This is a genomic window from Noviherbaspirillum galbum (genome assembly GCF_010974945.1).
Taxonomy (GTDB): Bacteria; Pseudomonadota; Gammaproteobacteria; order Burkholderiales; family Burkholderiaceae_D; genus Noviherbaspirillum; species Noviherbaspirillum galbum.
The window spans coordinates 1-113538 of record NZ_JAAIVB010000048.1 but is presented as its reverse complement, the minus strand read 5'-3'; the positions used below and the strand labels follow the sequence as shown (position 1 = coordinate 113538).

The following is a 113538-nucleotide window of genomic DNA, read 5'->3' as shown; positions in this document are numbered from 1 at the left end:
TGCGCGTCAGCGCCCAGGCGCGCAAGGGCCAGCCCGCAACGGTTCGCGTCGGCCTGGCGAACGAGGAAGGCTTCCCGCGCGAAGGCAAGCTGGAGTTCGTCGATAACCGCATCGATCCGGCAACCGGCAGCGTACGCATGCGGGCCGTGTTCAAGAACGACGATAACGCACTGGCGCCGGGCTTGTTCGCCCGGGTGCAGCTCGCGCCGACCGGCGAAGGAGCAAAGACCGCCTTGGTGGCTGAGCGCGCGGTCGGCACCGACCAGAACCGCAAGTTCGTGTACGTCGTCACCCCGGACGGCAAGGCGGAGTACCGGCCGGTGCGGCTGGGCCCCGTGGTCGACGGCATGCGCGTGGTGCGGGAAGGCCTCAAGCCGGGCGAGAAGGTCATCGTCAACGGCTTGCAGCGTGTTAGGCCGGGCGCGCCGGTCACGGCGGAAACGGTGCCCATGGATGCGGCCCTGACCGTCGGCGGCAAGGAAGCCGCCAGGCAGCAGGACAGCGGCCAGAAGACGGCGAGCAAGGACAACGCCGGACCGCAGAAGGAAAAATCCTGACGTAGGGCCCGGCGGCCTGGCCTGCCGGCCAGCTTCGCCTGACGCATACCAGCCAGCCTCCCCGCCGCAGCGGCGGGAGGGCCGGCGCTGTCACACCTTCCAAGCGAGCATCTCATGAATTTCTCCCGCTTTTTCATCGACCGCCCCATCTTCGCCGCCGTGCTGTCGATCATTATTTTCGTCGGCGGCGCGCTAGCCATCTTCAAGCTTCCGATCTCGGAGTATCCGGAAGTGGTTCCGCCCTCGGTCGTGGTGCGCGCCCAGTATCCCGGCGCTAACCCGACGGTGATCGCCGAAACGGTCGCCGCCCCGCTCGAGGAGCAGATCAACGGCATCGAAAACATGCTCTACATGTCGTCGCAGGCCACCTCCGACGGCTCCCTCGCCCTGACCGTCACCTTCAAGATCGGCACAAATGTCGAGCAGGCGGAAAGCCAGTTGCAGAACCGCGTGCAGCGCGCTCTGCCGCGCCTGCCGGAAGAAGTGCGGCAGATCGGCGTGACGACAGCCAAGAGTTCGCCCAACCTGACGATGGTGGTGCACCTGTCTTCGCCCAACGGCCGTTACGATGATGTTTACCTGCGCAATTACGCGGTGCTCAACATCAAGGACCAGCTCGCGCGCATTCCCGGCATGGGCGAAGTGCTGTTGTTCGGCGCCGGCGACTACGCGATGCGCGTCTGGCTCGATCCCCAGAAGGTTGCCGCGCGCAACATGACGGCGAGCGACGTGGTCGCCGCCATCCGCGAACAGAACGTGCAGGTAGCCGCCGGCGTGATCGGCGCATCGCCGTCGAAGAACGCGGAATTCCAGCTCACGGTCAACACCCAGGGCCGGCTGCAGACCGAAGAGGAGTTCGGCAACATCATCGTGCGTACCGGCGCGGATGGCTCGGTCACGCTGCTCAAGGACGTGGCGCGCATCGAGCTCGGCTCCAACGGCTATGCGCTGCGTTCACTGCTGAACAACAAGTCCGCCGCGGCAATCGCCATCTTCGAGGCGCCGCAGTCCAATGCTCTGCAGCTTTCGGCCGACGTGCGCGCCAAGATGGAAGAACTGAAGAAGGATTTCCCGGAAGGCGTCGACTACAGCGTCGTCTACGATCCCACCCAGTTCGTGCGCGAATCGATCCGCGCGGTGATCCACACGCTGCTCGAGGCAGTCGCACTGGTGGTGCTGGTGGTCATCGTGTTCCTGCAGACCTGGCGCGCTTCCATCATTCCGCTCGTTGCCGTGCCGGTCTCCATCATCGGCACCTTCGCGGTGCTGCTCGGCTTCGGTTTTTCCATCAATACGCTTTCGCTGTTCGGCCTGGTGCTGGCGATCGGCATCGTGGTGGACGATGCCATCGTGGTGGTGGAGAACGTCGAGCGGAACATTGCCGCCGGCCTCTCGCCGCGCGATGCCACGGTGCAGGCCATGAAGGAAGTCAGCGGACCCATCATCGCGATCGCGCTGGTGCTGTGCGCGGTGTTCGTGCCGATCGCCTTCGTCTCCGGCCTGTCGGGACAGTTCTATCGCCAGTTCGCGCTGACGATTGCTATATCGACGGTCATTTCCGCGTTCAACTCGCTCACGCTGTCGCCGGCGCTGGCGGCAACCCTGCTCAAGCCGCATGACGCGCCCAAGGACGCATTGACGCGCGCCATGGACAAGCTGTTCGGACGCTTCTTCGGCTGGTTCAATGCGGTGTTTCACCGGGCATCGCACGGCTATGCCGGCGGCGTGCGTTCCGTGCTTGCCCACAAGTCGGCCGCGCTTGCCATCTATGCGGTCCTTGCCGTCGCCGCCGTCCTCGTGTTCAAGGCGGTGCCGAACGGCTTCGTGCCGGGGCAGGACAAGCAATACCTCGTCGGCTTCGCCCAATTGCCGGATGCCGCTTCGCTGGACAGGACCGAGGAAGTGATCCGCAAGATGTCCGACGTTGCCAAGACGGTGCCGGGGGTGCACGATTCGATCGCCTTCCCCGGCCTGTCGATCAACGGCTTTACCAATGCGCCGAACGCCGGCATCGTGTTCTTCGGCCTGGATGGCTTCGAGAGCCGCAAGTCTCCGGAGCTTTCCGGCATGGCGATCGCCCAGCAGATCAACCAGAAGCTGGGCGGCATCCAGGATGCGTTCATCATGGTGTTCCCGCCGCCGCCGGTGAACGGCCTGGGCACCATCGGCGGCTTCAAGCTGATGATCGAGGACCGGGGCAACCTGGGCCACGACGAGCTTTACAAGGCGGTCCAGGCACTGCAGGCGAAGGCCTGGCAGACGCCCGAGCTGGCCGGCGTGTTCTCCAGCTACCAGATCAACGTGCCGCAGCTGTTTGCCGACATCGACCGCACCAAGGCCAAGCAGCTCGGCGTGCCCTTGTCGACGATCTACCAGACGCTGCAGATCAATCTCGGTTCGCTGTATGTCAATGACTTCAACCAGTTCGGACGCACTTACCAGGTCCGGGTGCAGGCCGACGCGCCCTTCCGTTCGCACGCACAAGACATTGCCCAGCTCAAGGTCCGCAGCAGCAAGGGCGAAATGATTCCGCTGTCCTCGCTCATGCGCGTGAAGGATAGCTATGGCCCCGACCGCGTGCAGCGCTACAACGCCTACGTTTCGGCCGACATCAACGGCGGCCCGGCGCCCGGCTATTCCAGCGGCCAGGCGCAGGCGGCGATGGAGCGCATCGCTAAGGAAGTGCTGCCCAAGGGCGTGAGCTATGAATGGACGGAGCTGACCTACCAGGAAATCCTTGCCGGCAACACGATGGTCTTCGTCTTCCCGCTGTGCGTGCTGCTAGTGTTCCTGGTGCTCGCGGCGCAATACGAAAGCTGGACCCTGCCGCTGGCGGTCATCCTGATCGTGCCGATGTCGATTCTCTGCGCGCTGCTGGGCGTGAAGCTCACCCATGGCGACAACAACATCTTCACGCAGATCGCCTTGTTCGTGCTGGTCGGCCTGGCGTCGAAAAACGCCATCCTGATCGTGGAATTCGCCCGCGAGCTCGAAGAGCATGGCCGCAGCATCGTGGACGCCGCGCTCGAAGCCTGCCGGCTGCGCCTGCGCCCCATCCTCATGACGTCCATCGCATTCATCATGGGCGTGGTTCCGCTGGTGTTCTCAAGCGGGGCCGGCGCGGAGATGCGTCATGCGATGGGCGTGGCGGTGTTCGCCGGCATGCTGGGCGTCACCCTCTTCGGCCTGTTCCTCACGCCGGTGTTCTATGTGCTGCTGCGCATGCTCGCCAAGCGTTTCGAAAAACACAAGCCGGCGGCGATCGCGTCGCAGCCGGAAGGAGTTGCATGATGACCCGGATGATGCATCGATTCACGCCTCTCGTCGCCGCCCTGCTGCTGGCTGCCTGCGCAACGCCGGCATTCCAGGCGCCGGAAGTCGAGCTGCCGAGCAATTTCAAGGAAGCCGCTGCCGATGGCAAGTGGAAGCCCGCCCAGCCTGCCGAAGCTCAGGCGCGCGGCGAATGGTGGAAGGTCTTCGGTGATGCGAGGCTCGACGCGCTGATCGCCGAGGCGACAGCGGCCAACCAGAACCTGTCCGCCGCGGCTGCGCGCGTCAGGCAATCGCGCGCCCTCGCCGGCATCGCCGAGTCGGAACGCATTCCGCAGGTGAACGTGCAGGCCGGCGCCCAGCGCGGCCGCGCGTCGGCGGTGCCGCTCGGGCTGCCTGCCGGCACGCCTGTCCCTGCGGGCAACGTCTTCCAGGCGGGCCTTGGGGCGAGCTATGAAATCGACCTCTTCGGCCGGGTGGCCGGCAACGTCAGCGCCAGTCAGGCTGACGCTGCCGCCAGCGAAGCGACGTTCCGCTCGGTCCAGCTGGCGCTGCAGGCGGATGTCGCGCAGACTTATTTCCGCCTGCTCTCCGCAGATGCCGAGCTCGGCCTGCTCCGGGAGACGGTGCGCCTTCGCGAAGAAAACGTACGCATCAACCAGCGCCGCTTCGATCTGGGCGACATCGGCGAACTTGATCTCGCGCGCGCCAATACCGAGCTGTCGACGACGCGATCCGACCTGCTGGCCGTCGAGCGCCAGCGGGCCCAGCTGGAACATGCGCTGGCCATCCTTCTCGGCAAGCCGCCCGCAGCGTTCAGCCTGGAAACCAACCTCTTGCTGGCAGCCGCCATGCCGTCGATTCCAGCCGGATTGCCTTCGGCCCTGCTCGAGCGGCGTCCTGACATCGCGGCAGCCCAACGCGCCATGATCGCCGCCAACGCCCGCATCGGCGTGGCAAAGTCGGCCATGTTTCCGGCATTGCGCCTGACGGCGGCCGGCGGCGGCGAGTCGGCGGACCTGGCGGACGTGTTCAACTGGACCAGCCGCACCTGGCTGCTCGGGGTGGCGGCAGCCTTGCCCATCCTGGATGGCGGCCGCAACCGAAGCAACATCGCGCGCAGCGAAGCGGCGCTTGAGGAAGCCGTGGCCGCCTACCGCCAGAGCATCCTGGCGGCGCTGTCCGAAGTAGAAGACAACCTTGTTGGCTTGCGCACGCTGGCTGGCCAGTCGGAGGCCATCGACAGCGCGGTTGCGTCCTCGCGCCGCAGCGCCGAACTGGCAGACAGGCTGTATCGCGCCGGAAGATCGAGTTATCTCGATTTCCTGGATGCGCAACGCAATCTCGCCAGCGCCGAACGGGCCGCGGTGCAGCTGCGCGGCGCCCGCGCAAGCACGACGGTAGCCTTGATCCGCTCTCTCGGCGGCGGGTGGTAGCCCATTCCTGACCCGACCGCTTTTAACCGGCCGCTGGCCGGTTTTTTTTATGCGGCGAGCTCAGCCTTCCTTGAGCAGCCGCCGCAGCATCTTTCCCGTGCCCGTCGCCGGCAGCTCGCTGCGGAAGATCACCTCGCGCGGCGCCTTGTAGGACGCCATCTGCTCGCGGCTCCAGGCAATGATGTCTTCCGGCGTAGAGGCCGGCGCGCCCGGATGAAGCACCACGAAGGCCTTGACCACTTCTCCCTTGGCCGGATCCGGGATGCCGATCACCGCCGCCTGTTTCACCGCGGGATGCTTGATGAGTATCGTCTCCACTTCCTCGGGGAAGACACTGTAACCGGATACCTTGATCATCTCCTTCAGGCGTCCGGTGAAGGTAAGGTTACCGTCAGCGTCGAGCTTGCCCATGTCGCCGGTAAAGACCCAGCCGTCGCGCAGCGTCGCCGCGGTGGCTTCCGGCTTGTTCCAGTAGCCCTTGAAATTACCCGGGCTGCGCATCGCGATCTCGCCCAGCGTGCCCACCGGCAGATCGTTGCCTGTTTGCGGGTCGACGATGCGGCATTCGACCCCGGGAAGCAGCCTTCCCTGGGTGCCCCAGCGTATCGCGTCGGGCGGCGTGTAGGTATCGCAGGTATGCGTCTCCGACAAGCCGTAGGCGGCTTCGTAGGTCTGGCATCCGCCGGCGAAGGCGCGCCAGCGCTCGGCCAGTTCCTCGGTCAGGGTAATGCCGAAGCTGGTGCATGGATTGATGCGCAGCGAACGCAGGTCGTAATCGCCGGCCTGCGGCGCCTGCATCACCGCCACGTTCATCGGCGCGATGCTGTACCAGTTCACCACCTTGTAGCGGTCGATCGCCTGCAGGACCGCCAGCGGATCGAAGCGGTGCAGCAGCACCGTGGTGGCGCCGCTGTAGACCGTGACGTTCAAGCCCATCAGCATGCCCGCGATATGGTACAGCGGCGCGACCGCCAGCATCACATGGTCGTGCTCCGCGCCGCTGGCGAAGGCGGTGCATGCGGTCTTGAACAGGGCGTTGCGATAGGTCAGCATGGCGCCCTTGGGCATGCCGGTCGTGCCGGATGTATAGGTCATCAGCGCGACATCTTCCATCTGCAGGGCGGGCTGCGGCACCGCTTCGCCGGGCTGCTCCAGGCTTTCCAGGAAGTCCATCGTTCCCGCCACCGCGAGCTTGGGCGTGCTCATCTCCGGCGGCACGCTGATGGCGGGCTCCGGCGGCAGCATGTCGCCGTAATGGGTCAGGAAGACATGCTTGAGGCGGGTCGAGGGCAGCACTTGCTCGATCACCGGATAAAGCTGGTCGGCGGCGACGATGACTTCCGCGCCGAGGTCGGCGGCCTGGTATTCCAGCTCATGCTTCTTGAACAAGGGACTGCACGGGCTGATGATCGCGCCAAGCTTCTGGATGCCGAAATGGGCAATCGCATATTGCGGGCAATTGTTCAGGAAGACCAGCACGCGGTCGCCTTTCTTCACGCCGAGCGCGGCGAGCTTCACCGCAAAGCGGTCGCTCAGCCGGTCAAGTTCGCCATAGCTGATTTCCTTGCCGTACCAGAGATAGGCAGCCTTCTCAGGGCGGATCCGCGCGTGATGGCGCAGGTATTCGTGCAGGGGTTGCTCTCCGTGGCGGTAGTCAATTGCCTGCATGGCTTGTCGTCTCCTTGTCGATTGCCTGGGAAGGCTTGTCTGCATTCGGGTCCGCCGGTGTCGGCGCGCCCTGCATGAATGGCGCAAGCGGGTTGCCGGCGAACATCGCCCCCACCTCCAGGAAGCTCGCTTCCGGCGCCGCGCGCAGTTCCAGCCGCGCGCCGGTCGCCGGATGGGTGAAGGCCATGCCGGTTGCCGCGAGCATCAGGCGTCCCTGCCCGAAGCGTTGCGCGAAATACCGGTTATGCCGCCCCCGTCCATGGTAAGCGTCGCCGATGATGGGGTGGTTGATGTGCTTCATGTGCCGCCGCAATTGGTGCTGGCGGCCGGTCTCGGGATACAGCGCCACCAGGCTGTAGCGGCTGGTGGGATAGGTTTCGATCGCCACCGCGATCTCCGTGGTTGCCAGCCGGCGAAACCGCGTCCGCGCCTCGCGCACCGGCTGCGGCTCGGCCAGCCGCCGCCTGTCCTCCGGTTCTTCGCGCAGCGGGTGGTCGATCAAGCCCTCGTCCGGCGTCCATCCGCGCACCATTGCCACATAGGTCTTGCTTACCTCGCCGGCCATCAGCGCCCGGCCCATCAGGCTGGCGGTCTGCGGATCCCGCGCGAAGAGGAGCAGGCCGGAGGTGGGGCGGTCCAGGCGATGGACCGGATACACATGCCCGCCGCCATTGAGCTGGCGTGCGAATTGCAATGCGAACACGGTTTCGTGCTTGTCGATGGGACTGCGGTGCACCAGGAGGCCGGCCGGCTTGTGCACCGCCAGCAGCCAGGGATCGCGATACACCTCGGTAAGCGGGTTATCGGTCATGGCGGTCGGGACATGGTTCTGTCATGGCGTTCATTGCGCTGTCTCGGTGGGTTGAAAGATTGGCCCGTGGATCGCCAGTATAAAGAGCGGGAGCCTGCCTTGCGATCGCTCTACGGTAGAAATACTAGGTCTTGTTGACTTCGCAATTCTCTCGCTTAGTATTGAGTCCGCTACGCTCGCGGACAACGCATCGGGCGAGCCGGCACGGCCGCGGCCGCTGCACGCTTATTGACATCCTCCCCGCCCTAAGGTGCGGGAATTCCTGCTGCCAGCGCCTGATGTCCCAGGCGGAGAGTGTTCTTAGCTGAGTTCACATCGCGATCATGATGTTGGCCGCAATGCTCGCAGGTCCATTCTCTTATTCGTAACTCTTTCAGCCCGCTAGGGCCGCTGTGTGAAAGACACGCAGAACAGGTTACGGTGGTAAATGCCTCGTTCACCTCCAGTACAAATGCCGAGTGCGCAACCGCTTTATACTTCAGCATATCTCGAAATGAACTCCACCCTGCATCCATTACACTCTTGGCCATTTTGGTCTTGGCCAATTTGGATGCATTGACGTTACCAACGACAATGAGGCCGTAAGTTCGCACCAGCGCGGTGGACAGCTTGTGTAGGTAATCTATCCTTCTATTGGCAATCTTTGCATGGATCGCCTTGACGCGCCGTTTCTTATTGGCGCGTTGCGACTTGGTTAATTCCGGCTCTAAGTCGCGGTAGAATCGATTTGCCTCTTCTTTCTCGCCGTTGCTGAAGGCGGCAAATTCTTTCAAGCCCAGATCGATGCCGACTTCATTGGTCACCGGCATGGCATGCACGTCAGGTACTGAAAAGGTAATACTGATGTACCAGTGACCCTGCGCATCCTGGGAAAAGGAACCTGTCTTGATTTTGGCATGAGAGGGAAGCGGACGGCTCATCCAGACCTTGAACAGCTTGCCGCCATAGGCAAAGCCGTTCGACTTGACTTTGATGCCAGACGCCTTGAACGGGATCCAGCCAGTATGCCTCCTGCCCCGATAGCGCAGAAAAGGGCGATTCTTTTCTGAGCGCCGTGCGGCGTAGGTTTCACAGACCGCTTGGATGGTCTGGGAGTGCAAGCCCAGCTCTTTAGATGCGCCAGCACACAGATTCGACAAATCAAAGCCGCTGGGCCACTTCTTGCCCCACTTTAGCGCGTGCTTTTGGGTGTCGTTGCAAAAGTTCCAGTTGAAATTGACCGCGCGTGCCAGACCATCCAGGTGATTGGCGCAAGAGCTGTCTTTGATGCGGTACTGGAAGGAGCGGATCATAAAAAATTAGATTGGGGCATATCAACCAAAAAGCAAGGCGCTCTGAAAGCGCCACGTCTTATATCCCCGTTATAAAGGACCAGGTCTTACAACGCAAAGAGATAAAATTTGGCGACAACCCATCATGATGACGATCTTCGTCATGCCCTCGCTCACCCGGGTTTTCCGTGCCGTTGCGCTTTCCCTTTCCGCTGCCCGCCCTGCCCATGCGTCGGTGACTTTGCCAGCCTCTAACATCGATCCTTAAGTGCCTCCCACATGGGGTTGAAAGAAACTTTCGTTGCATACTTTCCTTATCTGCTGATACAAAAAGTACTTGGGTACCTGGACCGCCGGAACCAGTCCCGGTAAGTCCTCTCGAAGTGAGAGACGCAACCGGATCAACGACGAGACACGCGCAAAGGCCGTTGAATCGAGATCCCCGCCTACCCACCAGCAAAACAAAACTCCTCAACCCCACGCCAAGGTCCGCCCTTGTACTCCCACAACATGAGTCCTGCAGACCGGCCCGCGGCCATGCTCCACCCGGCCGAAAGCGAATCATAAAGCTCCCGTGCCTGCGCCGCCGGCACCTTGTTCTGGATCGTCACATGCGGCCGAAAGCCCTGCCGGTCCTGCGGCGTCAACCAGTCCCGGAAGCCGGCAGCAAGCCGACCATGCAAGGCGCTTAATCCGGTACTGACGATCTCGATGGCGACTCCCCGTCCCAGCATCCGCACGCGAGGAAACTCGATCGTCATGGGCGCGGTCATCGCACACTCCTGCTGAAGACGTTCCCTGATGGCCTGCAATTCCTCTCCCGGAAGCGCATGGAACAAGGTGACGTGCGCGGACAGGAAATTGCGCTCCGGCGGAAAATGCGTACGACGCAAGCCATCCAGGCGCTCGAAGGAATCGGCATCGAGCTTCAAGGTCAGGATGAGCGGCGATGCGTGGATCAAGATGACGTTGCCTTCGGACTGTAGACTTCAGAGCAAGGGAAACTTCGTGCGCCCGCTGTCGATCAGGATGAACTCGCCGGTCGTCTTGCGCGCCCCGTCGCACAGCCAGAAACAGGCGTCGGCCACGTCCTCGGGCTGTATGGTGGCGCCGAGCGGCGTCGATTTCATGTAGGACTGGCGTGTCGCCTCGTAACGTTCCTGCCCGAGCCCTTGCTGCAGCCAGGGCGTTTCGACCATGCCGGGCCCGACCGCGTTGATGCGGATCTCCGGCGCCAGCGCGCGGGCAAGTCCGAATGTCATCGCGTTGAGCGCGCCCTTGGACGCCATGTAGGCAACGCTCGACCCGACGCCGGACACCGAGGCGATCGACGACACGTTGACGATGCCCGCGCCGGGATGGCGTTTCATGAGCGGAGCCAGCGCGCGGATCATCTGGTAGGCGCCGATGACGTTGACGGCATAGATGTCCTGGAAATCCTGGGCACCCAGTCCTTCGAGGTTCTGGGCAGCGACGAACTTGGTGGTGCCGGCGTTGTTGACCAGCGCATCGCACCTTCCCCACCTTGCCTCTATCGCCTGGGCAAGCGCCCGGCAGTCTGCGTCTTCCGCGACGTTCGCCCGTTGCAGCATCACCTCGGCGCCGAGCGCGGCGCATTCATCCGCGACCTTCTGCGCCGGTTCGGGATTGCGTGAAAAGTTGATGACCACGTTGTAGCCACGTTCGGCGAACAGCCTGGCGGTGGCGGCACCAATGCCTGATGAGGATCCCGTGACGACCGCGACTTTCCTGCTCATGCTTGTCTCCATTCTTAGATGATCGTTCTGCCTGCGGGCGGCATCTCGTAGCCCATCCAGCCCAAACCAGTAAGGTTACTGAAATTCGGATTTCCTTGCAGCTTGCCCGGAGGCATTGCGTCGAGCCCGCGAACGCGGCAACGAAGACATGAGAGGCAACCCCCATTCCGACAGGGGAAAGCTGAAAAGGCAAGACGCGTTTACCATGCGAGCATTGGCCTTCCAGGAAAGACATCATGCTGCGAGATCACGAACAACGAGGCGACAGGGAACGCCAGCGCCGCCAGGTCATCTTTTCGGGCATCTGCGCGCTGATCCTGACGGTCGGGCTGGCGCGGTTTGCCTACACGCCGATGCTGCCCATCATGCAGCGTGAAGCGGGCCTGAGCTATCTCGCCGGCGGGTGGCTGGCGACATTCAACTACATGGGTTACATGGCGGGCGCATTGCTGGCGGCAACCACCGGGGAACCCAGGCAGAAGTTCCAGCTCTATCGCGCGGGGCTGCTGATCGCGCTGGCGAGCACAGCCGCGATGGGAATGACGGAAAACGTGGCGTTGTGGGCGGCATTGCGGTTCGTCTCCGGATTCTCGAGCATCGCCGGCCTGCTGCTGGCCTCCGGCCTCATCCTCAACTGGCTCATCCGGAACGGCCATCAATCGGAGCTGGGAATGCACTTCACCGGAGTGGGCCTCGGCATCCTGATCTCCGGCGTGGCGGTCGGGACGATGGCAGGAAGCCTGTCCTGGGACAAGCAATGGCTTGCGCTGGGCGCGCTGGGACTGGCGTTTTTCTTCCCCGCATGGCGCTGGCTGCCTGCGCCGCAACCGGTGCAAGGCGGAGGCGCGGCCAAGGCGGGCCCGCCACCGCTTTCGCGGCGTTGGCTTGGCCTGCTGATCACCGCCTACTTTTGCGCGGGATTCGGCTTCGTCATCGGCGCCACCTTCATCGTCGCCGTCGTCGAAAAGCTGCCCGCGCTCGCGGGCAAAGGCGCCTGGGTCTGGGTCATCGTCGGCGCCGCCGGGGTGCCGTCATCCTTCTTCTGGGATTGGGTCGCGCGCCGTGCGGGAGAAATTCCTGCGCTGATCATGGCGTTCGCCGTGCAGGCCGTCTCGCTCATCATTCCCGCCACGACCCAGAGCGGCTTCCTCAACATGACGAGCGCGGTGTTATACGGCATGACGGCGGTGGGCATCGTCAGCCTGACCCTCTCGCTGATCGGGCGCGCCTATCCTGGCAATCCGGCCAAGGCGATGGCCGGCCTGACGCTCAGCTATGGCGTGGCGCAGATTACCGCGCCGGCAATGGCTGGCTATATTGCGGCGGCGACCGGTTCGTATCGCGGTGCCTTGCTGGTGGCGACCGCGGTCATGATAGTCGGCATGGCGCTGCTGCATCTGTTGCGGCGCCAGGCGAAGCAAGCCATTTCGCCGGTCCAGGCCTGATCGGCGAGGACCGGCGGCAGGCGCCGCGGATCTATCCGCGCCGTTCCACGTTGGCGTCGGCGACCGCCAGCGCCGTCATGTTGACGATGCGCCGGGTCGTCGCGGCGGCATTCAGGATATGCACGGGCTTGGCAGCGCCGAGCAGGATCGGCCCGACCGTCACGCCGAAGCCGCCGGTGATCTTCAACAGGTTGAAGGCAATGTTGGCGGCATCGAGGTTCGGCATGACGAGCAGGTTGCAGGTCCCTGCCACGGGCGTGCCGGGAAGGAAATGACGGCGGATGTCCTCGGACAGCGCCGCATCGCCCTGCATTTCCCCTTCCACCTCGAGCGCCGGCTCCAGTTCGGCCAGCAGGTCCCGGGCGCGCCGCATCTTCTTCGCTGATGGCCTGCTCGACGAGCCGAACATCGAATGCGACAGCATGGCCACCTTCGGCGTGAGTCCGAAGCGCCGTATTTCTTCCGTGGCCATCAATGTGATCTCTGCCAGCTCCGCGGCGCTCGGGTCATCGTTGACATACGTGTCGGTGATGAAGATGGTGAACCTGTCGAGGGTAAGCGCATTCATGGTCGCCATGACGGTGGCGCTCGGCTTCGGCCCGATCACTTCGCGCACGCGGTCGAGATGCTGGTCGAAGCGGCCGACGGTTCCGCACAACAGGGCGTCGGCATCGCCCTGCTCCACGAGCATGGCGCCAATCAGGGTGGTCGAGCGGCGCAGCGCTGCCCGCGCCATGTCCGGCGAGATGCCGTCGCGCCCGCGCATCGCATGGTAGGCATCGGAATAGGCGCGGTAGCGCTGATCGTCTTCCGGGTTGACGAGTTCGAAATCCTGTCCCGGGCGCAGGCGCAGGCCGGCCTTGCGGATGCGCAGGTCGATCACGTTCGGACGGCCGATCAGGATCGGGCGGGCAAGTCCTTCGTCGATAACCGTCTGCGCCGCGCGCAGCACGCGCTCTTCCTCGCCTTCGGCGTAGGCCACGCGCTTGGGCATGGATTTGGCCAGGCTGAAGACCGGCCGCATCAGGAGTCCGGTGTGGTACACCAGCTGGCTCAGCTGCTGGCGATAGGCATCCAGGTTCTCGATCGGCCGGGTCGCCACGCCGGACTCCCTCGCGGCTTGCGCGACTGCGGGCGGAATGCGCTCGATCAGGCGCGAGTCGAAGGGCTTGGGAATGATGTAGTCGGGGCCGAAGGACAGTTCCTGCCCGGCGTAGGCCAGTGCCACGGCGTCGTTCGTTTCCGCCTGCGCGAGGTCGGCGATGGCTTTCACGCAGGACAGCTTCATCGCCTCGGTGATCTTGGTGGCGCCGCAGTCCAGCGCGCCGCGGAAGATGTAGGGGAAGCACAGGACATTGTTGACCTGGTTCGGATAATCCGACCGGCCGGTGGCAATGATGCAATCGGGGCGCGCCGCCTTCGCCACTTCGGGACGGATCTCGGGCTCGGGGTTGGCCAGCGCGAGAATGATCGGCCGGTCGGCCATCGACTTGACCATGTCCCCGGTCAGCACGCCCGCCGTGGAGCAGCCGAGGAACACGTCCGCGTCGCGCATGATGTCCGCCAGCGTGCGGGCGCCGGTCTGCTGCGCATACCGCGCCTTGTTGGGCTCCATGCTGGCGTCGCGCCCGGTAAAGATGACACCCTTGGAATCGGTCACATAAACGTTTTCCCGCTTCACGCCGAGCTCGACCATCAGGTCGAGGCAAGCGATGGCCGCCGCGCCCGCCCCGGACACCGCCAGCTTGACCTCGCGGATATCCTTGCCAACCACCTTCAATCCATTGAGCAACGCGGCCGCGGAGATGATGGCCGTGCCATGCTGGTCATCGTGGAACACCGGGATGTTCATCCGCTCCCGCAACTTCTTCTCGATGTAGAAGCATTCCGGCGCCTTGATGTCCTCGAGGTTGATGCCGCCCACCGTCGGCTCCAGCATCGCGATCGCATCGACCAGCTTGTCGGGGTCGTGCTCCGCGAGCTCGATGTCGAACACATCGACATCGGCGAATTTCTTGAACAGGCATCCCTTGCCTTCCATCACCGGCTTGCCGGCCAGCGCGCCGATGTCGCCTAGGCCCAGGACCGCGGTGCCGTTCGTCACGACCGCCACCAGGTTGCCGCGCGAGGTGTACTCGGCGGCAAGGTCTGGATTGCGGGCAATTTCCTCGCAGGCGTAGGCGACGCCGGGAGAATAGGCCAGGGACAGGTCGCGCTGGTTGGACAGCGCCTTGGTGGGCACGACCTCGATCTTCCCCCGGGTCGGCTTGCGGTGGTAATCCAGCGCCGCTTCGCGAAGCTGGTTGTCTTCTCCGTTCATTTCTGTTGACATGGCTGTCCTTTGGTGAGGGGGCGGGCATCGTCCAGTGCCTGCGCGGCGGTAGGCACCCGCTGATCACTTCGCTTGGATGAGGGCGGCCGGACGACGGCCCGGGGTGCTGGTCCGGGCCTGCGTATGGCTTGTCTCCTTGATTGCACAAATTAGATGGCGACTTGTCCATGTTGTTCTCGGCAACACAGCTGTCTTCCGCGTATCCATCAGGCAGCAGGCAAGAGGGAAGTCTGCGCCTGTGCAGGTCGTTCCTGCCGGAACTCAGGCGTGGCGCGTGCGCTGCAATGCGGCAAGCGCATCGCCCAGGCGTTTGTCCATCACCGCGCCGACGTTGAACCTCGACCAGCGCGACGTCTGGCTGGAGTCCACGGCAAAGATGCGTCCCGGAGCCATCACGATGTTTCGCGCAAGCATTTCCTCGGCGAGCACGAGCGAGTCATCCATCTCCTTGAAGGCGGCCCAGAGGTACAGGGACTGCGGCGTCTGGACGAAGATCTCCGCGCCATAGGATGCAAGCAGGTGCGCGGCCTTGCCGGTCACCTCTCCCAGGCGGGCGCGCAACCGGCTGAGGTGCCGCTGGTAGTGGCCTTCCCGCAGAATGATGTCGATGGTGCGTTCGCAGTATTCCGAGCTGTTGACATGGATGAGGGTCTTCAGGTCGGCGAGATCGCTGGCAAGGTCTGCGTTGCAGGCAATGAAGCCGACGCGCAGGGATGCCGAGAAGGACTTGGAAAAGCTGCCGATGTAGATCGTGCGCTCCAGCTGGTCGAGCGACGAGAGGCGCGGGGAATTCACCGGCTTGAAATCGGCCAGCGGATCGTTCTCCACCAGCAGGACATCATGCTTCTGCGCGAGCTGCAGCGTGCGGAAGGCCTTGGCCTGCGAGATGTCCGAGCCGGTCGGATTGTGCGCCAGCGATTGGGTAAAGAAGAGACGGGGCTTTTCACGCGCCATGAGCCGCTCGAGAACGTCGAGATCGGGGCCGTCGGTCAGCCTCGGCACGCCCAGCACGCGGGAACCGGCAAGCTTGAGCTTGCCGAACAGAGGATAGTAGCCGGGGTCATCGACCAGGACGGCAGCCCCCGGCGGCAGGAAATAGCGGATGACCATGTCCATCGCCTCGTTCGCGCCATGCGTCAGCACGATCTGGCGCGGCTCCGCGCCGATGCCGAAGTCGCCCAGCTTGCGCACGAGCTGGTCGCGCAATGGCGCATAGCCGAAGCGGCTGCCATAACGGAACAGCGAACCGAGGCCGGTCCGCACCACCTTCTGATGATACTTGTCCAGCCGCACGTCCGTCAGCCACTCGACGGGCGGAAACCCGTCGCCGACGGCAAGCGTATCCGGACCGCGCTTCAATTGCTCGCGCATCAGCCAGACGATGTCCATCGCCCGTCCCAGGGTCTCGCTGTCCTCGCTGCGCTTGGCATCCGGCTTGCCCAGGACATAGTAGCCGGAGCCACGCCGCGGTTCGACCAGTCCGCGCGAGACGAGGATCTCGAAAGCGGCAACGACCGTGTTTTTGGCATATTGGTGAAGCGCGGCAAGTTCGCGCAAGGAAGGCAGCTTCTCGCCTTCCCGATACGCGCCGTCCCGGATCTGGCGCTCGATGTCGTTCGCCAGCGCCACGGGAATGGACTGCGACTTCGAGGGCGCGGCCTGCGCACCGGTTTCCTTGGGCATGGCTCAATTCCTTTCGGCATGACGGGCGCAGCGCTTCGGCACCATACCATGACTGTCCCGGCAAACTGTACCTTTAGTTCTTGGTACAGTGCGCCTACATTGTAGCCATTCCTTCTTGAACACATATAAACCAGGAGACATGGCATGGATTCCCGCCTTCCCAATTTCCGCGCGCTCACGCCGGAACAACGACGCGAACACCTTGCGCGCGCAGCAGGCCTGACCGCGGAAGACATCGCGCTGCTTGCCACGCCGGGCGCGCTCGGCATCGATCGCGCCAACGGCATGATCGAAAACGTGATCGGCACCTTCGAGCTTCCCTTCGGCGTCGGCGGCAACTTCCAGGTCAATGGCCGCGACGTCCTCGTGCCCATGGTCGTGGAGGAGCCCTCGGTCGTGGCGGCCGCTTCCTACATGGCCAAGCTGGCGCGGGAATGCGGCGGCTTCGAAACCTCCAGCAGCGGTCCGTTGATGCGTGCGCAGGTGCAGGTCCTCGGCATCACCGACCCGTATGGCGCGCGCCAGTCCCTGCTGAAAAACCGCGATGCCATCCTCGAGGTCGCCAACAGCCGCGACAAGGTGCTGCGTGAACTGGGCGGCGGTTGCCGCGACATCGAAGTCCACGTGTTTCCCGATACGGCGCGCGGACCGATGATCGTCATGCATCTCATCGTCGACGTGCGCGACGCCATGGGCGCGAATACCGTCAATACCATGGCGGAAGCAGTATCCCCGCTGGTGGAGAAGCTGACCGGCGGCTCGGTGCGGCTGCGCATCCTGTCAAACCTGGCAGACCTGCGCCTGGCGCGTGCACGGGCGCACTTCACGCCCGAGGTGCTGGCGACCGCCACGCGCAGCGGCAACGAGATCATTGAAGGCGTGCTGGATGCCTACGTCTTCGCGGCCATCGATCCCTACCGCGCGGCGACGCACAACAAGGGCATCATGAACGGCATCGACCCGGTGATCGTCGCCACCGGCAATGACTGGCGTGCGGTCGAAGCCGGGGCGCATGCCTATGCCTGCCGCAGCGGCCGCTACACCTCCCTGACGCATTGGGAGAAGGACACGAGCGGCGCCCTGGTCGGCACCATCGAGATGCCGATGCCGGTCGGCCTGGTCGGCGGCGCCACCAAGACCCATCCGCAGGCACGGCTCGCGCTGAAGATCATGGACGTGAAGTCGGCACAGGAGCTGGCTGAGATCACCGTGGCGGTCGGTCTCGCGCAGAACCTTGGCGCCTTGCGCGCGCTGGCCACGGAAGGCATACAGCGCGGACACATGGCGCTGCATGCCCGCAACATCGCTCTCGTCGCCGGCGCCGTCGGCAACGAGATCGATGTGATCGCCAAGCGCATGGCGGAAGAGCAGGACGTGCGCACCGACCGCGCCCTGGCCCTGCTGGCGGAAATGCGCAACGCATAGTGTCCACGCTTCCCGGGCACGAACCGCCATTCCGGTGGCGTCCATTTAATTAGAATTTCAACCGCGTTACGACGGAGAGAGACAATGAACAAGACCAAGCACCAGCGCCCCGCCCTCCTGGCCATCGTTGCCGCCGCCATGCTGGCGGCGCACGGACCTTCCCTGGCACAGCCGAACAACGAACCGTTCCGGATCGGCTTCATCACCGACATGTCCGGCGCCTATGCCGACACCGATGGCGTGGGCGGGCTGGAAGCGATCAAGATGGCGATCGAGGATGCTGGCGGCACAGTCCTCGGTAGGAAGATCGAAGTGCTGTCCGCGGACCACCAGAACAAGGCGGATACCGCGGCGGCCAAGGCCCGGGAATGGATCGACCAACAGCAGTTGAAGATGCTGGTCGGCGGGGTGAATTCGGCGGCGGGCCTGGCGATGAACAAGGTCATCGCCGACAAGAAGCGCGTGTATTTCAACATCGGCGCGGCGACCGCACGCCTGACCAACGAAGAATGCACGCCCTACACGGTGCATTATGAATACGACACCGTCGCGCTCGCGAAAGGCACCGGCTCCGCCGTTGTCGCCCAGGGCGGAAAGTCCTGGTATTTCCTGGTTGCGGATTATGCATTCGGCCACTCCCTGCTGAATGACACGAGCGACGTCGTCAAGGCTGCCGGCGGGACGGTCGCCGGTTCGGCAAAGCATCCGCCGAATGCCAACGACATGTCATCCTTCCTGTTGCAGGCCCAGGCATCCAAGGCGCAGGTGCTCGGACTTGCGAATGCGGGAACGGACACCATCAATTCGATCAAGGCCGCGGCGGATTTCGGCCTGAACAAGACCATGAAGGTGGCGGGCCTGCTGATGACGATCAACGACATCCACGGACTCGGCCTGCCCGTCGCCCAGGGATTGCTGATGACCGACAGCTGGTACTGGGACAAGGACGATGCGTCGCGCCAGTTCGCCAATCGTTTCTTCCAGAAGATGAAGAAGATGCCAAGTTCCCACCAGGCGGCGGATTACTCCGCCACGTCGAATTACCTGAAGGCCGTCAAGGCGGCGGGCACGGATGATGCGGACAAGGTCATGGCCGAACTCAAGAAGATGAAGCTCGACGACTTCTATGCGAAGGGCTCCATCCGGCAGGACGGCAGGTACGTGCACGACATGTATCTCATGCAGGTCAAGGCGCCGGCCGAATCCAAGAAGCCCTGGGATTACCTGAAGACGGTCGCCACCATTCCGGGGGAGAAGGCTTTCACGCCGTTGAACGAGAGCCGGTGCGCTTTGGTCAAGCGTTGATGGGATATGGCGGCATGCCGGACTGGTGATGCTGCCCTGCTTGATTTTTTAGGCAGGTGCGTCGATGTCCCTTGATTAGTCCTGCTGCGACCAAATCTCCCTCCGTCATTTCCGCGAAGGCGGGAATCCCATCTCGGTTTTCTCTCCGGTGAACCGGTTGGGGTTCCCACTCCGTGGGGACTTGCCGGGGCTGGTCCCGGCGGCCCAGGTCCTTTCTTTGGCAGCAGACAAAGAAAGGACCCAAAGAAAACTGCTCTCACCCCCATGTGGGAGTCACTTCGGGCGGCCTTGTTCGTTGGTTTAAGGGGATGCCGTCCTCCACCGGAGTAAGCACCTGACACGCATTCGATGCCTCGACCTCCTGCCGCATCGGCATGGCTCTAGCCTGTCCCGACTACGGGGAGCACCTTCCTACTCATTCATTCCCGCCTACTCCTGCCATTCCCGCCTACCCCTGCCATTCCCGCCTACCCCTGTCATTGCCGCTTACCCCCTGTCATTCCCGCGAAGGCGGGAATCCCATTTCGGCCGTCCAGCGCGATGCACGTAGCGACTCCCCCGACCTTGCCTGAACCCGGTGTATAGTTATCCAGCCTCAACCAGGGAGTTCCTCAATGGCATACGCATACGTCGTCGGGCAGATCACCATCAAGGACGCAGGCAAGTGGGCCGAGTACCGGGACAAGGTACCGGCAACGATCGCCCCTTGGGCGGGCGAACTGGTCTTCCGCGGAAAGCGGGCCGCCACGCTCGCTGGCTTTAGCCCACACACGGACATCGTTGTGATCCGATTCCCGGATATGGAAGCGCTCAACGGCTGGCACGCATCCGCGGCCTACCAGGCGATCATACCCCTGCGGCAGGATGCGGCTGATGTCGTGCTGGTGTCCTATGAAGCCTGACTGACCACCCCGCACGACATCCCTTCCGCAGAAACCTAACCCAGATCAAGTTTTTCAAATAAAGCCCGCCTTGCCGATTCCGGCGCGAATACATGCATTTAAAATGAATCTTATCGAGGGCATCCGCTCCCGAACTTTCCACCATCAAGAAAAAGGATTTGCCATGCAATCGACGCGCAAACTCTGGACTTGGCTGGCCATCATCTGCCTCCTTTCCTTCGCAGCCCTGGGCTGGGTCGGAACCGAGATCTACCTGAAGGCGCCTCCGATTCCTAAACAAGTCATCACAACCAAGGGACAGGTCTTGTTCACCGCCGACGAGATCCAGCATGGCCAGCAAGCCTGGCTGTCCGCCGGCGGACAACAGCTCGGCACCGTCTGGGGCCATGGCAGCTACGTGGCGCCTGACTGGTCCGCCGACTGGCTGCACCGCGAAGCCGTGGCACTGCGCCAGGTCTTCGCCAAGCGCGACTTCGGCAAGGACTTCGGGGCGATCTCCGCCGCCGACCAGGCCCACGTCGACGCGCTCGTCAAGGATGCCATGCGGCAGAACACCTACCAGGCCGACACCGGCGTGCTTTCGGTGTCCGAAGAACGCGCCGCCGCCATCCTCGATACGGCCACCCACTACGATGGCCTCTTTGGCAACGACGCCAGCCTGGAAAAGCTGCGCGAGCAGTATGCGATGAATGCCGGCTCCCTGCCGCAGCAGGCGGATCGCCATGCCCTGACCGCCTTCTTCTTCTGGTCTTCCTGGTCGGCAGCAACCGATCGTCCCGAAGAGACCGGCCTGTCCTATACCAGCAACTGGCCGCATGAGCCTCTCATCGGCAACACGCCCAGCGCCCATGCCGGCGTGTGGTCGATCGCCTCGGTGATCCTCATGATCGCGGCAATTGCCGGCATGCTGTTCATGCATTCCCGCCACCAGGAAGAAGGCGATCCGGTCGCGCCGAAGAACGATCCGCTGTTCAGCCTGAAGGCAACGCCTTCCATGAAGGCGACCAAGAAATATTTCATGGTGGTCATCGCCCTCATCCTGGCCCAGGTCGGCATGGGCGTCATCAGCGCCCACTACGCGGTCGAAGGCCATAGCTTCTTCGGCATTCCGCTCGCCGACGTGCTGCCGTTCACCGTCAGCCGCACCATCCACACCCAGTTCGCGGTGCTGTGGATCGCGACCGCCTGGCTTGCCACCGGCCTGTACATCGCGCCGGCCATTTCCGGACATGAGCCGAAGTTCCAGAAGCTCGGCGTCGACCTGCTGTTCTATGCCCTGCTGTTCATCGTTGCCGGCTCCACCATCACCGGATGGATCGGCACCGTCGGCCACAAGGGCACCGACTATGCATTCTGGATCGGCAACCAAGGCCTCGAATTCACCAGCATGGGACGCGTGTGGCAGATCCTGCTGTTCGTCGGCCTGCTGTTCTGGGCAACGCTGCTGGGCCGTGGACTCTGGCCCGCGCTCAGGAAGCCTTCCGAAAGCCGCGGCCTGATCGCCATGGTGTTCCTGGCAGCCGTGTGCATCGGCGGCTTCTATGCCACCTCGCTGACCTGGGGCCAGCATACCCATTACTCCATGATCGAATACTGGAGATGGTGGCTGGTGCACCTGTGGGTCGAAGGCTTCTTCGAAGTGTTCGCCACCGCAGTGATCGCCCTGCTCTTCTCGCGCCTCGGCCTGATCCGCACCGCAGCCGCAAACAGCGCCATCATCCTGGAAACCATCGTGTTCCTGTTCGGCGGCATCCTGGGCACGCTGCATCACCTGTACTTCACCGGCACCCCGACGTCCGTGATCGCCATTGGCGCAATGTTTTCCGCGCTGGAAGTCGTGCCGCTGACGCTGATCGGCATGGAAGCGTACAAGAACTACCAGCGCTCCAAGGCCGCTCCGTGGGTGGCAAGCTACAAGTGGGCGATCCTCTGCTTCATCGCAGTGGGCTTCTGGAACACCGTCGGCGCCGGCCTGCTGGGCTTCTCGATCAATACGCCGATCGCGCTGTACTACATGCAGGGCATGAACATGACCGCGGCCCACGGCCACGCCGCGCTCTTCGGCGTGTACGGCATGCTTGGCATCGGCCTGATGCTGTTCTGCCTGCGCGGCCTGTTCGACCGCCTGGCATGGTCCGACAAGCTGCTGCGCCCCGCGTTCTGGGGCATGAACATCGGCCTCGCGATGATGGTGTTCCTGTCGCTCGTCCCCGCCGGCCTCTACCAGGCCTGGGCCAGCGTCACGAAAGGCATCTGGTTTGCGCGCTCCCCTGAAGTGATCCACTCGCACTTCATGGAGTCCATGGTGTGGCTGCGCGTACCGGGCGACATCGTGTTCTCGATCGGCGTTGCCTTCCTGGCCATCTTTGCCTTCCGCCTCCTGACCGGCAAGAAAGCTGCCCAAGCGGAAACCACGCTCGCCAACGCGGGCAAGGCGACCAAGGCTTGATGCGGCATGGCCGGCCCGGTTCGCCGGGCCGGCTTTTTTTCACCCTTTGCTTCACCTTTTGAATCAGACCGATACCACTTATGTCACACGATTGCTCCACACCCACCATTGCCGACGGCACTTATGTTTTCGACGCCCGAGGCATCGCCAGGCGCTTCCGCCATGCCGCCATCTTCGGCGCGCTGGACGCGCTCCATCCCGGGGAACGCATGCGCTTCTGCAACGACCATGATCCCCTGCCGCTTCTTTCGCAGATCACCAATGTCTTCGGCCGCAAGGTGAACATCGAGTATGTTTCCCGTGCGCCCGGCGAGATCGTGATCGACTTCATCGTTGCCGCCTGACCTGCGCCGGCAAACTTCAACTTGATGGTGACACCATGCGCCTGACCGATTTCACCGATTACTCCTTGCGGGTGCTGATCTACCTTGCGTCCCACACGGACAGGCTGGTCACGATCCAGGAAATCGCTACCTCGCATGGCATCTCGAAAAGCCATCTCACCAAGGTCGTCCACCAGCTCGGCCTCGCCGGCCTGGTGGATACCTTGCGCGGCCGGGCGGGCGGCATCCGCCTCGCTCGCGCTCCCGGCGACATCGGCATCGGCCAGGTGGTCCGCCTGACGGAGCCCGATCTTTCCTTCGTCGCCTGTTTCGATCCCGGCCACACCCTGTGCATGCTGGCCGGAGATTGCGCCCTCAAGCATGCCATCGGCAGCGCCGCACAGGCATTCCTCGCCGAACTCGACCGCAAGACGCTGGCCGACATGGTGCCGCTGCGCGGCAAGGATGGCATTGCCGGCAGGGACCGGTCCATCACCATCACGGCGCGAGCGGCCTGACCGCCCGCCTCTTGCAGGCAACCGCCCGATGGCCAAGATATTTCCCATCCACCCGCGCAATCCCCACCGCATCTGCTGGGGTTGCGACAAATATTGTCCCGCCGATTCCCTTGCCTGTGGCAACGGATCGGAGCGGACGGCGCATCCGGTCGAATTGTTTGGCGACGACTGGCATCTCCAGGGGCCGGAGCCGCAGGCCGATTTACCTGCCGAAGAACCGCCCGCCATCGAGCGGGACCAAGCCGGTCCCTGAACAAGCCTTTAAGCAAGTCCTTAAGTCGAGCGTTGAGCAACGCCTATAAGGCATGAATGCGGCCGCATTCCGCCCCGGCGCGTTACTACTGCGAAAGAACCCACTTCACCAGCTCATGGGCTTCCTTGTCGGTGACGGCATTTGGCGGCATGGGCACCTGGCCCCACACACCGCCGCCGCCCTTGATGACCTTCTGGGCGAGCTTGTCTTCCGCGTCCTTCTGGCCCTTGTACTTCGCGGCAACATCCTTGTACGCCGGGCCAACAACTTTCTTGTCCACCGCATGGCAAGACATGCAGTTCTTGGCCTTGGCCAGTTCCTCGGCACCCGCCGCAACGGCGAACTGCGAAACCAGGGCCAGGCTCGCGACCAGGCTTAATCCAGGCAGTTTCATCGTCATCCTCGCATTTAGTTATGTGGGTTAATCAGGACATGCAAGGCGATTGACCTGCATCCTTGGCAAGATGTTCCTGAAAGACGATGGCGGGCACTCAACATTAAGGACCAAGGGCACGCGGCCGGCGGAACGCTGCACGTGAGCAATTCGGCGTGCGGATTCCGGTCGCGCATAAAAAAGGCCCGCACGAGGCGGGCCAAGGAGGAAACATGAAGAGATCAGAGGAAAGTCAGGTCAGTGTCCCGAGTCGGCATCGGGGCGGGTATGTGCCTGGAACACGTCAGGCTGGTCGGCGCCATTGACATAGAGGAAGCCGACGAGACCCTTTTCCATGCGCGACAGGGCGTGGTCCACCAGGATGAAGCGTCCCGGTGCTTCGACCTTGAACTCGACCATCGTGGCGCCGCCGGGCGCGACGGTTGTGGTCTGCACGTTCTTCAGCGGCGGCGATGTCAGGTCGCCCTGGCTGTAGACGCGGTCAAAGACTTCGCCGATCACGTGGAAGCTCGACGTGGCATTCGGACCGCCGACGCCGAAGAAGACGCGCACGGTTTCGCCTACCTTGGCTTCCATGCGGTGCGTCTTGGTCAGCGCATCATGCGTGCCGTTGAACATCATGTGCTCAGGCTGTTCCGCCAGCAGCTTCTCGAGCGAGAACTCGTTCTCTCCCGGCGTACCATGCTTCTGCGCGGTATAAAGCTCGCCTTGCATCACGTAGAATTCGCGGTCGACCTTGGGCAGGCCGCCTTCCGGCTCGACCAGGATCATGCCGTACATGCCGTTGGAAATATGCTGGGCCACCATCGGCGTTGCGCAGTGATACACATAGAGGCCGGGATTGAGCGCCTTGAAGGTGAAGCTCTTGGTGCTTCCCGGTGCCGCCTGCGTCACCGCCGCGCCGCCGCCGGGACCGGTCACGGCGTGGAAGTCGACGGAGTGGATCATGTGGCTGTCCTTGGCATTCGCCATGTTCACGGTGACGGTGTCGCCGACGCGCACGCGAATGAAGGGTCCGGGAACCTTGTTGTTGAAAGTCCAGTATTTGTAGGTGCTGCCATCCATCAGCTGGCCCGTGACCTCGGTGGTCTCGAGATTGACCGTCAGCTTTTGCGGTCCGCGCGCGCCGACCGGGGTGCCTACTTCAAGCGGGCTGCGCGACACATCGGCTGCCTTAGATTCAGTCTTTGCCGCTTCGCCGCCGACAACGATCTTGCCGATCATGCCCGCCTGGACGTGGCCCGGCAGCGAGCAGATGTACTGGAATTCGCCTTTCTTGTTCGCCTTGAATACGATCGCCGTGCTGGAACCCTTGGCATTCAGCTGGTTCGACTTGGTCGCGAAATCAGGCACCGTAATATCGTGCGTCGCGCCGTCGCCATTGACGAGGTTGATCTGCACGACGGCGCCTTCCGGCACGTTCAGTTGCGGATTGACCTTGCCCTTGATGTTGCCGGCTTCACCGATGAAGACGAGCTTGCCGTCGGCGATGTCCGTGCGAAGCGTGTATGTGACGTCGGGACGGATCTGGACTGCGCTGGATGTGCCATGGTTATGCGCGGTCTGCGCATAAGCGCCGGTGACGGAAGCCAGGCCGAGTACGGCGCATGCAATAAGTTGGGGATACAGTTTGCGTTTCATGTTATTCACCTTGTTCACTGTCTGAAAAATCGTTTTCGGTTCAGTTGAGGCACATCCTACGACCGCGCCCTCAAAAGCGAACATGATCCAGATCAACTAATTCCGGATGCGCCAGGCATGCGTCGGTTACGCCACAAGCCGCGCTACGACGTGAGGTTTTCAAGATTGCATGACATGCCGGTATTCGATTTGCCATGCGGGCGAGCGGGAACGACGGCCTGCATGGCAGGACAAGGCACTCTGCAAAACCTCTCGAGTGCGGCCAAGGACTAATGCGCATGAACATCGCGCACGCAGGCCAGTCATGGTGAAATTTGGATTGACGCCTTGTCATCGCCATGCCGTCGGCATATGCGCGCAAGTCCGGATTGTTTGATCTGAGTCATTTTTTCAAATGCCTCATGATGGGTACGATGGCTTCACTTGCTGCAGCAACGTGTCGTCGTCGGCGTGCTGTGGTGCCCAGGTCCGACGGCACGTCATCAAAAAATCATGAATCGCACCGCTACCTTTGTCGCCCTCGCCTTCCTCGTTCCCGCCCTTGCCGAGGCAAGCTGCGGATCCGCCTTCTGCACGGTCAACACGAACTGGACCGCCGAAAGCGCCAGCGTGGATGCCGGCTCGTCCTTCGACCTGCGTTATGAATTCATCAAGCAGGATCAGCCGCGCACCGGCACGGACGACATCGCCGTCGGACAGGTGCCGCGCCATCACGACGAGGTCAGGACGTATAACCGCAACCTCGTCGCCAGCTTCAGCCATACCTTCAGTTCGGGATGGGGCTTGTCCATCGTGGCTCCCCTGACCGATCGCGATCACTTGCACATTCATAACCATCATGGCGCACAGCTGAGCGAGCAATGGCAATACCAGGAGCTGGGCGATGTGCGCGTGACGGGCCGATACCAGCTTCCCCTGGCCGGCGACGCAGCGAATCCGTCGACGGCCGGCCTGCTGTTCGGCGTGAAGCTGCCCACCGGCTCCACCAGCGTGACGAACGCGGCCGGCTCCGTTGCCGAACGCAGCCTCCAGCCCGGCACAGGAACCACGGACCTGCTGCTCGGCGCGTATTATCACCAGCGCTTGCCGGCGAGCGACATCTCCTGGTTCGCGCAGGCCCAGGTGCAGCAAGCCATCGCCGAGCATGCAGGCTACAAGCCCGGCGGCCAGCTGACGGCTGACCTCGGGGTGCGCAAGAACCTGACAGAGAAGCTCGGCGGCCTCGTTCAGCTCAACATGGTCGTCAAGCGCCGCGACAGCGGCGCGGAAGCGGAACCCGAGGACAGCGGCAGCCGTTCCCTGTTCGTGAGTCCCGGCCTGGCTTATACGTTGAGCGACAACATGCAGGTGTACGGATTCATCCAGCAACCGCTGTACCAGAACGTCAACGGTGTCCAGCTGACCGCCCGCCGCGCCGCGACCATCGGCATCAGCGGACGGTTCTGAGGCGTCCGCGGAAAGCGCAACAACAAGGTTTTGCAAACGGGAGAACGATCATGTTCACCATGTCCAGGAAGTGTCTCGCAGCGGCAGCATTTTCATTGATGGCAGCCCTCATGTCGGCTGCATCGGCTGTATCGGCCGCGCCGGCGGCGTTCGAGGTGACCGACACCGCCGGCCAGCTTCACAACCTGAGCCGGCACCAGGGAAAATGGGTCGTGGTCAATCTCTGGGCGACGTGGTGTCCTCCCTGCGTCGCGGAAATCCCGGCGCTCGAGGCCTTGCATAAATCGCGTCAGGACATCGTGGTGCTAGGCGTGGCGGCCGACGGCGCGGACACCAGGAAGATCAGCCAGTTCGCCAGCCAGCTCGGTGCAACCTATCCCATCGTTGCCGCCGACCGGCAGACGCTGTCGCAATTCCATGCGCGCGGCTTTCCGACCACCATCGTGTATGACAAGGGCGGCAGGCAGGCACTGCTCAAGGAAGGCGCGATCACCAGGCAGGAACTCGAAGACCTGCTGCAGGGAACCCGCCAGGACCGTTAGCCGAAAAGGCGCCTTCGGGCAATCGCTCATGCATCAGCTCATTCTCCTGCTTCACGTGCTGTCGGCCACGGTCTGGACCGGCGGACACCTGGTGCTTGCCTTTTCCGTCCTGCCAAAGGCACTGGCCGCGCGCGATCCCGGCGTGCTGTCCGGCTTCGAGTCCGCCTACGAGCGCGTCGGCATGCCGGCCCTGCTCATCCAGGTGATCTCGGGCGCATGGCTGGCCTACAGCCTGCTGCCTGATGTGTCATCCTGGTTCACTTTCGATGCCTTTCCCGGCAAGCTCATCACCTTCAAGCTTCTGCTGCTGGCAATGACGAGCATGACGGCGCTCGATACGCGGCTGCGCATCATTCCTCGTCTAAGTCCGGCGACCTTGCCGGCCATGGCACGCCGCATCCGCCTGGTGACCCTGCTGTCCGTGCTCTTCGTCGTGGTAGGGGTATCGTTCCGCGGCGGCCTGCTCGCCTGACGCATCCCGTTCGCCCTGGGATCAGTCGCGGTCCCGGCCCGCGCGCGCCGCTTCGATGGTTGCGATGTCGATCTTCTTCATGGTCATCATCGCATTGAAGGCGCGCCGCGCTGCCGCCCGGTCGGCGTCGCTGATTGCCGCGACCAGTGCCCGCGGCGTGATCTGCCATGAGATGCCCCAGCGGTCCTTGCACCAGCCGCACGCGCTTTCCTGTCCGCCATGGGCGACGATGGCATTCCACAGGCGATCCGTCTCTTCCTGGTCCTCGGTGGCGATCTGGAATGAAAATGCTTCGTTGTGCTTGAAGTGGGGCCCGCCGTTCAGGCCGATGCAGGGAATGCCGGCGACGGTGAATTCCACCGTCAGCACGTCTCCCTGCTTGCCGTCGGGATAGTCATCCGGCGCGAGGTGGATCTTTCCAACGGCGCTGTCCGGAAAGGTTTCGGCGTAAAAGCGGGCGGCGTCGAGCGCCCCGCCCTCGTACCACAGGCAAATCGTGTTCTTGGCGGCCATGTCCAGTCTCCAGTGATGACCAATTTCGTCGTTGGTTCGCGCACGTCTCGCTGCGTGAACGGGTCAAGGGAGGCTAATGCCCTCACCGGCTTACGTCAACGATTTTGATGGGTCAACCGGATCGTCCTCCCGCCTCCGGTATTGCTGCGATCCTGTTTCCATGTGAACATGACGGTAACGTTTCCATTGAAGGCTGGCGCTTCGCTTCGCGTCATGCCGCACCTGCCCAGCATGCTCGTCATTTCCCGCTTTTCCCCAGAAGAATGGACTGCCTATCGCGACCTGCGCCTGCGTGCCCTGGCCGAGTCGCCCGATGCATTCGGAAGCACGCTGGCGCAGGAACGCGAGAGGCCCGATCCAGAGTGGGAAAGGCGCCTTGCGGCCGGCGTTTCTTCTGCGCTCGACCTGCCGCTCCTGGCCCGCCTGGACGCTCGCCATGCCGGGCTTGCATGGTGCCGCATCACGCCTGATTCGCAGCATGCAACGCGAAAGGCGGCCCTCTACCAGGTCTGGACGGCACCAGACTGCCGCGGCCACGGCGTCGGCAAGGGCATGGTGGAAACCAGCATCGCATGGGCCCGCAACAATGGGGCGCAGGGCATCGCGCTGGCGGTGACCTGCGGCGAAACGCCAGCCCGGCGGCTTTACGAACGGCTCGGATTCAAAGCCGTCGGCGAACCGCAGCGCATGCGGCCGGATGCGGAACTCATGGAACAATCGATGTGGCTGGAGTTCGGTCAGGAAGCCGGGTCCGGCAAGGAATTGCCTTGATGATCGCCTTGATGCGCGGGGATTGCGCCGCCGGTGATGATCTGCCTGGCGACCAGGCTCTGGAGGCGCCAGAGGTAACGATCATGTATGCCGTGCCCTTGCAGCCCTCGTATGGTGTTGAACAGATACTCCGCGCCTGACCCCCAGTGTCCGCATGCCTGGGCAAGCACCCGGGCGATGTGCTCGGGCGCGGGGTCCCTCACATACGCGGGCGATTTCCTGTTCATCACGAAGGCGATCGCACGCATGGAACCGGCCTCGGTATCGACCGTGACCCAGCGCGCATAAGTGTTGGCCGGCTTGATCGTGATTTCGCGCCGGCACAGCTTGTGCAGCTGCTCCCGCACCGTCTCTTCCGCGAGCCTGTAAAGCATGCCCTGGCACTGGCCGCCGCGGTCGAGGGACATCATCAGTCCCGGGCAATCCGGCGTCGCGCGAAACCGGCGTATCTCGAAGCAGAAGGAACGTCGCCATCCGTAAGCGGTGCCGCGCATTTCGTCGAGGTGCTCGCATTCCGGTTTCCAGATCAGCGAGCCGAAGGCGAACAGCCACACCGGCTGGCCCGTCGGCCGTTCCTGCAGCAAGCCGTTCACCATCGCGTCGTAGTCCTCCGCGCTCTGGTAGGCGAGGCCGGGCAGCGGTCCGGGATCGTGCATGGCGCGCCGGGTGCGGGCAACGAGCTCTTCGGTCAATTCCATGTGGCGCATGGGCATCCATCCATTCTCGTCGTTCTCAAAGTGCAACGCTTTCCCGCAGGTCTGCCGCCAGCAAGGCGCAGGTTTCGTTCAGTTCAGGTTCGAGGCGATGCAGCACCAGTCCGACCTTTGGCAATGTCGGCAAGCCGTGGGCCTCGGCCGGCAGCGTCCGCAGGTTAGAGCGCAGTCCGAACCGGGTGCGTACCGTGACGCCGAGGCCGGCGGCAACGGCCGCCCATACGGCGCCAAGGCTGTGGCTGGTGAAGGCGATCCGCCAGGGAATGCCCGCCCGGTCGAGCGCCTCGATGGCGACGGTGCGCATCACGCAGGGCGCGTCGAATGCCACCAGCGGCAGCGGCAAGTCGCGGTCTTGCAGGAAGGCGGGAACCGGGCCGGCCGGGCCGATCCACTCCATCTGGTAACGCCCCAGCTCCTCGACATGCGGCGTGTCCCGGGCGCCTTGCCATGCCAGCACCAGGTCGAGCCTGCCGGCAATCATGTCGGCGACGAGATCGGCATTGCGCGCCACCTTCGCCTCGATGTGCACGCCGGGATGGCTGCGCGCGAAGCGGCCCAGCACCTCGGGCAGCAGGTGCTCTCCGAAATCTTCCTGCAAGCCGAGACGTACCGAGCCTTGCAATCCGGTCGCGCCGACAGCCATCGCGGCTTCGTCGTTCAGCTCGAGCATGCGCCGTGCATAGCCGAGCATGAGTTCGCCTGCGTTGGTCAGCGCCATGCCGCGGCCCGCCTTGCGCAGCAGCACCACACCTGCCTGGTCCTCGAGTTTCTTCAGTTGCGCGCTCACGGCGGAGGTCGACCGCCCGAGACGGTCGGCGGCCTTGGCGAAGCTGCCCAGTTCCATGCCCACCGCGAAGCTGCGCAAGGCATCGATGTCGAAGTTAATCCGTCGCATCCATTATCCCGAAAAGCTGAACGTTAAGTTTCGAATTTCCCGATTTTCGAAATTATCATCGCGCCATATACTGGCCTTGTCAATCGATTCATCCATGCAAGGAGAGATGCCATGAGCTCGATGGTTGGACTGGGAAAGAAAGCCTTTGGGGCAATCGCGCCCAAGTTCGCGGAAGTGACCGACGACGTCCTGTTCGCTGGCATATGGGAGCGTGAGAACCTCTCTCGCCGCGACCGCAGCCTGATAACGGTGGCTGCGCTGGTCGCGCTCTACCGGCTTGAACAATTGCCATTCCATCTCGCGAAGGCACGCGAGCACGGATTGACGAAGGAAGAACTGGCCGAGGCGGTCACGCATCTCGCGTTCTACGCTGGATGGCCCGCGGCCGCCAGCGCCATGAAGCTGCTCGATCAGGATTGATCGGCAGGAACATCGACACCCACGACTTTAGGAGATCATCATGCCCATGGCCCGCATTTCGCTGCGCAAAGGAAAGTCCCTCGATTACCTCAAGGCCTTGTCGGACGGTGTCTACCGCGCGATGGTGGAGGCATTCGACGTCCCCAAGAATGATCTTTTCCAGATCATCCACCAGCATGAGCCGGAAGAACTCGTGTTCGACCCGCATTACAAGGGCGGGCCGCGCTCGGACGATTTCGTGCTTGTCTGCATCACCGCCGGCAAGCCGCGCAGCACCGCCATGAAGGAAGGCTTTTGCCGCCACCTGACGAAGGTGCTGGCGGAAGCGCCGGGAATCCGTCCCGAAGACGTCATGGTCATCATCAGCATGACCGAGTTCGACGGCTGGTCGTTCAGCGGCGGGGAGCTTTCCCTGTTCCCGAAGGAGTTGCCGCAATGATCGCGATGCAATATAACCTCGTGTTGCCCGCGGATTACGACATGGGCATCATCGAACGGCGCATCGCCGAGCGCGGCCACGCCACGGACGGCTTTCCCGGACTCGCCTTCAAGGCCTACCTGCACGCGGGAAAAGGAGACGAGACCTCGTCCGCCGACAATGTCTACGCCCCGTTCTACCTGTGGCATACCGTGGACGGCATGAACGATTTCCTGTGCGGCCCGGGCTTCGTTGGCCTGACGCAATCGTTCGGCTGGCCTGCGGTGCAACGATGGAATGTCTGGCACGCGGAACACGGGAGCGCGCTCGATCAGGCGCGGTATGCGACGCGCGAAATCCTGCCTATCCAGCCGCACGCCGATCTCGGCGCGCTTCGCCGCGCGGAGATCGAGCGGTCCAGTGCCAGCATGGCGGATCGCGGCGTGCTGGCCAGCCTCGCCGGCTTCGAGCCGGCGGACTGGAGCCTGGTGCGGTTCCGGCTATGGAGCGGCATGCCCGGCTTGCCGGAGGACGAGCGCGGGCACGGCCGGTTGCAGATCTACCGCGTGGGCCATGTGTCTCTTGGCTGAGTATCGCGCGCCCGGGGCGACGCGCGGCATCCCCGGCGACGTCACTGCACCAGCCTGAGCCTGCCGCCCCAACGGGCATGTTCGGCCATGTCTGTTTCGTTGCCCGAGGTTTCCCGGTCAAAGAGATAGGCGCCGATCAGCAGCAACCTGCGCATCTCGTCATTGGACACGCGTTCGGCGATGTCGGCCAGGGTGGCGGCATACAGCTCGCACATGCTGAAATGATCGACCTTGGGGCCGGTCATGCGGCTCAGCGCATTGAAAATCGATTCTCTGTCCATCATCAGTCTCCTGCTTTCGAAGCCAGACAAGTCCAGATGGAATCGGTTCTACGAAAAGCAGCAGCCTTTGACGGTAGGACAATCCGGCGGGGTCTCCTTGGCGTTTCCTGAAGACAAGTCGATTGCAGCGGCTCATTACGGATGCGGATTGTGGAAACTAAATCCCCGTTCCGGAGTAGAACAAGCTGGAACCGGAGGACGCCATGGCACAAACCCTTACCGACGGCGCAGCCAAGCCGTCTTACACCGCCGAAGAAACCCGCAAGCGCATCTTTGCCATCGTCGCCGCATCGTCGGGCAACCTGGTGGAGTGGTTCGACTTCTACGTATATGCCTTTTGCGCGATCTACTTCGCGCCGTCGTTCTTCCCCAAGTCGGACCAGACCGCGCAGCTGCTGAATACCGCCGGCGTGTTCGCGGCCGGCTTCCTCATGCGCCCCATCGGAGGATGGTTCTTCGGACGGCTTGCCGACAGAAAGGGGCGCAAGACGTCGATGGTGGTGTCCGTGCTGATGATGTGCGGCGGATCGCTCCTGATCGCCTGCCTGCCGACCTACGACCGCATCGGCGCCATGGCGCCCTTCCTGCTGCTGGTGGCCCGCCTGCTGCAGGGCCTGTCCGTGGGCGGGGAATACGGCACCACCGCAACCTACATGAGCGAGGTCGCCCTGCGCGGAAGGCGCGGCTTCTTTTCCTCCTTTCAATACGTCACCCTCATCGGCGGCCAGCTCCTGGCCGTGCTGGTGGTGCTGGTGCTGCAGCAATTCCTGAGCGAAGCCGAGCTCAAGGCATGGGGATGGCGCATTCCATTCGTCATCGGCGCCATCACGGCGGTCATCGCCCTGCTGCTGCGGCGCACGCTGCACGAAACCACGACGTCGGAAGCGCGCAGCAGCAAGGCGGCAGGCAGCATGCGCAGCCTGTTCAAGGAACATCTTCCCGCCTTCCTGACGGTCGTCGGCTACACCGCCGGCGGCTCGCTGGTGTTCTATACCTTCACGACCTACATGCAGAAGTACCTGGTGAACACCGCCGGCATGCCGATCAAGAAGGCCAGCGAAATCATGACGCTCTGCCTGCTGGTGTACATGTGCCTGCAGCCGGTGTTCGGCGCGCTTTCCGACCGCATCGGGCGCCGTACCAACATGCTGCTGTTCGGGGCGCTCGGCGCGGTGGCGACGGTGCCCATCCTGACGGCGCTCGCGCACAATTCCAGCCCCACCGTGGCCTTCTTCCTCATTACGCTGGCGCTGGCCATCGTGAGTTTCTATACCTCCATCAGCGGCATCGTGAAGGCGGAAATGTTTCCCGTCGAAGTGCGCGCGCTGGGCGTCGGCTTCGCTTATGCCGTCGGCAACGCCTTGTTTGGAGGCAGCGCGGAATATGTCGCCCTCGGCCTGAAGTCGATTGGCCATGAATCCGCGTTCTACTGGTACGTGACGGCAATGATGGTCGTCGCCTTCCTGGTCAGCCTGCGCCTGCCGCGCCAGCCGAGCTACCTGCACCACGATCACTGATCACAGGATTCTCTTCAGGAAGCCCGCCGTGCGGCTGCGCGCCGAAGCGGCGATCGTTTCCGGCGCGCCGGCGGCCACGACCTTGCCTCCCTCGTCCCCGGCCCCCGGTCCGATGTCGACGATCCAGTCGCTCGCGGCCAGCACCCGCATGTCGTGTTCCACCACGATGACGGTGTTGCCGGCATCGACGAGGCGATGGAGCTGGGCCACCAGCTTGTCGACGTCCGCCGGATGCAATCCGGTGGTCGGTTCATCGAGGACGTAGAGCGTCCTGCCGCGGGAGGCGCGCTGCAGTTCCGTGGCAAGCTTGATGCGCTGCGCCTCGCCTCCCGACAGCTCGGTGGCGGGCTGCCCGAGTCGCAGGTATCCCAGCCCGACTTCCCGCAGTGTCTGGAGGGAACGCCGGATGGTGGCTTCTTCCTCGAAGAAATGCCAGGCCGCATCCACCGTCATGGCAAGCACGTCAGCGATGTTCTTGTCGCGGTAAGTCACCTCCAGCGTCTTGGCGTTGAAGCGGGTTCCGTGGCAGACAGGGCATGGCGCGTAAACGCTGGGCAGGAACAGCAGCTCGACCATGACGAACCCTTCGCCCTCGCAATTGGCGCAGCGGCCCTTGGCGACGTTGAACGAGAAGCGGCCGGCATCATAATGACGCGCCCGTGCGGCACGCGTGGCGGCGAACAGCTTGCGGACGTGATCGAACAAGCCGGTGTAGGTCGCGAGGTTGGAGCGCGGCGTGCGGCCGATCGGCTTCTGGTCCACGCGCACCAGCCGATCGATGCGGTCCATGCCTTCCACGATGCGTCCCTCGAGCGCGGCGGGCGCCGCGGCCGGCGCATGCTCCACCGCATCGCCCTCTTCCGCTTCCGCCGCGATCTCCTGGCCAAGTTCCCGCGTCACCAGTTCGACGAGGCCCTGGCTGACCAAGCTGGACTTTCCCGAGCCGGAGACGCCGCTCACGCTCGTCAGCACCCCCAGCGGGAAGGCGGCGTCCAGGCGGTCGAGGTTGTTGCGCGTCACGCCGGCCAGCCTCAGCCAGCCTTGAGGCGGGCGCACCGCCCGCCTCTCGGGCGCCGGCACCGCGAACAGGTAGCGCCGCGTATGCGAACCGGCAACCTTCTGCAATCCGGCAGGAGGACCGCTGTACAGGACCTGGCCGCCGCCCTCGCCGGCGTCGGGACCGACATCCACGATCCAGTCGGCATGCCGGATCACGTCCAGCGCATGCTCCACCACGAACAGAGAATTGCCGCTCGCCTTCAGGCGATCCAGCGCCCGCAGCAATGCCTCGGTGTCCGCCGGATGCAGGCCGGCGGAAGGCTCGTCCAGCACGTACACCACGCCGAAGAGGCTGGAATGCACCTGGGTCGCGAGCCGCAGGCGCTGCAGCTCTCCGGGAGAAAGCGTAGGCGTGCTGCGTTCCAGGCTCAGGTAGCCCAGGCCCAGTTCCAGCAGGACCGACAGGCGCGCCACCAGGTCGGCCGCGATCCGCTGGGTCACGATCGCCTTTTCGGGATTCCTTGCCGCAAGCTTGTCCCATCCGGGCGCGCGCGCATCCGCATACGGTTGCAGGATGGACGCCAGCCGCTTGAGCGGCAGCCGGGAGAAATCGGTGATGTCATGCCCGGCGAACGTGACGGACAAGGCTTCGAGCCGCAGTCGCTTGCCCTTGCACAAGGGACAGCCGGTGCTGACCATGTACTGCAGCACCCGCTTCTTCATCGACGGGCTTTCGGTATTGGCAAAGGTATCCAGGACATATTTCCGCGCGCCGGTGAAGGTGCCCTGGTAGCTCGGCGTGTCCTTGCGCTTGAGCGCGCGCCGCACTTCCTCGCGGGTGAATCCGGCATAGACGGGAACGACAGGCTGCTCCTCGGTGAACAGGATCCAGTCCCGTTCCTTCTTCGGCAGGTCGCGCCACGGCGTATCGACGTCGATGCCCAGCGTGGTCAGGATGTCGCGCAGGTTCTGGCCATGCCACGCGGTAGGCCAGGCGGCAACGGCGCGTTCCCGGATGGTCAGGGTGTCGTCGGGCACCATGGAATGCTCGGTCACTTCGTAGACACGGCCCAGTCCGTGGCAGGTCGGGCACGCGCCCTCCGGCGTGTTCGGCGAGAACGACTCGGCATAGAGCAGCGTCTGGCCACGAGGGTAATCACCGGCCCGCGAGTAGAGCATGCGCAGCGAATTCGACAGCGTGGTGACGCTGCCAACCGATGAGCGTGTGGTCGGCGCGCCGCGTTGCTGCTGCAGCGCGATCGCGGGCGGCAAGCCTTCGATGCGATCCACCTCCGGCACGGGCATCTGGTGAAACAGCCGCCGCGCGTAGGGCGACACCGATTCGAGGTAACGGCGTTGCGCCTCGGCATACAAGGTGCCGAACGCCAGCGACGATTTCCCCGAACCGGAAATGCCGGTGAAGACGACGAGGGCATTCCGGGGGATGTCGAGGTCGATGTTCTTCAGATTGTGTTCGCGCGCGCCGCGCACATGGACCTGGCCATCCAGCTTGTCGTGACTGGCGTTCGCAGGATGTTCAGGATGCTTGGCGTGCTCATGGTGCTGAGATGAATTGCGCATGTGAGGATCTTCCGGCAAGGAGACTCAGGTCGTCCGTTTGTGTTTGTTGAACGGACATTGTTTCCAGTGTGACTGCGGCTTTCGTGGAATAGTTCTTTTTTGACTTGAGGGAGGTTGAGAGGGGGTGTTGAGTTTCAAGAGGCGAGGCTAGCCTGGGGAAATGGGATTCCCGCCTTCGCGGGAATGACAGCGTTAGGCGGGGATGACGCGGGTTAGCGTGCGTGGCGGGGCATGCTGGAAACGATCGGATGGATGGCCTTGCGGGCGCAAATGGCGCGGCCTCTCGTGGCTTTAGGTCTTCAAAGATAGATCCAGCAGTTTTTCAAAATACACCGACAAGGGATCCGCAGGCCCTGGCCCGAAGTGCTGGCATGTCCGATAGCCAAGCTTGCGATACAAGCCCAGCGCCTCCGGCTGCCGCACTCCGGTTTCGAGCCGCACCAGGCCGATCCCATGGTCGACCAGGTGCCGTTCCAGAACGTCCATGATCGCCTTGCTGATTCCTCGTCCCCGGAAGCGGGAGTCGACGAAGATGCGCTTCACCTCGCCGAATGCCGCGTGCCCCGCTTCGTCGTACTTCATGCGTACCGCGCCGCAGCCAGCAAGTTCTTCATCGACATACGCTCCCACGAACAAGCCTTCGCCCTGCAGCAGCGTTGCCGGGTCCGTCAGGTGGGGGGCGACTGCCGGATACAAGGCGAGCATGTAGGCATCGGCCTGCGCGACAAGGCGAAGGAGAGGCGGGTCGATGGCATGGATAGGCGCGATCAGCGTCATGTTGAAGGACGGTCATGTTTTATCAGATCCGATTGTAAGACAGCAAACCCTCTTCCTGCTTGAGGCACTTTCGCCACGAAGAAAGCATCGACATATGGTCGTTTCGCAGAGGAACTAATGCTTTCCCTCACTATCTATTCGTGCTTAACAACAACAAATTGTGCACAAGCTTTTCGGTGTGCCGACCTGGTTCTCAATGAGAAATTCTGCAGCGTTACGCATTTCCGAAGACATCGAGACAAGTGCCGTTCCCCTCCTGCTGCCCGAAGAGGCGATCGTTGCCCCGCCGCCTGCCGCGGTCCCGTCTCGACGTTACATCCCCGTCCGGAACAAGTTCGTCCTGGCGTGGGCCTTTTCCCTCTCATGGACCTTGTTTTCCTGGTACTTCGGACAAGGCTGGATAGACGAACTCGCCACGCACATCGGCACCCTGCCTGCCTACCTCGTGGTGTTCGGCATCGCCATCATCCCCGGCTTCATGAATGCCTTCCTCGTTGTGTCGCTCCTGCTGGACCGGCGGCCGCCGCGAAAGCCGCTGGACCTGCCCTATCCTGAACTGACGATCCTGATCGCGGCATACATGGAAGAGGCGAACATCCTGTCCACGCTGGAGAGCATCGAGAAGCAAAACTATCCTGGCGTGCTGCAGGTCATCGTGATCAACGATGGATCGACCGACAATACCGGACCACTCGTTCGCGCGGCGAGAAAGGATTACCGCTGGCTGAGACTGATCGACCTGCGGCGAAACATCGGCAAGGCGCGCGCCCTGAACGTTGGCCTGGGTGAAGCGAGTTATGAAATCGTGGTGACCATCGACGGCGACTCTTACCTGCACAAGGACGCGCTGAAGAACATCGTCGAGCGCTACATGACCGATCCCTGCAAGACGAGCGCGGTGGCGGGCTGCGTGCTGGTGCGCAATTCACGCCGCAACTGGATAACGAAGATGCAGGAATGGGATTACTTCCATGGCATCGCCGCCATCAAGCGCATCCAATCCCTGTTCCATGGCACGCTCGTCGCGCAAGGCGCCTTTTCCCTCTACAGCAGGCGGGTGCTGCGTGAAGTCGGCGGCTGGCCGAACTGCGTCGGCGAGGACATCGTCCTGACCTGGGCGATGCTCAAGGCGGGATACCGCATCGGGCATTGCGAGGATGCGCTGCTGTTCACGAACGTGCCGGAGACGCTGTCGATCTTCGTGCGCCAGCGGCAGCGCTGGTCCCGCGGCATGCTCGAAGCATTCAAGTGCCATCCGCAGATCCTGACGACGCGGCGGATGGCCACGGCCTTCATTTACTGGAACGTGCTGTTTCCCTTCCTCGACCTGATCTACACCGTGGCCTTCATTCCCGGCATCGTGCTGGCCTGCTTCGGATGCTACTGGATCGCAGGACCGATGACGCTCGCCCTGCTGCCGCTGACCTTCATCATCAACTACCTGATGTTCAGGAACGGCAAGGAGCTGTTTGACCGCATGGGCCTGAAGGTAAGGCGCAACCGGCAGGGTTTCCTGCTTTACACGTTGGCATACAGCCTGCTGCTGCAGCCGGCGTGCTGCCTTGGCTACGTGTCCGAGCTGCTCAAGCTCAAGAAGACCTGGGGGACCAAATGAAGCATGGCTGGCTCGTGGTACTGGCGCTCGCGCAGGGCAGCGCCATCGCGCAGGTGTGCGCCGAGCGTGCGCCCGCCGGGCAGGTCGACGCGCAGGCGTTCGTGGCGAGCGACAGCGAACATTTCGATACGCGCCGCGCCGGCGCTTCCTATTGGCTCACGCCATGCCAGGAACGCAATCGTGTCGGCATCGGCGGGCGCCTGCACTGGTTCGAGCAGGACGGCTGGAACCGGAGCGGTCAGCAAGTCCTGCTGCTTGGACAGGGCAAGGACACGGCTGCGGGCTCCTACTGGCAGGGAGAAGCGGGAGTGCTGTCGCAGCATGGCAAGAATCTCGCGACCTTCGATGCCACCTACCATGGCACGCTCGGTCCCGCCACGAGCTGGGAAGCATTCGCCAATCGCGATTTCGTGGAAACGGCGGCCGCGCTCGACCAGGGCATCCACGTCAACTTCTTCGGCGCAAGCCTGGAGCATGGGCTCAATGCGCACCTGACCGGGGTGGCGCTGCTCGGGCATCAATCCTTTTCCGACGGTAACGAACGCCTGCACGGCAGGCTCAGGCTCATCTACCAGCCCTTCCTCGACAGCGGCTTCACGGTCCAGGCGCGCTATCGCTGGTTCCGCAGCGAAGGCGACGAAGGCAGGCGCGCGTACTTCAATCCGGACCGTTACCATGAAAGCATGGTCATGGCTGGCTGGCGCAAGCGCAGCGCGGACTGGACGGCGGTGGTGCTTGCGGGCGTCGGACGGCAACGCGTCGGCGAGGACGATGCCACGCCGACCAGGCTGCTCGACGTGTCGCTGGAAAAGCGGATGACCGACGCGCAGGTTCTTTCCTTGAAGGCGGGCTATAACCAGAGCGCCTCCTACGGCGGACCGGATTATCGCTACAAGCAGGTCCAGCTTCAATGGCAATGGCGCTACTGACCGGCGCGTCGCGCTGACGACTCATTCGGCTTGCAGGATAGGACTGGCCAAGGTTTCCAGGAACTTCAGCAGCGCTTCGATTTCCGCCGGCGTCAGGCCCAGCGGCCTGAGTTCGGAATGGCCGAGAGCGGCGTCGGGCGCCTTGTCATAGTGCGCGACCACGTCGCGCAGCGTCGCCTTTTGCCCGGCATGCATGTAAGGCATGCGTGCCGCGACGCCGCGCAAGCCCGGCGTCTTGAAGGCCGAGACCATCGCGGGATCGCCGGTGGCGAGAAAGCGCAATTCTTCGCACTGCTCCGGCCTCGCATCGCTGAACTTGCCCAGGCAATTGAATTCGTCGCGCAGCAGTTTGGTGATCGCGCCTGACCTGCCTGGATCGGGCTTGCCGGAGATCGCAGGGATGCCGGTGTTGTGGAAATGCTGGTCCGTCAGCAGCGGCCCGTTGTGGCAGGTCACGCAGCGGCCCTTGCCGATGAAGACGCGCAGTCCTGCCTTCTCTTGCTTGTCCAGCGCGTCTATGCCGGCCTCGTTCCTCGTGGCGACCGCCTCGATATACCGGTCCAGCCGCGACGGTCCGAAGCCGAGCGTCTTTTCATAAGCCGCGATGGCCTTGCCGATATTGGCGAAAACACGCGATACGTCCTCCCGGCGTTGCGCCGGCAAGCCTGCCCAGGCAGCTTGCTGCGATGGGTTGCCGGACGGCCCCGCCGCGGGCGGCAATCCATCCAGGGATGGCATCTTGCCGAAGATGGCTTCATAGCCCGGACGATAATGGGCGGCGATCGTTCGAGCGTACGCCATGCGGTTGCCGCCATGCTCCAGCGGGTCCTCTAGCGGCCCGAGCGCCTGTGACCAGAGACTGTCCTTGCGGCCGTCCCAGAACAGGAAGGCGGCATGTCCCGCGCCGACGACCGGCATGGTGCGGCGCATGCCCTCGCCGATGCCGCGCCCGCGGGGAAGGGAATCCTGGAACTGCCGCTCGGGAGCGTGGCAAGACGCGCAGGCAACCTGGCCATTGCCGCTCAGGCGCTTGTCGAAGAACAGTTGCTTGCCTAATGCGGCTGCCGTTGCGGCGACCGGCGCGGCTTCGGCCGCGTTCGATGGATCGGCCGGCGCCGCGCCGAGGCGCCTGATGTGCAGCGAAGACAGCAGGCTGATCTCGCCGCCGCTCCATCCGTCGAATGCCTTCAGGTCGGCCGCCGCGGCCAGCACCAGCGTCGTCGTCAGTGCGAGCATGACCAGGGCGAGTCTTGCCATTGTGTTGATCTTCATCCAGATTCTCCCTCGTCCGGGTTGGCGGTTCATTCGGGGTTGATCACGACATTGAAGGTAATGCCATCGTTGCCGTCCTTCGCATCGATCTCCAGCTTGAGCTCCCACCAGCCGGGCATGCTGAACTTCATGCCCTCCAGCAGGTAGCGCCCTCGCTCCAGTTCGCGGGTCACTCGCGGCTGGGTGGGGAAGCCGTGGCCGTGCTGGGGCATGCCGCCGCCGACGGCGATGCGCGCCTGGGTGACGGGTTCGCCCGCCGCGTCGTTGAGCTTGATTTCCCATGCATGCATCTTGTTGATGACGATAGGCGCAGAGACCGGCTTGATGGCGGCGACGTACTTGCCCTTGTCCGTGGGGCGCTCGGTCGCGAGATTCAGATCTTGCGGCGGCGTCATGCATCCAATAAGAGCGGCCGACACGGCCAGAGAGGCGATCGTTGCGTGGAGATTCATGTTCATGTCCTTGTCCGGTATGGGTTTGGCCGCATGGCAAGCACGCGGCGCAGGCAGGGTTTCCCGTCTTCCCGTGAGGAATGCGGGCAGCGATTGAAGTTGTTTCGGTTGCCAGTGTTCGCCTTCCCATGATGGCAAGGTCAAGCGTTAATCGATGCCTGCTTTTCGCGGGCCGGCGGCAGGCCCTACAATGGCGCCATGCCTGCCAAACCTCCCATCTTTCCCGGACCGAATACCGCCCGCGGCGCGGTGCTCGCAGTCCTGCTGTCAAATGCGGACCAGACCGGCGCCGAACCGCTGCGCGGGCGCATCACGCTCGCCGCGATCATCCGGGCCTTGAAGCGCAAGTACCATTGGCCGATCGAGACGACGAGCTTTCCTTCGAATGCCGCCGATGGCCGCGCCACCTGGGCAACGGTGTACAGCATTCCGCCGCACGTCATCGCCGCCGCGCTGGATGCAGGCGGACGGGAATGGCTCGAGAGTTGCCGGCCAGGCAGGACGCGCGCCTAATAAGGTCCGGCGCATCCAGTCGCGATTGCCGCACGGGACGTGCATCCCTTGAAGAATTTGACAGTTGATGACGGCCGTCATTTATAATTGCGGCATCCATCTCCAGGACCGCACATGAGGAAAGACAACACCCACGCCCGCCTGGTCTCTTTCGAGGAAATGAACCTTCAGGTCGGGGCGCGCCTTCAGATCCTGCTGGTGCGCGACGTGAAGCCGATCCAGTACTTCTGCTCGCTGGTCGGATTCGCGAAGGGAGAATTCCTCATCATCAGGCTGCCCGCGAACGTGCAGGGCCAGGGGCCTTTCCGCGAGGGCGACAAGCTGACGGTCAGGGTGTTTTCAGGGGTGAAGGTGTGCAGCTTCGACGTGACGGTGATGCGCCTGTACGAGCAGCCGCTGCACTGCTTTCACGTCTCGTTTCCCGACCAGGTGCTCGGCACCAGCCTGCGCTCCGCCATGCGCATCAAGGTCGATATTCCCGCCAGCCTGACGAAGCCGGGCGACGCCGCGTTCGCGGCATGTCCTGTGCTGCTGGACAACGTCAGCATCTCCGGGGCGCTGGTCGCGGCTCCGGCGGAAATCGGCAAGCCGGAAGAAAAGGTGCAGTTGCAGTTCTCGATCTTCAGCCAGCCGCTGGATCTCGAGATGTCGATCACCGCGAATGCGATGATCAGGAACGTGGTCGCGGAAGGAGACGGCGACGCGAAGCGCTACCTGATCGGCGTGGAATTCATCGACCTCGATTCGACCTCGCAGATCGTGCTGCAGAACCTGGCCTACAAGACGGTGCTCGACGACCGCCATAAGATCGTCTGAGGTAGCGCGTCCCTTAGGCCACCGGGCGCCGCTCAGGCCGCGGCCGGCGCCAGCTTGAACACGCTCACGGCCTGCGCAAGCTGGACCGCCTGTTCCTGCATGGCTTCCGACGCGGCCGCCGCTTCCTCGACCAGGGCCGCATTCTGCTGCGTCACCTGGTCCATCTGCGCGATCGCGGCATTCACCTGCTTGATGCCGGTCGTCTGTTCCTGGCTCGCCGACGTGATCTCCCCAATGATGTCGGTGACCCGGCGGACCTGCTCGACGATATTGCCCATGGTCGCACCCGCCTGGTTGACGAGGCTGCTTCCCGTCTCCACCTTGAGGACCGATTCATCGATCAGTTGCTTGATCTCCCTGGCGGCATTCGCGCTGCGCTGCGCGAGGGTGCGCACTTCGCTCGCCACGACGGCGAAGCCGCGGCCCTGTTCACCGGCACGCGCCGCTTCCACTGCCGCATTGAGCGCGAGGATGTTGGTCTGGAAGGCGATGCTGTCGATGACCGACACGATGTCCGCCACCTTCTTGGATGATTCGTTGATCGCGCTCATCGTGTCGACCACGCGGGAAATGACTTCGCCGCCTTCCGACGCCACGTCGGCTGCGGTACGGGCCAGGGTGTTCGCTTGCTGCGCGTTGTCGGCGTTCTGCTTCACGGTGGAGGTCAGCTCGTCGATGGACGATGCCGTTTCGCCCAGCGAGCTTGCCTGCTCCTCGGTGCGGGACGACAGGTCCTGGTTGCCCGAGGCGAGCTGGGTCGAGCCGGTGGCGATCTGTTCCGTGCCGTTGCGCACCTCGGTGACGATGCGTCCGAGGTTGTCGTTCATCTCCTTCAGCGCGGCCATGAGCTGTCCGGTTTCATCCATGGACCCCACTTCGATATGACTGGTCAGGTCGCCCGTGGTGACGCGCTTCGCGAGTTCGACGGCCGCGGTCAGCGGCCTGGTGATGCTGCGCGCCAGCAGGACTGCCAGCACCATGCCGAGCGCGATGGCGAAGGCGGACACGGCGATGACGAAGGTCCGCGACGTGCCGATGATGTCATGCACGTCGGACGTCGCGGCAGCCATTTCCTTTTCGGCGTGGTGGATGACGACTTCCATGTCGGCGACGATCCTGCGACGCAGCGGGCTGCATTCCTTGACGAGGAATTCGCCGAATTCCTGCATCTGCCCGGCTTCGCGGTACTTGCGCGGGCGGTTGAGCTCCTGCGCCATCTGCACCAGTCCCTTGCTGACCTTCTCGAAGTCGGCGTCGCCGGAATAGCGCGGCGCCAGTTCCTTGAGCACGTCCATGAAGATGGCCTTCTGCTGGTCGACGATGGCCAGCTCGCGCTTCGCATCGTCGTTGTCGGTGAACACATAGGCGTTACGCGCCGCGATGCCCGTCTGCGCGAGCGCTTCGCGGGCGACATACAGGGGGTGCAGGCGGTCGACGATGACGCTGTCCTGGCGCGTCACGGTATTGTCGATGCTCAGCATGCGGGCGACGGCGACGGCGGCGAGCGCCATCAGGAGAATCAGCAAGATGCCGAAGCCGAGCGACAGGCGCGTGCCGATTCTGATGTCCTTGATCCTCATGGTCTCTCCTGTGATTTTTATCGACGCGTTTCGATGAACGCGGCTGACGGCCGCCATCCGTCCTTAATTCGAATGGCATCGTCGCTTATTTCCGCAAAGAAATTAACGAAGTAGGATGGGTGCTTCTTGTCTTTGCGGTGAGGAAATTATTACATATGGGAATGGGCGGCGTTATCCCATTTTCATGGGAGACCCGCGCCGGGCACGGTTTTGCGCCGGTTTTCGCGTTTGAAATGCAACACCTCAGGCCAAGCGAAGCATGGTGAAAATGCGATTAAGTGATGAATCTGATGAAGCCGTCGAAAAGCGTTATCAAGGCTTTAATATTTACGCACCATCAGATAAGCACTCCGCTCATAATCCGGAAAAGGGATCGATGGGCTGCCAGGCCTCCTGCACCTGCACGTCCACCTTGTCGGCGGCGGCGCGCTCGCGAACGAAGCGCAGCGAGGCGTCGAAACCGGGCTCCCGCTGGAGCGGTTCATCGAGCGGCTTGAAGAAGTTATCCCAGTGAACCGGGATGATGCGCTTGGGGCGTACCGCCTGCACGATCTCATGCCAGTACTCCTGCTGGTAGTCCGCCTTCGTGCCGGCCAGTCCGCCGATGCCAAGATAGACGACGTCCGCGCGGCGGTCCTTCAGCGCGCCGGGTATGAAGCCGGCGCTGCCTTGCACGAGGATCGCGCGGCCGTCGTGCTCGACCAGCACGGAATAGCATTCGCCGAGCTTGTAGTCGGTGATCTTCGATGGCGGTTCGAGCGGCTCGGTGATGTTGCCGGGCGCGAAACCGGTGGGCAGGTGCGCGGAATTGATCATCGTGACCGTGAAACGGCCAAAGCGCATGCTCTGGCCATTGCCGACGACACGGATGCGGTCTTCGGGGAAGCGGTAGCCGCGCGCGATGTTGGCCGTCGATTCCGAGCCGAGCAGCAAGGCACCGGTCTTCGCGGCCACCACGGGAGAATCGAGCGCGTGATCGTAGTGGGAATGCACCGGAATGACGGCGGCAAGGGAGCGCACGCCGGCGCGCTGCAAGGCGCGGTCTATCCGGCTTTCGTTCGGACCGATCTGTCCGGCAAGTTCCGATTGCGCCGGCCGGCTGAAGAATCCGTCGGTCATGATCGCCGTTTCACCATCGTCGAAGAGCAGCGTGCTCACGCCAAGGAAGGTGACCCTGAGGCCGCCGGCTTTTTCGCTGCGCTGCTGCGGGGGCGAAGCCGTCTGCGAGGCGGAAGGCGCGGTGCCCGCCATGCAGGCGGACAGCGACATGGCGCATGCGATGATCAGCAGGAATGGCTTCATTCAGTCTCCGGATGAGGTTGCTGGATGGGATGCGGCCGCCTCGGAATCGCGCCCGCCTCAGAAAAGAGGCAATTGCACCTCGTGGATCCTTGCCTGGCGCAGCACCCACTTCTTCGCCGCCAGCAGGTTGTCCGTTTCGCCCCGCACGGTGCCCACCTCGCACAGGTAACGGGGGTCGTTGCCCTCGTCTGCCGTCAAGGAGACCTTTCCCAGGCGTTCATGCCGGCGCCACAAGGTATGGCAGCGGTAGCCGCGCTGCCATTCGAGATCCGTTGTCTTCTTCCTTCCCATGGGACGTAACGATACTGGGTTTGGCAGACTCAGACAATCCACCCCGTCAACGGGAAGCGATGCAAATTTCACAATACCCGCCGACGGGATACAATGACGAAATCACAAATCTAAGAACCAACAGCATGGGCATCCGGTCGCGGTTATTGGTTCTCGTCTTTTCCATCCTCATTCCATCCCTCGTTGGTGCGGGGCTGGTGATCTATTACGTCTATCACGCCCAGCAGCAGTCCTACCGCACCAGCATCCAGGACCTGGGCAACGCCATGGCAGGCTTGCTGGACAAGGAGATGACGGAACGCATCAAGGTCCTCGACACCCTGGCCCGCTCCCCCACCATCAGCGACAACAACCTGGAAGGCTTCTACCGCTTCGCCCAGGAGGTCGCGGCGAACCATGACGCGGTGATCATCCTGTCCGATGCCGCCGGCCGCCAGATCATGAACACCCGCCGCCCCTTCGGCGAGACCGTCCTGCCCGGGATGCCCGAATCCATCCTGTCTCAGCGCCAGAAGCTCGGCCCCTTGCCTCCCGTCGTATCGGACATTTACTTCGCGCCGCTGAGCAAGGGACACAGTTTCGCGGTCCAGGTGCCGGTGGAGCGGAATGGACGCCTGCTCTATTACCTGTCGACGGGTTCCTTCACCAGCCAGCTGCAGAAACTGCTGGACGATCACCGGTTGCCCGCCGGATGGATTGCCACCATCATCGACAGGCAGGGCGTGGTCGCCGCCCGCAGCCTGAATCCCGACAAGTTCGTCGGCGCATCGGCCGACAAGACCCTGCTTCGCAAGATCATCGCCGAGAAGCAGGGCAGCAACGACGGCGTCACGCTCGACGGCACGCCGGTCACCGCTTTCTTCAGCCAGGCCCCGCATTCGGAATGGACCTTCCTGGTCAGCGTGCCCAGCAGCGCCCTTACCGGCACCGCACGCCAGGCGACCGCGTTCGTGGCCCTGGTGGCGCTGCTGCTGCTCGGCCTGGGGACGGCGGTGGCAGCCGTCATCGCCCGCAAGACCGCCAAGCCGCTGGAAGACCTGCGCCGCGCCGCCGCCGACCTCGGCGAGGGCAAGCGCGTCGGCTGGAAGCCGAGCGGCGTTGTGGAAATCGACACGGTCAGCCTGGAAATGGCCCGTGCCAGCGAACAGATCCGCAGCGCCAAGGCCGACCTCGAGATGCGGGTGGCGGAAGCGGTCGCCACCGCCGAACGTTCCCAGAAGGCATTGCTCCAGTCGCAGAAGCTGGAAGCGCTCGGCAGGCTGACGGGCGGCATCGCGCACGACTTTAACAACGTCATGCAGACCCTGACGACGGGCCTGCAGCTGATCCTGTTCGCGACGGTGGAACCGCGGGTACGGCAGACGGTGGAGGCCTGCCAGCGCGCCGTCGAACGGTCCGCCGAGCTGACGCGCCAGCTCATGGCCTTCGGGCGGGTGCAGGAAGTCCACCTGGAAACCGTGGACCTCGCGCGCCAGCTGGAAGCCATCCGGCCGCTGCTCATCGGCGGCCTGCGCAGCGACATCGACCTGAACATAGCTCTTCCGCCCGGGCTGTGGCCGGTGACGGTCGATGCCGCGCAGCTGGAGCTGGCCTTGCTCAACGTGGCGATCAACGCCCGGGACGCGATGCCCCTGGGCGGCAGCGTGTCGATCTCGGCAGGCAACCTCACCCTGACCGAAGCGGCCGGTGAACTTGTCGCGGGCGACTACGTGCGCATCACCGTGACGGATACCGGCGAAGGGATGCCGCCGGATGTCCTCAGCAAGGCGCTCGATCCATTCTTCACAACCAAGCCGGTGGGCCGGGGATCGGGGATGGGATTGCCGCAGGCGTACGGCTTTGCCAGGCAGGTCGGCGGCAGCCTCGCCATCGACAGCCTGCCGGGCCGCGGCACGACCATCGCCTTCCACCTGCCGCGGGCAATCGAGTCCCTGCCCGGCCGGAACCTGGCGCTTCCGCAACCCATGCCGGGGCCGGCCGGCTCGTCCGGAACGCTCCTGTACGTGGAAGACGATCCCCTGGTCTCGTCCGTGGTCGCGCCGGCCCTGCGCGCGGCGGGATTCGAGGTACGGGAAGCCGCCAACGCCGCCGACGCGATCGTGCTCCTGGCAAGCCACGGGCCCTTCGACGTGGTCTTCTCCGATATCGTCATGCCGGGGCAATCGACAGGCATCGACCTGGCCGAGCATGTCCGGACCCGGTATCCGGAAACGGTCGTCGTGCTGGCAACCGGCTACTCGGAGCGCCAGGCGGCGGTGCCCGGCGTGAAGATCCTGGCCAAGCCCTATGACGTGGCCGACGCCGTCGCCATCATCAGAAACGCCATGGCGACCGAGCCAGGCGTCCGGGACACCGCGCGCGTGCCGGATGCCTGACTCCGCCCACCGAGGACCCGCCGTGCGCACCTGCCTCCGCTCCCTGCTTTTCTTCGTTGCCGCCATCCCTGCGGTCTCTGCCGCCCTGGCCGCCGGGCCCGTCGATGTCGTGATGGGAACCGCGACGCCGGGCGGCGGCTTTCCGGTCTATGGCGATGCCGTGGTTCGCACGATCGCGAAGACGGATCCGGAATTGCACGTCGAGGCTCGCAACACCAGGGGCAGCACCGAGAACATTCCCTTGCTGGAAGCCGGCAAGCTCGACATCGCACTGGTGCAGGGCGAGGCCGCCCACGAGGCGCTGCAGGGCGTCGGCCGCCCGCCCGCCAAGCTTGCCATCATTGCCGCCATGTACTCGACTCCCGGCATGTTCGTCGTCCGCGCGGACAGCCCCTACCGGAGCATCCGCGACCTGCGCGGCAAGCCGGTGGCATTCGGGGCGCGCGGCTCGGGGCTGGTCATCCTCGCCCGCTACGTGCTGGATGGCCTCGGGCTCGACATGGACAAGGATTTCCAGGCGGTCTACCTGGAGCGCGCGGGCGACGGACCGGCAATGGTCGCGGACGGCCGCGTGGCGGCATTGTGGGGAGGCGGCAGCAGCTGGCCCGGCTTCACGGCGGTCGCCAACGGCGCGCACGGCGGCCGCTTCATCGTCCCTGACGACAAGGAGATCGCCGCGATCACTGCCCGCCATGGTTTCCTCAAGGTGCTGACCTTGCCCGCCAACAGTTTCAAGGGACAGCCTGAGGCGTTGGCCTCGGTCGGTTCCTGGAGCGTCATCATGGCCCGTCCCGGCCTGCCGGCCGAAACGGCTTACCGCCTGACCAGGGCCCTTCACCTTGGCGAGAAGATGATCGCCGACCTGCTGCCGCAGGCGCGGGAAACGACCGCGAAAAACACCGCGGCGGTGGCGCCGGAAGCGCGACTGCATCCTGGAACCTTGAAGTACCTGAAGGAGATCGGGGAAATCAGCAAGAAATGAGGCGGCCCGCCGCCGCTTCGCGGCATGGAACCTCCTCGGCGAAGAGCGCCAGCAGCCGCCGGGAAACCACCTCCGGCGCTTCCAACATCAGCCAATGGCCGCTTTCCGGGAAATGCATCACCTGCCTCGCCCCGAAACGGTCCGCGAAGACGCTTCCAATGTAGGTATCCCGATCGCCCCACATGACGAGCGAGGGAACGCTGTTCGACAAGGCGCGCAGGCTCGCATCCCAGCCTTCGAACACTTCCGGATCGAGGCCGCGATAAAGCCGCAGCACCATCCGGCGCACCCGGCCGGTAAAGGCGCGGTATGTGGCACTGACATGGGCGCGGCTCGGCTTGTTCGCCCCGGAGTTCTGGCGCATCGCCCGCGCGAGGCCGGACTGCGAAGTGAGGAGTTGCAGCAACTCGCCCAGCCCCCGGGTCCGGCAGATGCGCCCATACCGATGCCAGCGGTATTCGGACTGGAACACGGTGTTCATGATCGCGATGCTCCGTACCCGGTCAGGATGCCGCACCGCCCATGCCAGGCCATACGGCCCGCCGATGTCATGCACGACCAGATGGATGGGTTCCGTGATGCCGAGCGCATCGAGGAAGCCGTCGATGAAACGCGCCATGTTCTCCAGGTTTACCCTGAACCCATGCGGCTCCGCAGACTGGCCAAAGCCGGGCAAGTCGGGCGCCAGGCATCGATGGCCCTGGCTTACCGTGGGAATGACGCCATCCCACACCGTGCAGGAGTCAGGAATGCCATGCAGGAAAAGCACAGGTGCTCCCTCGCCTGAATCGGAAAAATGGATCCGTGCCCCATCGACGTTGACGAACATGCCTGCCTCCTGAAGTTAAGCGCCGCGAAATGCACGCATGCCTGGAGTGTGGCTTGCCCGGCCGGTCCTGACTATGGCAATTCATGCCATAATCCTTGCATATCATGACACCACCCTCTCGTTCGCCTCGACGGGCAAGCATCAAGATCGGGCTCCTCGTCTACCCGGGCTGCATGCCGGCCGGGCTCTTTGCCGCCTCCGATCTGTTCCGGGCGATCAACCGGCGGATGGGCAAGCCGGTGTTCGATCCGGTCTGGATCGGCGCCGAGAGCGGCAGGGTCGAACTGGTCGACGGTCCGGTGCTACACCTGGACCATGCCCTGCGCGAACCTTGCGATGCCTATCTGCTGCCGGGCTTCTGGGCCGAATCCGCCGCCGACCTCGATCGCATGCTCGACCGCCAGGCCCGCCTGCTTGCCTGGCTGCGCCAGTTGCCGAAGCAAACGGCGCTGTGGACCTATTGCATGGGTGTCGCGCTCGTCGCGGCGGCGGGAAGGATCGACCGTTGCGAAGCGACGGCGACATGGTGGCTGGAGCGGCCTCTTCGCGAACGGTTCGCGGCGATCAGGTGGGACTTCCGGCAAGCCGTCGTCGAGGACCGCAGCATCGTTACCGCCGCCGGCGCGAACGGCTACTGGGCCTTGCTCAACTGGCTGCTCATGCGCCGGATACCCGCGGAGGTCTTGCGGGACGTGGAGCGCGCCATGCTCGTCCCGCGATCGGACACGGGACACCCTGCATTCCGGCCGGTCGAGCTCATGGTGCAGGCGGATCCTCAGCTGCAGCGCCTGGTTGCCCATGTCCGCAACGTACCTGCTGCCGGCCTGAACCTCGGCATCGCAGCGGACTACCTCGCCGTGTCCGCCAGAACCCTCAGCAGGCGGATCGAGCGGCATGCGCAAGTCAGCGCAGGCAAGTGGCTGCGGCTGGTCAAGCTGGCCCAGGTCGCGGATGCGCTGGTGGCCTCCACCGCATCCATGAAAACGATCTGCGGGGAGGCAGGCTTCGCCGACGAGGCAAGCCTGATGCGCACCTTCAAGCGGGTGACCGGCATGACGACCTCTCAATACCGGCAGCAGTATGGCCGTCCGCTCGAACATGCCGGTACCGGCGAGCGATGAGGCGCCCGCCTTACGCCAGGAGGAAGCGCCGCGTTTCCCGGGCCAGGTGATCGAGGAAAGCCTCGCGATTCTCAAGGCTGTCCGTCACGTGCGGCGGCAATTCATTCATGAACGAGAAATGTCCGGCGCCTGGAACGACGCGGGCATCGACCAGATCGCCCAAGGCGTTCTTGAGAAACAGCGTTTGAGACGGCGGCGTGACGTCGTCCAGTTCGCCGGCCCACACCTGCATCGGCGCATGCACGCCATCGAGCGCGCCGGGCGCCCGGAAGAAATCCGTCGCCGGCGTGAACAGCACCAGGCGTTCGATGCGCTGGCCGGCGGCGATATCCAGCTTTTCACCATGTCGCATCCACATCTGCCCGCCCGACAGGCCGATCAGCATTGCCGCGCCGATCGAATGTCCGATCCCGTCGACGGGGTGGCCTGTCCCGGCGGCGTAGTCGAGCGCGAGCGCGAGCCGCCGGATCCGCAAGGACAGATCGGCCTCGGAGATGGCATGGCCCGCCACCCGCTCGAAATGCGGCGCCACGACGGTAAAGCCATGATCGGCAAGTGTCTGCAGCAGCGGCATGTGGCGCCGCGGATTTCCTCCCGCGCCGGCCGCAAACAGGACGACACGCGAAGATTTGCTGGCAGTAAGGACCGAAACGCTGAAGCTTCCGTCACGATCGGCGATTTCGACAAAATTTTCCATGGAGTTGAAAACAACGTTTTGGACCATTTTATTGCAGGATTCGTGGCGATACACTAGCATCGTGTTTCCGCGAGGAAACGTCAAAACAATAAGGAACATCAAGGAAACCGGCAGGCTAAGCAAGGGCGAGCGCCAGGAAAATACGGACCGCGCCCGGCCCGGGACCTTCCTACTCCCCCTAATCATTCCCGCACCGGTCTCCTATGGGATGTTCTCACTCGCATCAAGCTCGCAACAAGCCTGCGCGCTCGGCCGCAGCACAAAAATCGAACTAGGGATGGTCATGAAGTTATTGAAGAACATGAAGATCGGCCGACGCCTCGCATTGGGCTTCGCCGCCGCGATCGGCTTGTCGGCACTGATTGCGGCCGACGGCATCTGGACGATAGGAAGCCTGGGCGCCAACATGCGCGACGTCATGGCCGAGCCGCTCATGACCGAGCGGCTGGTCAGCGACTGGAACCGCAACATCACCAGCGCGGTCACGCGCACCACCGCCGTCGCGAAAAGCGCCGACGCGACGCTTTCGCAATTCTTCGCGGCGGATGCCGCCGCCTCCTCGAAGAGCAGCACCGAGTTGATGAAGAAGATCGAAAAGCTCATCACCAGCGAAGCCGAGAAATCCCTGTTCAACAAGATCAGCGAAGTGCGCGCGTCCTACATCCTGAGCCGGGACGCGGTGTTCAAGCTGAAGGCCGAGGGGCGCGCCGAGGAAGCCAGCAAGGTGCTGGATGAACAGTACCTGCCGGCCTCCGCCCGCTACCTTGAATTGGTCGGGCAGTTCCTGCAGTTGCAGCGCAAGCAGCTCGACGAGGCGGCCGAACGGGCCGAAGCCCTGGAAAGCCGCGGCCGGCTGGAGCTGTTCGGGCTGAGCGCGCTCGTGGTGCTGTTCGGCGTGGCTTCCGCATGGTGGCTGACCAGCGGCATCACCGGACCGCTGCGCAAGGCGGTGACCGCTGCGCGGCGCGTTGCGAGCGGCGACCTCGCCGGTGACATCCAGGTCGATTCGCGCGACGAGACCGGCGAGCTGCTGCAGGCGCTGCGCGACATGAACTCCAGCCTGCAGAAGATCGTGTCCGACGTGCGCCAGGGCACCGAGGCCATCACCACCGCCTCGGGCGAGATCGCTGCCGGTAACCTCGACCTGTCGACGCGCACCGAGCAGCAGGCCAGCTCGCTCGGAGAAACCGCCTCGTCGATGGAACAACTCACTTCGGCGGTGCGCCATAACGCGGACAACGCGCGCCAGGCCAACGCGCTGGCCAACACCGCGTCCGAAGTGGCAGTCAAGGGCGGCGAAGTCATCGGCGAGGTCGTCGGCACGATGGGCGACATCAATGCCTCGGCACGCAAGATCGTCGACATCATTTCCGTGATCGACAGCATCGCCTTCCAGACCAACATCCTTGCGCTCAATGCGGCGGTGGAAGCGGCGCGTGCCGGCGAGCAGGGCCGCGGCTTCGCCGTCGTGGCGAGCGAAGTCCGCACGCTGGCGCAACGCTCGGCGGCAGCCGCCAAGGAAATCAAGTCGCTCATCGACAGTTCGGTGGAACGCGTCGACGCCGGCAGCATGCTTGTCAGCCAGGCCGGCAGGACGATGCAGGAAATCATGGAAAGCGTGCGCCGCGTCACCGACATCATGGCCGAGATCACCGCCGCGAGCGCCGAGCAGACCGCCGGCATCGAGCAGGTCAACCAGGCCATCACGCAGATGGACGCCGTGACCCAGCAGAACGCCGCCCTGGTGGAGGAAGCGGCCGCCGCGTCCAACGCGATGCAGCAGCAGGCCGAGAAGCTGACCGAGGCGGTAGCCTTGTTCAGGCTGGAAGGAAGCCATGCCGCAGCGCAGGCGCCCGCCGCGATTTCCGCGCGCGTGAACGCGATCGTTCCCGCTGCCCTGGCGACCCGGGTGACGCGATCCGTCACGCGCGTGGCGCCGAAACGGCAGCTTCCGGTCGCTACCGGTGACGACTGGGAAGAGTTCTAAGGCATTCCCGCCCCTCGTTCCGATTTCAGGCAGGACTCCGGCTTGCTCGCCGCGGGAGATGGGCGCATGATCCTGCGAAGTGACTTTTCGAGGGACGGGAATGCAAACGATATTGGGCGCAAATGGCCAGATCGCGGTTGAGCTGGCGCGGGAGCTTCGGCGCAAGCATGAGACCGGCCTGAGGCTCGTGAGCCGCCATCCCCGCAAGGTCAACGAGACGGACACGCTGGCATCGGCCGACCTTCTCGACGCGAGGCAGACCGCCGAGGCGGTCAAGGGCAGCAGCGTGGTCTACTTCACCGCCGGCCTGCCGCCTGACACGGAATTATGGGAGAAGCAGTTTCCCGTCATGCTGAAGAATGCCCTGGATGCCTGCCGCGCGGCGGGCGCCAGCTTCGCCTATTTCGACAATACCTACATGTACCCGCAGGACGACCGGCTCATGACGGAAGAGACGGCCTTCGCGCCGGTCGGGCGCAAGGGCCGGGTCCGCGCAAGAATGGCGGCCATGGTCCTGGATGAAATGAAGCGCGGGGACATCCCGGTCGCCCTGTGCAGGGCGCCCGAGTTTTACGGCCCCGGCAAAACGCAGAGCGTCACGAATACGCTGGTCATCGACAACCTCAAGTCCGGCAAGAAGCCGCGGGTGCCGGTCAGGGACGACACGCTGCGAACGCTCATCTGGACGCCCGACGCCAGCCGCGCACTGGCGGCCATCGGCAATGCGCCCGACGCATTCGGCCAGACCTGGCACCTGCCCTGCAGTGACGATCGCCTCACCTACAAGCAATTCATCGAACTGGCCTGCGGGATTTTCGGGAGGGATGCCTCGTACACCGTCATCAGCAAATGGGCCTTGATCGGCGCGGGTATTTTTTCTCCGACAGTGCGGGAAATCCGGGAGCTGCTGCCCCGCTACGGATGCGACAGCTTGTTCGACTCGACGAAATTCAAGCGGCGCTTCCCGGAATTCGAGGTGACCTCATACAGGAAGGGGCTTGAGTTGATTCAACGCGAGTCGCGGGCCTGACGGCCGTTCCTCATCTTGGTGTTTTAAGGAATCAAGCGTCCATCCATTCGTGTTTCGCGACGCGACGCTCTCCAAGCCATAGGACGCCGGCCTGCGCCCATTTTGACATCAATCAAGCCGATGGCAACGCCGCCTCCTATCGTGTAATTCATGGCCTCACCATGCCCAGGACCATCTTTCTTTCATCAGCGCAAAGGAGAGACACCATGGCCACCGTATACCGTCCCACCACATCTCCAAGCCCTGGCCACGCGCTGGCCGGCTTCGCGCTGATGCTTGCCTGCCTGTTGCAGCCTGTCCATGCCGAGGTTCGTACCGAAGGCGGCAATGCCTATCATGCTTCGGGTGAAGTAAGAATGACGGAAAGCGTACCCGGAGATCTGTATGCCGTCGGGGGCCGCGTCATGCTGCTGGCGCCGGTTGGCGAGGACGTTGCCATTGCTGGCGGCTCGGTGCGGATCGACGGCGACGTGGGCCAGGACCTGCGTGTGGCTGGCGGCAGCGTGGACGTCACCGGCAAGGTCGGCGGCGACCTGGTGGCCTCGGGCGGCCAGGTGCGCGTCGGCAAGGAGAGCGTGGTGAAGGGCGAGGCTGCGCTGGCGGGCGGCGAGGTGACGATGGCCGGCACGCTGGAGCGCGGCGCCCGGATCTATGCCAATCGGATCGTGATCGACGGACCGGTGCGAGGAAAGACCGAACTCTACGCACAGGAGATCACGTTCGCACCCGGCGCGCGCATCGACGGCGACCTGCATTACGCCAGCCGGCGTCCCCTGGCTGCCGATGCCCGCGGCAAGGTCAGCGGCAGCATCGTGCAGGAAGAAGAACCTCGCGCATGGGAGGAGCGCGCGCATCGCAGGGCCGGCGGCTTCCACCCGTTCTTCATTCTCAGCATGTTCGCTTGCGGCATGCTGCTGCAGGCCGTCTTTCCGAATGCGATCGCGGGTGTTCGCCAAAGCATGACGAGCGCGCCGCTCAAGAGCATCGGCATCGGCCTGGCCTTGCTGTTCACCTTGCCGCCGCTTGGCGTGCTGCTGCTGGTCACGCTGGTCGGCATTCCGCTCGGTCTCGGCGTGTTCGCACTTTACCCGCTCCTGTTGCTGCTCGGCTATCTGGCGGCGGCATTCTTCCTGGGCGGACTGCTCGCGCGCATGATGCACGCGGAAGCGCTGGCCGACCGCCGGCGGCAGGTGCTGTTCTTTGCCCTTGCGCTCCTGGTTTTGGGCCTGGTCGGCACGATACCGGTGGTAGGCTGGCTGGTCGTGTTCATCGCGCTGCTGGAAGGCATCGGCGGCTGGGCGAGCTGGACATTGCAGCGCTATCGGGCCGCGCGCACAAGCGGCCACGCGTGATGGCGGCGGACGAAGATCGTCCGGCCGCTTTCCCCGGCGCGGACATTCAACCATCGTTGCCGAACAGCGAAAGCAAGTACGAGCTGCTGTTCGAAAAGATGGAGCAAGGCTTCTGCCTGCTCGAGCGCTTGCCCGGCGTCTCGGGCGAGCCTAGCAATTACCGCTATGTCGAGGTCAATCGCGCCTTCAAGCGCGAGACCGGCTTGCACGACGCGGTAGGCAAGTCGATTCGGGAAGTGGCCCCGAATGTCGAAGCGCATCTCCTCGACAGCTTCGACAAGGTGGAGGCCAACCAGCGGTCGGAACGCCTCGAAGCCTACGTCGCCTCCCTCGGGATATGGGTCGAGGGCACGGTATTTCCGGCACATGCGCCCGGGCAGATCGCGGTGCTTTTCAGCAACGTATCGGCCCGCAAGCGTGCCGAACTCGCCCTGCGGGAAAGCGAGACTCGCCAGCGCACCCTGCTCGAAGGGCATGCGCAGGCCTTCTGGGAAACCGATTCGCAGGGACGTGTAATCGATGACTCGCCGAGCTGGCGGGCCTGGACCGGGCAAACGCATGAAGCATGGATTGCCCAGAAATGGCACCTGGCGATACACCCGGCCGACCGCACACGCGTCCTGCAGGCATGGCAGGTCGCTCTTGCCACGAAGGCCACGTTCAATGCCGAACTGCGCCTGCGCCGCGCCGACGATACCTGGTGCTGGACCAACGTCCGGGCAGCGCCGGTGCTTGATAGCGACGGCAGCGTGCTCAAGTGGGTGGGAATGACCGTCGACATTTCCCAGCAGAAGCACGTCGAGGAAAACCTCCGGCGCAGCGAAGAGCGGCTGCACAAGATCTTTTCCCAGGCGAGCACCGGCATGGTGGAAACCGACGTGAATGGACAAATGACGATGGTGAACCGCAAGTTTTGCGAGATGCTTGGGTACACCGAAGGCGAACTGCTGGCCATGAACGTAACCGACGTCACGGCCGCCGAATCGTTGCCATCCACGATCGCCGCAGTGCAGGCACTCGCGTGCGGCGGTCCCGACGCCGTGCTGGAAAAGCGCTACCTGCGCAAGGATGGCGGCTACATGTGGGCGCAGAGCAGCGTCAGCGCGCTGCGCGGACCGGACGGGCAATTCCAGGGGCTGGTGGCGATCGTGGTCGACATCGGGGAACGCAAGCAGGCGCAGGAGAGGCTGCGCCATGCCTCGCTGCATGATCCGCTCACCGGCCTGCCCAACCGCACCATGTTATTCGAATACGCCGGCTACCAGCTGCCGCACAACCGCCGGCACCACCGCCGTACCGCGCTTCTCTTCCTGGATCTCGACCGCTTCAAGCCGGTGAACGATTCCCATGGCCATGAAGTGGGCGACGCGGTGCTGCAGGAAGCCGCGCGCCGCCTCATGGCAAGCGTGCGCGAGGAAGACATGGTGGCGCGCCTTGGCGGTGACGAGTTCGTCATCCTGTTGCAGGACACCGGCGATCCGCAGTACGCTGCGGAGGTCGCCTGGCATATCGCTTCCCGTATCGCCGAACCCTTCCACGTCGGTGAACTGGCACTGTCGGTCTCGACGTCGATCGGCATCAGCATCTTTCCGCAAGACGGCGACGACATCGACACCCTGCTCAGCCATGCCGACATGGCCATGTACCAGGCGAAGCAGAACGGCCGCAACAATGTCCAGTTCTTCTGCCCCAGCCATGCGGTGGTCGCGCAGGCGCAGATGGCCATCGAGCGCAAGCTCAAGGATGCGGTGCGTGGCAACGCCTTCCACCTGCATTATCAACCCATCTTCGAGCTCGGCAGCCGGCGCGTGGTCAGCGTGGAAGCGCTGCTGCGCTGGAACGCTGCCGACATCGGGCCGGACCGCTTCATTCCGGTCGCGGAATCGACCGGAATGATCAACAGCATCGGCAAATGGCTGTTGCGCGAAGCGGCGCGGCAATCGCGCTCCTGGCGGGAGGCGGGCCTGCCGCCGGTGCCGATCTCCGTCAACGTGTCCGTGATCGAATTCCGCGAGCAGGGCTTCGCCCGCCGCCTGCTTGGCATGCTTGCAGAAGAAGGACTCAAGCCGGACGCCATCCAGGTGGAAGTGACCGAAACCGCCATCATGGAAAACATCGACCATGCGGCCGCCGTGCTTTTTGAACTCAAGCAGGCTGGGGTGAAGATCCTGCTTGACGATTTCGGCACCGGATATTCCAGCCTCGCCTACCTGGTCAAGCTGCCCTTGAACAAGCTGAAGATCGACAAGACCTTCATACTGCCGTCGCCGCATAGCAGCGCCAGCCAGGCGGTCACGAATGCCATGGTTGCCCTTGGCCGCGCGCTGGGGCTGGAGGTCGTCGCGGAGGGCGTGGAGTCGGAAGGCTTGCTGGATTTCGTGCAAGGCCAGGGCTGCCACCAGGCGCAGGGTTTCCATCTTGCCCCGCCGATGTCGGGAGCCGCCTTCTGCGAATGGTATCTCGACGGACATGCAAGGCAGGCGGATCTGCATTGATTGGAAATTATCGATGCTTCCGCATGGCGGCTGACCGGCTTGTTCATCGGGCAGCGGGGCCCTTTGCCGGAGGCGACAGCAGGTAGGGATGGTTTGTCCCCGCGGCGTTGCGTCCGGCGCCGACGATCTGGCCCGCGTCGTTGATCTTCGTGGCGGTATCCAGCGTCCAGCCGGAAGCCTTTACCTCGGCCAGTTCGTTCAGCATGGTGAGCACGCCGTTGCTGAACAAGAATGGCTGGCTCGATCCGTCGGGATGGGAAATGTCGCCGACAGCCTGGCCAAGCGCGTTCAATCCCGTGGCGCGGCTGGTCTCGGGCACTCCCGGCGTGATGTTCGTCATCGTGCCGTTGGCCTGCCGATACACGAAGGCGCTGCCGTTGCTGGTCCCGGCCACGTCGCCGTGCCCGTTGATGGCGTAGGCGCTCGTTCCGGACACCGGCGAAGGGCCGTCGGGAAGCGCGCCGATATTCGTCGCGACGCCATTGGAGACGACATATCCCTGCCGGAAGAACTTCTGTCCCCGCGTCACCAGGATCTGGCCCGCATCGTTGATGCCGGTGGCAATCGCCACATCGTTCGAATCGGGATTGAAGTCGCCAAGGTTGATGGTCTGGCCGTTGCGCAACAGGAAGGCGCAATAGAGGAAGCATGGGAGGTCGTCGCCGGCCGGCAGTCCCCCCACGACGTCCCCGGCGTCGTTGATGCCTTCAGGATTGCCCAGGCCGCCCAGCGGACGCATTTGTCCGTCCTCGACCATGAAGCCGGCGCCTTGCAATCCGGGCGCGGGACTCGTTCCCACTATCTGGCCGCGGTTGTTGATGGCCGTCGCGACGCTGTAAGGTCCGCCGAGCGTCCCCAGGTCATGCATGTAGCCATCCCGAAACACGAACGCATGAATGCGGGAGTTGGACGGGTCGAGCCCACTCTGGCCGACGACCTCGCCGAGGTCGTTGATGTCGGCGGCACCGGCGTCGCCCCCCGCAGCGCCAAGGCTTCCGAGGTCCGCGACGTGCCAGCGCGCCGGCTCGGCAAAGCGCAGGCGCCATTGGCGCGGGGGCATGGCAATGATTTCCGCCGCGCCAGCCTCGCCTGCAGGCACGTTGAAGGCGCTGATGCGTGCCGTGAGACTGCCGGCGGCGAGCACGTCGGTGTCCAGGTTTAGCCAGGCGCGCGTGCCATCGGCCGAAACGTCGAACACGCCGAGCCGGGGCAGATACCCGGCCGGCGGCAGCAGTTCGACGTTGCGCAAGCCGCTGCCGCGCACTTCCAGCCGCACCTTGCCGGCAACCAGTCCGCCATGGGCGGGTGCCGCCGCCAACGTGGCGGCAAACCCCGCGGTGCCTTGGACATTCCAGTGCCGGGGTGACATGGCCACGATTTCCCGCGCTCCGGGTTGCGCTTGCATGACGTCGAATGCGCTGATGCGCACCGTCTGCGTGCCGGCGGGCAGGGATGCCGTGTCGAGGTCGAGCCAGGCGCGTTTCTTGTCCGCCGACACGTTGAAGACAGCCAGGCGTGGAAGGTAGCCGCGTTCCGGCAATAACTCCGCATTGGCGATGCCGCTGCCCTGTATCTCCAGCCGGACCTTTCCCGCGAGAGTGGCGCCGTCTGGCGGCGCTTCGGTCAGCGCCGCGGCAAAGCCCGCGGCCGGCTGCGTCTCGTTGGCGATGAACCAGGTTCTCGCCGGCATGGCGACGATCTCGGTCGCCGCCGCTTGTGCGGCAGGGACCTCGAACGCGCTGATGCGCATCCGCGTTTCCCCATTCGGCAGGGTCGTCGTATCGAGGTCGAGCGTCGCACGCGTGCCGTCTTCGTTGAGGATGAAAACGCCCAGCCGCGGCAGGTAGCCGCGTTCCGGCAAGAGTTCCGCGTTCGCAAGCGCGCTGCCTTCGACTTCCAGCCGGACGATGCCGCTCAGCGAAGACCCGTCAGGGGGAGCGGCTGCGATACGCGCGGTGAACGGAGTCGATTGGCCGGGAGCAACCGCCCTCGCCGCCTCGACCGCCAGGCGGCGCGAGCCGTCTTCCTGCCCTTCTCCGCCGCTGCAAGCGACGGTGCAAAGCGCGATGCAGATTGCAAGCAAGCGGCTTAAATGGGAAACTAGCGGATGCATGGCACCCTCCCTCGCTTGCCGGACGCCTTCGGTCAGCGGACCACCAGCACCGGGATCTCGGTCTGCAGGAGCACCCGTTGCGTCACGCTGCCCAGGAGCAGGCGGTCCAGCCCGCGCCGGCCGTGCGATGCCATGACGATCAGGTCGCAGCCATGGTCCTCGGCCGTCCGTACGATCTCATTGGCGGGACTGGTGTTGAATGCGGGACGAAGCTCGCATCTCACGCCGGCTTCCCTCGCCGCGAGTTCGATTTGCCGGAGCGCCGTTTCGGCTTCGGTGCGCATCTGCTTCTCGTAGCTTTCCGGCTCGGGAAACGCGGCGGCTTCCGCCACCCATCCATAGGGATAGGGTTCGGCGACCGACAAGGCAAGCAGGCTGGCATTGTCCTGCTTCGCGAGTTTCACGGCGACGGACACGGCTTTCCTGGCCAGCTCCGACCCATCCGTGGGCACGAGTATCGAATGAAACATGATGCCTCCTAGCGCCAGGCATTGGCCTGACACCAACCATCCTACGAAACGCGAAAAACCGTGGAAAGCATGCCGCATGATCTGGGTCAAAATCCGCTTGGATTCGCCCGCCGGAATTGGCCGCGCACGCCACGGCACTCATGCCGGCCGATTTTGACTCCGGTCAAGTGGCGTTTCGGGGGAGCGGGTGGAATATCTCACATCCATCACCCGACAAGCGGGAGGCTCGCCATGTCACGTCCCCTGGTCATCCGCAAGCGTGCCGGCGACTTGCGCATCAAGCCAAACTGGACGGATTACGCCGCCGAACGGGCCGCGTTCTCCTGGGAAGCGGCGCGCGCCCACCTCGCCGGCCTGCCCGGCGGCGGCCTTAATATCGCCCATGAAGCGGTCGATCGCCACGCGGCGGATCCCCGTTCGGGCAGCCGCATCGCCTTGCGATTCCTCGGGTCCGGCCGGGACATCGATTACCGCGCGCTGGCGGGGCTCACGAACCGCTTCGCCAACGTGCTGGCCGGCCTGGGCGTGGCACGTGGCGAGCGCGTGTTCACCCTGCTCGGCCGCGTGCCGGCGCTTTACGTCAGCGTGCTTGGCAGCCTCAAGGCCGGCGCGGTGGCCTGCCCGCTGTTTTCCGCCTTCGGCCCTGAACCGGTCGCCACCCGGATGGGCCTGGGCGACGCCCGCGTGCTGGTGACCACCGCGGACCTCTACCGCCGCAAGGTACAACCGGTGCGCGACAGGCTGCCCGGGCTCAAGCATGTCCTGATCGTGCAGGAGACCGGCGACGGCATGGCTGCCGCCGATGGCGTGCATGACTTCGAGAGCCTGATGGCGCAATCGCCACGGCGCTACGAGACCGCGCCGACGCAGGCGGAAGACATGGCCCTGCTCCATTTCACCAGCGGCACCACCGGTACGCCGAAAGGCGCGATCCACGTGCATGGCGCGGCAGTGACGCATTGGGCCACCGGCCGCTATGCGCTCGACCTGCATCCCGGCGACATCTACTGGTGCACCGCCGACCCGGGATGGGTGACCGGCACCTCCTACGGCATCATTGCGCCGCTGCTCCATGGCGTGACGTCGGTGGTCGACGAGGGCGATTTCGATGCGCACAACTGGTACCGCATCCTGCAGGATGAAGACGTCAGCGTCTGGTACACCGCACCGACGGCGATACGGATGCTCATGAAGGCCGGCACGGAGCTGGCGAAGCAATACCGCTTTCCTGCCCTGCGCTTCGTCGCCAGCGTGGGCGAGCCGCTCAATGCGGAGGCGGTCTGGTGGGGCGAGGAGGCGCTCGGCCTGCCTGTGCATGACAACTGGTGGCAGACCGAGACGGGCGGCATCATGATCGCCAACACGCCGGCATTCGACATCAAGCCGGGATCGATGGGCCGCCCGCTGCCGGGCATCGACGCCTGCATCGTGGAGCATGATGCGCAAGGCGGCGTGCGCATCGTCGACACGCCTGGGAAGGACGGGGAGCTGGCGCTGAGGCGCGGCTGGCCGTCCATGTTCCGCGGCTACCTGAACAATGAAGAGCGCTACCGCAAATGCTTCGACGGCGACCTTTACCTCACGGGAGATCTCGCGCGGCGCGACGAGGACGGCTATTTCTGGTTTGTCGGACGCGCGGACGACGTGATCAAGTCTTCCGGCCACCTGATCGGCCCCTTCGAAGTGGAAAGCGCCTTGATGGAACACCCGTCGGTGGCGGAAGCCGGCGTGATCGGCAAGCCGGACGAGACGGCCGGCGAAGCGGTCAAGGCCTTCGTCTCGCTCAAGTCGGGATGGAAAGCGTCGGACGAGCTTGGCCTGGCCTTGCTTGCCCATGCCCGCAAGCGGCTAGGCGCCGCCGTGGCGCCGAAGGAAATCGACTTCCTGCCAGCGCTGCCGCGCACCCGCAGCGGCAAGATCATGCGACGCCTGTTGAAGGCGCGCGAACTCGGGCTGCCGGAAGGCGACACTTCCACGCTGGAGGGACAGGCATCATGAGCACCGCCATCCAGCAGCGGCCCCCCTTTCCCGACCCCGGCGATCGTCCGGTTTCCTGCGACAGGCAGACGGCGCTGGCGCTGCTCTCCGACATGGTGCGCATCCGGCGCATGGAAGAAAAGGCGGCCGAGCTTTATGGCGCAGGCAAGATCCGCGGCTTCCTGCATCTCTACATCGGAGAGGAGGCGGTGGCGACAGGCGCACTGCACGCGCTCGCCGCCGAAGACAACATCGTCGCCACCTACCGCGAGCACGGCCACGCGCTGGCGCGCGGCGTGCCGATGAAGGCGATCATGGCGGAAATGTTCGGCAAGGTGGACGGCTGTTCGCGCGGGCGCGGCGGCTCGATGCACCTGTTCGACCGCGAGCGGCGCTTCTATGGCGGCAACGCCATCGTCGCCGGGGGACTGCCGCTGGCGGTGGGTCTCGCGCTGGCGGACAAGATGCAGGGCGTGCGCCGGGTGACGGCTTGTTTCTTCGGCGAAGGCGCGATAGCCGAGGGCGCGTTCCACGAATCGATGAACCTTGCGGCGCTGTGGAAGCTGCCGGTCCTGTTCTTGTGCGAAAACAATTTCTATGCGATGGGCACCGCGCTTGCGCGCTCAGAGGCGCAGACCGACCTTTGCCGCAAGGCGGAAAGCTATGGCATCCCCGCCGAACGCGTCGATGGCATGGATGTGGTCGCGGCGATGGAAGGCACGGCGCATGGCGCGCGCCAGGTCCGTGCTGGCGAAGGGCCGTTCTTCACCGAGTTCCAGACATACCGGTTCAGGCCGCATTCGATGTTCGACCCGGATCTCTACCGGGACAAGGCCGAGATCGAGGCATGGAAGACACGCGGTCCGCTGCATACCTTTTCCGGCCGGCTCAAGCGCGAGGGCAAGCTGAGCGAAGAGGAATTCCTGGCGATCGATGCGCGGGCGGCCGAGGAAGTGGCGGCGGCGGTCGCGTTTTCCGAAGCATCGGCATGGGAGCCGGAGGCGGACCTGCTGCGCGACGTCTGCGCACCGGAGGCGCGGCCATGAAGATGAGCTACCGGGAAGCGCTCCGACTGGCCTTGCGCGACGCGCTGGAAGCCGATGCGCGCGTGTTCCTGATGGGCGAGGACGTCGGACGCTACGGCGGAACCTATGCGGTCTCGAAGGGCTTGCTGGAAGAATTCGGTCCGGACCGCATCCGCGATACGCCGCTGTCCGAACTTGGCTTCGTCGGCGCCGGCATCGGCGCCGCGCTCGGCGGCATGCGGCCGGTCGTCGAAATCATGACCATCAATTTCAGCATGCTGGCGCTCGACCAGGTGGTCAATACGGCCGCCTGCCTGCGCCATATGTCGGGCGGCCAGTTCAACGTGCCGCTGGTGATCCGCATGGCTACCGGCGCGGGCCGCCAGGTGGCGGCCCAGCATTCGCACAGCCTCGAGGGATGGTATGCGCATATCCCGGGCATCCGCGCGCTGGCCCCGGCCACCGTCGCCGATGCCTACGGCATGCTCGCTCCGGCCCTGGCCGACCCGGACCCTGTGGTCATCTTCGAGCATGCGCAGCTCTACAACATGGAAGACGAGATCGAGCAGCGCCCTTGCGACATCCGGTCGGCGGCATTGCGGCGCGAGGGTGACGACCTCAGCATCATCACCTATGGCGGCAGCCTGCCGAAGGCGCTGCAGGCGGCGCGCCTGCTGGCGGATGACGGCATTTCCGCTGACGTGCTCGACCTGCGGGTGCTGCGGCCGCTGGATACGGCGGCCATCCTCGGCACGGTGCGCAAGACGCACCGCGTGCTCGTCGTGGACGAAGGATGGCGCAGCGGCAGCCTGGCGGCGGAGGTCATGGCGCGCATCGCCGAGGAATCCTTCTACGACCTCGATGCGCCGCCGGGCCGCGTGTGCAGCGCCGAGGCGCCGGTGCCCTATGCGCGCCACATGGAAGCGGCGGCGCTGCCGCAGCCGGCTGCAATCGCCGCCGCGGCGAAACAACTCATGGGCAGATCATGATCGAATTCAAGCTCCCTTTCCTCGGCGCGGACGTCGACGAGGGAAAACTCCTGCAATGGCAGGTGAAGCCCGGCGACGCCGTGAAGCGCGGCCAGGTGGTCGCCGTGGTGGATACGTCGAAGGCAGCCGTGGACGTGGAAAGCTGGCAGGAAGGGACAGTGGCGGAGCTGCTCGCCGCGCCGGGCGATACGCTGCCGGTTGGCGCGGTGCTGGCGACCCTGCTCGAGGAAGGCGAGACGATGGAGATGGCCAGGCGGTCCGGAAAGACGCATGAAGCCGGGGCGGTAGCGCCGGGAACGACCGCCTCCACGGCGCCCGACGGCGCGCGGGAATCGCAGCCTGGCGGCGTCAACGTCCTGCCTGCCCGGCCCGTGCCAACCACCCCTTACGCCGGCGCACGCCGCAGGACATCGCCCGCGGCGCGCAAGTACGCGGAAGACCATGACATCGACATTGGCGCCGTCGCCGGTACCGGGCCTGAGGGCGCGGTTACCTTGCAGGATGTGCAGAGGGCAGCGGCGTTGTCCGCATTTTCGTCCGCTCCATCGTCCGCTTCATCGCCGCAGCCCTCCCCCGTCCTTGACCGCCAGGCCGAAATGCGCCGCTCCATCGCCGCAGCGATGAGCCGCTCGAAGAAGGAAATTCCCCATTACTACCTGAGCGAACCGGTCCCGATGCGCCGGGCGCAGGAGTGGCTGCTCGCCGCGAACGCTACCCGTTCCCTGACCTCTCGGATACTGATGGCAACCCTGCAGATCAAGGCCGTGGCGCTGGCGCTGGCCCGCTATCCGGAGCTCAATGGCTTCTACGTGGATGGCGGCCACCGCCCCTCCGGCGCAGTCCACGTGGGCGTCGCCATCGCCCTGCGCCAGGGCGGGCTGGTCGCCCCGGCCATCCACGACGTCGCCAGCAAGCCGCTGGACCGGCTCATGGAGGAACTGACCGACCTGGTCAAGCGCACCCGCGCAGGCTCCTTGCGCAGCTCGGAAATGTCGGATCCCACCATCACGGTGACCAACCTCGGAGAGCAAGGCGTGGAAACCGTGCATGGCGTCATCTACCCCCCGCAAGTGGCGCTGGTGGGCTTTGGCCGGATCGCGCAGCGACCCTGGGCACGCGACGACGCGCTCTGCGTGATGCCGGTAACGACCGCGACCCTGGCAGCCGACCACCGCGTGTCCGACGGCCATTACGGCGCGCTGTTCCTTGCCGAGCTGCGCGACAGGCTGCAACAGCCGGAACAGCTCTGATGTTCCGGAGACCTCGACAAGGAGATTGCCATGGAACAAACTGAAAAGCCCGCCAGCGCGGAAATCCTGGCGGGAATACTGACCACGCTACGGTCCATCGCTCCGGAAACCGCGGACCAGGACCTGAACCCCGGCGAGCCGTTGCGCCGCCAGGTCGACCTGGATTCCATGGACTGGCTCAACTTCCTGATCGCCCTGCATCAGCGCTTCCATGTCGACATCCCAGAAGCCGACTATGCGAGGTTGCGGTGCCTAGACGACATCGCCGCTTACCTGCAGGCGAAGACGCATTGACCTCCACGATGACGCGAGGCGGCCGTCACTTCAACATTCCGCGCGACTTCATCCTCTCGCAGGCATCCTGCCTGGGCCCGCGCATGGGGCGCCCCTTTTCCTTCGCCCGCGCTTCCATCGAGGCGCGATGCTCCTCCATGTACGCCTTGCACTCATCATAGTTCTGAAGCGACATCATCTTGTCATGATGCCTGGCCCTTTCTTCCGGCGTCATCATCGACCAGCCCGGCGTGTTGCTCTTGTCGAACCGGTATCCTCCCCGCGGACCGTTGCCGGCCGGCTGGCCGAAGAGGGATGCCGACACCAGTGAAATCGCCACTCCGGCGATGATCTTGTTCATGCTTTGCATCGAGGTTCTCCTTCTCAGGTCGACAGGTTGAAAATCGTGATTGAATCAGTCATCGTCGCCACTCCTGTTTTCATGCTTGCCCTGTTCGCCATGGACGGAATGACCGGCGCCTATCGCCAATCCGCTCCCTGTGGATGACCCGAACCACTGCAAGCCCCAGAACCCGGCGACCGCCGCCATCACCAGCACGGCGACAAGCCGGCGCGGGGAACGGATGCCCTCCCCGGGACCGCCCCGCTTGAATCCATGCAGCATGGCCCCCACCAGGTTCTCTCGATGCAGCCAGCTGCTGCCGATCACCGCGGCAACGTGCAGCGCGACCAAGCCGAGCATCACGTTTGCCGCCGCCTCGTGCGCCTCCTCCATCCACTCCCGCGCGTCGTTGTCGGTGGCCCAGCCCGTCACGGTCACGGCGATGGCCAGCACGAGCAGGCCGAGGATGGCAAGCCCGCCGGCGGGGTTGTGGCCGACATGATGCTCCGGCTTGCGGGCAAGGAGGGAAGCGACATACCGCCTGACTGCGGCAACCGGTTTCACGAAATCCGTGAAGCGCGCATAGCGGCTGCCAACCAGGCCCCAAACGATCCTGAATGCCACCAGGCCGCCCATCGTGTATCCAAGCGTGATGTGCACAAGATGCCATCGCTCACTCTCGGCCGTCAGGTAGGCGCCGGCAAAGGAAAGCACCAGGAGCCAGTGGAAGACGCGCACCGGCGCATCCCAGACAAGGATTGGTTCGCCGGCGGCGGACACTGACATTTTCTTCATTGCCATCTCCCATCTTCACTGTAAGCCGGCCTGCCATGACGGCAGGCCGCCGTATGTTCAATTCGCTTGCTACGGCCCGATCACGATATGGTTCACCACCTTCGTGACACCGGGCGCGCACCAGGCCGCATGCACCGCGGCGCTGCGCTCCTCGAGCGAGGGCACGGTGCCGGTCAGCGTGACCTCGTCTTCCTTGACCGACACGGTGATGGCCTTGGCTTCGGCATGGGCGCGGCGCTGCAGCGCCGATTCGATGCGCGCGCGGATGTTGCGCGGCGCGACGACGGGATGCACGACGATGTCGTTCTTCACATCCCTCACGCCGCGCAGGTTGCGCACGTCGCGTTCCGCCACGCGCCGCAGATGGTCGCCCCCTACTCGGCCGGAAAGCGTTACGCGGCCGGCTTCCACCAGCACGGTGACTGCATCGCGCGGCAGCAGCGCGTCCTGCTCAAGCGCCGTCCTGGCGGCCACCGCGATATCGGTATCCGACCGGGTATCCTGGCCAGGGAGGCGCACGTCGACTTCAAGCGCGATGCCCTTCACGCCGGCGACGCGCTCCACCGCGCGCCGGGCCGCGATCTTTTCCGCGAAACTGTCGAGGTGCCCCGACAGCGTGACGACACCGTTCCTCACTTCGACGCCGACATCGGCCGCATCGACCAACGGATCCCATTCAAGTTCTTCCAGCACGTCCTCGCGCAATTGCAGATCGGTTTTCATGTCAGGCTCCATTACAGTTTCCATGCCTGGCGGCCGCGCTGCATGGATCGCGCTTATCGTACGGCGGGGGGTGGTCCCGCGCTTGACCGCAGTCAAAGATGAACTGGTGACCTCGCGACGCGCCGGGAGTGCGTTTTGATTGCGGTCAAGCGCGCGCAGGAGGCTTGCACCACACTTGGCCCATCCGGGTATCGAAGGAGAGCGCCATGCCCTACAAGACCATCGTCGTTCAGGCCGACTGCGATGCGTCGGCAGCCGATCGTTACCGGACCGCCGCGATGCTCGCGCGCCAGAACCGGGCGCATCTCGTCGGCGTCGCTTCCGCCATGCACCCGATCTGGCTCGACCGATTCCAGCGGCGCAATGACCAGCTCGACCTGGATTCCTTTCTCTCCGCGCTCGAAAGCGAGGCCACGAAGGCGCTGGACGGATTCCTGCAAGCGGCAAGGGAACATGAGGTCGAGTCGGTGGAAACACGGTGCGTGCATGACGACATGTCTGTCGCGCTGGCCTTGCAAGCCACGCATGCTGACCTTGCCGTTCTTTCCCGGCCCGGCTCCGGCAACCCTGGCGTGATCGGATCAGCCACGGGAAGCCCGGCACTGGCGGCCATGGTCGCGATGCAATCCGGCGCACCGGTGCTGATGGTGCCGTCCATCGGCGGTCCGCTGCATGCCGGCCGTCCGGCGGTGGTCGCCTGGAAGGTGTGTCCGGAAGCCCGGCGCGCATTGCACTTTTCCCTGCCGCTCCTGCGCCATGCGTCCCAGGTGCATGTGGCGGTGGTGGCACGCAAATTCGAGATAGAACCGGGCAAGCCGCGTGAGCGTGAACCTGGCGGCGACATCGCCCTGTTCCTGGCGCGCCACGGACTCAAGGTTGAAGTCCACCAGCTCGAAACCCGCGGCGAAGTCGGCGAGACGCTTCTCGGCCTGGCCGACGACGTCCATGCGGAACTCCTGGTGATGGGCTGCTACGGGCACCACCGTTATCGCGAATACCTGCTGGGCGGCGTGACGCGCGACGTGCTGACGCATGCCACCCTGCCGGTGCTGATGGCGCATTGATCGCCAACCGGGCCCAGGGCAAGCGGATGCGCGCGCTCAGGAGTGCAGTTGCAGCGGCTTGCGGAAGCGCACAAGCTGCTGGGTGTCGCCGTCATTGACGAGCATGCTCGACAGACCATCGGCATCTGCTTCGACATACACGGTCAGCGGCCGGTGGATAAGATGGTCAAGGCCTTCGAGCACCACCTCCAGCACATCGCTCTTCGGGTCATAGGTAATTCCATAAAGCGGCAGCCAGTTGGCCTCGATCTGGTTGCCCAGCGCCAGCGAAGCGACCTCGATTTCCGCCTGCTCGCCGTTGATGGCCTTCGAGACGCGGTCGAAATATCCGCTCCATTCCGACTTGTTGAGTTGGGTGGATGACATCGTGTTCTCCTTTCATGCGCTTGGTGAATGGCTGGCAGCGGGTCAAGGATCGGCCTGCGTCGGCTTGAAAATGAGTACCGGAACCGGGGACCGGATGAGCACGCCGAGGGTGACGCCGCCCGGCATCGGCGCGCCATGCTCGTTCCAGCCATGCGACGCCATGTGGATCAGGTCGCAATGGCTGGCGCGGGCGATCTCGACGATGGCGGTGGCGGCGTCCTGCGCGGGAATCTTGGTGCAGCGCCATGGCACCGACTCCGACCGCGCGCAGCCGGCGACATGGGCAAGGTGATCATCGGCCAGCCGTTCGAACAGGGCCTGGCGCCTGGCAGCGAAATGCGGGTCGTGGTGCATCCAGGCTTCCAGCCGGTCGGACCGCGGTTCCGGAAGCACATGCAAGCCGATGACTTCGGCACCGTGTTCGCGCGCCAGCCGCACGCCATGGGCAACGGCTTGCCTGGAAAACGCGGAACCATCGGTGGGCAAAAGAATGCGCTTGAACATGGCATGGTCCAGAAAGAAACGACTAACCCGCAGGCCAAGGAAGGCATGTCAAGGCGGACTATAGGCGCGGGACGCGCTTTTCGCCTGACCTGAGTCAAAACTTCTCGAGGCGGCGCCGACACCGGAATTCCTTCGCCTCATGCCGCCCGAAACGTCCCGCGACGAGGCGGGGAACAAGTCATTCGTAGCGCAATGCCTCGATCGGATCGAGGCGCGACGCCTTGCGTGCCGGATAAAATCCGAAGAACACCCCGACCGCCGTGGCGAAAAGAAACCCGCCCGCGACCGCACCGGGCGACATGCGTGTCGGCCACTGCGCGATGGCGCCGATCAGCCAGGTGGCAAGCGTGCCGGCGGCAATGCCGGCGAGGCCGCCCGTGACGCTGAGAATGATCGACTCCGCGAGGAATTGCAGAAGGACATGCACGCGGCGCGCGCCGAGCGCCATGCGCAAGCCGATCTCCCGGGTCCGCTCGGTGACCGACACCAGCAGGATATTCATGATGCCAATGCCGCCGACCAGCAGCGAGATCGAGGCGACGATCGCCAGCAAGACAGACATGACCCGGCTGCTGCCTTCCGCGGCGTTCGCGACCTGGCTGAGGTTGCGCACGCTGAAGTCGGGTATGGCGTCGGGTTTCGCCCGATGGCGCCGGGAAAGGATGGCGGTGACATCGCCGATGGCGTCCTGCACCTGTCCGGGCGATTCCGCCTGGATGAAGATCTGGTTCACGAAGCCGGTCAGCCGCGGCTGCAGGTCGAACGGGATGGGCACGGGCGGATAGGTGGTCACCGTGCCGCCCTGGGCGGCTTGCAGCGCGGCGGGCGCGGCCACACCGAGGACCTTGCGTTCGGCGGTGCTGAACGGCACCATCACCACGTCGTCCTGGTCCTGCCCGAACGCGGTCTGTCCCTTGGGCGAGTACACGCCGACGACTTGCAGCGGAATCCCGCGCACCAGGATGGTCACGCCGACCGGATCGTCCGTCGCGTCGAACAATTGCCGCTTCACGGTGTCGCCGATCACGGCGACCAGCGCCGCGCCGCGTTCGTCTTCCTCGTCCAGGAAACGCCCCTCGGCGATGCGCCAGTTGGTGATGCGCGCGAAGTTCGCGGATACGCCGAGCACGCCGGTGTTCCAGTTGCGTTCCCGGTACGCGGCCTGGCCCGCCTGCCGGATCAGGTATCCGGTTTCGGCGACCGACTTCGCCTCGTGGCGGATGGCTTCCGCGTCGGCCAGCGTCAGGGTGGACGCGCTTCCGCTGCCGCCGCGCATGCCCGCGCTGATGGCGGCGCCGGGGACCACCACGAACATGTTGGTTCCCAGGCTTTCGATCTGCTTGCGCACCGCGGCGCTGGCCCCATTACCTACGGCCACCATCGCGATCAGCGCCGCGACGCCGATGAATACGCCAAGCATGGTGAGTATGGAGCGCGTCTTGTTGCGCGCCAGTGCCCGGACCGCTGCGGAGAAAATCATGGCGCCGAAGGCCTGGTGCGCCGTTGCCGGCGCCGATGCCGCGCCTGCATCCGGGGCCGGCATGGCAAGCCGTTCCGTGCTCGTCTCGCTGGCGGGTGTATTGCGCCGGTCGCTCACGATCCTGCCGTCGCGCATGGTGATCACGCGGCCCGCATAGGCTGCGATATCGTTTTCGTGCGTGACCACCACCACCGTCACGCCGCGCTCCTTGTTGAGGCGCACCAGCGTTTCCATGATGTCGTGCGAGGTCCGGGTATCCAGGTTGCCGGTCGGCTCGTCGGCCAGCAGCACCGCGGGCGCATTGACCAGGGCACGTGCGATGGCGACGCGCTGTTGTTGTCCGCCCGACAGCTGAGCCGGGGTGTTGTCGCAGCGCCCGGCCAGGCCCAGAATACCGAGCGCGGCGCGCGCCCTGCCTTCGCGCTCCGCCGCCTCCCGGACGCCGGCGTAGTAAAGCGGCAAGGCGACGTTGTCGAGTGCGCTGGTACGAGGAAGCAGGTTGAAACTCTGGAACACGAAGCCGATGCGCGTGCTGCGCAGCGCCGCCAGGTCCTTGTCGGACAAGCCGGCGACATCGCGGCCTTCGAAGAAATAGGAGCCGCCGCTGGGCTGGTCGAGGCAACCCAGGATCGCCATCAAGGTGGACTTTCCCGACCCGGACGAGCCCATCACCGCAAGCATTTCGCCGTGCCGGATTTCCAGGTCGACGCCGTCGAGCGCCCGCACCTCCTGGTTGCCCACGCTATAGATGCGGGTCAGGCCGCAAGCCCGGATGCAGTGGCTTTCCATATGGCCAGTCCTTGCCTCTCCGCGCCCTTCAGAGCCGCGGCAGGCGCGGCCCGGCAGCCGGCCCTGCCTTGTCGGCCTGCGGCGCGGCCCGCTCGGACAGGATGACCTGGTCGCCCTCGTGCAAGTCGCCGCCGGTCACTTCGGTCCAGGTATCGTCATCGAGGCCGGTGGCCAGCGTGAGGCGACTGGGCGCGCCGTCCCGCAGCACCCAGACGGCACCCTCGCCCGGACGGCGCGGCGATGCCGGCGAGGACGACGCCGCTTCCCGTGACGCCGGCTTGTAGCGCAGCGCCCGCGTTGGCACGCGCAACGCATTTTCCGAGCGCGCCGTGACGATGCGCATCGATGCCGTCATGCCGGGCTTGAGCGCCAGGTCTGTATTGTCGACGCTGACGACGACATCATAGGTCACGACATTCTGCACGGTCTGCGGCGCCTGCCGCACCTGCGTCACCACGCCGCTGAAACGCCTTTCGGGAAAGGATTCGACGCTGAATAGCGCTTCGTTTCCAAGCGCCACGCGGCCGATGTCGGCCTCGCTCACATTGGTGTCGACCTGCATCTTCGCAAGGTCGGCCGCGATCAGGAACAAGGTCGGGGTTTGGAAACTTGCCGCCACGGTCTGTCCCCGCGTCACGTTGCGCGACACCACGGTGCCGTCCACCGGAGAGGTGATGCTCGTATAGCCGAGGTTGACCTGGGCCGCCTGCAAGGTCGCCGCATGCTGCCGGACCTGGGCGCGGTCCACGTCGGCCTGTGTCTCCGCCTGGCGCCGGGTATTGCTTGCGCTGTCAACCGCTTCCTGCGAAATGAACCCCTTGCGCCGCAGATCCAGGCTGCGCTGGTACGCGGCCGCCGCGTAGTCGAGGGCGGCCATGTCCTTGGCAAGCTGGGCGCGCGCCGCGCCGAGGTTGGCCGATTCCTGACTGACCGCGGTCTCGTAGAGCCTTGGGTCAATCAGCGCGCAACGCTGCCCGGCCCGCACGCGCGTGTTGAAATCGCAGCCCACCTCGACGATGACTCCCGAGACGCGGCTGCCCACCTGGACGATGGTGACCGGGTTGACGGTGCCGCTTGCCACCACCTTGGGAGCGACCGTGCCGCGCTCCGCCGGGGCGGTGAGGTAGCGTTGCGCCGGCGGCGGAGTGCGATGCAGATAGGCGTACAGGACGGCGAGGGCCAGCAATGCCGCGATGCCAGCCGCCGCCGCTATCGCGCGGCGCAACGCGCGGCGCTGGCGGGGCGCCTCGCCCGGGTTCGGCAAGCTTGTCGATTCGGTCTCCTGGAAGCGCGCGTTCATGGCATGGCAGCCCCTTGTTGCAAGCTTGCATCGACATCCTAAGGAAATGCCGCTTCCGCGTGAAGGCGGGTGGATGATCTGGGTCAAATGCGCATGGAATCTCCGGCGGATCGGTCGATCGCGGATTGCTCAAGCCTTGGTCCGGCTACCCACCCCTCTTGCCGCAGCGCAAAGCTGGCCTGCTCCCCGGCGGGAAAATCGCCATGTCGCTTGCGCGCCCCATGGCCATTGCTAGAATGGTTCACGCTCGCTTTTTCAGACCCTTGCCGCGCGCGGCGCCGGCATGCACAGGATTCGCCAACCATGAAAGCTTTCCAACCATGAAGATCGGCATCGTCGGCGCGGGCCATGTCGGCGCCACCGCGGCGCATTCGCTCGTCATGCAAGGCGTCGGCAGCGAGATCGTGCTCGTCGACCGCAACCGCGCGCTTGCCGATGCGCAAGCAATGGACGTGCTGCATGCCACTCCCTTCTCACATCCTCTGCGGCTGCGCAGCGGCGATTACGAGGCGCTGGAGGGCGCCGCGGTGGTGATCATTGCCGCCGGCGTATCGCAGCTTGCGGGCGAGTCCCGGCTTGCGCTCCTGTCCCGCAACGTCGCCGTGTTCGCGGACATCGTGCCGCTCGTCCTGCGCCATGCCGGCAATGCGGTCATCGTGGTCGCCACCAATCCTCTCGACATCATGACCTATGCCGCGGCCAGGATCTCGGGATTGCCGGCGGAACGGGTCCTGGGCACCGGAACGATGCTCGATACCGCGCGTTTCCGCGCCCTCATCGCCGGACGCTTCGCGGTGTCGCCGTCCTCGGTCCATGCGCACGTGCTGGGCGAGCACGGCGATTCCGAAGTCCTGGCCTGGTCCGCCGCGCGCGTGGGCGGCCTGCCGCTCCATCAACTCGCCGCGGCCAGCGGCGCGCCGCTCGACCCGGCAACGATCGCCGACATCGAGGATGGCGTGCGCGGCGCCGCCCAGCGGATCATTGCCGGCAAGGGGGCGACCTACTATGGCATCGGCGCGGCGCTGGCCCGCCTGACGCGCGCCATCCTGCACGACGAGCATGCGGTGCTCACCGTGTCCTCGGTGGTCGACGACATCGAAGGCGTGCGGGACGTCGCGCTTTCCCTTCCCTGCACGGTCGGCGCGAACGGCATCGCGATGCGCCTGCCGGTCGGATTGAACGCGCAGGAGACCGACGCCTTGCGGTCGAGCGCCCGCATGATTCGGCAGCACATCGCCTCGCTCGGATACTGATACGCCGGGCAGGCCGGCTTTGACCTGAGTCAAGCGCGTCCTCCAATCGCGTTCTAGCCTGAGGATTCTTGCGCCTGACGATCCGGAACAGGCGATTCGCGGGAGGCCATCATGACGTACAAGACGATACTCGTCCACGTGGACCAGTCGGCCAATTCCCGCGCCAGGATGCAGCTCGCAGCCGAACTCGCCGCCACCCACCGCGCCCACCTCGTCGGCGCGGCCATGACCGGCGTGTCCCGCTTCGCGTACACCAACGGCGAGGTGACGCAGCTCGACCCGGAACTGATGGACTATCTCGCCCGCTTCACGAACGCGGTCAGGATCCGGGCGGAAGAGGCGCTCGACACCTTCCGCGGCATCGCGGACAAGGCCGACGTCCGGTCCTGGGAGGCTACCCTCTTCACCGACGAACCGGAGTCGGGCATCAGCCTCCGCGCGCGCTACAGCGACCTCGCCGTGGTGTCGCAATTCGACCCGGACGACGCCAATTCCACCGTCCCGCCGGACTTTCCCGAGTACGTCGTCCTGAACGCGGGACGCCCCGTGCTGGTGGTGCCGTTCGCCGGCGAGTTCAGCCAGATCGGAAAGCGCCCGCTGATTGCCTGGAACGGCAGCACGGCGGCGACGCGCGCGGTGAGCGATGCGCTGCCGCTGCTGCGCCAGGCAACGACCGTCGACGTGGCGATCTTCAACGCCCACGACAGCGTCGACCACGGCAACCAGCCGGGAGACGACCTGGCGCTCTACCTCGCGCGGCATGACCTGCCGGTCGTGGTGCACAACGAAGCCACTTCCCTGAACATGGGCATCTCCCTCCTGTCGCTGGCCGACGACCTCGACAGCGACCTGATCGTGATGGGCGGCTACGGGCATTCGCGCTTCCGGGAAATCCTCCTGGGCGGCGCAACGAGAACCTTGCTTGGCGCCATGACGGTGCCGGTGCTGATGTCCCACTGAATCGGGACCGGCCTGGTTCACCTCGCCGGATCAGCGCGGTGACACCCGCACGCCGTCCTTCATGTCGTTGGACGGATACCGCACCAGCATCGCGCCGGGCGCAAGTCCGTCCAGCACCTGCGCCTCGTCCTGGTTGCGCTGGCCGATGTCGACCTTGCGTTCCCTTGCGCGCCCGCGCTCCACCGTGAAGACGCGCCAGCCGTCCGCCGCGCGGAACAAGCTGCTTCCCGGCACCTTGAGCACGTTGTCCTGCGACCAGATCACGATCCGCGCTTCGATGCGGTAGCCATCGCCCAGCGTGCCGAGGTCGCCGACCGGATCGGCGATGACGTTCACGCGCTGCTCTTCCACGCCCAGGGCGGACACCTTGGTGAAGGCCACCGGCTCCACCAGCCGCACGGAGGCGCGCAATGCGCCCGCCCCGCCCCAGTTTTCGATGAGCACCTCGTTTCCGGGACGGATCTTCACGGCATCGGTGGAAAGCACATCGACGACCAGTTCGTAGCGCGCGGGATCGTTCACCACCAGCAAGGGCGTGCCGGCGGCGACCGCGCGCACGCTCTGTTCGTGGATCTTGATGGCATAGCCGCGCACCGGCGCGCTCAGCTCGATCTTCGACCCCGGCTTGCCGGCGGACTGGATCGCCAGCATGGCGGCCCGCGCGCCGCGCAGGTCGGCAATGGCCGCCTGCTCGCGGGAGCGCGCGGCATCGAGTTCGGCCTGGGCAGCCTGTTCGGCGGCGGCGGCGCGGTCGGCGGCCTGTTCGGACATGAAATGGGTCTTCATGAGTTCCTGCGCACGGCGGCGTTCGCTGGCGGCAAGCTTCAGGTCGGTCTCGGCGCGGCGCGCGCGCCGTCCCGCTTCCTCGGCCTGGGCTTGCGTGGACTCCATCCGCGCCATGGCTTCCTCCTGCTGCCGCGCATCCAGCGGCATCGGACGCAGCGTTGCCACCACCTGGCCCGGCTCCACCGCATCGCCTTCCCGCAATTCGATGCGGTCCACCTCGCCGGCGACCGGCGCTGCGATCACGTACTTGTCGTGCGACCTGACGTAACCCTGGTTGTTGACCGTTACCTGCATCGGTCCGCGCACCGCGGGCATGGTCTCGACGGGCAAGGGTTTCGGCGCGAACAGCAGCCACAGCAGCGTCGCTCCCGCCACCGCCGCCAGCAATCCGGCCACTCTTTGCACGCGGCGTTTCCTGGTCATCCGGCGTGCCGTATCGATGACCGGCGCATCTGCCTTCGCGTCCATCATTACTCCCGTGTCTTCAAGACTTCGATCATGTCCAGCCGTCTGATCCTGCGCCAGACGAGCGCGCCGGAAACCACGGCGGACAGCAGCACCGCCGCCGCCGACAGCAGGTAGGTGCGGGTGCTGACGACCAGCGGAATGCGGAACAATTCCTGGCTGAGCAAAATGGAAAGCAGCGCCGCCAGCTGGTAGCCGAGCAGGCAGCCGAGCGGCAGCGCGGCGGCCACCAGCAGCGCCTGCTCTCCCAGCAGCATCCCGCCGACCTCTGCCTGGGAAAAGCCCAGGATGCGCAGGCTTGCCAGTTCGACCGCGTTTTCAGACAAGGCGATCCGCGCCGCGTTGTAGACCACGCCGAAGGCGATCACGCAGGCAAAGGCGACCAGGACGCGGGTATTGATCCGCATGTTCTCGGCGATGGTGGACAGGAAGCTTTGCAGCGTCGCCTCCCGCAAGCTGACGCTGGCCACCGCGGGTATGCCCTTCAGCGTCCGGTAGAGCTCGGCCTGGCGGGCCGGGTCGACGGCAAGATAGGCGCCCGACACCAGCAGCGGTTCTTCCGCCTGGCGCGAGAGGGCCGCCATGTCCATGTAGGCGAAGACGCCGATGGGCTCGTCGACGATGCGCACCACCGGCACTTCGGCCACCCGCCGCTGTCCCTCGAGGAACTCCACCGACAAGGCCTCGCCCTTGCGGACGCCCAAAATTTCCGCCAGCTTCGATGTCAGGACCATGCCTTCGGCCGGCATGTCGATCGGACGTTCTTCCTCGTCCAGTATCCGCCGCAACTCGCGTTTCCCGCCCAGGGCGAAGATCAGGGTTTTCTTCGCGTGATGCGCGAAGCGCAGGCGCACCGCGGCGGCGCGGAAAGGCTCTACCCGGTTGACGCCCGGCAGCGCGGAAAGCGCGTGCGTCACGCTTGCGTCGCGGCTTTCGTTGAAGCTCAGCATCAGATCGTCCCGTTGCGCGGTGCGAAACTGCACGCGAATGATTTCATTGAGGGCGTCGAAGGTATATTGTCCGGTCACGACAAGCGCGGCAGCCATCGACAGGCCGAGGATGGAAACCAGCGCCTTGAGCGGCTTGCGTTCGAGCCGGCGCAACACCATGCGCAGCGGCACGCTCATGTAACGCTGGAAGCCCAGCCGCTCCAGCGGACCCGGCCGGAAATGGGCGGGCGCTTCCGGCCGCATGGCTTCCGCCGGGCGCATGCGCAGGATGCGGCGCAGCGCGAGCCAGGCGCCGGCGATCGCCGACGCCGCGCCGCCAAGCGCCGATACGCCGATGGAAAAGCCCGACAAGGAAAACTCCAGCCGGGGAAAGTGATAGAAGCGGGCGTAGAGTCCGGCGAGCCCCTGGCCCATCCAGCTTCCCAGCGCGATGCCGGCAACGGTGCCGGCAAGCACGATGAGGAGGGCAAGCTTGACGTAATGCCATGCGACCTCGCGGTCGGCGTAGCCGAAGCTTTTCAGGAGCGCGATCTGCGCCCGCTGCAGCACCGTCACCCGCATCAGGATGTTGTTGGTGAGGAAGGCGACGATGGCCAGGAAGACAGCGGGAATGACGGTGCTGCTGACGCGGGCGCTCGCCAGTTCATTGGCAAGGAAGCTGTGCGAGACCTGGTCCTTCCTGCCGTAGGCGCCGAAGCCGCCGTAGGGCTGGAGCATGCGGTCCAGGCGTTCGATCACCTGCTGTTCGCTGGCGCCGGGCGCGAGGGTGAGCGCGACGTCGTTGAAGCCGTCGCGCATGTCGGTGGCGCCGGCGAGGGCGTCGTGGTCCATCCATAACACGCCGAAGCGGCGGTTGTCGGGGAAGCTGCTGCCCTTCATCTCGTTGAGGTATTCCGGGGAGATGGCGATCCCGGTGATCTGCAGGATCTCCTTGCGGCCATTGATGACCGCGGTGACGCTGTCCCCCGGCGAAAGCCGGTTGGCCGCGCTGAACGCCTCGCTCGCCAGCACTTCGTTGCGGGCCATGTTTTCCGGCATGCGGCCGCGGCGCAGATGCACGCGGTTGAGTCCGGTGCCGGGCGCGCCAGGCAGCGATACGAGCCGCGCGCTGGCGGGTTCGTCCAGCCCGGGCACGTCGAGCGACGCATCGATGACCACGCGGCCAACGAGCTGGTTGACGCCGGGAATGGATTCAAGCTGCTGCAGCAGGCTAGCCGGCGCGCGCTTGAGGCTGGCGAAGACGTCGGCGAAGCGGTTGTGCTCGTAGTAGGCTTGCTGCGATGCCAGCAGGGCTTCATAGCCGCTGCGCATGGTGACGAACGAGGCGATGCCGCAGGCGGCCATCAGCGCGATGGCAAGCGCCTGGCCGCGCATGCGCCACAGGTCGCGCAGGAGCTTGCGATCGAGGGGCGGCAGCCAGGAAGGCAGGCCGGAGGTCCGCGTCACCATGAAATCTGCTCCGGCGTCTTGCGTTCCGGGTTGGCATCGATGCGGGCGATGCGGCCGCTGGTCAGGTAGACCACCCGGTGCGCCATGGCCGCGATCGCCGCGTTGTGCGTGATGACGATGGTGGTGGTGCCCAGTTCGCGGTTGACGCGGTCGATGACCTGGAGCACGAGCTTGCCGGTCTGGAAATCGAGCGCGCCCGTCGGCTCGTCGCACAAGAGAATGTCCGGACGCTTGATGATGGCGCGCGCGATCGCCACGCGCTGCTGCTCGCCGCCCGACATCTGCGCCGGGAAATGATCGAGCCGGTCGCCAAGCCCGACCATTGCCAGGGCTTCCCGCGCGTCCATCGGATCGTCGCTGATGTCGGCGACCAGTTCCACGTTCTCGCGCGCGGTCAGGCTGGGAATGAGGTTGTAGAACTGGAACACGAAGCCGACGTGCCGGCGGCGGAACCGCGTCAGCGCCTCGTCGTCAGCGTCGCTCATGTCGCGGCCGTTCCAGTAGAGCCTGCCGCTGCTGGGCGTGTCCAGTCCGCCGATGATGTTCAGCAGCGTCGACTTGCCGCTGCCCGATGCGCCGAGCAGGACCACGAATTCGGACCGGTAGAACTCCAGGCTGATGTCCGACAGGGCCTGCACCGGCACCTCGCCCATCTGGTAGGTCTTGCCGATGTGAACGAGGGAAAAGACCGGCCATGCGCCCGCGCCGGCAACGATGCCGGCATTGGCGTCGGCATTGGCGCCGGCAAGGACTTGTGAATTGAAATTGGCACGCATCGGGAATGGCCTTCAAGGCGGGGCCGGTCCGTCACCGCGCCCGGCCCCGCACGCGGGAAAAACCGCGCCCTTCAACATGCGCATGACACCCTCCTTCCCATCCCGGCAAGGCAGGACGGATGAGAAGCACCTTACGGACTGCGCCGGCCGAACCGAATGACCTGGATCAAATTTTCCGGGAGCGGGAGAAGAATGCTACGGTCGGTGCGAATTTCTTCAATTTGATTCCAGTCAAGCACTGATCCGCGATCAGGCATAGCGTCGTCATGGACATGCTTTCCCCTCTCGTTCGCTGCGGCAGCGTCCCGCATTCCGGCAACCGGGAATCCATGTCACTGGACACGGTCATGCCATGAATGCCCCCAACCCGTCGGAAAGATCCGCTGTGCTCGGCGACCCGGGCCGGCTGCGCGGACTGGCGCGCGCAGCCGCAATGCTGCATGCGGCCTGGGCCTGGGTGCTGTTCGCCGGCGTCGTCACGGCAGCCACGGCGGCGATACTCGCTGCGCGGGACCTTGCGCCGCGCCGGCGCATCGCCCGGAATGCCGCTCGCCTGCTGTGCCGGCTGGCCGGCGTGCAACTGTCCGCAGCCGGGCTGGAGCGCCTGCCTTCCGGACCGCACGTGCTGGTCGTCAATCACCTGAGTTTCGTAGATGGCATCGTGCTGACGGCGCTGCTCCCGTGCAATCCCGGCTATTCCTTCACGGTGAGGCGCGAACTGCCGCAGCAGTCGCTCTTCTGCCCCTTGCTGCGGGCGCTGGACGCATTCATCCTTCATACCAATGGCCATCCGGCGCATACCAGCGTGGAGCGCGCGGTGTGGAGGCTGCGCGCCGGAAGCCGGATCGTGGTGTTTCCAGAGGGGCAAATCCGCTCCCAGCCCGGACTCCTGCCCTTTCATTCGGGTGCATTCGCCGCCGCCGCCCAGGCCGGCGTCCCGGTCGTGCCGGCCGCGCTGCGCGGAACGCGGCAGGTGCTGCCGTTGAAGTCATGGTTGCCGCGTCGCACGGCGGTGACGCTGGAGATCGGCAACGCTCTGTCCGCAGGCAGCGCCAGCATGCGCGACATCCTCGCGCTGTGCGACGACGCCCGCCGGCAGGTGTTGCTGATGTCCCGCGAGCCGGACCTCGCGGTCATGCCGGTGTCTTCCCAAGCGAATCCGCCATGAGCAACGACATACCCGACAAGATGCTTGGCATGCGGCTGCTGGAGCCGGGGCAGCCGCTTGCCGCCCAATGGCTCGACGTTCCCGAGCCCGGCGACGACGAAGTCTTGCTGCGCGTCAGCGCGTGCGGGGTATGCCGCACCGACCTGCACCTCGCCGATGGGGAATTGCCCGGCACCGCCATGCCCATCACCCCGGGACACGAGATCGTCGGCAGGATCGTGCGGGCCGGTCGCCTCGCCGGAGAGCTGCATGCCGGCCGGCGCGTCGGCGTCGCCTGGCTGGCGGACGCCTGCGGCGCCTGTCCGTATTGCCTGGCCGGCCGCGAGAACCTGTGCGACCGCGCCCGTTTCACCGGCTGCCAGCGCGACGGCGGCTATGCCCAATACGTAACGGCCAGAGCAGAGGCCTGCCTGCCGCTGCCCGACCGGTACGACGACCTGCACGCCGCGCCGCTGCTTTGCGCCGGGCTGATCGGCTACCGCGCCTATTCGATGATGCCCTACGGCGCGATGGAGATCGGCATCTTCGGCTTCGGCGCGGCTGCGCACATCATCGCGCAGGTGGCGCGTTTCGACGGCAAGCGCATTCATGCCTTCACCCGGCCGGGCGACCTGCGTTCGCAGCGGTTTGCGCGCGCGCTCGGCGCAAGCTGGGCGGGCGGCACCGACGAACGTCCGCCTGCGCCGCTGGACGCCGCGATTATTTTCGCGCCCGCAGGCGAGCTGGTTCCCCTCGCGCTCTCGCTGCTTCGCAAGGGAGGCAGCGTGATCTGCGCGGGCATCCACATGTCGGACATTCCGGGCTTTGCCTACTCGCTGCTGTGGGGCGAACGCAGGATACAGTCGGTTGCCAACCTGACACGGGCGGACGGCAGGTCGTTTTTCGCATTCGCGGCGCGCCATCCGCTGCAGACCACGGTGACGACCTTTCCCCTCGCGCAAGCGAATGCCGCGCTGGAGCAACTCAGGCAAGGCGCATTCGACGGCGCCGCGGTCCTGGTGCCCTGACCTTGCCAACACATGCCAACACCTGATATCGCCCGCGACCATCATGACCTATAAAGCCATCCTCGTGCAGGTCGATGAATCCCGGCATGGCGTCGCCCGCATGCTGGCCGCGATACGCATCGCCGTGCGGCAAAACGCCGGCCTGCTGGGCCTGGTGCTGATGACGGTGACGGGACAGGAAGGCGTATGCCGGCAATTGCTGATGGAAAGGGCGCAGCGCGCCCTGGCTCGCTTCAGCCGACTGTGCGCCGAACATGGACGAAAAGAATTCGAATGCCACACCACCTTCGCCAACGACGACGCCGGGCTGCTCGACCATGCACGGGGCTGCGACCTGCTGGTACTGGGCCGGCCCGACGCTGACGAAGGCCCGCCAGGCGCCGATGCAGGCCTCTTGAAAGACATCTTGCTGCATTCCGGCAGGCCGGTGCTGCTGGTGCCGCCGGACTGTCCGGACGAAATCGGCAAGCGGGTGCTCGTTGCCTGGCAGGATACCGCGCAGGCGGCCAGGACGGTCTCGCTGGCGCTGCCCTTGCTGCGCCACGCGCAAGCGGTGCGGGTGGTGCATCCTTTCGGCGCCAACGGCAAGGCGCCGGCCTACCACGGCCAGGGAGGCCTCCTCCGCTTCCTCCGGCATTATGGCATCGAGCCCAGCGTTGCCACCGATGAAGACGCCGCGGCAGGCGCCAGTTTCGCCGAACTGGTCGAGACCCAGGCAGAACGCCTGCACGCCGACCTCGTCATTTCCGGATGCCAGGGCCATTCCCGGTTCCGGAAAAGCCAGGTCGATGACCTGACCGAATCATTGATGTTCCTTCCCCGCACCGCATTGCTCGTCGCCACCTGATGCAGGCTTGATGCGAACACGGACAGGCCGGCGGTGCCTGGTACGCGGCGACTTACGCCAGCGCAAGGAAGCCTTGCGTCCGCTGACTAAACTGAATAGCCTGAAGAGACGGATCACCGATCAACCCGAGGCGGAATGCCCGAGATGAATGCAGGCACGCCTCGCCTGCTTCTCCGGCAGCATCGGCGATCCGGTCATGATCCTCGGCGCCAGCGCGCATGTCGCCGCCGCAAGCCGCGCTCCGGGAAGCTGTCCGCGCATCACGCTCATCTCCCGTTCGCCTCGCATGCTTCGCACGCGCATCGCCGGCGCCTTTTCCCGACATTGACAGCGGGATTGAAGAATGCAGCTTCGATCACATCTTCAAGGCGTTCGATAGTTTCGCGCCGAAAGTCCGCAACGAGAGCAAGCATGCGGAACCGGCACGGACATGATGAGGTGAAACCATGAGCATCAACACCAGGGTCGTCGATTGTCGTGCGTTCGCTGATGCGATGCATCCGGCCAGCCATTCCCGGCCGGCGAATGAATTGCATTGAGGCCGCCATGCCATCTGATCTGTCTTGCCAGAACCGGGCGGCGGCGGCGCGGATACTGCTGATCGGCGATGACGACGCCGGCCGGCTTGCCTGCCGCCGCGCCCTCGCCGCCAGCGAGGATGCGCGCCTGGAACTGCTCGAGGCCGGGTCGGCGAACGAAGGTTTGAAACTGGCGCGCGAAAGCACGCCGGACTGCATCCTTCTCGATCATCATCTGCAAGGCGCGGATGGCATCGACTTTCTCCGGCAGCTCGCCGCCGAGCTCGAGCCCGACGAGATCCCCGTTCTCCTTCTCACGGAGGCAGACCCGGCGAACGCGGACGATGCCCCGCTCGTTGCGCAGGCGATGCGCCGCGGCGCGTGGGACCAGCTTCGCAAGGACGATGGCGGCCGCTACCTGGAGCTGCTGCCGGCCGCGCTGATGCGCATCTTGCGCGAACGCCGTCTCGCGCGCGAGAAGCGCCAGGCCGAAGTGAAATTCCAGAACCTGGTGGAGCAGATTCCCGCCATCACCTACCTCGTTTCGCTGGACGGCCGCGCACGCACGACCTACGTCAGTCCGCAAGTGCATACGCTGGGATACAAGGAATCGGAGTGGCTGGGAGATCCCGGGCACATGCTGGGCCACGTGCATCCGGCGGACCGGCCGCGCATGCAGCGCGCGGTACGCAGGGGCAGCCTGACCGGCAGGCCGACGAGCCAGGAATACCGGCTTTTCACGCGGAACGGCGAATTGCGCTGGGTGCGGGATGAAGCCCGCTTCATGCATAACGAAGCGGGCAAGGCCATGTACATGCAGGGCGTACTGACCGACATCACCGACAGCAAGCGCAATGAAGAAGCCCTGCGCGCCTCGCAGCACCGCCTGCGGCAGCTCGCGGCCCATCTCGAATCGGTGAAGGAAGACGAACGCGCCCGCCTCGCGCGGGAAATCCATGATGAATTCGGCAGCCTGCTGACCGGCATAAAAGCCTACATTTCGGTTTTCATCCGCCGCAACACCGCACCGGGAGCCGAGCCCGACAAGCTGCTCACCGAGGCATCCCAGCTTGCGGACGACGCCATGCAAAGCATGCGCCGCGTCATCACCGACCTGCGCCCGAGCGTGCTCGACCAGCTCGGCATCTGGGCCGCGCTGGAGTGGTACACCGAGCAGGCCGGCCAGCGCGCCGGCCTCGAATCCCAATGCCTGGTGGAGCCCGATGTCCTCGCGCTCGACCTGGGGCCGGAACGCAGCACCATGGTGTTCCGCATCGTGCAGGAATCGCTGACCAATGCGATCCGCCATGGCCAGCCGGGACGCCTCGGCGTGCATGCGTATTGCCGCAATGGCAGCCTGGTGGTAGAGATCGCCGACGACGGCAAGGGAATGCCGCCCGACGATCCCGCCGGTTCCCATTCCTGGGGCATCGTCGGCATGCGGGAACGCGCGCGGCATTTCGGCGGGAAACTGCGGATCAGCGGCACGCCCGGGCACGGAACGGTGGTCGCGCTGCAGCTGCCGCTGGAGCATCCATGAGCGCCGATCCCATCCGCGTGCTCATCGTCGACGACCACGCCGTCGTGCGCAAGGGCGTCCGCCTGATCCTCGCGGACACCAGCGACATCGACGTGCGCGGGGAAGCCGCGACCGCGCAGCAGGCCATCGATCTGGCACGGCAGCAGGAATTCGATGTCGCGCTGATCGACATCGCCCTGCCCGACCGGAACGGCCTGGAACTGCTTCGCAGCCTGCGGGCGGAGCACCCGCGCCTGGCCGTCCTGATGCTGAGCACGTACTCGGAAGACATCTATGCGTTGCGCGCCGTGCGCCTGGGCGCCGCCGGCTACCTGACGAAGGAGAGTTCGGAAAAGACGATGACCGAAGCGATCCGGACCGCTGCCAGCGGCCACCGCTACCTCAGCCCGACGCTGGCGGAGCGCATGGCGGGCATGCTGACCGGAGCCCTGGCGCCCGCCCATGAAAACCTGTCCAACAGGGAACTCCAGGTCATGCGGCTGATTGCCTCGGGAGAAAGCCTCGCCAGCATCGCCCACCGACTTCACCTGAGTCCGAATACCGTGACCACCTACCGGACCCGGATCCTCGAAAAGATGCAGATGCGCTGCAATGCGGACCTGACGCGCTACGCGATGGAAAACGGCCTGCTCCGATGAAGCCCGCACGTTTCCATCCGGGGTATTGGATCCCCTACAAGAAGTGTCATGGATGCCCGATGGCGCCCAGCCGGCGTCCGGCGCAGACTTTCCCCATGCCGCCCGGCGGACGGCATTCTCGTTGGCACGGAGGCCATCATGCTTTCTCATCTTCAATACCCCGGACAGCCGGCGCTTCCCGCCCGGAGCGTCGTTCCTCTCCATCCGGTCCAGTGCGCCTCGTGCCGGCTTCGCACGCTATGCCTGCCGACGGGCCTGACCGATGCCAGCCTGCGCAAGCTCGCGCCGGCGCTGACCTCGCGCCGCGTCTACAAGGACGAAGCGCTCTACAAGATGGATGATCCATTCCGCAGCGTCTACGCGATCCGCTTCGGACACTTCAAGACCTTCCAGGTATCCGCCAACGGCGAGGAACAGATCACCGGCCTGCACATGGCGGGCGACTTGCTCGGCATCGATGGCCTGTGCAACGACCGCCATCGCTGCTACGCCGTCGCGCTGGAAGACAGCGAAGTCTGCGAGTTCCCGTATGCCTCCCTCGAATCGCTGTTCGTCCAGATTCCGCCGCTGCTGCGTCAATTCCACCGCCTGATCAGCGAGGAAATGTCGCGCGAGCAGGCGAACATGCTGGTGCTGGGCAACCTGAGCGCCGACCAGCGGTTCGCCTCCTTCCTGCTCGACCTGTCCCGCCGGTACGGCGCGCGCGGCTATTCGTCGACCAGCTTCTACCTGCGCATGTCGCGGGAAGACATCGCGAACTACCTCGGCCTGACCATCGAGAGCATCAGCCGCATCATCGGCAGGATGCGCGCGCGCGGGCTGGTCAACGTCACCCACCGCAACGTGGAACTGCTGGATGTGCCGGCGCTTGCCACGCTGGCATTCCGCGACGGCCGCGCACAGGCGGACGCCGTGCATTGATGCCCGGCCAGGATTCCGGCGCGGCGCTGATTGCGCCCACATTTTCGCAACGTGTGCTTAGGTTCCCGCCGCCATGTCCCCTCCCCTTGAAAGGGAGGGGGCTTTTCGGATCTCAATGGATGGCGATCTTCCGGTTCGTTCCGCCGGCCTTCTTGGGCAAGACCAGCTGCAGGACCCCGTTTTCGTAGCTTGCCTTGGCCTGCGTCTCGTCGATGTCATGGGCCAGGGTGAAGCTGCGGTACTGGCGTCCGTAGTAACGCTCGCTGCGCACGGTGTTTTCGCCCGTCTTCTTTTCCGATTCCTGGTTTAGCTCGGCGGAGATGTTCACCACGTTGTTGTTGATGTCGACCTCGATGTCTTCCTTGCGCACTCCAGGAATGTCCGCCTTGACGGTGTATTCCTGCTCGTTTTCGGTGACGTCGATCCGTATGCGCGGCTCCGGCTCCATGTCGCCGAAAAAGGATCGCAGCCCGAAGTTCTTCATCAGGCTTTCCATGCTGCGGAAGGGGTCGCTGCGCGTCAGGTCGCGGAAGGGATCGAAATGCGTCAGATTGTTTGCCATGATCAGTCTCTCGTAAAACATGAAGCGGGATTTCCATCGGTCGCCCGTTTCCCGCAAGCGCGGGCGCCGGATTCATCTCTGCCGGTCTGCCTGCAAGGCGTTCACGGCGCGATCACGATATGGTTGACTACGTTCGTCACGCCGGGCGTGCGCCACGCGGCATGAACCACCGCCCGCCTCTCCTCGAGCGAAGGCACGGTTCCTGTGAGCGTGACCTCGTCGTCGTGCACCATGACGTTGATGGCCTTGGCTTCGGCATGGGCTCGCCGCTGCAGCGCGGATTCGATGCGGTCGCGGATGTTGCCCGGCATAACGGTCGGATGCACCGTGATGTCGTTCTTCACGTCCTTCACGCCGCGCAGGTGGCGCACGTCGCGTTCCGCGACCATGCGCATGTGGTCGGACTGCACCTTGCCCGACAGCGTCAGCCGGCCATCTTCCACCAGCACCGTCACCGCTCCCTCCGGCAGGATGGAATCCATCTCCAGCGCGGTCGTCGCGGCCGTGGCGATGTCGGTGTCGGAACGCACGTCCTGCCCCGGGATGCGGACCTCGATCTCCACCGCGATGCCCTTCACGCCGGGCACGCGCTCCGCCGCGCGCTGCGCCGCCACCTTCTCGGCAAAGCTGTCGAGATGCCCGGACAAGGTAACCACGCCATCCTTGACCTCCACGCCCACCGCCGTCGCATCGATGGCCGGTTCCCAGGCAAGTTCCTCCTGGACGTCTTCACGCAATTCAATATCGGTCCTCATCGCATCCTCCAGTGACTCGTGCCTGCAGCGCGTTTCGGCACGCGCTTCAGCACATGTTTCTATCCACGCCCGTCTTGCCGGCCGCCTTACCGCAGCGTGGCGAGCCGAACCGCGTCTTCATTGCGGTGGCTGCCGATCCCGGCAAAGTCGCCGCGCATCGCCTTGAGCGCAAATCTTTCATCGCCGATCTCGCGGGCGGTACGCAGCCCGAGGCGGCGCAACCAAGCGTGGGCAGGGGACCAGCCCTGCACGGCGCCTTCCAGCATGACCGCGGGAACCACCGCCGCAAGCAGGTGCCAGGGCGGCTTTCGTCCCGCGACGAAAGCCAGCCCGAACAGGCCCGCCGCGGCAAAGCCGAACTGGAGCGCGCGCTCGATATCCCACTCATGCTCCAGCTCGCGGAGCCGCTGGTCGATCATGGCCGCGCGGTCGTCATTGCGCAGCGCCGCCACGCGTTGCCGCCAGTCCCGCCGTCTCGCCGCATCGATGCCGGCGCTCGTCTGCCAGCCGCCGGCTTCCGCAAAGTAATCAGCCATGTCTTCCCGCTTCCCAAGAAACGAACAGGAACTCAGTTCATCGTGCGCGACTGGTAGCCTTCCTGGTCGCCGCGCAATGCACGCAACGCCATCCTCGACCGTTCGACCTCGTGGACGGTGCGCAGCCCGGCGAAACGGCGCAGCCGCACCAGGCCCGGCTTTCCGGAGACGGCATGCGCCAGCATGAGCGCCGCGGTCAATGCGCCGGGCAACAGCCAGCGCCGGCTGCCACGCGCGCTCAACGCGAGGCTTGCCAGGATGGCCAGCGGTGCGCCGAGGCCCGCCACGCGGTCGGCGTTCCACTCCCGGTCGAGACGCGACAGCTTGCGGTCGATCGATGCCGCATCGACCGACAGATAGGCCGCAATGTCGTCATCGAGCCAGTCCCGCTGCGGATGCCTGTCGGCCAGCCAGGCCTGGGGCATCCGGGTGGCATGCTGCATGCCGGGCGAAGTCTCCATGTCTGCTCCTTGTGCCGGCCGTTGCTTGCTAGCGGTCGAAGTTGTAGTACATGGCATTCAGGTAGCGGGCGACAGCTTCAATGTCTTCCTCGCGCCATCGCGCCCGCGCGACGTCCTGCCAACGCCTGACCTGGTGGCGGAGCGAATCCATGTCCGTGACGAGACGCCGCTCTCGCCAGTGCATGTCCTGCGTATGGCAGGTCATGCAGTGGTTTTCATACAATATCTGCCCGCGGTCCAGGTCCCTGCCCTCGGCGGCCGTCCGCGACGGGTGTTCTCCAGCATCGGCGGCGGACGCCGACGCAAGCATTGCCGCCGCCACGCCTGCTCCGGCAAGGCGCAGCAGCAAGGAAAGATGGATTCCTGTCTTGCGCTTCATGACGCGACCTCCTGGAATGACACGGCGGCGCCGGGGCGCGGCTATGCCGTGTCCTGGCTTGTCTCCGTGGACTGGAACACCATGCCTGACATCGGTTCGCACCAGACCACGCGGTTGCGCACCTCTTTCACGCCAGGAATGTTTTCGGCGATCACGCTCAGGGCCTTGATCTCCTCCTCGCTCATCAGCACGCCGTTCAGGAACACCACGCCGTTGCGCACCAGGACGTCGATCGCGCCCCGCGGCAGCCAGCTCGCCTCTTTCATCGCATGCCACAACTGGCGCCGGATGTCGTCGTCGCCCGTCGCGCCGGGCGGCACGTCGCGCAATACCGCGTCCAGCGCGAGCAGCAGGTTCGCGCGGCTGACGATGCCGACGAGCTGATCGTCCTTCACCACCGGCACGCGGTTGATCCTGTGCTTTTCCATGAGGTGAACCACGTCGTCCAGCGGCTTGTCCGGCGTCACCGTGACCGGCTGCGCCGTCATGACCTCGCCGACGCGGCGGCCGTGGGTATGCTGATATTCCTTGGCGAGACGGTCCGGGCCAAGCAGGAATTCCAGCCAGCGCGGGCGTTTGCGCTCGGTCTCCGTTTCCGTCCGCCGCAGCAGGTCGCCTTCGGTCAGGATGCCGACGAGACGGCCGTCGTCATTCAGCACGGGCAAGCCGCTGATACGGTAGCGGAGCATGCGCTCGATCGCATTCCTGATCGGGTCGCCTTCCTTGACGCAGACCAGATGCCGCGTCATCACGTCTTCCACTTTCATGTGCGTCCTTTCGCATTCCATCCTGTTCATCGAGGCGGCGCGGCGCCATGGCGCCCGTCGTTTCCCGGCTCACATCGCGGGCTTGTCGCTCCGCGCCTTGATGTTCGCCTTGAGCTGTTCGTTCATTGGCATGTGAAGCACCACGCCCTTGGGCGGAATCGGCGACTCGAACCATCTTGCATACATGCGCGCGAATTCGCCCGACTTCATCAGCCGGGTGATGGTGCCATCGACGAGCTTCTTGAATTCAGGATCGTCCTTGCGCACCATGCATCCATAAGGTTCGACCTGCAATGCCTCGCCCACGACGTCGAACGCGTCCGGGTTTCCGGAGTTGGCTCTCAGGCCATAGAGCAAAACGTCATCCAGGGCCAGCGCCGCGGCACGGCCGCCGTCCACGAGCTGAAAGGCTTCGGCATAGTCCTTGGCCGGCACGACCTCGAAGTTGAGGTTGTGGTCGGCGCCATATTTCCGGATGACCTTCTCGTTGGTGCTGCCGGCGGTGGTCGCCACCGCCTTGCCGGCGAGATCGGCATAATTCTTGACGCCGGATGCCTTCCTGGCCAGCAGGCGGGTGCCGGCGTAAAAATAACTGACCGAGAACGCTACTTCCTTGCCCCGCTCGGCGGTGTTGGTCGTCGAGCCGCACTCGAGGTCGTAAGTGCCGTCCACGAGCATGGGAATGCGGTTCTTCGGCGTCACGGGCAAGTAAGCGTTTTCGAGGTTCGGTCGCTTCGTAGCCTTGCGCACGTCGGCGACGATGGCTTCCGTCAGGTCGACCGAGAAGCCGACAGCCTTGTGTGGGCTGATCGCGTAACTGAAGGGGACCGAAGATTCCCGGTACCCGACCGTGATCTTGTTGCGGTCGGCAATCTTCTTGAGGGTCTGGCCGCTGGCAGGCGGAATGATGGCCGCCATGCCTGCAAGGAGCAGAGAGGAGGCAAGCGTGGGGGTTTTCATGTGCTTCCTTTCGTCTGTTCAACCTGAGGTGCCGGGCCGGCCTGCAGGTCCATCGCACGGCACGAATCCGCGCGCGTCTGTTTGCCGGGCTGCCGCTGAAACGGGCCTCACTTGCGAAGAAGCATAGCCAGCGGTTTCGGAAAATTGAAGGACGCAGATCAAAATTCCGCGTGTCCGCGCCCTGTCACGGAACAGCCGTCGCGTACGCCTCTTCGATTGCTGCCGCGGGGTTCCTGCCGTTCGTGTCCACCGCGATCCTCCGAAACGCTTCGGACGCATCGACGGGCTCGGCATGCGCCAACTGCCTGTCCAGCACCTCGATACCGGCATCCGACGCATCGTTTCCCCGCCGGGCGCGCTCGCGCAAGCGCCCGCGCATGGTTTCCGCATCGGTCGACATGTCGAACATGATCGCTGGAAGCTCCAGCTCGCCGGCAAGCGCCAGGAAGCCCGACCGCTGCCAGCGTTCGAGAAAGGCGGCATCCACGATCACCGGATAGCCGGCGACCAGGCAGGATCGCGCCAGCGCTGCGAGACGGGCATAGGTACGCAAGGTCGCATCCCTTTCATAAAGCGAGGGCGGGCCGGCGTGGGAGTTCGCGGGCAGTCCGTGCAAGCGCTTGCGCTCGACGTCGGAGCGGATCAGGATCGCTCCCAGGGAGGCCGCCGCGTTGCGGGCGAAGGTGGTTTTGCCGCTGCCGCTGCAGCCGTGGGTGATCATCAGGCTTGGCCGGGCGCGGCGCACTTGCCCGCGGGCGAATGCCAGGTAGGCAAGCCCCTGCCGCAACGCCTTGCCGTTGGTGTCGTTCAAGCCTTGCGCTGCCCGCAGCATCGATACCTTCGCGCGCACGACGGCGCGCTGAACCACGTAGTAGTGAAGCACCTGCAATCCGCCATAGTCTCCGGTTTCCTCGAGGTAACGGTTGAGCACGCGGAAGGCCACGCGTTGCGCGCCGAGAAAAGCGAGATCCATGAGAAGGAAGGCCAGGTCGTTCATCACGTCGATCCAGCGCAATTCCGCTGAAAACTCGACGCAGTCGAACACTTCGATGCCATGTGCGGTCGTCAGGATGTTCCCGCAATGCAAATCGCCATGGCATTCCCGCACCATGCCGTTCCTTGCGCGTTCCAGCCAAGCGGGTCGAAGCGCGGACCGCTGCGCACTTTCCCAATCCTCGAGATCGGCCAGTGCTTCTTGAAAGAATCGGCGCTGGGACTCGTCAAGCGGGAGATGCTGGTCTGCGCGTTCCGCGGACCCGTCAGCCAGCGAGGTCAGCGTGGAAAGGTTTTCCTCGGAGGTCGATTCGATCTGCGCCGGCTTGCCCCAGTCGCTGGCTTCCGGCGCGCGCGCCGCTGCAGCGTGAAAGCGCGCCAGCAGCACGGCGATCTGGTCGATCTCGGATTCAGCGATGCCGGCTTCGGCAATCCGCCCTGTCCAGATGGCTTGCTGCTCAAATGCGCGCATCCGCACCGCGTACTCGAGCGGCCTGCCCTGTCCGGCCAGCGTCACGCCGTCCTCGTCCAAGGACACGGCTACCACGTCGAGGTAGAGACGCGGCGCAAGCCGCTTGTTAAGCCTGACTTCCTCCTGGCAAAAGAAGCGCCGGCCCTCGAGGGTGCTGAAGTCCACGAAGTCGTATCGCACCGCCTTCTTGAACTTGTACGCCAGTCCGCCGGCGACCAGGATGCGGGACAGGTGGGTTTCGAACTCGGCGACGGCATGGCCTTCACGGCGGAGCGATGCCGCAACGGCGTCGATCAGGTCCGCTTGCGCTTGCAGATGGAAGATGTCGTCATTGCTTCGGTTCATGCGCTTTCTCCTTTGACGGCGCGCCTGCGGCGAATCCCAAAGCCGAAGCGCCGGTAGAAATGCCGCTTCGTCAATTCGGAAACGATGATGTAGGCGGCGGTAATGAGCAGGATCGCAGCCACCATGTGCCACGGCAGGGGCACGAAGCTGAATGCCTGCTGGGCGACAGGCAGGTATGGCAAGGCCAGCGCGAGGCCGGCGATCGCCAGCACCGCGCCGGCAACGAAGCCGGCAGGACGGCTGCGGTGGATGGGTTTGTAGGTCCGGATCACCATCAGGATGAACAGCTGCGTCAGCAGCGATTCAACGAACCAACCCGTGCGGAACAGCGCTGCCTGATCGTCCATCGCGGCGACGTTCCTCGTCAGCCAGAGCAGCGCGCCGAACGTCACGAGATCGAACGCCGTGCTGATGAGGCCGAATGACAGCATGAAGCTGCGGATCATGTTCAGGTCCCAGCGATGCGGCGTCCTGTCCCACTCGCGGTCGACGTTGTCGCCGGCGATTCCGAGGGCCGGGATGTCGGACAGAAAATTGTTGAGCAGGATCTGCTTGGCGAGCAGCGGCAGGAATGGCAATGCGAGCGCGGCCACGGCCATGCTGATCATGTTGCCAAAGTTGGCGCTGGTCGTAATGAAGATGTACTTCAGCGTGTTGGCAAAGGTATGGCGGCCTTCGTCGATGCCCGCCCGCACCAGCTTCAAGTCATGCTTGAGAAGCACGAGGTCGGCCGCTTCGCGCGCAACGTCAACCGCGCGATCGACGGAAATGCCGACATCCGCGGCATGCAGGGCCGGCGCGTCATTGATGCCGTCGCCCAGGAAACCAACGACCTGCCCGCCTTTCTGCAACACGCGCACGATTCTTTCCTTCTGGTTCGGATCCACCTCGGCGAAGAGGTTGCAGCCGGCCGCGCGCTGCCAGAGCGCGTCGTCGCTCATGGCCGACAGCGCTTCGCCGGTCAGGGCATGCGAAGCATCGATGCCGACCGCCTCGGCCACGTGGCGGGCGACGGCGAGGTTGTCTCCCGTGATGATCTTCAACGTCACGCCGAGACGATGCAGGCTGGCCAGCGTCGGCTTGACGCCGGGCTCGGGCGGGTCGAAGAAAAGCAGGAAGCCGCGCAGGCAGAGGTTGCGTTCATCGGCCGGGCTGTGGCGGATGCCCGGGTCCACGCGGCGCGTGGCCAGCCCCAGCACGCGGAACCCTTGCGCGCTCCACGCGGCGAACCGCTCGGACATGAGCGAGCGCATCGACTCATCCAGCGGCACCTCGGCGCCGTCCTGCCAGGCGCTGGCACAAACGTCCATGACGTTCTGGAACGCCCCCTTGGTGATCATGAGCGCGCTTTCGCCGCCTTCGGAACCTGCCACCACCACGCTCAGCCGGCGCCGCTGGAAGTCATAGGGAATTTCATCCAGCTTGCGCCAGGTTCCTGGCGCAAGCCGTTGCGATGGACTCGCCAGGATTGCCTGGTCGAGCGCGTTTGCCAGGCCGGTCTGCAGGCTGGCATTCAGGAACGCAAGCCGCCCGAGCTCTTCGTCGGGTCGCGCGGAGACATCCACGGCCGCATCCAGCCGGGGCGCGCCTGCGGTAAGCGTGCCGGTCTTGTCGGTGCACAGCACGGTCATGCTGCCAAGGTTTTCGATGGCATTGAGCCGCTTGACGATGACACCCTGGCGCGCCATTTCCTTGCTGCCGTGCGCAAGCGTCACTGTCAGGATGGCCGGAAGCAGTTCGGGCGAGAGGCCGACTGCCAGTGCCACGACGAACAGCAGCGTGTCGCCGGACGCGCGCTGCAGGAGGATGTTAATGCCCAGCACCACCAGCACGATGAGGAACATGAAGCGCATGAGCATGGCGCCGAAGCGCCGCAGCCCCCGCTCGAACTCGGTTTCGGGTTCCTGCCGTTCGAGCTGGCCTTCGATGAGGCCGAACTCGGTGTGCCGGCCGGTATTGACGGCTAGCATGCGGCCGGTGCCGCTACGTACCGACGTCCCCATGAATACGCAATTGCCGCGGCTCGCGAGCGGCGCGTGCGCCGGCGACACGCCGGGATGCTTTTCGGCCAGCCATGTTTCGCCCGATAGCAGCGCCTGGTCGACGAACAGGTCCGTGGCGTCGAGCACCACGCCATCGGCGGGAATCTGGTTACCGGCCGACAGCAGGATCACGTCCCCGGGAACGATTTCCGTCGCGGGAAGCTGGCATGCGGATCCGTCGCGCAGGACGACCGAGCTGACGGTCAGCCTGCGCCGCAGACGTGCCACTGCCTGTGATGCGCGGTGTTCCTGGTAGATGCTGAGCACTGCGCTTGCCGCGAGGATGAGGATGACGATGATCGCGTCGGTCCACTCCCGCATCGTCATCGACACGACGGCGGCGAACAGAAGAATCAGCAGCAAGGGGTTGCTGAAATGGCGCAGCACGAGCGTGGCGAGCCCCGGTACGCGTGCCGTGCCGGTGTCGTTCGGCCCCGCCCGGAGCAACCTGCGCCGCGCTTCGTCGCCGCTGAGGCCATCCTTGCCGCTGCCGAGAAGGTCCGCCAGCTCGTCGGCGGGCCGTGCCCAGAAATTCTCCAGCGATTCCAGCCGATCCGCGCGGGCCTCAGGCGTCGCCTCCGCCGGACCGGTCGGAGATCGGTCCGGGAGCGCCACGCCTTCCTGCATGCCACTCATCCAGCATCTCATCCGGCATGTTTACCGGCCCCCATGCCGCAAGTGCTGATCCCCAGCATCCAGTAGAGCGGACACCAGCTGGCAAAGGCCGTCGCCAGCGGAATGAGGCCAATCAGGGCAAACCATTTCAGGTTGCCGGGCGCGAAAAAGTAAAGACTGAAAAACACCAGGGCCAGCACGACGCGCACTGCCTTGTCCAGCGTGCCAAGATTCGGTTTCATCGCCATTCTCCTCGTGAGATTGACCGCGGTTGCCGGGCGCCTGGGCGACGCGATGCGGCTTCCATCACCAATGTATTTCTGCGCCTTCGGGGACGCATCCCGGTCGGTTGATCTCAGTCAAAAGGAAAAGAATTATTGCCCTGGCCCTATCGCGGTGCGCCTTGCCTTTCGCCGTCGTGCCAGCTCGCTTTCTCCGCAATAAGAACAACGAGGGTCGAGTTTGAAATCCAGAGTTGAGAAGAGCGAATGACGGTACCCAAACATTCCCGCCAAATATAAAATCATTGCCTTGCGGATATGATTACGTTTATCATCTATTTATGATAATGGCGTCTGAAATGCGTTGAGTCCGCTCATGTTTAACTTCCTTGCACAAAGGCTCAAACGCCATCTCATCAGCGTCCTGCTCCTGCTGTTTGCCTTTGTTCTCATTATTGGAATCTGGACTCTCACGCTCGGACAAATCGTCGATACGAAGAACGAATTCCTTAAATCAGGAGCGCATGATGCGGCCAGCTTCGCGCGCGCTTTCCAGGAACATACAGAACGAACCATTGAATCCGCGGATCAAGCCGTGGAGTTTCTGTCTTACGAGTATCTGAAGCAAGGGATGAAGCTCGACATTCCGGCATTGCTCAATTCCGGAGTCATTCACGGCGACATCTTCAATCTCTTCACCATCACCGACCAGAGCGGCGATGTGATCCTCTCGAGCAAACCCTTTGCACGAATGAACCTCGCAGACCGCGAGCACATTCGGGTTCACCGCGAGCAAACCGTTCAGGGGCTTTTCGTCAGCAAGCCGGTGCTGGGACGCGTCTCCGGAAAATGGTCGATCCAGCTCACCCGCCGCATCGACAATCCGAATGGCACGCTGGGCGGCGTAGTGGTCGTGTCCATGGATCCCTTCTACTTCACCCGGCTTTACGAGTCCATTCAAATCAGCCCGAACAGTTCGGTATCCCTTGTCGGCCTCGATGGCATCGTGAGGGCCAGGCGGACCAATAACAAGAGCGAAGTCGGACAGAATCTGGCGGGCACCCAGGTCTTCCGGAAGCTGAACGACAGCGACAACGGAACCTTCATCGCGAACAGCGCCATCGATGGCCGCGACCGGATCTATGCCTACCGCAAGCTCAACAGGTATCCCTTGATTGTCATGGTCGGCGTCGACATCGAAGACCTGATGCAGGCCTATCTTTCGATGCGCGACCATGCGCTGCAGCAAGCGCTGCTGAGCACGCTCGCCATCGTCGCGTTCACGCTCCTGCTCCTGACGCTCATCCACCGCCTGATGCGAAGCAAGGAACAGGCGATCGCCGCAAACGCCGCAAAGACACAATTCCTGTCGACCATGTCGCACGAACTGCGTACGCCGCTCAATGGCATCATCGGCTATGCCGAACTCCTGCAGGAAGACTTGCCCGACAACGAGCACCGTTCATTCGCGGGCTATATCCTCGACAGCGGGAACCACCTTCTCGGGCTGGTGAACAGCGTGCTTCACCTGAACAAGATCGAAGCCGGCAAGATGGAACTCAACCTCGGCAGCGTCGACGTGCAAAGGCTGATTGCGCAGGCAGTCAATACGCACCGCGCAAGCGCGCTTGTGAAGGGGCTGGCATTCGAGGTCCGATGTGCGGCGAATCTCCCGGCGACTCTTGTCTGCGATCGCGTGAAGACACTTCAGGTGCTGAATAACCTGCTGCATAACGCGATCAAATTCACGCATTCGGGAAGCGTGTGCCTGGAGGCCGAATACGCCGACGGCCAACTGTCCTTCCATGTCATCGATAGCGGTCCCGGCATTCCGGAAGACATGCGGGAGAAGGTCTTCGAAGAATTCTTCCAGTCCGATACGGGCGACAGTCGAGCAAGTGAAGGAACCGGACTGGGCCTGGCAATCGTCAAGAAATTCGTTGACCTGATGGGTGGAACGGTGAGCATCACGGCGTCGGCGAGCGGCGGCGCCAGGTTCACCTTCAGGCTTCCCGCGATCCTGCCCGCCGAAACGCATGCAACCGATTCCCGACACGCGATGGCGGCATGATGGAACCCGGATCGCAAAGCATCCTCCTGGTGGAAGACAACCTGATGAACCAGGGCCTGATCGTGCGCCAGCTCGCGCGCCTCGGTTACGAGAAGGTGGCCGTGGTGGGCAATGGCAAGCTGGCGCTCGAATGGCTCGCATCGCATACCTGTCACCTGGTCCTTGCGGACTGCCAGATGCCGGTCATGGATGGCTATGAAATGACGCGCCGGATCCGTGAGAACGAACGCACCTGCGGCCGCCGAACGCCGATCATCGCGGTGTCGGCCGGCGTCATGGATGCCGACGTGCACCGCTGCGCCGAAGCGGGCATGGATGCGCATATACCAAAGCCGACACAGCTGTCTACGCTGCGGGCCGTGCTTTCGAAATGGCTGGGAGGAACGGATGAATGAACCGCAGCACGAGATGACCAACGTTCTGCCTTCCCGGTTCGAACCGGGGCATCTATTGTCTGAAGTTGGCGATGATCACGAAGCGATGACGATATTGCTCGAGATTTTCATTGCGACATCTCCGGACATGCTCCTCGACCTCGCCGAAGCAGTCGAGGATGGGAGCACGACGAGGATCAGGGAAATCGCCCATTCCTTCAAAGGCAGCACGGGTGCCCTCGGGGCCAGCTTTGCCACCGCCTTGCTCCACCGGCTCGAAGAGCATGCATGCCGTGGCGACCAGGCGGCATGCACTGAATTGTTTTCATCGGCGCGATCATCATTGTTGTCGTTGATCGACGATGTCCGTAGCTTCGTACAAATGGAATGCCGTCGTTGATCTAAAGATATTAGAAGGATATCCCATGCTTTCCACCCGGCCCTGGCAACGTTACCGCATCCTGGTTCTCGAGGACAACAAGTTTCAGAGGGCCTTGCTAGTCACCATGCTTCGGAGCCTGGGCTGCGAGGACATCCTGGAGGCAACGGATGGCGGGCAGGCGCTTTCGCTGATCGCAGCGGACGGGGTGGATGTCGTCGTCTGCGACCTTCAGGCCGACGAGCATGCATCGATAGATGGCGTCGAGTTCATCCGCCTGGTGGGACGTCATCAGGTCGGATCGCTGATCCTGGTGTCGGCGCTGGGTTCCGACTTGTTTTCCGCGGTAGAGATGCTGGCGAACGGCCACCGCATTTCCCTTGCCGGATGCCTGCCGAAGCCAATTAGGCGCGAGCATCTTGTCCAGGTACTCGAACGGTGCATGCCGCGCGTTACGGAGCCGGCCCGGCACGAGCATGCGGAACGAATGTCATGGAGCGTCCAAGACCTCAAGTCGGCGATCATGAAAGAGCAGTTCGTGCCTTACTTCCAGCCCAAGGCTTCGCTGGCCGATGGCCAGGTGCGCGGCGCCGAGGTGCTTGCGCGCTGGAACCACCCGGAGGCCGGGGTGCTCGGGCCTTACCACTTCATCCCGGTGATGGAACGCGAGGGACTGATCGACCTTCTTACCGAATCGCTGCTTCACCAGGCCCTGCAAGCGAGCAGGACGCTCGCCGAAAACGGCACGCCGATCAAGCTGGCGATCAATGCCTCGCCGCTTACCCTGCAGGACGTCGGCGTGCCGAACCGCTGGCGGGCGATCGCCATGGAACATGGCGTGCCACCGGAGCGGATCATCATCGAAGTGACGGAAACAGCCGTCGCGGAGAATTTCATCGGCTTGCTCGAAACCGTCACGCGGCTTCGCATGCACGGCTTTGGCGTGGCGCTTGACGATTTCGGCACCTGCTTCTCTTCCCTCCAGCAGCTTAGCGAATTTCCGATCACGGAAGTGAAGATCGACCGCTCGTTCGTGATGCGCGCGCCGGCGACTCCTCGCGGACACATGATCTTCGAGTCGATCCTGGCGCTCTCGCACCGGCTCGGCCTGGATACCGTCGCCGAGGGAATCGAGACCCGGGAACAGCTCGATTTCGTGACCTCGGCTGGCTGCACCACCGCGCAAGGCTTCCTTATCGCGAAGCCTTCCTCGTTTGCCACATTGAGAACATTGTTGGCCGACATTCCGGCACCTCAAGCGACACAAGCAGTGTAGGCGCACGTTTGCGACCAATGACACGCCAGCCGGGGATTCACGAATGACGCCGTCCGCCCAATTGATTACGCACTGAGATTAGTAGAAATGACCATCAAGAAGATTACCAGCGATCAGCTTCGCCAGGGCATGTTCATCAGCGACTTGAATTGCGGCTGGAATGAACATCCCTTCATTCGCAGCAAGTTCAAGGTGACCGGGGATGAAACGGTAGCCAAGATCCTGAACGCGGGAATCAAGGAGGTCTACATCGACACGGAAAAAGGTCTCGACGTCCACGACGCCCCCACCCAATCCGAAGTCAAGCGCGACATCGAGCGTGACCTGCGCAAGATCGCCGAGACGCCGGTTCCGGAACCGCGTTCAGCCTATGAAGAAGAATTGGAGCGCGCCGGCAAGGTGAAGGGCGAAGCGACAGCCCTTGTGAAAAGCATCATGAGCGACGTGCGCCTCGGCCGCGCAATCGAGATCGATCGCGTTCAGCCAGTGGTTCAAAACATTACCGAATCCATCCTGCGCAATCCTGGCGCCCTGCTGGGGCTGGTGCATATCAAGGACAAGGACGACTACACGTTTTTGCACTCGGTGAGCGTTTGCACTTTGATGGTTGCCTTTTGCCGGTCACGCGGAATGAAGGGCGAAATCGTGCGCGAGGCCGGCATGGGCGGCCTGCTGCACGATACCGGCAAGGCGAAGGTGCCGGACGAGGTGCTCAACAAGCCGGGCCGGCTTACCGACGAAGAGTTCGCCATCATCCGGAAGCATCCGCGCGACGGTTACGACATCCTCAAGGACATCCCGAAGATAAGCGACATCGTGCTGGACATCACCCTGCACCATCACGAACGCTGCGACGGCACGGGATACCCTGACAACCTGAAGCAGCACCAGATCACCATGCTCGCTCAGATGGCCGCGGTGGTCGACGTATACGACGCAATTACGGCGGACCGCTGCTATCACAAGGGGATGACGCCCGCCGAAGGCGTTCGGAAGCTGTTCGAATGGAGCAAGCACCACTTCAATGCGGAACACGTACAGAATTTCATGCGCTGCGTCGGCATCTATCCGGTCGGCACGCTCGTCATGCTGGAATCGGAGCGACTCGCGCTCGTCATCGAACCGCATCCGACGAACATGCTGGCCCCAAAGGTGAAGGCATTTTTCAATACCCGCTCCGGAACGCGGATGACGCCGGAAATCATCGACCTGTCGAAAGGATTCGGCGCGGGAGGCGGAGACCGGATCCTGAGCTACGAGCAACCTGCGAAATGGGGCCTGGACCTGGCACTGGAACTGGGATCGTGATGCACGTGTCCATGCGGCTTCGCTCCATGCTCGCCGGACCGCGCTGCCGTCATTCGTCCTTGCGCATGCCTTCCATGCCAGACGCCCAGCGAATGAATTCCTGCGTGTCGGACAGCACCGCGCCAACGGCTTCGCTTGGGGCGAGGGCGTCAATCCGGTCCTCCAGCGCGCGTGCTCTTTCGCCAAGCTCATGGAAGCCGAAAGATCCGCTTGCCCCTGCCAGCGTATGCATCAACAGATGGAGATGTTTCATGGCCAAGGCATCGCCGCCTTTCGAGACGGCATGCAATGCCTGTTGCAGTTCCTGCAGTTTTTCCGGAAGACGGTCAAGGAATACCTGCGCAAGCGCCCTGATCTGCGCCTCCAGATCGTCAAGCTCCATTGCGGTCCTCCCAAAGTTTTCTTACCTGCTGCGCGAGCGTCATCGGGTTGAACGGCTTTGCGATCACCCCGATCGCGCCCATTGCCTGATATTGCTCCACTTCGCGCGGCTGGACCTTGGCGGTCATGAAAATCACCGGGGTGGACGCCAGTTCTCCGAAAGCGCGCAAGGCTTTCAAGGTGGTGGGGCCGTCCATTCCCGGCATCATGACGTCGAGGAGCACCAGGTCGGGCCGGATGCCTTGCTCGATCGCACTTACCGCTTCGCTGCCGCCGGAGCAGACATGCAGCGAAAACCCGCCAACGATTTCAAGTGCGATCTTGGCCACGGCCCGGATATCGGCATCGTCCTCGACGTAAAGAATGGTTTTCAGGGGGGTATCGGGCGTCATGTCACTGTCATGGTGATGCGGCGTGAAGAGGAAAGCCGGCATGCCGAACCACCTGCATGCAAGCTGCAATTCAATGTATCAGAAAAAGCGTATCCGTCCTACGTTTACCTGACCCGCGCAGCAAGATCCAACTCTTGCGTCGTTCAGACTGCAACTTTGTCGTCGCAGCCCGGCGACGCCTGACATGACGACTCGCACACCAGCTCCCACAATAGCCGATGCCAATACTCAAACCTGAAAGCAGGAAAATGCAAACCAAGAGTTCGAACCGGGTTTTCCTTGGCATAGGAATCTTATTGATCATCGGTGTCGTCGCTTCTGCGGCCACTTCGATCTGGGTATTGCGCAAGCAGGCGATGGAAGACTGGAAGCGGCAACTTTCCGGTTTCTCCCTGATCCTTGCCGAGAACACTGCGCAGCAATTCACCACGGCCTACCTCGCGCTCGACGGCACGGTGGAGCGCCTTAAGGAACTCGGCATCACAAGCGAGTCCGACCTGCGCGCGAAAACCGCGACGAAGGCAGTGTTCGAGATCTTGAAATACAAGCTCGAAAGTTCGCCGCAGATCGATGTCGTCTCCATCGTGGCGAGCGACGGAGAGCTGCTCAACTATAGCCGTCACTTTCCGCCCAAGCCCATCAACCTCGCGGAACGCGACTACTTCAAGGCGCACCGCGATAATCCGAGCTTGGACGTACTGATCAGCGCCCCCGTACAAAACAAGGGGAACGGAAAATGGACTTTCTACATCAGCCGGCGTCTCAATGGCGAGCACGGTCAGTTCATAGGAATGGTCCTGCTCGGCATTTCGGTTGATTTCTACACCGAGTTTTATCACAAGGTCGGCATCGACGGTAAGGCCTACATTTCGCTGTACCGAGATGATTTCCTGCTGTTGGCCAGGTGGCCGCAACGCGAGGGCGTTCTGGGGAAACACAACCTTGACGGCTCGCCGGCAATCGTTGTGAAAAGAATGAAAAAACTGGATGACGTCATCGTGACGGCATCCCCTCGTTTTACCAAGGGCGGGAGCATTACCCGGCCGCGCATGGTTGCGGTCAGGACGGTTGAAAAGTATCCCCTGATTGTCGTGATTGGCATCGAGGAAGAGACCTATCTTTCGGAATGGCGCAATTCAGCGCTCATCATTGGCGGAATCGCAACCGGCACCGTCCTCTCCCTGGCGTTCGCCTTCATCCTTTTGATCAGGATAAACCGGCGCCGGGAACGCGACCTGGTCTTGACGCTCGAACTCAAGCGGCAGGCTGAATTCAACAACCGGGTCAAGAGCCGCCTGCTCGATAACCTGGCCGAAAAGCAGGAGGCCCTTCGCGATTCCAATACCCGCCTCGAAGCGCTCGTGGAAAATGCGGCCGATGCCATCATCGTGCTGACGGAAACGGGCCTGATCGAATCTTTCAACAAGGCAGCCGAATCCATTTTTGGGTATGCCGCACATGAAGTCATTGGCAAGGAAATCATCTTCCTCTCCGGCCCGCAAGTAATTGCCAGTGAAAATGAAGGCTTGATTGCTTTCGCTCTCCGCAACTTGCCCATCGTCGGCATGGAAGGAATGGGCAAGCGTAAAAACCAGACGATTTTCCCGATCGAGTTGTCGATCAACCGCTTTGCCGTGTCGAATGGCCGCAAGCTGATTGCCATCGTCCGCGACATCACGGAGCGGAAAAAAGTCGACAGGATGAAGAATGAATTCGTCTCCACGGTCAGTCATGAATTGAGGACGCCGCTGACGGCAATCCGCGGCGCCCTCGGGCTTGTCGATGGAGGGGCACTGGGCGCCCTGCCGGAAGCCGCCGCCACACTCATTGCGACGGCGCATAGGAGCAGCGAACACTTGACCCTGTTGATCAACGACCTGCTCGACCTGCAAAAGATCGAGGCCGGCAAGCTTGAATTCAACTTCGAGATCGTCAAGTTGCGGCGCCTGCTTGACGATACGGTGTCAAGCAACATGCCGTTCGCAACGCGATACGAAGTCACGCTCCAGGTCGATGGAGAGATTCCGGACGTCTCGCTGAATGTCGACCCCTCCAGGTTCGAACAGGTGATGGCCAATCTGCTGTCGAATGCCTGCAAGTATTCTCCCCGTGGCGAGCGAGTTCTTATCCGCGCAGCCCTTGTTGCCGCCGAGCAGATACGGGTGGAGATCATCGACAAGGGACCGGGCATTCCCGATGAATTCCGCGACAGGCTATTCCAGAAATTCTCCCAGGCAGATTCGTCTGACTCGCGGGCGAAGGAAGGCACGGGACTTGGCCTGTCGATCGTCAAGAGCATCGTCGAGCGCATGAGGGGTTCGGTCGGCGTTGAACAACCACCCGAAGGAGGAACGATCTTCTTCATCGAACAGCCATGCCGGCCGGTTCAGCATGCTGAAGAGAACGAAGATGCAGGGGAAGGGATTGAAGCCAGGTGATCCGGGTGCGTGCTCAGGTTTTCGTCGCGGGCCAATGTCATTCGACGGGAAGGAGATGCGACGTGGCCCGGTCGACCGCCAGGATGACGCTCTTTGCATTGAAGGGTTTGATGATGAAGCCCTTGGCTCCCAACCGGAGGGCACGCTTTACCGTGTCCGCATCGTTTTTACCCGTCACCATCAGCACGACGGAATCAGGTAAAAATTCATTCAGGCTGCGAAGTATTTCCAGGCCGTCAGATCCCGGCATGAGGATGTCGAGGCACACGATCTGCGGCTTAAGCTTTAACGCCATCGTCAGCCCGGATTCTCCATTAAGGGCTTCTCCGACGATTCGATAACCCACGCTGCGAAGTATCGTCCGGAGAAGCATCCGGGTCATCTCGTTGTCGTCGACAATAATTGTCGTTAAATTCTTGTGCTTCATTCTGGTTTAGGTAAATTTAATTTACTAAAAACGAAAAGTTAAATTCTTGATCCAAATCCTTGAAACTTCGGAAAATCTCGTATTCGAGAAAATCTTCTTTAAGACCAATACCTTATAAGAATAATCCGGTGCGGGACCGGATGATCACGAACGACAAAATTTTAACAATCTTAGTGAATTTCTTGCCCAAGAATTGAAAAGATTGTGGTTATCATATATCCTGATTGCCATTGGGAATGAAAATTGCGCAAAGATTTTCGGTCTGTCTTGGACAACCCTTGTACTGCGCTTCCCTAATCACAAGGTCAAGAGCGGAAATGAAATTAACGCCTCAACGGTCTTTAGCGCGATTTGGAACATCTGGCTTGTTGTTTTTAGTGGTCCTCTGTTCCGCTCTCATCCTGTACCGAATTGAATTCGACGCGGTGGTCGGTATTGCGCTCGTGCTGAATGGCTTCTGCGCCGTCGCGGCGGCATGGCATGTTCGTCGCGTCGAACGCCGGTTTGCCGCGTGCCGCCAGCGATTGCAAGACCTCCGGTTGGCATCCCAGCCGGGCGAACGCCTGCAGGACCTGATGCCGTCCCTGCTTCCCCTTTGGAGCAGGCATGTTGATACGGTCAAGCAGCAGACCGAAAGCGCCGTGTCCCAGCTTATCGAAAGCTTCGGTTCCATGGTCCGCGAATTCGACAAGGCGGGATTCGGCGGCGTGAGCGGCGAAGAGAGCGCGAAGGCGGCAGAGACCACGGTGACTCTCCTGAACATCTGCAAGAAGGAACTTGGGCCGGTGATCCACACCTTGGAGCAGATGATTGGAAGCAAGGACGAACTGCTTGAGAACATCCGGAAATTGACCAACGCGACCTCGGAAATGGAAAAGATGGCCGAGAACGTGGGTTCGATCGCGGCGCAGACCAACCTGCTGGCGATCAACGCCGCAATCGAAGCGGCGCGCGTCGGCGTCCACGGCCGGGGCTTTGCCGTCGTGGCCGCGGAAGTTCGCAAGCTCGCATTGCTGTCTGCGGAAACGGGAAAGCAGATCAGCCTGCGGGTGAAAGAAGTATCGAGTTCCGCGAAGATGACCCTGGAGGCAGCCGACCGCGCATCCGAAAAAGATCGCTCGTCGCTCGCGAACTCTGGAAACGTTGTCCGGGATGTGCTCAGCCACGTGGAGGTCCTCGGCGACTCCGCGGAAAACATGCGGCACCACGGCTCCGTCATCCGGAACGACGTCGAAAATCTTTTGATCACGCTGCAATACCAGGACCGTGTCAGCCAGATCCTCAGCGCCGTGTCCAACGACATGGAAAAGCTGCAGCAGACGCTGGATGGCAATGCGATTCCCGATCTTCCCGATTCGGACCAATGGCTGCAGGAGCTCCAGGGCAGCTACACGATGCGAGATCAGTTCATGAATCATCATCCGTCCCTTGTCCATGATAAAGACGGCAGCGAATTGACCTACTTCTGAGTACAAGGTACCCCAATGTCAAAAACCATCCTGATCGTTGACGACTCCGCAAGCCTTCGCGCCGTGGTCGGCCTTGCCTTGCGCGGCGTCGGTTACCAGGTGCTGGAGGCAATGGACGGAAAGGACGCTCTGTCCAAGCTGACCGGCCAGAAGGTCCATCTCATCATCTGCGACGTCAACATGCCGAACATGGACGGAATCGCCTTCGTCAAGGAAGCCAAGCAGAAAGCCGCCTACAAATTCACGCCCATCCTGATGCTGACCACCGAATCCGGAGAAGCCAAGAAACGCGAAGGACAGGCGGCGGGCGCGCGGGCCTGGATGGTCAAGCCGTTCAAGCCGGAACAGTTGTTGAACGCTGTTCAAAAGCTGATCATGCCTTGAGGAGCCGAACAATGCATTCCGGTCGAGGCCCCAGGAAAGTCGTGCTCGCCCTTGAAGGCGAACTGACGATCTTCCGCGCCGAAGAATTGAAAGCCAGTCTGCTCGGGAAGCTGGAATCGTGCGATGAACTGGACGTCGATCTGGCCAGGGTGACGGACATCGATACGTCTGGCGTACAGGTACTGATCCTGGCCAAGCGCACCTCACTGCTGGATGGAAAGGTGCTTCGCCTGCATGGCCATAGCCAGGCCGTCATCAACGTTTTCGAGCTGCTCGATATTGCCCAGCTCTTCAGCGACCCGATCGTCATGTCATCGCCCTGATCCAGGGGCTGCGGCCCGGGACCAGGCAGACCCAGGCAGACAAATTTTTCAGGAGCGCCATACATGCTCGACCAAGGGCTGCAAGCATACATCTTAGAAAGCCGCGAGCTGTTGGAAGAGATGGAGACGGCGCTTCTGTCGCTTGATCTGAAGAATCCCAACGGCGAGCATATCAATGCGATCTTCCGCGCCGCGCATACCATCAAAGGTTCGGCGGGCTTGTTCGGGCTCGACTTCGTCATCGGATTCACGCATGACGTGGAGACCTTGCTCGACCGGATCCGCGATGGCAGCTTGCCCTTGATCCACGAGCATGTGGAATTGCTCCTGGTCTGCAGGGATCACATTTGCCAGCTTGTCGACGCGGTCGAAGACGGCCAGCATGAAGCGGAAGAATCGCTGCGCGAGCAGGAAGCTGCCTTGACCGCTCGCCTGCATTCCATCCTGGGCTCCAGGAATTCCAGCCTGGCCGAGCCGCCCGCGCCGCGCCTGGACCAGGTGAAAAATGTGAACGGCGATCCGACGGATGGATGGCACATCTCCGCGCGCTTCGGGCCCGACGTCCTGCGCAACGGCATGGACCCGCTTTCCATACTCCGCTACCTTCAAAAGATGGGCACGATCACCGGGGTGCTCACCCTGGTCAATGGCATCCCCGATGCGCCCTCGATGGATCCGGAGTCGTGCTACATCGGGCTTGAATTCGGATTCAAGAGCAATGTCAGCAAGGCGGAAATAGAAAGCGCCTTTGAGTTTGTCCAGGATGACAGCGAGGTCCGCATCCTTCCGCCCCAATCCAAGATCAGCGAGTATCTCCGCCTGATCGAAGAACTTCCCGACGAGTCGGCCCGGCTGGGCGACTTGCTGATCCGCTGCGGCACGCTGACTCACCATGAACTGCAACAGGCGCTCAAGCGGCAAGCCGGCAACAGCGAGGCTGGGCGATTGGGCGAAATCCTGGTGGACGATGGCGCGGTTCATCCCAACGTGGTGGAAGCCGCCCTGAGCAAGCAGGAACATGTCCGGCAGATCAAGAGCAATGAAAACCGCACGCTCCGCGTCGATGCCGAGAAGCTGGACAACCTGATCGACCTGATTGGCGAACTGATCATCGCGTCCGCAAGCGTCAACCTGACGGCCCACCGCATCCGCAGCCAGGAAGTCCAGGAATGCGGTTCGGTGCTGTCCGGACTCGTTGAAAAGGTGCGGGAGCGCGCGCTCCAGCTGCGGATGGTGAAAATCGGCGCAACGTTCAGCCGGTTCCAGCGCGTCGTGCATGATGTCGCGCGCGAACTCGGCAAGGACATCACGCTCAAGATCAGCGGCGACGATACCGAACTGGACAAGACGCTGGTGGAACGAATCACCGACCCGCTCACCCACCTCGTGCGCAATGCGATCGACCATGGCATCGAACCAACCGACATCCGCCTCGCACGCGGCAAGTCCGCGCGGGGACAGGTCGAACTCAATGCGTATCATGAATCCGGCAGCATCGTCATCGAGGTAAAGGATGACGGCGGCGGACTCGATCGCGGCAAGATCCTCGCCAAGGCGGAAGAACGCGGCCTGATCGACACCGACCGTGCCTTGTCCGACGGAGAGGTCTTCAACCTGATTTTCGAGCCGGGATTCTCCACGGCCGAGAAGGTCACCAACCTGTCCGGACGTGGCGTGGGAATGGACGTCGTCAAGCGCAACATCAGTGCATTGCGCGGCGGTGTCGATGTATCGAGCGAACCAGGCAAAGGCACGACCTTCAAGGTGCGCCTGCCGCTGACGCTCGCCATCATCAATGGCTTCATGGTCGAGGTCGGATCGTCGATGTTCATCATTCCCATGGAAATGATCGAGGAATGCGTGGCCTGCGACGATGCCTCGGATGGCGACTTTATCAATCTGCGCGGCCAGATCCTGCCCTTCGTCCGCTTGCGCGATGTTTTCGGGATTTCCGAATCCGCCGGGCGCCGCCAGAGCATCGTCGTGGTGCGATACGGCTCGACGCGCGCGGGAATCGTCGTGGATCGCCTGCTCGGGGAATTTCAGACAGTCATCAAGCCGCTGGCAAAGATGTTTGCCCAGGTGAAATGCATCAGCGGCTCGACCATCCTCGGCAGCGGCGAGCTCGCTCTCATTCTCGACGTGCAGGCATTGATCCGGCTGGTCGAGCATGCCTCCGGAAGTTCGGCACCGGCGCGCAACCACGCCCCGGGCGAAGCGACATCGGCGCCGGAAATCTGAAGCGGCCGGCCGCCGCCGGACAACAGGCCCGGTTCCGGCGCGGTTCATCGCCGGAATCTACAAACTACTTGGGGAAATACGTGAAGCGGAATCATTTTTTGGTAATGACAATCGGCAAGAAGCTGTTCCTGCTGACCCTATGCTCCTTGCTGGGCCTGACGCTGCTTGCCGGTTTTCTCCTCGTGTCCGAGCGCGACCTAATTTTGAAAGCGAACAAGGACAACGTGCGCCAGACCGTCGAAATAGCGCATGGTATCGTCACGCAGTATTACAACCGCTCGGCAAAGGGAGAAATGTCGGAGGCCGACGCAAAGCGCCAGGCGCTGGCACTGATCAAGGAACTTCGCTACAGCGGCAACGAATATTTCTGGGTCAACGACATGCATCCCCGCATGGTCATGCATCCGACCAAGCCGGAACTGGACGGCACCGACGTGTCGCAAAACAAGGACCCCACCGGCAAGGCGATCTTCATCGAGTTCATCAAGGCGGCCCGTGGCGGCAATGGTGACTTCGTGTTCTACATGTGGCCAAAGCCGGGCAGCGACATGCCGGTTCCCAAGGTTTCCTTCGTCAAGGCATTCGTGCCATGGGGCTGGATCGTCGGCTCGGGCGTGTACGTCGAATCCGTGAACGCCACCTTCTACGAACGTGTCCGGACCTTTGCCGTGGGCGGCCTTGCCATCCTCGCCGTGCTCGCCGCGATTTCCCTTCTCATCGTGCGTTCGATCACCGGCCCGATCGGCATTGCCGTCGCGGCGGCGAAGCGGGTTGCCGACGGCGACCTGACCGGAAACATCCGTGTCGACAGCCACGACGAGACCGGACAACTGCTGCAGACCTTGAACGAGATGACGGCCAGCCTGGGCAAGATCGTGTCTACGGCCAACCGCTCGGCGGAAACCGTGAACAACGTGGCGCTCCAGATCAATGCCGCGGCGCAGTCCATCGCGCACACCGCGAGCGAGCAGGCCGCGGGCGCGGAAGAGACGAGCGCGGCGGTCGAACAGATGACCGCATCGATCGCCCAAAACACCGAGAACGCCCGGGTCACCGACGGCATCGCCACCCAGGCCGCCGTGGAAGCCGCCGAGGGCGGCGAGGCGGTGCGCGCCACCGTGTCGGCCATGCAAAAGATCGCCAAGAAGATCGTCATCATCGACGACATCGCCTACCAGACCAACCTGCTGGCCCTGAACGCCGCCATCGAAGCCGCGCGTGCCGGCGAACACGGCAAGGGCTTCGCGGTGGTGGCCGCCGAAGTCAGGAAGCTGGCCGAGCGCAGCCAGGTTGCGGCGCAGGAGATCGGCGAGGTGGCCGAGGGCAGCGTGGAACTGGCGGAACGGGCCGGGACGCTGCTGGAGAAGATGGTGCCCAACATCCGCAAGACCTCGGACCTGGTGCAGGAGATTGCATCGGCGTCCCAGGAGCAGGCGACCGGCGTGGGCCAGATCAGCGCGGCGGTCAACGAGCAGAGCATGACGACCCAGCAGAACGCCGCCAGTTCCGAAGAACTCGCGGCCGGCTCGAATCAGCTCGCGATCGAAGCCACGGCATTGAAGACATCGATGGCATTTTTCAAGATTCGCGCTTAAGTGCTGACTTAAGGGCTGATTGGCCGCGGCAAGGCGGCGGCCAACACTGCTGCACCAGTACCGACAGGAGAAACAGATGAACCACGTCACCCGTCCCTCGCACACCGCCATGTCCGCGACGCACGGCGATCTGGCCGACAAGCTTGGCAAGAAACAATTCCTCACCTTCATGCTGAGCGGCGAAATGCATGCGATCAGCATCCTGAACATCAAGGAAATCATCGAGTACGGCACGCTGACGACGGTTCCGATGATGCCGGACTACGTGCGCGGCATCATCAACCTGCGTGGTGCGGTGGTCCCCGTCGTCGACCTGGCCATCCGGTTTGGCCGCAGCGCCAATGAAGTGACCAAGCGGACCTGCATCGTGATCATGGAGGTCCGGGGCGCCTCGGGAGGCCAGACCGTCGGCCTGGTGGTCGATTCGGTCAATGCGGTCGTCGACATCCCGAATTCCGATATCGAGCCGGCGCCCTTGTTCGGCGCCGGAATCCGCCGGGACTTCATTGAAGGCATGGGCAAGCTCAATGGAAAGTTCGTCATCCTCGTGAATGTGGATCACGTGCTGGCGGAAGAGGAACTCGACAGGTTCACCCCCGCGGACGCCGCGCTGGTTCCCCTGAGTTGAACGGCCTGCCGCGGAATGCCCCTATCAACATGACCGAAAAAAGGATGATCACATGCGAATGAACATGCCGGTGACGAACGTCGAACGTGTAGTCAAGGAAGGAGAATACATCGTCTCCAAAACCGATCTGAAGGGCAGGATTGTCTATTGCAACAGGCCGTTCATCGAAATCAGCGGATTTTCGGAAGAAGAACTCATCGGCACGTCGCACAACATCGTGCGCCATCCGGACATGCCACCGGAAGCTTTCGCCGATTTGTGGGCAACCCTGAAGAGTGGAAAACCATGGCGCGGCATGGTGAAGAACCGCTGCAAGAACGGGGATTACTACTGGGTGCAGGCAAACGCCAATCCGATCTGGGAAAACGGGCGGATTACCGGCTACATGTCCTTGCGCGTCCAGCCGAACCGGCAGCAGGTCGAGGCCGCCGAACAGGTCTACCGCAGGTTCCGCGAAGGCAACGCGCGTGGCCTGAAGATTCGTGAAGGACAGGTCGTACGCTCCGGCCCCCTCGGCTGGCTCGCTTCCTTGACGCGCATGCGCATCGCCACACGGATTTCACTGGTCATGGGCGCATTGGTCGCCATGCTTGCCGCAACCTTGGCATGCCTGCTGATGCCAGGCATCGACACCCAGATTCTGCATGAATATCTGGAGGAAGGCGCAACGGTCGGGCTCGTGATGCTGGTATTTGCGTGGTACATGGTGTATTACCGGCTGATCGTGCCGCTCGGCGAAATGACGCGGGCATGCCAAGTCATTTCCGCCGGCGGGCTTGAGATGAACGCTGATACGAGCAACAGCAATGACGAGATCGGCGCACTTCGCCTTGGCCTGAACACAATGATCGGCAACCTCGCGAGCATCGTGACCGACATCGGCACGGCCGCGACGGCGGTCCATGGCGGCGCGCATGAGATCCGGTCGGCGGCGAACCTGTTGTCCCAGACGGCGAGCGAGCAGGCCGCGGGCGCGGAAGAGACGAGCGCGG

Annotated in this window: 105 protein-coding genes (1 of these 105 only partly in view); 58 read left to right on the top strand and 47 right to left on the bottom strand. The window is 63.8% G+C overall.

Annotated features, from left to right (window positions below):
- The 3 genes from G3574_RS15140 to G3574_RS15130 all read left to right on the top strand — a co-directional run.
- Window positions 1–557, top strand: the final stretch of a protein-coding gene (locus G3574_RS15140) for an efflux RND transporter periplasmic adaptor subunit (protein WP_163964652.1). The gene continues 673 nt to the left of window position 1, outside the view; 557 of the gene's 1230 nt are visible here — the last part of the coding sequence; its start codon lies off the left edge, out of view; its stop codon occupies window positions 555–557.
- A 114-nt stretch (window positions 558–671) separates the two neighbouring features.
- Entirely contained in the window at window positions 672–3848 is a 3177-nt protein-coding gene (locus G3574_RS15135; RefSeq protein ID WP_163964649.1) for an efflux RND transporter permease subunit, read from the top strand.
- Window positions 3848–5263, top strand: coding sequence for an efflux transporter outer membrane subunit (locus G3574_RS15130; RefSeq protein ID WP_163964704.1), 1416 nt, complete (start codon window positions 3848–3850; stop codon window positions 5261–5263). The genes G3574_RS15135 and G3574_RS15130 overlap by 1 nt, the downstream gene beginning before the upstream one ends.
- 60 nt (window positions 5264–5323) lie before the next feature.
- Here G3574_RS15130 and G3574_RS15125 read toward each other — a convergent pair whose 3' ends face one another.
- The 5 genes from G3574_RS15125 to G3574_RS15105 form a co-directional block, all read right to left on the bottom strand.
- The gene (locus tag G3574_RS15125; RefSeq protein WP_163964645.1) at window positions 5324–6931 is read right to left on the bottom strand and encodes an AMP-binding protein; all 1608 of its coding nucleotides are present in this window, start codon (window positions 6929–6931) and stop codon (window positions 5324–5326) included.
- Complete coding sequence (locus tag G3574_RS15120) at window positions 6918–7742, bottom strand: pseudouridine synthase (RefSeq protein ID WP_163964644.1); 825 nt, start codon at window positions 7740–7742, stop codon at window positions 6918–6920. Before G3574_RS15120 ends, G3574_RS15125 begins: the two co-directional genes overlap by 14 nt.
- 245 nt (window positions 7743–7987) lie before the next feature.
- Window positions 7988–9034, bottom strand: coding sequence for an RNA-guided endonuclease InsQ/TnpB family protein (locus tag G3574_RS15115; RefSeq protein ID WP_163964641.1), 1047 nt, complete (start codon window positions 9032–9034; stop codon window positions 7988–7990).
- 425 nt (window positions 9035–9459) lie between these two features.
- On the bottom strand, window positions 9460–9975 hold the full coding sequence (locus G3574_RS15110) for a 2'-5' RNA ligase family protein (RefSeq protein ID WP_205609798.1): 516 nt from the start codon (window positions 9973–9975) through the stop codon (window positions 9460–9462).
- Window positions 9976–10002: 27 nt separating this feature from the next.
- The gene (locus G3574_RS15105) at window positions 10003–10770 is read right to left on the bottom strand and encodes an SDR family NAD(P)-dependent oxidoreductase (protein WP_163964638.1); all 768 of its coding nucleotides are present in this window, start codon (window positions 10768–10770) and stop codon (window positions 10003–10005) included.
- Window positions 10771–11006: 236 nt separating this feature from the next.
- On the opposite strand from G3574_RS15105, the gene G3574_RS15100 reads away from it, so the two are divergent.
- A complete protein-coding gene (locus tag G3574_RS15100; RefSeq protein WP_163964635.1) occupies window positions 11007–12215 on the top strand; it encodes a YbfB/YjiJ family MFS transporter in 1209 nt (402 codons plus the stop codon).
- A gap of 31 nt (window positions 12216–12246) precedes the next feature.
- Here G3574_RS15100 and G3574_RS15095 read toward each other — a convergent pair whose 3' ends face one another.
- Both G3574_RS15095 and G3574_RS15090 read right to left on the bottom strand, forming a co-directional pair.
- Complete coding sequence (locus tag G3574_RS15095; RefSeq protein ID WP_163964632.1) at window positions 12247–14547, bottom strand: NADP-dependent malic enzyme; 2301 nt, start codon at window positions 14545–14547, stop codon at window positions 12247–12249.
- A 261-nt stretch (window positions 14548–14808) separates the two neighbouring features.
- Window positions 14809–16230 carry an aminotransferase-like domain-containing protein gene (locus G3574_RS15090; protein ID WP_163964630.1) on the bottom strand — a complete coding sequence of 474 codons (1422 nt, stop codon included), beginning with the start codon at window positions 16228–16230 and terminating at the stop codon, window positions 14809–14811.
- A gap of 144 nt (window positions 16231–16374) precedes the next feature.
- On the opposite strand from G3574_RS15090, the gene G3574_RS15085 reads away from it, so the two are divergent.
- The 7 genes from G3574_RS15085 to G3574_RS15055 all read left to right on the top strand — a co-directional run bounded on the left by G3574_RS15085 (window position 16375) and on the right by G3574_RS15055 (window position 23405).
- Window positions 16375–17655: a hydroxymethylglutaryl-CoA reductase, degradative gene (locus G3574_RS15085; protein ID WP_163964627.1), complete on the top strand. Its 1281-nt coding sequence runs from the start codon at window positions 16375–16377 to the stop codon at window positions 17653–17655.
- Window positions 17656–17793: 138 nt separating this feature from the next.
- Window positions 17794–18960 (top strand): ABC transporter substrate-binding protein, encoded by a 1167-nt coding sequence (locus G3574_RS15080; RefSeq protein WP_235953465.1) that lies wholly within the window; start codon window positions 17794–17796, stop codon window positions 18958–18960.
- Between the two features lie 614 nt (window positions 18961–19574).
- Window positions 19575–19862 carry a DUF1330 domain-containing protein gene (locus G3574_RS15075; protein WP_163964623.1) on the top strand — a complete coding sequence of 96 codons (288 nt, stop codon included), beginning with the start codon at window positions 19575–19577 and terminating at the stop codon, window positions 19860–19862.
- A 163-nt stretch (window positions 19863–20025) separates the two neighbouring features.
- Window positions 20026–22311, top strand: coding sequence for a nitric-oxide reductase large subunit (locus G3574_RS15070; RefSeq protein WP_163964621.1), 2286 nt, complete (start codon window positions 20026–20028; stop codon window positions 22309–22311).
- Between the two features lie 80 nt (window positions 22312–22391).
- On the top strand, window positions 22392–22655 hold the full coding sequence (locus G3574_RS15065) for a DUF2249 domain-containing protein (protein WP_163964619.1): 264 nt from the start codon (window positions 22392–22394) through the stop codon (window positions 22653–22655).
- A 35-nt stretch (window positions 22656–22690) separates the two neighbouring features.
- Window positions 22691–23152, top strand: a complete 462-nt coding sequence (locus G3574_RS15060; protein WP_163964617.1) for an Rrf2 family transcriptional regulator — start codon at window positions 22691–22693, stop codon at window positions 23150–23152.
- Window positions 23153–23180: 28 nt separating this feature from the next.
- Window positions 23181–23405, top strand: coding sequence for a DUF3079 domain-containing protein (locus G3574_RS15055; protein ID WP_163964615.1), 225 nt, complete (start codon window positions 23181–23183; stop codon window positions 23403–23405).
- Between the two features lie 85 nt (window positions 23406–23490).
- Here G3574_RS15055 and G3574_RS15050 read toward each other — a convergent pair whose 3' ends face one another.
- On the bottom strand, window positions 23491–23805 hold the full coding sequence (locus G3574_RS15050) for a c-type cytochrome (RefSeq protein ID WP_407941675.1): 315 nt from the start codon (window positions 23803–23805) through the stop codon (window positions 23491–23493).
- A gap of 231 nt (window positions 23806–24036) precedes the next feature.
- On the bottom strand, window positions 24037–25440 hold the full coding sequence (gene nirK / locus G3574_RS15045; RefSeq protein ID WP_205609797.1) for a copper-containing nitrite reductase: 1404 nt from the start codon (window positions 25438–25440) through the stop codon (window positions 24037–24039).
- Between the two features lie 492 nt (window positions 25441–25932).
- On the opposite strand from nirK, the gene G3574_RS15040 reads away from it, so the two are divergent.
- The 3 genes from G3574_RS15040 to G3574_RS15030 are packed head-to-tail and all read left to right on the top strand — an operon-like array spanning window position 25933 to window position 27900.
- Window positions 25933–26886 carry a transporter gene (locus G3574_RS15040; protein ID WP_163964610.1) on the top strand — a complete coding sequence of 318 codons (954 nt, stop codon included), beginning with the start codon at window positions 25933–25935 and terminating at the stop codon, window positions 26884–26886.
- A gap of 50 nt (window positions 26887–26936) precedes the next feature.
- Entirely contained in the window at window positions 26937–27428 is a 492-nt protein-coding gene (locus G3574_RS15035; protein WP_205609796.1) for a TlpA family protein disulfide reductase, read from the top strand.
- 28 nt (window positions 27429–27456) lie between these two features.
- On the top strand, window positions 27457–27900 hold the full coding sequence (locus tag G3574_RS15030; RefSeq protein ID WP_163964608.1) for a CopD family protein: 444 nt from the start codon (window positions 27457–27459) through the stop codon (window positions 27898–27900).
- 21 nt (window positions 27901–27921) lie between these two features.
- Here the strand turns inward: G3574_RS15030 and G3574_RS15025 are convergent, their stop codons facing one another.
- A complete protein-coding gene (locus G3574_RS15025) occupies window positions 27922–28413 on the bottom strand; it encodes a VOC family protein (protein WP_163964606.1) in 492 nt (163 codons plus the stop codon).
- A gap of 168 nt (window positions 28414–28581) precedes the next feature.
- On the opposite strand from G3574_RS15025, the gene G3574_RS15020 reads away from it, so the two are divergent.
- On the top strand, window positions 28582–29184 hold the full coding sequence (locus tag G3574_RS15020; RefSeq protein WP_163964603.1) for a GNAT family N-acetyltransferase: 603 nt from the start codon (window positions 28582–28584) through the stop codon (window positions 29182–29184).
- On the opposite strand, the gene G3574_RS15015 is transcribed toward G3574_RS15020, so the two are convergent.
- Both G3574_RS15015 and G3574_RS15010 read right to left on the bottom strand, forming a co-directional pair.
- The gene (locus G3574_RS15015; RefSeq protein ID WP_205609795.1) at window positions 29151–29882 is read right to left on the bottom strand and encodes a gamma-glutamylcyclotransferase; all 732 of its coding nucleotides are present in this window, start codon (window positions 29880–29882) and stop codon (window positions 29151–29153) included. The genes G3574_RS15020 and G3574_RS15015 overlap by 34 nt on opposite strands.
- 34 nt (window positions 29883–29916) lie before the next feature.
- The gene (locus G3574_RS15010; protein ID WP_163964597.1) at window positions 29917–30792 is read right to left on the bottom strand and encodes a LysR substrate-binding domain-containing protein; all 876 of its coding nucleotides are present in this window, start codon (window positions 30790–30792) and stop codon (window positions 29917–29919) included.
- A gap of 111 nt (window positions 30793–30903) precedes the next feature.
- Between G3574_RS15010 and G3574_RS15005 the strand changes: the two genes are divergently transcribed.
- The 3 genes from G3574_RS15005 to G3574_RS14995 are packed head-to-tail and all read left to right on the top strand — an operon-like array spanning window position 30904 to window position 32220.
- A complete protein-coding gene (locus G3574_RS15005) occupies window positions 30904–31212 on the top strand; it encodes a carboxymuconolactone decarboxylase family protein (protein WP_163964594.1) in 309 nt (102 codons plus the stop codon).
- 40 nt (window positions 31213–31252) lie between these two features.
- On the top strand, window positions 31253–31651 hold the full coding sequence (locus tag G3574_RS15000) for a tautomerase family protein (protein WP_163964591.1): 399 nt from the start codon (window positions 31253–31255) through the stop codon (window positions 31649–31651).
- Window positions 31648–32220 (top strand): DUF4865 family protein, encoded by a 573-nt coding sequence (locus G3574_RS14995; RefSeq protein WP_163964588.1) that lies wholly within the window; start codon window positions 31648–31650, stop codon window positions 32218–32220. The genes G3574_RS15000 and G3574_RS14995 overlap by 4 nt, the downstream gene beginning before the upstream one ends.
- A gap of 41 nt (window positions 32221–32261) precedes the next feature.
- Here the strand turns inward: G3574_RS14995 and G3574_RS14990 are convergent, their stop codons facing one another.
- A complete protein-coding gene (locus G3574_RS14990) occupies window positions 32262–32504 on the bottom strand; it encodes a hypothetical protein (protein WP_163964585.1) in 243 nt (80 codons plus the stop codon).
- A 200-nt stretch (window positions 32505–32704) separates the two neighbouring features.
- Here G3574_RS14990 and G3574_RS14985 point away from each other — a divergent pair, with 200 nt between their 5' ends.
- Window positions 32705–34018 carry an MFS family transporter gene (locus G3574_RS14985; protein ID WP_163964582.1) on the top strand — a complete coding sequence of 438 codons (1314 nt, stop codon included), beginning with the start codon at window positions 32705–32707 and terminating at the stop codon, window positions 34016–34018.
- Here G3574_RS14985 and uvrA read toward each other — a convergent pair whose 3' ends face one another.
- Window positions 34019–36598 carry an excinuclease ABC subunit UvrA gene (gene uvrA / locus G3574_RS14980; protein WP_163964579.1) on the bottom strand — a complete coding sequence of 860 codons (2580 nt, stop codon included), beginning with the start codon at window positions 36596–36598 and terminating at the stop codon, window positions 34019–34021.
- 291 nt (window positions 36599–36889) lie between these two features.
- Window positions 36890–37375 carry a GNAT family N-acetyltransferase gene (locus tag G3574_RS14975; protein WP_163964576.1) on the bottom strand — a complete coding sequence of 162 codons (486 nt, stop codon included), beginning with the start codon at window positions 37373–37375 and terminating at the stop codon, window positions 36890–36892.
- A 196-nt stretch (window positions 37376–37571) separates the two neighbouring features.
- Here G3574_RS14975 and G3574_RS14970 point away from each other — a divergent pair, with 196 nt between their 5' ends.
- Together G3574_RS14970 and G3574_RS14965 are read left to right on the top strand one after the other, a co-directional pair.
- Window positions 37572–38990 (top strand): glycosyltransferase family 2 protein, encoded by a 1419-nt coding sequence (locus G3574_RS14970; RefSeq protein ID WP_163964573.1) that lies wholly within the window; start codon window positions 37572–37574, stop codon window positions 38988–38990.
- A complete protein-coding gene (locus G3574_RS14965; protein WP_163964570.1) occupies window positions 38987–39919 on the top strand; it encodes a hypothetical protein in 933 nt (310 codons plus the stop codon). The genes G3574_RS14970 and G3574_RS14965 overlap by 4 nt, the downstream gene beginning before the upstream one ends.
- 21 nt (window positions 39920–39940) lie before the next feature.
- Here G3574_RS14965 and G3574_RS14960 read toward each other — a convergent pair whose 3' ends face one another.
- Together G3574_RS14960 and G3574_RS14955 are read right to left on the bottom strand one after the other, a co-directional pair.
- A complete protein-coding gene (locus G3574_RS14960; protein WP_235953455.1) occupies window positions 39941–41191 on the bottom strand; it encodes a cytochrome-c peroxidase in 1251 nt (416 codons plus the stop codon).
- A gap of 29 nt (window positions 41192–41220) precedes the next feature.
- Entirely contained in the window at window positions 41221–41643 is a 423-nt protein-coding gene (locus tag G3574_RS14955) for a FixH family protein (RefSeq protein ID WP_163964567.1), read from the bottom strand.
- A 198-nt stretch (window positions 41644–41841) separates the two neighbouring features.
- On the opposite strand from G3574_RS14955, the gene G3574_RS14950 reads away from it, so the two are divergent.
- Entirely contained in the window at window positions 41842–42156 is a 315-nt protein-coding gene (locus G3574_RS14950; RefSeq protein ID WP_163964564.1) for a hypothetical protein, read from the top strand.
- Window positions 42157–42270: 114 nt separating this feature from the next.
- Window positions 42271–42972, top strand: a complete 702-nt coding sequence (locus G3574_RS14945; protein ID WP_163964561.1) for a flagellar brake protein — start codon at window positions 42271–42273, stop codon at window positions 42970–42972.
- Between the two features lie 32 nt (window positions 42973–43004).
- Here the strand turns inward: G3574_RS14945 and G3574_RS14940 are convergent, their stop codons facing one another.
- The 3 genes from G3574_RS14940 to G3574_RS14930 all read right to left on the bottom strand — a co-directional run bounded on the left by G3574_RS14940 (window position 43005) and on the right by G3574_RS14930 (window position 46145).
- Window positions 43005–44552 carry a methyl-accepting chemotaxis protein gene (locus G3574_RS14940; protein WP_163964557.1) on the bottom strand — a complete coding sequence of 516 codons (1548 nt, stop codon included), beginning with the start codon at window positions 44550–44552 and terminating at the stop codon, window positions 43005–43007.
- Between the two features lie 354 nt (window positions 44553–44906).
- Window positions 44907–45854 (bottom strand): MBL fold metallo-hydrolase, encoded by a 948-nt coding sequence (locus tag G3574_RS14935; protein ID WP_163964554.1) that lies wholly within the window; start codon window positions 45852–45854, stop codon window positions 44907–44909.
- A 57-nt stretch (window positions 45855–45911) separates the two neighbouring features.
- Window positions 45912–46145 (bottom strand): hypothetical protein, encoded by a 234-nt coding sequence (locus tag G3574_RS14930; RefSeq protein ID WP_163964551.1) that lies wholly within the window; start codon window positions 46143–46145, stop codon window positions 45912–45914.
- 125 nt (window positions 46146–46270) lie between these two features.
- Between G3574_RS14930 and G3574_RS14925 the strand changes: the two genes are divergently transcribed.
- Window positions 46271–48520: a hybrid sensor histidine kinase/response regulator gene (locus tag G3574_RS14925; protein WP_163964547.1), complete on the top strand. Its 2250-nt coding sequence runs from the start codon at window positions 46271–46273 to the stop codon at window positions 48518–48520.
- A 22-nt stretch (window positions 48521–48542) separates the two neighbouring features.
- Window positions 48543–49502 carry a TAXI family TRAP transporter solute-binding subunit gene (locus G3574_RS14920; protein WP_205609794.1) on the top strand — a complete coding sequence of 320 codons (960 nt, stop codon included), beginning with the start codon at window positions 48543–48545 and terminating at the stop codon, window positions 49500–49502.
- On the opposite strand, the gene G3574_RS14915 is transcribed toward G3574_RS14920, so the two are convergent.
- Window positions 49489–50331 carry an alpha/beta fold hydrolase gene (locus tag G3574_RS14915; protein ID WP_163964541.1) on the bottom strand — a complete coding sequence of 281 codons (843 nt, stop codon included), beginning with the start codon at window positions 50329–50331 and terminating at the stop codon, window positions 49489–49491. The genes G3574_RS14920 and G3574_RS14915 overlap by 14 nt on opposite strands.
- Window positions 50332–50435: 104 nt before the next feature.
- On the opposite strand from G3574_RS14915, the gene G3574_RS14910 reads away from it, so the two are divergent.
- The gene (locus G3574_RS14910; protein ID WP_163964538.1) at window positions 50436–51452 is read left to right on the top strand and encodes a GlxA family transcriptional regulator; all 1017 of its coding nucleotides are present in this window, start codon (window positions 50436–50438) and stop codon (window positions 51450–51452) included.
- A gap of 10 nt (window positions 51453–51462) precedes the next feature.
- On the opposite strand, the gene G3574_RS14905 is transcribed toward G3574_RS14910, so the two are convergent.
- Window positions 51463–52272 carry an alpha/beta hydrolase gene (locus tag G3574_RS14905; protein ID WP_163964535.1) on the bottom strand — a complete coding sequence of 270 codons (810 nt, stop codon included), beginning with the start codon at window positions 52270–52272 and terminating at the stop codon, window positions 51463–51465.
- A gap of 160 nt (window positions 52273–52432) precedes the next feature.
- Between G3574_RS14905 and G3574_RS14900 the strand changes: the two genes are divergently transcribed.
- The 4 genes from G3574_RS14900 (at window position 52433) to G3574_RS14885 (ending at window position 59013) form a co-directional block, all read left to right on the top strand.
- Entirely contained in the window at window positions 52433–54136 is a 1704-nt protein-coding gene (locus G3574_RS14900; protein WP_163964532.1) for a methyl-accepting chemotaxis protein, read from the top strand.
- A 100-nt stretch (window positions 54137–54236) separates the two neighbouring features.
- Window positions 54237–55166, top strand: coding sequence for an NAD-dependent epimerase/dehydratase family protein (locus G3574_RS14895; protein ID WP_163964530.1), 930 nt, complete (start codon window positions 54237–54239; stop codon window positions 55164–55166).
- A 206-nt stretch (window positions 55167–55372) separates the two neighbouring features.
- Complete coding sequence (locus G3574_RS14890) at window positions 55373–56518, top strand: polymer-forming cytoskeletal protein (RefSeq protein ID WP_163964528.1); 1146 nt, start codon at window positions 55373–55375, stop codon at window positions 56516–56518.
- Window positions 56518–59013 (top strand): EAL domain-containing protein, encoded by a 2496-nt coding sequence (locus G3574_RS14885; RefSeq protein ID WP_163964525.1) that lies wholly within the window; start codon window positions 56518–56520, stop codon window positions 59011–59013. Before G3574_RS14890 ends, G3574_RS14885 begins: the two co-directional genes overlap by 1 nt.
- Window positions 59014–59056: 43 nt before the next feature.
- On the opposite strand, the gene G3574_RS14880 is transcribed toward G3574_RS14885, so the two are convergent.
- On the bottom strand, window positions 59057–61126 hold the full coding sequence (locus G3574_RS14880; RefSeq protein WP_163964522.1) for a hypothetical protein: 2070 nt from the start codon (window positions 61124–61126) through the stop codon (window positions 59057–59059).
- Window positions 61127–61158: 32 nt separating this feature from the next.
- A complete protein-coding gene (locus tag G3574_RS14875; protein ID WP_163964519.1) occupies window positions 61159–61596 on the bottom strand; it encodes a universal stress protein in 438 nt (145 codons plus the stop codon).
- Window positions 61597–61827: 231 nt separating this feature from the next.
- Between G3574_RS14875 and acsA the strand changes: the two genes are divergently transcribed.
- Genes acsA through G3574_RS14850 form a run of 5 tightly spaced genes read left to right on the top strand, consistent with a single transcriptional unit; the run spans window position 61828 to window position 67131 of the window.
- Window positions 61828–63594: an acetate--CoA ligase gene (gene acsA, locus G3574_RS14870; protein WP_163964516.1), complete on the top strand. Its 1767-nt coding sequence runs from the start codon at window positions 61828–61830 to the stop codon at window positions 63592–63594.
- On the top strand, window positions 63591–64619 hold the full coding sequence (gene pdhA / locus G3574_RS14865; RefSeq protein WP_163964514.1) for a pyruvate dehydrogenase (acetyl-transferring) E1 component subunit alpha: 1029 nt from the start codon (window positions 63591–63593) through the stop codon (window positions 64617–64619). The genes acsA and pdhA overlap by 4 nt, the downstream gene beginning before the upstream one ends.
- A complete protein-coding gene (locus G3574_RS14860) occupies window positions 64616–65587 on the top strand; it encodes an alpha-ketoacid dehydrogenase subunit beta (RefSeq protein WP_163964512.1) in 972 nt (323 codons plus the stop codon). The genes pdhA and G3574_RS14860 overlap by 4 nt, the downstream gene beginning before the upstream one ends.
- On the top strand, window positions 65584–66837 hold the full coding sequence (locus G3574_RS14855; protein ID WP_163964510.1) for a dihydrolipoamide acetyltransferase family protein: 1254 nt from the start codon (window positions 65584–65586) through the stop codon (window positions 66835–66837). Before G3574_RS14860 ends, G3574_RS14855 begins: the two co-directional genes overlap by 4 nt.
- A gap of 30 nt (window positions 66838–66867) precedes the next feature.
- Window positions 66868–67131 carry an acyl carrier protein gene (locus G3574_RS14850; RefSeq protein ID WP_163964508.1) on the top strand — a complete coding sequence of 88 codons (264 nt, stop codon included), beginning with the start codon at window positions 66868–66870 and terminating at the stop codon, window positions 67129–67131.
- 25 nt (window positions 67132–67156) lie between these two features.
- On the opposite strand, the gene G3574_RS14845 is transcribed toward G3574_RS14850, so the two are convergent.
- The 3 genes from G3574_RS14845 to G3574_RS14835 form a co-directional block, all read right to left on the bottom strand.
- Window positions 67157–67480, bottom strand: a complete 324-nt coding sequence (locus G3574_RS14845; RefSeq protein WP_163964507.1) for a hypothetical protein — start codon at window positions 67478–67480, stop codon at window positions 67157–67159.
- 45 nt (window positions 67481–67525) lie between these two features.
- Window positions 67526–68254 carry a cytochrome b/b6 domain-containing protein gene (locus G3574_RS14840; protein ID WP_163964505.1) on the bottom strand — a complete coding sequence of 243 codons (729 nt, stop codon included), beginning with the start codon at window positions 68252–68254 and terminating at the stop codon, window positions 67526–67528.
- Window positions 68255–68317: 63 nt separating this feature from the next.
- The gene (locus tag G3574_RS14835) at window positions 68318–68971 is read right to left on the bottom strand and encodes a BON domain-containing protein (protein WP_163964503.1); all 654 of its coding nucleotides are present in this window, start codon (window positions 68969–68971) and stop codon (window positions 68318–68320) included.
- Between the two features lie 206 nt (window positions 68972–69177).
- Between G3574_RS14835 and G3574_RS14830 the strand changes: the two genes are divergently transcribed.
- Window positions 69178–70035, top strand: coding sequence for a universal stress protein (locus G3574_RS14830; protein WP_163964502.1), 858 nt, complete (start codon window positions 69178–69180; stop codon window positions 70033–70035).
- Between the two features lie 36 nt (window positions 70036–70071).
- Here G3574_RS14830 and G3574_RS14825 read toward each other — a convergent pair whose 3' ends face one another.
- From G3574_RS14825 to G3574_RS14810, 4 genes are all read right to left on the bottom strand, one after another.
- Window positions 70072–70401, bottom strand: coding sequence for a DUF5335 domain-containing protein (locus G3574_RS14825; RefSeq protein ID WP_163964499.1), 330 nt, complete (start codon window positions 70399–70401; stop codon window positions 70072–70074).
- 42 nt (window positions 70402–70443) lie between these two features.
- Window positions 70444–70905, bottom strand: coding sequence for a universal stress protein (locus G3574_RS14820; protein ID WP_163964497.1), 462 nt, complete (start codon window positions 70903–70905; stop codon window positions 70444–70446).
- Between the two features lie 178 nt (window positions 70906–71083).
- Complete coding sequence (locus G3574_RS14815; protein ID WP_163964495.1) at window positions 71084–73174, bottom strand: ABC transporter permease; 2091 nt, start codon at window positions 73172–73174, stop codon at window positions 71084–71086.
- Between the two features lie 28 nt (window positions 73175–73202).
- The gene (locus tag G3574_RS14810) at window positions 73203–74474 is read right to left on the bottom strand and encodes an efflux RND transporter periplasmic adaptor subunit (RefSeq protein ID WP_163964493.1); all 1272 of its coding nucleotides are present in this window, start codon (window positions 74472–74474) and stop codon (window positions 73203–73205) included.
- A 320-nt stretch (window positions 74475–74794) separates the two neighbouring features.
- On the opposite strand from G3574_RS14810, the gene G3574_RS14805 reads away from it, so the two are divergent.
- Together G3574_RS14805 and G3574_RS14800 are read left to right on the top strand one after the other, a co-directional pair.
- Window positions 74795–75727: an L-lactate dehydrogenase gene (locus G3574_RS14805; RefSeq protein WP_163964490.1), complete on the top strand. Its 933-nt coding sequence runs from the start codon at window positions 74795–74797 to the stop codon at window positions 75725–75727.
- 111 nt (window positions 75728–75838) lie between these two features.
- On the top strand, window positions 75839–76687 hold the full coding sequence (locus tag G3574_RS14800) for a universal stress protein (protein WP_163964488.1): 849 nt from the start codon (window positions 75839–75841) through the stop codon (window positions 76685–76687).
- Window positions 76688–76717: 30 nt separating this feature from the next.
- Here the strand turns inward: G3574_RS14800 and G3574_RS14795 are convergent, their stop codons facing one another.
- From G3574_RS14795 to G3574_RS14785, 3 genes are all read right to left on the bottom strand, one after another.
- On the bottom strand, window positions 76718–77878 hold the full coding sequence (locus G3574_RS14795) for an efflux RND transporter periplasmic adaptor subunit (protein ID WP_163964486.1): 1161 nt from the start codon (window positions 77876–77878) through the stop codon (window positions 76718–76720).
- 65 nt (window positions 77879–77943) lie between these two features.
- Window positions 77944–80337: an ABC transporter permease gene (locus G3574_RS14790; RefSeq protein WP_205609793.1), complete on the bottom strand. Its 2394-nt coding sequence runs from the start codon at window positions 80335–80337 to the stop codon at window positions 77944–77946.
- Complete coding sequence (locus tag G3574_RS14785) at window positions 80331–80990, bottom strand: ABC transporter ATP-binding protein (protein WP_235953460.1); 660 nt, start codon at window positions 80988–80990, stop codon at window positions 80331–80333. The genes G3574_RS14790 and G3574_RS14785 overlap by 7 nt, the downstream gene beginning before the upstream one ends.
- Before the next feature lie 475 nt (window positions 80991–81465).
- Between G3574_RS14785 and G3574_RS14780 the strand changes: the two genes are divergently transcribed.
- The 7 genes from G3574_RS14780 to G3574_RS14750 all read left to right on the top strand — a co-directional run bounded on the left by G3574_RS14780 (window position 81466) and on the right by G3574_RS14750 (window position 87752).
- Complete coding sequence (locus G3574_RS14780; RefSeq protein ID WP_163964481.1) at window positions 81466–82281, top strand: lysophospholipid acyltransferase family protein; 816 nt, start codon at window positions 81466–81468, stop codon at window positions 82279–82281.
- 20 nt (window positions 82282–82301) lie between these two features.
- Window positions 82302–83288, top strand: coding sequence for a zinc-dependent alcohol dehydrogenase family protein (locus tag G3574_RS14775; protein ID WP_163964681.1), 987 nt, complete (start codon window positions 82302–82304; stop codon window positions 83286–83288).
- A gap of 43 nt (window positions 83289–83331) precedes the next feature.
- Window positions 83332–84135: a universal stress protein gene (locus tag G3574_RS14770; protein WP_163964479.1), complete on the top strand. Its 804-nt coding sequence runs from the start codon at window positions 83332–83334 to the stop codon at window positions 84133–84135.
- 148 nt (window positions 84136–84283) lie between these two features.
- Window positions 84284–84463, top strand: coding sequence for a hypothetical protein (locus G3574_RS14765; RefSeq protein WP_163964477.1), 180 nt, complete (start codon window positions 84284–84286; stop codon window positions 84461–84463).
- A gap of 218 nt (window positions 84464–84681) precedes the next feature.
- On the top strand, window positions 84682–86193 hold the full coding sequence (locus G3574_RS14760; protein WP_163964475.1) for a hybrid sensor histidine kinase/response regulator: 1512 nt from the start codon (window positions 84682–84684) through the stop codon (window positions 86191–86193).
- Window positions 86190–86831, top strand: a complete 642-nt coding sequence (locus G3574_RS14755; RefSeq protein ID WP_163964472.1) for a response regulator — start codon at window positions 86190–86192, stop codon at window positions 86829–86831. Before G3574_RS14760 ends, G3574_RS14755 begins: the two co-directional genes overlap by 4 nt.
- 138 nt (window positions 86832–86969) lie before the next feature.
- Entirely contained in the window at window positions 86970–87752 is a 783-nt protein-coding gene (locus G3574_RS14750; protein WP_163964470.1) for a helix-turn-helix domain-containing protein, read from the top strand.
- 112 nt (window positions 87753–87864) lie between these two features.
- Here G3574_RS14750 and G3574_RS14745 read toward each other — a convergent pair whose 3' ends face one another.
- The 10 genes from G3574_RS14745 to G3574_RS14700 all read right to left on the bottom strand — a co-directional run bounded on the left by G3574_RS14745 (window position 87865) and on the right by G3574_RS14700 (window position 96881).
- A complete protein-coding gene (locus G3574_RS14745; protein ID WP_163964468.1) occupies window positions 87865–88314 on the bottom strand; it encodes an Hsp20/alpha crystallin family protein in 450 nt (149 codons plus the stop codon).
- Window positions 88315–88415: 101 nt separating this feature from the next.
- Window positions 88416–89069: a BON domain-containing protein gene (locus G3574_RS14740; protein WP_163964466.1), complete on the bottom strand. Its 654-nt coding sequence runs from the start codon at window positions 89067–89069 to the stop codon at window positions 88416–88418.
- A gap of 86 nt (window positions 89070–89155) precedes the next feature.
- The gene (locus G3574_RS14735; protein WP_163964463.1) at window positions 89156–89605 is read right to left on the bottom strand and encodes a hypothetical protein; all 450 of its coding nucleotides are present in this window, start codon (window positions 89603–89605) and stop codon (window positions 89156–89158) included.
- Window positions 89606–89637: 32 nt separating this feature from the next.
- On the bottom strand, window positions 89638–90066 hold the full coding sequence (locus tag G3574_RS14730; protein ID WP_163964461.1) for a hypothetical protein: 429 nt from the start codon (window positions 90064–90066) through the stop codon (window positions 89638–89640).
- A gap of 28 nt (window positions 90067–90094) precedes the next feature.
- Entirely contained in the window at window positions 90095–90445 is a 351-nt protein-coding gene (locus tag G3574_RS14725) for a c-type cytochrome (protein WP_163964459.1), read from the bottom strand.
- A 41-nt stretch (window positions 90446–90486) separates the two neighbouring features.
- A complete protein-coding gene (locus tag G3574_RS14720) occupies window positions 90487–91212 on the bottom strand; it encodes a CBS domain-containing protein (RefSeq protein WP_163964456.1) in 726 nt (241 codons plus the stop codon).
- Between the two features lie 69 nt (window positions 91213–91281).
- On the bottom strand, window positions 91282–92172 hold the full coding sequence (locus G3574_RS14715; RefSeq protein ID WP_163964455.1) for a transporter substrate-binding domain-containing protein: 891 nt from the start codon (window positions 92170–92172) through the stop codon (window positions 91282–91284).
- 184 nt (window positions 92173–92356) lie between these two features.
- Window positions 92357–93982: a bifunctional aminoglycoside phosphotransferase/ATP-binding protein gene (locus G3574_RS14710; RefSeq protein ID WP_163964452.1), complete on the bottom strand. Its 1626-nt coding sequence runs from the start codon at window positions 93980–93982 to the stop codon at window positions 92357–92359.
- Window positions 93979–96660: a magnesium-translocating P-type ATPase gene (gene mgtA / locus G3574_RS14705; RefSeq protein ID WP_205609792.1), complete on the bottom strand. Its 2682-nt coding sequence runs from the start codon at window positions 96658–96660 to the stop codon at window positions 93979–93981. The genes G3574_RS14710 and mgtA overlap by 4 nt, the downstream gene beginning before the upstream one ends.
- An 8-nt stretch (window positions 96661–96668) precedes the next feature.
- Window positions 96669–96881, bottom strand: coding sequence for a YgaP family membrane protein (locus G3574_RS14700; RefSeq protein ID WP_163964448.1), 213 nt, complete (start codon window positions 96879–96881; stop codon window positions 96669–96671).
- Between the two features lie 343 nt (window positions 96882–97224).
- Between G3574_RS14700 and G3574_RS14695 the strand changes: the two genes are divergently transcribed.
- The 5 genes from G3574_RS14695 (at window position 97225) to G3574_RS14675 (ending at window position 102268) form a co-directional block, all read left to right on the top strand.
- The gene (locus G3574_RS14695; RefSeq protein WP_163964446.1) at window positions 97225–98931 is read left to right on the top strand and encodes a cache domain-containing sensor histidine kinase; all 1707 of its coding nucleotides are present in this window, start codon (window positions 97225–97227) and stop codon (window positions 98929–98931) included.
- Window positions 98928–99326 (top strand): response regulator, encoded by a 399-nt coding sequence (locus tag G3574_RS14690; protein WP_163964444.1) that lies wholly within the window; start codon window positions 98928–98930, stop codon window positions 99324–99326. Before G3574_RS14695 ends, G3574_RS14690 begins: the two co-directional genes overlap by 4 nt.
- Entirely contained in the window at window positions 99319–99705 is a 387-nt protein-coding gene (locus G3574_RS14685; RefSeq protein ID WP_163964442.1) for an Hpt domain-containing protein, read from the top strand. Before G3574_RS14690 ends, G3574_RS14685 begins: the two co-directional genes overlap by 8 nt.
- 25 nt (window positions 99706–99730) lie before the next feature.
- On the top strand, window positions 99731–100960 hold the full coding sequence (locus G3574_RS14680; RefSeq protein WP_163964440.1) for an EAL domain-containing response regulator: 1230 nt from the start codon (window positions 99731–99733) through the stop codon (window positions 100958–100960).
- Between the two features lie 87 nt (window positions 100961–101047).
- Complete coding sequence (locus tag G3574_RS14675) at window positions 101048–102268, top strand: HD-GYP domain-containing protein (protein WP_163964439.1); 1221 nt, start codon at window positions 101048–101050, stop codon at window positions 102266–102268.
- A 49-nt stretch (window positions 102269–102317) separates the two neighbouring features.
- Here the strand turns inward: G3574_RS14675 and G3574_RS14670 are convergent, their stop codons facing one another.
- On the bottom strand, window positions 102318–102650 hold the full coding sequence (locus tag G3574_RS14670) for an Hpt domain-containing protein (protein ID WP_163964438.1): 333 nt from the start codon (window positions 102648–102650) through the stop codon (window positions 102318–102320).
- Window positions 102640–103083 carry a response regulator gene (locus G3574_RS14665; RefSeq protein ID WP_235953454.1) on the bottom strand — a complete coding sequence of 148 codons (444 nt, stop codon included), beginning with the start codon at window positions 103081–103083 and terminating at the stop codon, window positions 102640–102642. The genes G3574_RS14670 and G3574_RS14665 overlap by 11 nt, the downstream gene beginning before the upstream one ends.
- A gap of 254 nt (window positions 103084–103337) precedes the next feature.
- On the opposite strand from G3574_RS14665, the gene G3574_RS14660 reads away from it, so the two are divergent.
- On the top strand, window positions 103338–105479 hold the full coding sequence (locus G3574_RS14660; protein ID WP_163964437.1) for an ATP-binding protein: 2142 nt from the start codon (window positions 103338–103340) through the stop codon (window positions 105477–105479).
- A 37-nt stretch (window positions 105480–105516) separates the two neighbouring features.
- On the opposite strand, the gene G3574_RS14655 is transcribed toward G3574_RS14660, so the two are convergent.
- The gene (locus tag G3574_RS14655) at window positions 105517–105906 is read right to left on the bottom strand and encodes a response regulator (protein ID WP_163964436.1); all 390 of its coding nucleotides are present in this window, start codon (window positions 105904–105906) and stop codon (window positions 105517–105519) included.
- A 278-nt stretch (window positions 105907–106184) separates the two neighbouring features.
- On the opposite strand from G3574_RS14655, the gene G3574_RS14650 reads away from it, so the two are divergent.
- The 7 genes from G3574_RS14650 to G3574_RS14620 all read left to right on the top strand — a co-directional run.
- On the top strand, window positions 106185–107375 hold the full coding sequence (locus G3574_RS14650; protein ID WP_205609791.1) for a methyl-accepting chemotaxis protein: 1191 nt from the start codon (window positions 106185–106187) through the stop codon (window positions 107373–107375).
- 15 nt (window positions 107376–107390) lie between these two features.
- A complete protein-coding gene (locus G3574_RS14645; RefSeq protein WP_163964434.1) occupies window positions 107391–107759 on the top strand; it encodes a response regulator in 369 nt (122 codons plus the stop codon).
- Between the two features lie 41 nt (window positions 107760–107800).
- Window positions 107801–108082 (top strand): STAS domain-containing protein, encoded by a 282-nt coding sequence (locus G3574_RS14640; protein WP_328804791.1) that lies wholly within the window; start codon window positions 107801–107803, stop codon window positions 108080–108082.
- Between the two features lie 63 nt (window positions 108083–108145).
- Window positions 108146–110323: a chemotaxis protein CheA gene (locus G3574_RS14635; RefSeq protein ID WP_163964432.1), complete on the top strand. Its 2178-nt coding sequence runs from the start codon at window positions 108146–108148 to the stop codon at window positions 110321–110323.
- Between the two features lie 104 nt (window positions 110324–110427).
- Window positions 110428–111918 (top strand): methyl-accepting chemotaxis protein, encoded by a 1491-nt coding sequence (locus G3574_RS14630; protein ID WP_163964431.1) that lies wholly within the window; start codon window positions 110428–110430, stop codon window positions 111916–111918.
- A gap of 76 nt (window positions 111919–111994) precedes the next feature.
- Entirely contained in the window at window positions 111995–112546 is a 552-nt protein-coding gene (locus tag G3574_RS14625; protein WP_163964429.1) for a chemotaxis protein CheW, read from the top strand.
- Window positions 112547–112598: 52 nt separating this feature from the next.
- The coding region (locus tag G3574_RS14620; RefSeq protein ID WP_163964427.1) for a methyl-accepting chemotaxis protein at window positions 112599–113538 on the top strand (940 nt) is incomplete at its 3' end.

What these genes read in the sequence shown, in the direction of transcription:
- G3574_RS15135 (WP_163964649.1), top strand. Translation starts at nt 672, where the DNA reads ATGAATTTCTCCCGCTTTTTCATCGACCGCCCCATCTTCGCCGCCGTG.
- G3574_RS15130 (WP_163964704.1), top strand. Translation starts at nt 3,848, where the DNA reads ATGACCCGGATGATGCATCGATTCACGCCTCTCGTCGCCGCCCTGCTG.
- G3574_RS15125 (WP_163964645.1), bottom strand. Translation starts at nt 6,931, where the DNA reads ATGCAGGCAATTGACTACCGCCACGGAGAGCAACCCCTGCACGAATAC.
- G3574_RS15120 (WP_163964644.1), bottom strand. Translation starts at nt 7,742, where the DNA reads ATGACCGATAACCCGCTTACCGAGGTGTATCGCGATCCCTGGCTGCTG.
- G3574_RS15115 (WP_163964641.1), bottom strand. Translation starts at nt 9,034, where the DNA reads ATGATCCGCTCCTTCCAGTACCGCATCAAAGACAGCTCTTGCGCCAAT.
- G3574_RS15105 (WP_163964638.1), bottom strand. Translation starts at nt 10,770, where the DNA reads ATGAGCAGGAAAGTCGCGGTCGTCACGGGATCCTCATCAGGCATTGGT.
- G3574_RS15100 (WP_163964635.1), top strand. Translation starts at nt 11,007, where the DNA reads ATGCTGCGAGATCACGAACAACGAGGCGACAGGGAACGCCAGCGCCGC.
- G3574_RS15095 (WP_163964632.1), bottom strand. Translation starts at nt 14,547, where the DNA reads ATGTCAACAGAAATGAACGGAGAAGACAACCAGCTTCGCGAAGCGGCG.
- G3574_RS15090 (WP_163964630.1), bottom strand. Translation starts at nt 16,230, where the DNA reads ATGCCCAAGGAAACCGGTGCGCAGGCCGCGCCCTCGAAGTCGCAGTCC.
- G3574_RS15085 (WP_163964627.1), top strand. Translation starts at nt 16,375, where the DNA reads ATGGATTCCCGCCTTCCCAATTTCCGCGCGCTCACGCCGGAACAACGA.
- G3574_RS15080 (WP_235953465.1), top strand. Translation starts at nt 17,794, where the DNA reads ATGCTGGCGGCGCACGGACCTTCCCTGGCACAGCCGAACAACGAACCG.
- G3574_RS15075 (WP_163964623.1), top strand. Translation starts at nt 19,575, where the DNA reads ATGGCATACGCATACGTCGTCGGGCAGATCACCATCAAGGACGCAGGC.
- G3574_RS15070 (WP_163964621.1), top strand. Translation starts at nt 20,026, where the DNA reads ATGCAATCGACGCGCAAACTCTGGACTTGGCTGGCCATCATCTGCCTC.
- G3574_RS15065 (WP_163964619.1), top strand. Translation starts at nt 22,392, where the DNA reads ATGTCACACGATTGCTCCACACCCACCATTGCCGACGGCACTTATGTT.
- G3574_RS15060 (WP_163964617.1), top strand. Translation starts at nt 22,691, where the DNA reads ATGCGCCTGACCGATTTCACCGATTACTCCTTGCGGGTGCTGATCTAC.
- G3574_RS15055 (WP_163964615.1), top strand. Translation starts at nt 23,181, where the DNA reads ATGGCCAAGATATTTCCCATCCACCCGCGCAATCCCCACCGCATCTGC.
- G3574_RS15050 (WP_407941675.1), bottom strand. Translation starts at nt 23,805, where the DNA reads ATGACGATGAAACTGCCTGGATTAAGCCTGGTCGCGAGCCTGGCCCTG.
- nirK (WP_205609797.1), bottom strand. Translation starts at nt 25,440, where the DNA reads ATGAAACGCAAACTGTATCCCCAACTTATTGCATGCGCCGTACTCGGC.
- G3574_RS15040 (WP_163964610.1), top strand. Translation starts at nt 25,933, where the DNA reads ATGAATCGCACCGCTACCTTTGTCGCCCTCGCCTTCCTCGTTCCCGCC.
- G3574_RS15035 (WP_205609796.1), top strand. Translation starts at nt 26,937, where the DNA reads ATGTTCACCATGTCCAGGAAGTGTCTCGCAGCGGCAGCATTTTCATTG.
- G3574_RS15030 (WP_163964608.1), top strand. Translation starts at nt 27,457, where the DNA reads ATGCATCAGCTCATTCTCCTGCTTCACGTGCTGTCGGCCACGGTCTGG.
- G3574_RS15025 (WP_163964606.1), bottom strand. Translation starts at nt 28,413, where the DNA reads ATGGCCGCCAAGAACACGATTTGCCTGTGGTACGAGGGCGGGGCGCTC.
- G3574_RS15020 (WP_163964603.1), top strand. Translation starts at nt 28,582, where the DNA reads ATGACGGTAACGTTTCCATTGAAGGCTGGCGCTTCGCTTCGCGTCATG.
- G3574_RS15015 (WP_205609795.1), bottom strand. Translation starts at nt 29,882, where the DNA reads ATGGAATTGACCGAAGAGCTCGTTGCCCGCACCCGGCGCGCCATGCAC.
- G3574_RS15010 (WP_163964597.1), bottom strand. Translation starts at nt 30,792, where the DNA reads ATGCGACGGATTAACTTCGACATCGATGCCTTGCGCAGCTTCGCGGTG.
- G3574_RS15005 (WP_163964594.1), top strand. Translation starts at nt 30,904, where the DNA reads ATGAGCTCGATGGTTGGACTGGGAAAGAAAGCCTTTGGGGCAATCGCG.
- G3574_RS15000 (WP_163964591.1), top strand. Translation starts at nt 31,253, where the DNA reads ATGCCCATGGCCCGCATTTCGCTGCGCAAAGGAAAGTCCCTCGATTAC.
- G3574_RS14995 (WP_163964588.1), top strand. Translation starts at nt 31,648, where the DNA reads ATGATCGCGATGCAATATAACCTCGTGTTGCCCGCGGATTACGACATG.
- G3574_RS14990 (WP_163964585.1), bottom strand. Translation starts at nt 32,504, where the DNA reads ATGATGGACAGAGAATCGATTTTCAATGCGCTGAGCCGCATGACCGGC.
- G3574_RS14985 (WP_163964582.1), top strand. Translation starts at nt 32,705, where the DNA reads ATGGCACAAACCCTTACCGACGGCGCAGCCAAGCCGTCTTACACCGCC.
- uvrA (WP_163964579.1), bottom strand. Translation starts at nt 36,598, where the DNA reads ATGCGCAATTCATCTCAGCACCATGAGCACGCCAAGCATCCTGAACAT.
- G3574_RS14975 (WP_163964576.1), bottom strand. Translation starts at nt 37,375, where the DNA reads ATGACGCTGATCGCGCCTATCCATGCCATCGACCCGCCTCTCCTTCGC.
- G3574_RS14970 (WP_163964573.1), top strand. Translation starts at nt 37,572, where the DNA reads ATGAGAAATTCTGCAGCGTTACGCATTTCCGAAGACATCGAGACAAGT.
- G3574_RS14965 (WP_163964570.1), top strand. Translation starts at nt 38,987, where the DNA reads ATGAAGCATGGCTGGCTCGTGGTACTGGCGCTCGCGCAGGGCAGCGCC.
- G3574_RS14960 (WP_235953455.1), bottom strand. Translation starts at nt 41,191, where the DNA reads ATGAAGATCAACACAATGGCAAGACTCGCCCTGGTCATGCTCGCACTG.
- G3574_RS14955 (WP_163964567.1), bottom strand. Translation starts at nt 41,643, where the DNA reads ATGAATCTCCACGCAACGATCGCCTCTCTGGCCGTGTCGGCCGCTCTT.
- G3574_RS14950 (WP_163964564.1), top strand. Translation starts at nt 41,842, where the DNA reads ATGCCTGCCAAACCTCCCATCTTTCCCGGACCGAATACCGCCCGCGGC.
- G3574_RS14945 (WP_163964561.1), top strand. Translation starts at nt 42,271, where the DNA reads ATGAGGAAAGACAACACCCACGCCCGCCTGGTCTCTTTCGAGGAAATG.
- G3574_RS14940 (WP_163964557.1), bottom strand. Translation starts at nt 44,552, where the DNA reads ATGAGGATCAAGGACATCAGAATCGGCACGCGCCTGTCGCTCGGCTTC.
- G3574_RS14935 (WP_163964554.1), bottom strand. Translation starts at nt 45,854, where the DNA reads ATGAAGCCATTCCTGCTGATCATCGCATGCGCCATGTCGCTGTCCGCC.
- G3574_RS14930 (WP_163964551.1), bottom strand. Translation starts at nt 46,145, where the DNA reads ATGGGAAGGAAGAAGACAACGGATCTCGAATGGCAGCGCGGCTACCGC.
- G3574_RS14925 (WP_163964547.1), top strand. Translation starts at nt 46,271, where the DNA reads ATGGGCATCCGGTCGCGGTTATTGGTTCTCGTCTTTTCCATCCTCATT.
- G3574_RS14915 (WP_163964541.1), bottom strand. Translation starts at nt 50,331, where the DNA reads ATGTTCGTCAACGTCGATGGGGCACGGATCCATTTTTCCGATTCAGGC.
- G3574_RS14910 (WP_163964538.1), top strand. Translation starts at nt 50,436, where the DNA reads ATGACACCACCCTCTCGTTCGCCTCGACGGGCAAGCATCAAGATCGGG.
- G3574_RS14900 (WP_163964532.1), top strand. Translation starts at nt 52,433, where the DNA reads ATGAAGTTATTGAAGAACATGAAGATCGGCCGACGCCTCGCATTGGGC.
- G3574_RS14895 (WP_163964530.1), top strand. Translation starts at nt 54,237, where the DNA reads ATGCAAACGATATTGGGCGCAAATGGCCAGATCGCGGTTGAGCTGGCG.
- G3574_RS14890 (WP_163964528.1), top strand. Translation starts at nt 55,373, where the DNA reads ATGGCCACCGTATACCGTCCCACCACATCTCCAAGCCCTGGCCACGCG.
- G3574_RS14885 (WP_163964525.1), top strand. Translation starts at nt 56,518, where the DNA reads ATGGCGGCGGACGAAGATCGTCCGGCCGCTTTCCCCGGCGCGGACATT.
- G3574_RS14880 (WP_163964522.1), bottom strand. Translation starts at nt 61,126, where the DNA reads ATGCATCCGCTAGTTTCCCATTTAAGCCGCTTGCTTGCAATCTGCATC.
- G3574_RS14875 (WP_163964519.1), bottom strand. Translation starts at nt 61,596, where the DNA reads ATGTTTCATTCGATACTCGTGCCCACGGATGGGTCGGAGCTGGCCAGG.
- acsA (WP_163964516.1), top strand. Translation starts at nt 61,828, where the DNA reads ATGTCACGTCCCCTGGTCATCCGCAAGCGTGCCGGCGACTTGCGCATC.
- pdhA (WP_163964514.1), top strand. Translation starts at nt 63,591, where the DNA reads ATGAGCACCGCCATCCAGCAGCGGCCCCCCTTTCCCGACCCCGGCGAT.
- G3574_RS14860 (WP_163964512.1), top strand. Translation starts at nt 64,616, where the DNA reads ATGAAGATGAGCTACCGGGAAGCGCTCCGACTGGCCTTGCGCGACGCG.
- G3574_RS14855 (WP_163964510.1), top strand. Translation starts at nt 65,584, where the DNA reads ATGATCGAATTCAAGCTCCCTTTCCTCGGCGCGGACGTCGACGAGGGA.
- G3574_RS14850 (WP_163964508.1), top strand. Translation starts at nt 66,868, where the DNA reads ATGGAACAAACTGAAAAGCCCGCCAGCGCGGAAATCCTGGCGGGAATA.
- G3574_RS14845 (WP_163964507.1), bottom strand. Translation starts at nt 67,480, where the DNA reads ATGCAAAGCATGAACAAGATCATCGCCGGAGTGGCGATTTCACTGGTG.
- G3574_RS14840 (WP_163964505.1), bottom strand. Translation starts at nt 68,254, where the DNA reads ATGGCAATGAAGAAAATGTCAGTGTCCGCCGCCGGCGAACCAATCCTT.
- G3574_RS14835 (WP_163964503.1), bottom strand. Translation starts at nt 68,971, where the DNA reads ATGAAAACCGATCTGCAATTGCGCGAGGACGTGCTGGAAGAACTTGAA.
- G3574_RS14830 (WP_163964502.1), top strand. Translation starts at nt 69,178, where the DNA reads ATGCCCTACAAGACCATCGTCGTTCAGGCCGACTGCGATGCGTCGGCA.
- G3574_RS14825 (WP_163964499.1), bottom strand. Translation starts at nt 70,401, where the DNA reads ATGTCATCCACCCAACTCAACAAGTCGGAATGGAGCGGATATTTCGAC.
- G3574_RS14820 (WP_163964497.1), bottom strand. Translation starts at nt 70,905, where the DNA reads ATGTTCAAGCGCATTCTTTTGCCCACCGATGGTTCCGCGTTTTCCAGG.
- G3574_RS14815 (WP_163964495.1), bottom strand. Translation starts at nt 73,174, where the DNA reads ATGGAAAGCCACTGCATCCGGGCTTGCGGCCTGACCCGCATCTATAGC.
- G3574_RS14810 (WP_163964493.1), bottom strand. Translation starts at nt 74,474, where the DNA reads ATGAACGCGCGCTTCCAGGAGACCGAATCGACAAGCTTGCCGAACCCG.
- G3574_RS14805 (WP_163964490.1), top strand. Translation starts at nt 74,795, where the DNA reads ATGAAGATCGGCATCGTCGGCGCGGGCCATGTCGGCGCCACCGCGGCG.
- G3574_RS14800 (WP_163964488.1), top strand. Translation starts at nt 75,839, where the DNA reads ATGACGTACAAGACGATACTCGTCCACGTGGACCAGTCGGCCAATTCC.
- G3574_RS14790 (WP_205609793.1), bottom strand. Translation starts at nt 80,337, where the DNA reads ATGGTGACGCGGACCTCCGGCCTGCCTTCCTGGCTGCCGCCCCTCGAT.
- G3574_RS14785 (WP_235953460.1), bottom strand. Translation starts at nt 80,990, where the DNA reads ATGGGCGAGGTGCCGGTGCAGGCCCTGTCGGACATCAGCCTGGAGTTC.
- G3574_RS14780 (WP_163964481.1), top strand. Translation starts at nt 81,466, where the DNA reads ATGAATGCCCCCAACCCGTCGGAAAGATCCGCTGTGCTCGGCGACCCG.
- G3574_RS14775 (WP_163964681.1), top strand. Translation starts at nt 82,302, where the DNA reads ATGCTTGGCATGCGGCTGCTGGAGCCGGGGCAGCCGCTTGCCGCCCAA.
- G3574_RS14770 (WP_163964479.1), top strand. Translation starts at nt 83,332, where the DNA reads ATGACCTATAAAGCCATCCTCGTGCAGGTCGATGAATCCCGGCATGGC.
- G3574_RS14765 (WP_163964477.1), top strand. Translation starts at nt 84,284, where the DNA reads ATGCAGGCACGCCTCGCCTGCTTCTCCGGCAGCATCGGCGATCCGGTC.
- G3574_RS14760 (WP_163964475.1), top strand. Translation starts at nt 84,682, where the DNA reads ATGCCATCTGATCTGTCTTGCCAGAACCGGGCGGCGGCGGCGCGGATA.
- G3574_RS14755 (WP_163964472.1), top strand. Translation starts at nt 86,190, where the DNA reads ATGAGCGCCGATCCCATCCGCGTGCTCATCGTCGACGACCACGCCGTC.
- G3574_RS14750 (WP_163964470.1), top strand. Translation starts at nt 86,970, where the DNA reads ATGCTTTCTCATCTTCAATACCCCGGACAGCCGGCGCTTCCCGCCCGG.
- G3574_RS14745 (WP_163964468.1), bottom strand. Translation starts at nt 88,314, where the DNA reads ATGGCAAACAATCTGACGCATTTCGATCCCTTCCGCGACCTGACGCGC.
- G3574_RS14740 (WP_163964466.1), bottom strand. Translation starts at nt 89,069, where the DNA reads ATGAGGACCGATATTGAATTGCGTGAAGACGTCCAGGAGGAACTTGCC.
- G3574_RS14735 (WP_163964463.1), bottom strand. Translation starts at nt 89,605, where the DNA reads ATGGCTGATTACTTTGCGGAAGCCGGCGGCTGGCAGACGAGCGCCGGC.
- G3574_RS14730 (WP_163964461.1), bottom strand. Translation starts at nt 90,066, where the DNA reads ATGGAGACTTCGCCCGGCATGCAGCATGCCACCCGGATGCCCCAGGCC.
- G3574_RS14725 (WP_163964459.1), bottom strand. Translation starts at nt 90,445, where the DNA reads ATGAAGCGCAAGACAGGAATCCATCTTTCCTTGCTGCTGCGCCTTGCC.
- G3574_RS14720 (WP_163964456.1), bottom strand. Translation starts at nt 91,212, where the DNA reads ATGAAAGTGGAAGACGTGATGACGCGGCATCTGGTCTGCGTCAAGGAA.
- G3574_RS14715 (WP_163964455.1), bottom strand. Translation starts at nt 92,172, where the DNA reads ATGAAAACCCCCACGCTTGCCTCCTCTCTGCTCCTTGCAGGCATGGCG.
- G3574_RS14710 (WP_163964452.1), bottom strand. Translation starts at nt 93,982, where the DNA reads ATGAACCGAAGCAATGACGACATCTTCCATCTGCAAGCGCAAGCGGAC.
- mgtA (WP_205609792.1), bottom strand. Translation starts at nt 96,660, where the DNA reads ATGAGTGGCATGCAGGAAGGCGTGGCGCTCCCGGACCGATCTCCGACC.
- G3574_RS14700 (WP_163964448.1), bottom strand. Translation starts at nt 96,881, where the DNA reads ATGAAACCGAATCTTGGCACGCTGGACAAGGCAGTGCGCGTCGTGCTG.
- G3574_RS14690 (WP_163964444.1), top strand. Translation starts at nt 98,928, where the DNA reads ATGATGGAACCCGGATCGCAAAGCATCCTCCTGGTGGAAGACAACCTG.
- G3574_RS14685 (WP_163964442.1), top strand. Translation starts at nt 99,319, where the DNA reads ATGAATGAACCGCAGCACGAGATGACCAACGTTCTGCCTTCCCGGTTC.
- G3574_RS14680 (WP_163964440.1), top strand. Translation starts at nt 99,731, where the DNA reads ATGCTTTCCACCCGGCCCTGGCAACGTTACCGCATCCTGGTTCTCGAG.
- G3574_RS14675 (WP_163964439.1), top strand. Translation starts at nt 101,048, where the DNA reads ATGACCATCAAGAAGATTACCAGCGATCAGCTTCGCCAGGGCATGTTC.
- G3574_RS14670 (WP_163964438.1), bottom strand. Translation starts at nt 102,650, where the DNA reads ATGGAGCTTGACGATCTGGAGGCGCAGATCAGGGCGCTTGCGCAGGTA.
- G3574_RS14665 (WP_235953454.1), bottom strand. Translation starts at nt 103,083, where the DNA reads ATGCCGGCTTTCCTCTTCACGCCGCATCACCATGACAGTGACATGACG.
- G3574_RS14655 (WP_163964436.1), bottom strand. Translation starts at nt 105,906, where the DNA reads ATGAAGCACAAGAATTTAACGACAATTATTGTCGACGACAACGAGATG.
- G3574_RS14645 (WP_163964434.1), top strand. Translation starts at nt 107,391, where the DNA reads ATGTCAAAAACCATCCTGATCGTTGACGACTCCGCAAGCCTTCGCGCC.
- G3574_RS14635 (WP_163964432.1), top strand. Translation starts at nt 108,146, where the DNA reads ATGCTCGACCAAGGGCTGCAAGCATACATCTTAGAAAGCCGCGAGCTG.
- G3574_RS14630 (WP_163964431.1), top strand. Translation starts at nt 110,428, where the DNA reads ATGACAATCGGCAAGAAGCTGTTCCTGCTGACCCTATGCTCCTTGCTG.
- G3574_RS14625 (WP_163964429.1), top strand. Translation starts at nt 111,995, where the DNA reads ATGAACCACGTCACCCGTCCCTCGCACACCGCCATGTCCGCGACGCAC.